At 35.4% G+C, this 115,343-nt stretch carries 114 protein-coding genes and 2 pseudogenes (1 of these 116 running past the window's edge); 6 read left to right on the forward strand and 110 right to left on the reverse strand.

The genetic code is table 11. The features are described from left to right. Positions 1-95: 95 nt before the first annotated feature. Entirely contained in the window at positions 96-1,322 is a 1,227-nt protein-coding gene (locus CD30_RS01460) for a M16 family metallopeptidase (protein WP_036171506.1), read from the reverse strand. A 337-nt stretch (positions 1,323-1,659) separates the two neighbouring features. Here CD30_RS01460 and CD30_RS01465 point away from each other — a divergent pair, with 337 nt between their 5' ends. Next, positions 1,660-2,355 carry an ABC transporter ATP-binding protein gene (locus CD30_RS01465; RefSeq protein ID WP_036171510.1) on the forward strand — a complete coding sequence of 232 codons (696 nt, stop codon included), beginning with the start codon at positions 1,660-1,662 and terminating at the stop codon, positions 2,353-2,355. Continuing rightward, positions 2,345-3,628 carry an ABC transporter permease gene (locus tag CD30_RS01470; RefSeq protein ID WP_036171513.1) on the forward strand — a complete coding sequence of 428 codons (1,284 nt, stop codon included), beginning with the start codon at positions 2,345-2,347 and terminating at the stop codon, positions 3,626-3,628. The genes CD30_RS01465 and CD30_RS01470 overlap by 11 nt, the downstream gene beginning before the upstream one ends. Before the next feature lie 244 nt (positions 3,629-3,872). Here the strand turns inward: CD30_RS01470 and pnp are convergent, their stop codons facing one another. From pnp to CD30_RS01800, 66 genes and pseudogenes are all read right to left on the reverse strand, one after another. Then, positions 3,873-5,990, reverse strand: coding sequence for a polyribonucleotide nucleotidyltransferase (gene pnp, locus CD30_RS01475; protein ID WP_036171516.1), 2,118 nt, complete (start codon positions 5,988-5,990; stop codon positions 3,873-3,875). Positions 5,991-6,380: 390 nt separating this feature from the next. Beyond that, positions 6,381-6,650, reverse strand: a complete 270-nt coding sequence (gene rpsO, locus CD30_RS01480) for a 30S ribosomal protein S15 (RefSeq protein WP_036171519.1) — start codon at positions 6,648-6,650, stop codon at positions 6,381-6,383. Positions 6,651-6,805: 155 nt separating this feature from the next. Beyond that, on the reverse strand, positions 6,806-7,753 hold the full coding sequence (locus CD30_RS01485; RefSeq protein WP_036171522.1) for a bifunctional riboflavin kinase/FAD synthetase: 948 nt from the start codon (positions 7,751-7,753) through the stop codon (positions 6,806-6,808). 13 nt (positions 7,754-7,766) lie between these two features. Continuing rightward, the gene (gene truB / locus CD30_RS01490) at positions 7,767-8,684 is read right to left on the reverse strand and encodes a tRNA pseudouridine(55) synthase TruB (protein ID WP_036171525.1); all 918 of its coding nucleotides are present in this window, start codon (positions 8,682-8,684) and stop codon (positions 7,767-7,769) included. A gap of 199 nt (positions 8,685-8,883) precedes the next feature. Beyond that, on the reverse strand, positions 8,884-9,225 hold the full coding sequence (gene rbfA / locus CD30_RS01495; protein ID WP_036171528.1) for a 30S ribosome-binding factor RbfA: 342 nt from the start codon (positions 9,223-9,225) through the stop codon (positions 8,884-8,886). Between the two features lie 52 nt (positions 9,226-9,277). Beyond that, positions 9,278-9,556: a DUF503 domain-containing protein gene (locus tag CD30_RS01500; RefSeq protein ID WP_036171531.1), complete on the reverse strand. Its 279-nt coding sequence runs from the start codon at positions 9,554-9,556 to the stop codon at positions 9,278-9,280. Beyond that, positions 9,553-11,841: a translation initiation factor IF-2 gene (infB, locus tag CD30_RS01505; RefSeq protein ID WP_036171534.1), complete on the reverse strand. Its 2,289-nt coding sequence runs from the start codon at positions 11,839-11,841 to the stop codon at positions 9,553-9,555. The genes CD30_RS01500 and infB overlap by 4 nt, the downstream gene beginning before the upstream one ends. A gap of 14 nt (positions 11,842-11,855) precedes the next feature. Further along, the gene (locus tag CD30_RS01510) at positions 11,856-12,164 is read right to left on the reverse strand and encodes a YlxQ family RNA-binding protein (RefSeq protein ID WP_036171537.1); all 309 of its coding nucleotides are present in this window, start codon (positions 12,162-12,164) and stop codon (positions 11,856-11,858) included. Next, a complete protein-coding gene (rnpM, locus tag CD30_RS01515; protein ID WP_036171540.1) occupies positions 12,161-12,439 on the reverse strand; it encodes an RNase P modulator RnpM in 279 nt (92 codons plus the stop codon). Before rnpM ends, CD30_RS01510 begins: the two co-directional genes overlap by 4 nt. 78 nt (positions 12,440-12,517) lie before the next feature. Then, on the reverse strand, positions 12,518-13,666 hold the full coding sequence (nusA, locus tag CD30_RS01520; protein WP_036171543.1) for a transcription termination factor NusA: 1,149 nt from the start codon (positions 13,664-13,666) through the stop codon (positions 12,518-12,520). A gap of 25 nt (positions 13,667-13,691) precedes the next feature. Continuing rightward, entirely contained in the window at positions 13,692-14,168 is a 477-nt protein-coding gene (gene rimP, locus CD30_RS01525) for a ribosome maturation factor RimP (protein ID WP_036171547.1), read from the reverse strand. A 387-nt stretch (positions 14,169-14,555) separates the two neighbouring features. After that, positions 14,556-18,884, reverse strand: coding sequence for a PolC-type DNA polymerase III (locus CD30_RS01530; protein ID WP_036171550.1), 4,329 nt, complete (start codon positions 18,882-18,884; stop codon positions 14,556-14,558). A 95-nt stretch (positions 18,885-18,979) separates the two neighbouring features. After that, the gene (gene rseP, locus CD30_RS01535; RefSeq protein WP_036171553.1) at positions 18,980-20,233 is read right to left on the reverse strand and encodes an RIP metalloprotease RseP; all 1,254 of its coding nucleotides are present in this window, start codon (positions 20,231-20,233) and stop codon (positions 18,980-18,982) included. Between the two features lie 133 nt (positions 20,234-20,366). Further along, positions 20,367-21,512, reverse strand: coding sequence for a 1-deoxy-D-xylulose-5-phosphate reductoisomerase (gene dxr, locus CD30_RS01540; protein ID WP_036171556.1), 1,146 nt, complete (start codon positions 21,510-21,512; stop codon positions 20,367-20,369). Positions 21,513-21,626: 114 nt separating this feature from the next. Next, entirely contained in the window at positions 21,627-22,421 is a 795-nt protein-coding gene (locus CD30_RS01545; protein WP_036171559.1) for a phosphatidate cytidylyltransferase, read from the reverse strand. 1 nt (position 22,422) lies between these two features. After that, positions 22,423-23,208, reverse strand: coding sequence for an isoprenyl transferase (locus CD30_RS01550; RefSeq protein ID WP_408056717.1), 786 nt, complete (start codon positions 23,206-23,208; stop codon positions 22,423-22,425). Between the two features lie 282 nt (positions 23,209-23,490). After that, on the reverse strand, positions 23,491-24,048 hold the full coding sequence (frr, locus tag CD30_RS01555; protein ID WP_036171562.1) for a ribosome recycling factor: 558 nt from the start codon (positions 24,046-24,048) through the stop codon (positions 23,491-23,493). Continuing rightward, complete coding sequence (gene pyrH, locus CD30_RS01560) at positions 24,048-24,773, reverse strand: UMP kinase (RefSeq protein WP_036171564.1); 726 nt, start codon at positions 24,771-24,773, stop codon at positions 24,048-24,050. The genes frr and pyrH overlap by 1 nt, the downstream gene beginning before the upstream one ends. A 194-nt stretch (positions 24,774-24,967) precedes the next feature. Continuing rightward, positions 24,968-25,855, reverse strand: coding sequence for a translation elongation factor Ts (gene tsf / locus CD30_RS01565; RefSeq protein WP_036171567.1), 888 nt, complete (start codon positions 25,853-25,855; stop codon positions 24,968-24,970). Positions 25,856-26,033: 178 nt separating this feature from the next. After that, positions 26,034-26,756 (reverse strand): 30S ribosomal protein S2, encoded by a 723-nt coding sequence (gene rpsB, locus CD30_RS01570; RefSeq protein WP_036171570.1) that lies wholly within the window; start codon positions 26,754-26,756, stop codon positions 26,034-26,036. Between the two features lie 341 nt (positions 26,757-27,097). Continuing rightward, entirely contained in the window at positions 27,098-27,676 is a 579-nt protein-coding gene (locus CD30_RS01575; RefSeq protein WP_036171573.1) for a hypothetical protein, read from the reverse strand. Positions 27,677-27,685: 9 nt separating this feature from the next. Next, positions 27,686-27,994: a hypothetical protein gene (locus tag CD30_RS01580; RefSeq protein ID WP_036171576.1), complete on the reverse strand. Its 309-nt coding sequence runs from the start codon at positions 27,992-27,994 to the stop codon at positions 27,686-27,688. A gap of 36 nt (positions 27,995-28,030) precedes the next feature. Continuing rightward, a complete protein-coding gene (locus CD30_RS01585) occupies positions 28,031-28,798 on the reverse strand; it encodes a FliA/WhiG family RNA polymerase sigma factor (RefSeq protein WP_036171580.1) in 768 nt (255 codons plus the stop codon). Positions 28,799-28,966: 168 nt separating this feature from the next. Next, the gene (locus CD30_RS01590) at positions 28,967-29,335 is read right to left on the reverse strand and encodes a cytochrome b/b6 domain-containing protein (protein ID WP_052126010.1); all 369 of its coding nucleotides are present in this window, start codon (positions 29,333-29,335) and stop codon (positions 28,967-28,969) included. After that, positions 29,332-29,829, reverse strand: a complete 498-nt coding sequence (locus tag CD30_RS01595) for a chemotaxis protein CheD (RefSeq protein ID WP_036171583.1) — start codon at positions 29,827-29,829, stop codon at positions 29,332-29,334. The genes CD30_RS01590 and CD30_RS01595 overlap by 4 nt, the downstream gene beginning before the upstream one ends. Position 29,830: 1 nt before the next feature. Beyond that, entirely contained in the window at positions 29,831-30,454 is a 624-nt protein-coding gene (locus CD30_RS01600; protein ID WP_036171585.1) for a chemotaxis protein CheC, read from the reverse strand. Between the two features lie 38 nt (positions 30,455-30,492). Further along, positions 30,493-30,939, reverse strand: a complete 447-nt coding sequence (locus CD30_RS01605; protein WP_036171589.1) for a chemotaxis protein CheW — start codon at positions 30,937-30,939, stop codon at positions 30,493-30,495. A 25-nt stretch (positions 30,940-30,964) separates the two neighbouring features. Further along, positions 30,965-33,034, reverse strand: a complete 2,070-nt coding sequence (locus CD30_RS01610; protein ID WP_036171592.1) for a chemotaxis protein CheA — start codon at positions 33,032-33,034, stop codon at positions 30,965-30,967. 18 nt (positions 33,035-33,052) lie between these two features. After that, positions 33,053-34,183 (reverse strand): protein-glutamate methylesterase/protein-glutamine glutaminase, encoded by a 1,131-nt coding sequence (locus CD30_RS01615; protein ID WP_036171595.1) that lies wholly within the window; start codon positions 34,181-34,183, stop codon positions 33,053-33,055. Positions 34,184-34,187: 4 nt separating this feature from the next. Then, complete coding sequence (locus tag CD30_RS01620) at positions 34,188-35,057, reverse strand: MinD/ParA family protein (protein ID WP_036171596.1); 870 nt, start codon at positions 35,055-35,057, stop codon at positions 34,188-34,190. Next, entirely contained in the window at positions 35,054-36,196 is a 1,143-nt protein-coding gene (gene flhF / locus CD30_RS01625; RefSeq protein WP_036171600.1) for a flagellar biosynthesis protein FlhF, read from the reverse strand. The genes CD30_RS01620 and flhF overlap by 4 nt, the downstream gene beginning before the upstream one ends. Then, on the reverse strand, positions 36,193-38,226 hold the full coding sequence (gene flhA / locus CD30_RS01630) for a flagellar biosynthesis protein FlhA (RefSeq protein WP_036171603.1): 2,034 nt from the start codon (positions 38,224-38,226) through the stop codon (positions 36,193-36,195). Before flhA ends, flhF begins: the two co-directional genes overlap by 4 nt. A 30-nt stretch (positions 38,227-38,256) precedes the next feature. Then, positions 38,257-39,344, reverse strand: a pseudogene (gene flhB, locus CD30_RS01635) (flagellar biosynthesis protein FlhB). After that, positions 39,345-40,121: a flagellar biosynthetic protein FliR gene (gene fliR / locus CD30_RS01640; RefSeq protein ID WP_036171606.1), complete on the reverse strand. Its 777-nt coding sequence runs from the start codon at positions 40,119-40,121 to the stop codon at positions 39,345-39,347. A 4-nt stretch (positions 40,122-40,125) separates the two neighbouring features. Next, positions 40,126-40,395: a flagellar biosynthesis protein FliQ gene (gene fliQ, locus CD30_RS01645; RefSeq protein ID WP_036171609.1), complete on the reverse strand. Its 270-nt coding sequence runs from the start codon at positions 40,393-40,395 to the stop codon at positions 40,126-40,128. Between the two features lie 12 nt (positions 40,396-40,407). Then, a complete protein-coding gene (gene fliP / locus CD30_RS01650; protein ID WP_036171612.1) occupies positions 40,408-41,073 on the reverse strand; it encodes a flagellar type III secretion system pore protein FliP in 666 nt (221 codons plus the stop codon). Next, a complete protein-coding gene (locus CD30_RS01655) occupies positions 41,073-41,795 on the reverse strand; it encodes a flagellar biosynthetic protein FliO (protein WP_052126011.1) in 723 nt (240 codons plus the stop codon). Before CD30_RS01655 ends, fliP begins: the two co-directional genes overlap by 1 nt. A 4-nt stretch (positions 41,796-41,799) precedes the next feature. Beyond that, entirely contained in the window at positions 41,800-42,162 is a 363-nt protein-coding gene (locus tag CD30_RS01660; RefSeq protein WP_036171615.1) for a response regulator, read from the reverse strand. A gap of 24 nt (positions 42,163-42,186) precedes the next feature. Continuing rightward, positions 42,187-43,416 carry a flagellar motor switch phosphatase FliY gene (fliY, locus tag CD30_RS01665; RefSeq protein ID WP_036171617.1) on the reverse strand — a complete coding sequence of 410 codons (1,230 nt, stop codon included), beginning with the start codon at positions 43,414-43,416 and terminating at the stop codon, positions 42,187-42,189. Continuing rightward, the gene (gene fliM, locus CD30_RS01670; protein ID WP_036171620.1) at positions 43,409-44,404 is read right to left on the reverse strand and encodes a flagellar motor switch protein FliM; all 996 of its coding nucleotides are present in this window, start codon (positions 44,402-44,404) and stop codon (positions 43,409-43,411) included. The genes fliY and fliM overlap by 8 nt, the downstream gene beginning before the upstream one ends. A 52-nt stretch (positions 44,405-44,456) precedes the next feature. Beyond that, positions 44,457-44,897: a flagellar basal body-associated protein FliL gene (gene fliL, locus CD30_RS01675; RefSeq protein ID WP_036171623.1), complete on the reverse strand. Its 441-nt coding sequence runs from the start codon at positions 44,895-44,897 to the stop codon at positions 44,457-44,459. Continuing rightward, on the reverse strand, positions 44,887-45,108 hold the full coding sequence (locus CD30_RS01680; RefSeq protein WP_036171626.1) for a flagellar FlbD family protein: 222 nt from the start codon (positions 45,106-45,108) through the stop codon (positions 44,887-44,889). Before CD30_RS01680 ends, fliL begins: the two co-directional genes overlap by 11 nt. Before the next feature lie 112 nt (positions 45,109-45,220). After that, positions 45,221-46,531, reverse strand: a complete 1,311-nt coding sequence (locus tag CD30_RS01685; RefSeq protein WP_036171630.1) for a flagellar hook-basal body complex protein — start codon at positions 46,529-46,531, stop codon at positions 45,221-45,223. A gap of 85 nt (positions 46,532-46,616) precedes the next feature. Continuing rightward, on the reverse strand, positions 46,617-46,997 hold the full coding sequence (locus tag CD30_RS01690) for a TIGR02530 family flagellar biosynthesis protein (protein WP_036171633.1): 381 nt from the start codon (positions 46,995-46,997) through the stop codon (positions 46,617-46,619). Between the two features lie 14 nt (positions 46,998-47,011). Beyond that, positions 47,012-47,665, reverse strand: a complete 654-nt coding sequence (flgD, locus tag CD30_RS01695; RefSeq protein WP_036171636.1) for a flagellar hook assembly protein FlgD — start codon at positions 47,663-47,665, stop codon at positions 47,012-47,014. A gap of 3 nt (positions 47,666-47,668) precedes the next feature. Further along, positions 47,669-49,000, reverse strand: a complete 1,332-nt coding sequence (locus CD30_RS01700) for a flagellar hook-length control protein FliK (RefSeq protein WP_036171639.1) — start codon at positions 48,998-49,000, stop codon at positions 47,669-47,671. A 33-nt stretch (positions 49,001-49,033) separates the two neighbouring features. Further along, on the reverse strand, positions 49,034-49,624 hold the full coding sequence (locus CD30_RS01705; RefSeq protein WP_052126012.1) for a MotE family protein: 591 nt from the start codon (positions 49,622-49,624) through the stop codon (positions 49,034-49,036). Between the two features lie 4 nt (positions 49,625-49,628). Then, the gene (gene fliJ / locus CD30_RS01710; protein WP_036171645.1) at positions 49,629-50,078 is read right to left on the reverse strand and encodes a flagellar export protein FliJ; all 450 of its coding nucleotides are present in this window, start codon (positions 50,076-50,078) and stop codon (positions 49,629-49,631) included. Beyond that, positions 50,078-51,403: a flagellar protein export ATPase FliI gene (gene fliI, locus CD30_RS01715; RefSeq protein WP_036171648.1), complete on the reverse strand. Its 1,326-nt coding sequence runs from the start codon at positions 51,401-51,403 to the stop codon at positions 50,078-50,080. Before fliI ends, fliJ begins: the two co-directional genes overlap by 1 nt. Positions 51,404-51,407: 4 nt before the next feature. Then, positions 51,408-52,196: a flagellar assembly protein FliH gene (gene fliH, locus CD30_RS01720; RefSeq protein ID WP_328286115.1), complete on the reverse strand. Its 789-nt coding sequence runs from the start codon at positions 52,194-52,196 to the stop codon at positions 51,408-51,410. Next, positions 52,180-53,193, reverse strand: a complete 1,014-nt coding sequence (gene fliG / locus CD30_RS01725; RefSeq protein ID WP_036171653.1) for a flagellar motor switch protein FliG — start codon at positions 53,191-53,193, stop codon at positions 52,180-52,182. Before fliG ends, fliH begins: the two co-directional genes overlap by 17 nt. Before the next feature lie 15 nt (positions 53,194-53,208). Then, positions 53,209-54,807 (reverse strand): flagellar basal-body MS-ring/collar protein FliF, encoded by a 1,599-nt coding sequence (gene fliF, locus CD30_RS01730; protein ID WP_036171656.1) that lies wholly within the window; start codon positions 54,805-54,807, stop codon positions 53,209-53,211. A gap of 60 nt (positions 54,808-54,867) precedes the next feature. Next, positions 54,868-55,170: a flagellar hook-basal body complex protein FliE gene (gene fliE / locus CD30_RS01735; RefSeq protein WP_036171659.1), complete on the reverse strand. Its 303-nt coding sequence runs from the start codon at positions 55,168-55,170 to the stop codon at positions 54,868-54,870. A 23-nt stretch (positions 55,171-55,193) separates the two neighbouring features. Beyond that, complete coding sequence (gene flgC, locus CD30_RS01740; protein ID WP_036171662.1) at positions 55,194-55,646, reverse strand: flagellar basal body rod protein FlgC; 453 nt, start codon at positions 55,644-55,646, stop codon at positions 55,194-55,196. A 2-nt stretch (positions 55,647-55,648) separates the two neighbouring features. Then, complete coding sequence (gene flgB / locus CD30_RS01745) at positions 55,649-56,041, reverse strand: flagellar basal body rod protein FlgB (protein WP_036171666.1); 393 nt, start codon at positions 56,039-56,041, stop codon at positions 55,649-55,651. Between the two features lie 322 nt (positions 56,042-56,363). After that, entirely contained in the window at positions 56,364-57,143 is a 780-nt protein-coding gene (codY, locus tag CD30_RS01750; RefSeq protein ID WP_036171669.1) for a GTP-sensing pleiotropic transcriptional regulator CodY, read from the reverse strand. Between the two features lie 54 nt (positions 57,144-57,197). Beyond that, entirely contained in the window at positions 57,198-58,598 is a 1,401-nt protein-coding gene (gene hslU / locus CD30_RS01755) for an ATP-dependent protease ATPase subunit HslU (protein WP_036171672.1), read from the reverse strand. Then, positions 58,595-59,143, reverse strand: coding sequence for an ATP-dependent protease subunit HslV (gene hslV, locus CD30_RS01760; protein WP_036171675.1), 549 nt, complete (start codon positions 59,141-59,143; stop codon positions 58,595-58,597). Before hslV ends, hslU begins: the two co-directional genes overlap by 4 nt. 16 nt (positions 59,144-59,159) lie before the next feature. Continuing rightward, positions 59,160-60,059 carry a tyrosine recombinase XerC gene (xerC, locus tag CD30_RS01765; protein WP_036171678.1) on the reverse strand — a complete coding sequence of 300 codons (900 nt, stop codon included), beginning with the start codon at positions 60,057-60,059 and terminating at the stop codon, positions 59,160-59,162. A 543-nt stretch (positions 60,060-60,602) separates the two neighbouring features. Continuing rightward, on the reverse strand, positions 60,603-62,681 hold the full coding sequence (gene topA, locus CD30_RS01770) for a type I DNA topoisomerase (protein WP_036171681.1): 2,079 nt from the start codon (positions 62,679-62,681) through the stop codon (positions 60,603-60,605). A 129-nt stretch (positions 62,682-62,810) separates the two neighbouring features. Further along, the gene (gene dprA / locus CD30_RS01775) at positions 62,811-63,707 is read right to left on the reverse strand and encodes a DNA-processing protein DprA (protein ID WP_036171683.1); all 897 of its coding nucleotides are present in this window, start codon (positions 63,705-63,707) and stop codon (positions 62,811-62,813) included. Between the two features lie 120 nt (positions 63,708-63,827). Beyond that, positions 63,828-64,730, reverse strand: a complete 903-nt coding sequence (gene sucD / locus CD30_RS01780) for a succinate--CoA ligase subunit alpha (protein ID WP_036171686.1) — start codon at positions 64,728-64,730, stop codon at positions 63,828-63,830. Positions 64,731-64,748: 18 nt separating this feature from the next. After that, positions 64,749-65,909, reverse strand: a complete 1,161-nt coding sequence (gene sucC, locus CD30_RS01785) for an ADP-forming succinate--CoA ligase subunit beta (protein ID WP_036171688.1) — start codon at positions 65,907-65,909, stop codon at positions 64,749-64,751. A gap of 169 nt (positions 65,910-66,078) precedes the next feature. After that, a complete protein-coding gene (locus tag CD30_RS01790) occupies positions 66,079-66,372 on the reverse strand; it encodes an EscU/YscU/HrcU family type III secretion system export apparatus switch protein (protein WP_036171691.1) in 294 nt (97 codons plus the stop codon). After that, positions 66,369-68,258 carry a hypothetical protein gene (locus tag CD30_RS01795; RefSeq protein WP_036171694.1) on the reverse strand — a complete coding sequence of 630 codons (1,890 nt, stop codon included), beginning with the start codon at positions 68,256-68,258 and terminating at the stop codon, positions 66,369-66,371. Before CD30_RS01795 ends, CD30_RS01790 begins: the two co-directional genes overlap by 4 nt. Positions 68,259-68,269: 11 nt before the next feature. Continuing rightward, the gene (locus tag CD30_RS01800; RefSeq protein ID WP_036171698.1) at positions 68,270-69,037 is read right to left on the reverse strand and encodes a ribonuclease HII; all 768 of its coding nucleotides are present in this window, start codon (positions 69,035-69,037) and stop codon (positions 68,270-68,272) included. A 190-nt stretch (positions 69,038-69,227) separates the two neighbouring features. On the opposite strand from CD30_RS01800, the gene CD30_RS01805 reads away from it, so the two are divergent. Further along, complete coding sequence (locus CD30_RS01805; RefSeq protein ID WP_036171702.1) at positions 69,228-69,734, forward strand: PCYCGC motif-containing (lipo)protein; 507 nt, start codon at positions 69,228-69,230, stop codon at positions 69,732-69,734. A gap of 126 nt (positions 69,735-69,860) precedes the next feature. Here CD30_RS01805 and ylqF read toward each other — a convergent pair whose 3' ends face one another. The 20 genes from ylqF to CD30_RS01905 all read right to left on the reverse strand — a co-directional run bounded on the left by ylqF (position 69,861) and on the right by CD30_RS01905 (position 90,141). Then, complete coding sequence (ylqF, locus tag CD30_RS01810) at positions 69,861-70,739, reverse strand: ribosome biogenesis GTPase YlqF (RefSeq protein WP_036171705.1); 879 nt, start codon at positions 70,737-70,739, stop codon at positions 69,861-69,863. 74 nt (positions 70,740-70,813) lie between these two features. Continuing rightward, positions 70,814-71,413 carry a signal peptidase I gene (gene lepB, locus CD30_RS01815; protein WP_408056712.1) on the reverse strand — a complete coding sequence of 200 codons (600 nt, stop codon included), beginning with the start codon at positions 71,411-71,413 and terminating at the stop codon, positions 70,814-70,816. Positions 71,414-71,712: 299 nt separating this feature from the next. Continuing rightward, a complete protein-coding gene (gene rplS / locus CD30_RS01820) occupies positions 71,713-72,057 on the reverse strand; it encodes a 50S ribosomal protein L19 (RefSeq protein WP_036171707.1) in 345 nt (114 codons plus the stop codon). A gap of 128 nt (positions 72,058-72,185) precedes the next feature. Further along, on the reverse strand, positions 72,186-72,923 hold the full coding sequence (gene trmD / locus CD30_RS01825) for a tRNA (guanosine(37)-N1)-methyltransferase TrmD (protein WP_036171709.1): 738 nt from the start codon (positions 72,921-72,923) through the stop codon (positions 72,186-72,188). After that, positions 72,923-73,441 (reverse strand): ribosome maturation factor RimM, encoded by a 519-nt coding sequence (rimM, locus tag CD30_RS01830; RefSeq protein ID WP_036171711.1) that lies wholly within the window; start codon positions 73,439-73,441, stop codon positions 72,923-72,925. The genes trmD and rimM overlap by 1 nt, the downstream gene beginning before the upstream one ends. Before the next feature lie 464 nt (positions 73,442-73,905). Continuing rightward, a complete protein-coding gene (locus tag CD30_RS01835; RefSeq protein ID WP_036171714.1) occupies positions 73,906-74,139 on the reverse strand; it encodes a KH domain-containing protein in 234 nt (77 codons plus the stop codon). Positions 74,140-74,153: 14 nt separating this feature from the next. Beyond that, on the reverse strand, positions 74,154-74,426 hold the full coding sequence (rpsP, locus tag CD30_RS01840; protein ID WP_036171716.1) for a 30S ribosomal protein S16: 273 nt from the start codon (positions 74,424-74,426) through the stop codon (positions 74,154-74,156). A 105-nt stretch (positions 74,427-74,531) separates the two neighbouring features. Continuing rightward, on the reverse strand, positions 74,532-75,890 hold the full coding sequence (gene ffh, locus CD30_RS01845) for a signal recognition particle protein (protein WP_036171718.1): 1,359 nt from the start codon (positions 75,888-75,890) through the stop codon (positions 74,532-74,534). 10 nt (positions 75,891-75,900) lie between these two features. Beyond that, entirely contained in the window at positions 75,901-76,236 is a 336-nt protein-coding gene (locus CD30_RS01850; RefSeq protein WP_036171721.1) for a putative DNA-binding protein, read from the reverse strand. Positions 76,237-76,444: 208 nt separating this feature from the next. Further along, positions 76,445-77,653, reverse strand: coding sequence for a signal recognition particle-docking protein FtsY (gene ftsY / locus CD30_RS01855; RefSeq protein WP_036171724.1), 1,209 nt, complete (start codon positions 77,651-77,653; stop codon positions 76,445-76,447). Between the two features lie 2 nt (positions 77,654-77,655). Further along, the gene (smc, locus tag CD30_RS01860; protein WP_036171727.1) at positions 77,656-81,228 is read right to left on the reverse strand and encodes a chromosome segregation protein SMC; all 3,573 of its coding nucleotides are present in this window, start codon (positions 81,226-81,228) and stop codon (positions 77,656-77,658) included. 1 nt (position 81,229) lies between these two features. Next, positions 81,230-81,991 carry a ribonuclease III gene (rnc, locus tag CD30_RS01865; protein WP_036171730.1) on the reverse strand — a complete coding sequence of 254 codons (762 nt, stop codon included), beginning with the start codon at positions 81,989-81,991 and terminating at the stop codon, positions 81,230-81,232. Between the two features lie 185 nt (positions 81,992-82,176). Continuing rightward, positions 82,177-82,413, reverse strand: a complete 237-nt coding sequence (gene acpP / locus CD30_RS01870; RefSeq protein WP_036171733.1) for an acyl carrier protein — start codon at positions 82,411-82,413, stop codon at positions 82,177-82,179. A 111-nt stretch (positions 82,414-82,524) separates the two neighbouring features. Then, positions 82,525-83,271, reverse strand: coding sequence for a 3-oxoacyl-[acyl-carrier-protein] reductase (fabG, locus tag CD30_RS01875; RefSeq protein ID WP_036171736.1), 747 nt, complete (start codon positions 83,269-83,271; stop codon positions 82,525-82,527). 1 nt (position 83,272) lies between these two features. Further along, on the reverse strand, positions 83,273-84,214 hold the full coding sequence (gene fabD / locus CD30_RS01880; protein WP_036171739.1) for an ACP S-malonyltransferase: 942 nt from the start codon (positions 84,212-84,214) through the stop codon (positions 83,273-83,275). A gap of 16 nt (positions 84,215-84,230) precedes the next feature. Further along, complete coding sequence (gene plsX, locus CD30_RS01885) at positions 84,231-85,232, reverse strand: phosphate acyltransferase PlsX (protein WP_036171742.1); 1,002 nt, start codon at positions 85,230-85,232, stop codon at positions 84,231-84,233. Next, positions 85,216-85,806 (reverse strand): transcription factor FapR, encoded by a 591-nt coding sequence (gene fapR, locus CD30_RS01890; protein ID WP_036171744.1) that lies wholly within the window; start codon positions 85,804-85,806, stop codon positions 85,216-85,218. Before fapR ends, plsX begins: the two co-directional genes overlap by 17 nt. A gap of 134 nt (positions 85,807-85,940) precedes the next feature. Beyond that, positions 85,941-87,989 carry an ATP-dependent DNA helicase RecG gene (gene recG / locus CD30_RS01895; protein WP_036171748.1) on the reverse strand — a complete coding sequence of 683 codons (2,049 nt, stop codon included), beginning with the start codon at positions 87,987-87,989 and terminating at the stop codon, positions 85,941-85,943. Positions 87,990-88,107: 118 nt separating this feature from the next. Next, entirely contained in the window at positions 88,108-89,760 is a 1,653-nt protein-coding gene (locus CD30_RS01900; protein ID WP_036171751.1) for a DAK2 domain-containing protein, read from the reverse strand. 18 nt (positions 89,761-89,778) lie between these two features. Further along, entirely contained in the window at positions 89,779-90,141 is a 363-nt protein-coding gene (locus tag CD30_RS01905; RefSeq protein ID WP_036171754.1) for an Asp23/Gls24 family envelope stress response protein, read from the reverse strand. Between the two features lie 324 nt (positions 90,142-90,465). On the opposite strand from CD30_RS01905, the gene rpmB reads away from it, so the two are divergent. Continuing rightward, positions 90,466-90,654 carry a 50S ribosomal protein L28 gene (gene rpmB, locus CD30_RS01910; RefSeq protein WP_036171756.1) on the forward strand — a complete coding sequence of 63 codons (189 nt, stop codon included), beginning with the start codon at positions 90,466-90,468 and terminating at the stop codon, positions 90,652-90,654. Positions 90,655-90,810: 156 nt separating this feature from the next. Here the strand turns inward: rpmB and spoVM are convergent, their stop codons facing one another. From spoVM to CD30_RS01980, 15 genes and pseudogenes are all read right to left on the reverse strand, one after another. Further along, complete coding sequence (gene spoVM / locus CD30_RS20005; protein WP_141096024.1) at positions 90,811-90,912, reverse strand: stage V sporulation protein SpoVM; 102 nt, start codon at positions 90,910-90,912, stop codon at positions 90,811-90,813. Positions 90,913-90,928: 16 nt separating this feature from the next. Further along, positions 90,929-91,582, reverse strand: coding sequence for a thiamine diphosphokinase (locus CD30_RS01915; protein WP_036171758.1), 654 nt, complete (start codon positions 91,580-91,582; stop codon positions 90,929-90,931). Beyond that, positions 91,579-92,247, reverse strand: a complete 669-nt coding sequence (rpe, locus tag CD30_RS01920; protein ID WP_036171761.1) for a ribulose-phosphate 3-epimerase — start codon at positions 92,245-92,247, stop codon at positions 91,579-91,581. The genes CD30_RS01915 and rpe overlap by 4 nt, the downstream gene beginning before the upstream one ends. A gap of 2 nt (positions 92,248-92,249) precedes the next feature. Continuing rightward, positions 92,250-93,131 (reverse strand): ribosome small subunit-dependent GTPase A, encoded by an 882-nt coding sequence (rsgA, locus tag CD30_RS01925; protein ID WP_036171763.1) that lies wholly within the window; start codon positions 93,129-93,131, stop codon positions 92,250-92,252. Positions 93,132-93,142: 11 nt separating this feature from the next. Next, positions 93,143-95,098 (reverse strand): Stk1 family PASTA domain-containing Ser/Thr kinase, encoded by a 1,956-nt coding sequence (gene pknB, locus CD30_RS01930; protein ID WP_036171766.1) that lies wholly within the window; start codon positions 95,096-95,098, stop codon positions 93,143-93,145. Between the two features lie 2 nt (positions 95,099-95,100). Beyond that, positions 95,101-95,850, reverse strand: a complete 750-nt coding sequence (locus CD30_RS01935) for a Stp1/IreP family PP2C-type Ser/Thr phosphatase (protein WP_036171769.1) — start codon at positions 95,848-95,850, stop codon at positions 95,101-95,103. A gap of 6 nt (positions 95,851-95,856) precedes the next feature. Continuing rightward, a complete protein-coding gene (gene rlmN, locus CD30_RS01940) occupies positions 95,857-96,987 on the reverse strand; it encodes a dual-specificity RNA methyltransferase RlmN (RefSeq protein ID WP_052126014.1) in 1,131 nt (376 codons plus the stop codon). A 75-nt stretch (positions 96,988-97,062) separates the two neighbouring features. Continuing rightward, entirely contained in the window at positions 97,063-98,427 is a 1,365-nt protein-coding gene (gene rsmB / locus CD30_RS01945; protein ID WP_036171772.1) for a 16S rRNA (cytosine(967)-C(5))-methyltransferase RsmB, read from the reverse strand. Further along, positions 98,424-99,365, reverse strand: a complete 942-nt coding sequence (gene fmt, locus CD30_RS01950) for a methionyl-tRNA formyltransferase (protein ID WP_036171775.1) — start codon at positions 99,363-99,365, stop codon at positions 98,424-98,426. Before fmt ends, rsmB begins: the two co-directional genes overlap by 4 nt. Continuing rightward, on the reverse strand, positions 99,362-99,859 hold the full coding sequence (gene def / locus CD30_RS01955) for a peptide deformylase (protein WP_036171777.1): 498 nt from the start codon (positions 99,857-99,859) through the stop codon (positions 99,362-99,364). Before def ends, fmt begins: the two co-directional genes overlap by 4 nt. Before the next feature lie 22 nt (positions 99,860-99,881). Continuing rightward, positions 99,882-102,293 carry a primosomal protein N' gene (priA, locus tag CD30_RS01960; protein WP_036172148.1) on the reverse strand — a complete coding sequence of 804 codons (2,412 nt, stop codon included), beginning with the start codon at positions 102,291-102,293 and terminating at the stop codon, positions 99,882-99,884. A gap of 8 nt (positions 102,294-102,301) precedes the next feature. Continuing rightward, positions 102,302-102,847: pseudogene (coaBC, locus tag CD30_RS01965) on the reverse strand (bifunctional phosphopantothenoylcysteine decarboxylase/phosphopantothenate--cysteine ligase CoaBC); the annotation flags it as partial. A gap of 100 nt (positions 102,848-102,947) precedes the next feature. Next, positions 102,948-103,172: a DNA-directed RNA polymerase subunit omega gene (gene rpoZ / locus CD30_RS01970; RefSeq protein ID WP_036171780.1), complete on the reverse strand. Its 225-nt coding sequence runs from the start codon at positions 103,170-103,172 to the stop codon at positions 102,948-102,950. Positions 103,173-103,175: 3 nt separating this feature from the next. Then, positions 103,176-103,793, reverse strand: a complete 618-nt coding sequence (gmk, locus tag CD30_RS01975) for a guanylate kinase (protein WP_036171784.1) — start codon at positions 103,791-103,793, stop codon at positions 103,176-103,178. A 55-nt stretch (positions 103,794-103,848) separates the two neighbouring features. Next, complete coding sequence (locus tag CD30_RS01980; protein WP_036171787.1) at positions 103,849-104,724, reverse strand: YicC/YloC family endoribonuclease; 876 nt, start codon at positions 104,722-104,724, stop codon at positions 103,849-103,851. A gap of 160 nt (positions 104,725-104,884) precedes the next feature. Between CD30_RS01980 and CD30_RS01985 the strand changes: the two genes are divergently transcribed. Beyond that, complete coding sequence (locus CD30_RS01985; protein ID WP_036171791.1) at positions 104,885-106,576, forward strand: Rqc2 family fibronectin-binding protein; 1,692 nt, start codon at positions 104,885-104,887, stop codon at positions 106,574-106,576. Positions 106,577-106,670: 94 nt separating this feature from the next. On the opposite strand, the gene CD30_RS01990 is transcribed toward CD30_RS01985, so the two are convergent. The 4 genes from CD30_RS01990 to CD30_RS02010 form a co-directional block, all read right to left on the reverse strand. Beyond that, positions 106,671-107,321 carry an ABC transporter ATP-binding protein gene (locus CD30_RS01990; RefSeq protein ID WP_036171794.1) on the reverse strand — a complete coding sequence of 217 codons (651 nt, stop codon included), beginning with the start codon at positions 107,319-107,321 and terminating at the stop codon, positions 106,671-106,673. Between the two features lie 792 nt (positions 107,322-108,113). Next, a complete protein-coding gene (locus tag CD30_RS02000; protein ID WP_036171800.1) occupies positions 108,114-108,896 on the reverse strand; it encodes a hypothetical protein in 783 nt (260 codons plus the stop codon). Next, positions 108,886-109,701, reverse strand: coding sequence for a hypothetical protein (locus CD30_RS02005; protein ID WP_036171802.1), 816 nt, complete (start codon positions 109,699-109,701; stop codon positions 108,886-108,888). Before CD30_RS02005 ends, CD30_RS02000 begins: the two co-directional genes overlap by 11 nt. Before the next feature lie 80 nt (positions 109,702-109,781). Next, a complete protein-coding gene (locus CD30_RS02010) occupies positions 109,782-110,180 on the reverse strand; it encodes a hypothetical protein (RefSeq protein WP_036171805.1) in 399 nt (132 codons plus the stop codon). A 397-nt stretch (positions 110,181-110,577) separates the two neighbouring features. Here CD30_RS02010 and CD30_RS02015 point away from each other — a divergent pair, with 397 nt between their 5' ends. After that, the gene (locus CD30_RS02015; RefSeq protein ID WP_036171808.1) at positions 110,578-112,266 is read left to right on the forward strand and encodes a methyl-accepting chemotaxis protein; all 1,689 of its coding nucleotides are present in this window, start codon (positions 110,578-110,580) and stop codon (positions 112,264-112,266) included. A gap of 184 nt (positions 112,267-112,450) precedes the next feature. Here CD30_RS02015 and pyrE read toward each other — a convergent pair whose 3' ends face one another. The 4 genes in view from pyrE to CD30_RS02035 are tightly spaced (at most 1 nt apart) and all read right to left on the reverse strand, a layout consistent with a single transcriptional unit that may run on beyond the window. Beyond that, entirely contained in the window at positions 112,451-113,080 is a 630-nt protein-coding gene (gene pyrE, locus CD30_RS02020; protein ID WP_036171811.1) for an orotate phosphoribosyltransferase, read from the reverse strand. 1 nt (position 113,081) lies between these two features. After that, entirely contained in the window at positions 113,082-113,789 is a 708-nt protein-coding gene (pyrF, locus tag CD30_RS02025; RefSeq protein WP_036171812.1) for an orotidine-5'-phosphate decarboxylase, read from the reverse strand. Then, on the reverse strand, positions 113,789-114,700 hold the full coding sequence (locus CD30_RS02030) for a dihydroorotate dehydrogenase (protein ID WP_036171815.1): 912 nt from the start codon (positions 114,698-114,700) through the stop codon (positions 113,789-113,791). The genes pyrF and CD30_RS02030 overlap by 1 nt, the downstream gene beginning before the upstream one ends. Next, positions 114,697-115,343: the 3' portion of a dihydroorotate dehydrogenase electron transfer subunit gene (locus CD30_RS02035; RefSeq protein WP_036171817.1), read on the reverse strand. The gene runs 127 nt beyond the window's last position; 647 of the gene's 774 nt are visible here — the last part of the coding sequence; the start codon falls outside the window, past its right edge; it ends in the stop codon at positions 114,697-114,699. The genes CD30_RS02030 and CD30_RS02035 overlap by 4 nt, the downstream gene beginning before the upstream one ends.

Consider the following 115,343-nt stretch of genomic DNA (forward strand, 5'->3'; position numbering starts at 1 on the left):
CTATTCTTTCTTGTGTCTACTTGTTCGAAGTTTACTTTTGTCCCAGCCTCTTTTATATTATGATAATTTATAGAATTGCAGCAATTTATTCTAAACTACTTCACATTCTGCCCAATGAGCGCAATGGCTGGCTGGGTACTTAATGTTTCATCTAATAGCTGATTGACATTAATTAATGAGACTTGTTCAATTTCAGCAATGATTTCATCCATTGAAATATGCTTCCCATGGATTAATTCATTTCGACCATTGTGACTCATTCGGGAATTTGTTCCTTCTAAGCTTAATACAAAGCTCCCCTTTAGCTGTCCCTTTGCATTGAAAACTTCCGTTTCCGTTACGCCTTCTCGTCTAATATTCATTAATGTTTCATCAATCGATTGCTGCAGAAGCGGGTATTGCTGATTGTTCGTACTACCGTATATTGTAAGGGAACCGACATCCATGTAGCTCGAATGATAAGAAAAGATTGTATAAGCTAATCCTTTATCTTCACGAATTTCTTGGAATAAGCGGGAAGACATATTGCCACCTAAAATGTTATTCATCACAATAAAGTTGAAATAATCCTCATCCTTCACCCCAACTCCTGGATAGGCAATCGCGATATGAGACTGTTCCACATCACGATTTTTCACAAAACGACCTGAATGAAATATTGGATAGGTTAAAGTTTGCTCAACCGCTTCAGGTGAGCGCTCAAAGTGACTAAACAGTTTCTCAATATGTAACAATAAATCAGTCGTAATATTTCCTGCAACAGAAATGACAATATTTTCTGGGTAATAATGCTTAGTCATATAATTTCGAATTGTATCCGCTGTGAAGGCTTCAAGTGTTTTACTACTACCTAATATAGGTAATCCTAGTGCATCCTTTGGGTACATGACTTGCCATAATTGCTCATGGACATCATCATCAGGGGCATCTTCGCTCATTAAAATTTCTTCTAATACAACTTGTCTCTCTTTTTCTAATTCAATAGGATCAAAAATAGAGTTAAAAAACATGTCTGCTAATATAGAGACAGCCATTTCTCCATGATGATATAACACTTTTGCGTAATAGCACGTGTTTTCTTTTGTTGTAAAGGCATTGATTTCTCCACCGATACGATCGAATTCCTCAGCAATTACTCTTGCCGTTCTTGTTTTCGTTCCTTTAAATAACATATGCTCAATGAAATGTGTAATCCCGTTTTCTTCTCGTTCTTCAAATCGAGATCCAGCACCAACCCAAATACCAACTGAAACAGATCTAACATGCGGTATTGCTTCTGACACGATCCGAACACCATTTTGACATGTATATACCGATACCATTTGCTTTTATCTCCTACTCCAAAAAATCTAACATTAAATAATCATAAGATAAACTGCCAAATCATTCAACTGAATGGAATTATACGCATTCTTCTAGAAACTTCAAAGATATTTCTAAATGACTATTTTAGTATATCCGCAAAATAATTGTACGAAAATTGTCTAGCACACCCTAAAATCCATTTTTCCCTTCCAAGTACAATCCAATTCCCTTCAATATCTATTTATAAATACTATTTTCAAATTTCTTAAGAATTTCTTCAGAATTATCCTTCAAATTTCTTCATTTTCATTGTCTATACTAATAATCAATCAACAACAAAGGAATGAGGACATGATGATACAAGTTCAATCACTAAATCACACATTTAAAATCGGAAAAAAAGGAAAGGAGAAAAAAATCGAAGTACTAAAGGATATAGATTTTGAAATTCAACAAGGGGAAATCGTCTCTATTGTAGGAAAAAGCGGTTCTGGTAAATCTACATTGTTGCAAGTTATTGCTGGATTTATGAAGCCTGATTCAGGTTCCATTAAAGTAAATAATACCGAAATTGCACAATTCAACGAAAAGCAAAGTGCTGCTTTCAGGTTGAGTCATTTCGGCTTTATCTTCCAAAACTTTCAGCTACTCCCGAACCAAAACGTATTTGAAAATGTTGAACTACCGCTAAAAATTAAAGGAGTACAAGCACCTATTCGTAAAATAATGGCTGATAAAATTTTATCTAAAGTAGGATTATTAGAATTTGCAGATCATTATCCTAATGAACTGTCAGGTGGACAGCAGCAACGTGTTTCGATTGCAAGAGCGATGATTACAAATCCGCCTATTATTTTAGCGGATGAGCCGACAGGTAGTCTTGACTCCCAAACTGAAAAAGAAATACTTGAACTAATATTAAAATTAAATCAAACAGAAAATATCACATTTATGATCATTACCCATGATGAGGAAGTGGCACAAATTGCACACAGAAAACTTCGTATGCATGATGGCCAATTGTTAGGAGAGAAAAACTATGTTATTTAAAGATCAACTTTCATTCGTATTTCAACATATGAGAAAAAATAAACTTCGAGTGACGATGACGATTCTTGCTGCTATGATGGGGTGTGCATTTCTTATCGTACTTGCGTCAGTAGGCTTTGGTATTCAAGAGACAGTAAAAGGAGAAATTTTAAATCAGGAGTCTATAACGGAAATTTCTCTTTGGGGTGAAGAACCATTAACTAGTGAAGATGAAGAATTTATACAAAATATCGATCATGTAAATGTTGTATTAAACCGACAAGAAATCAGTGGTTCGATTCGTACTACATTTGAAGATCGTGAAGCAGAATCTATTGGAACGATTGTAAATATGGAAGCACAATCAAAGCTACCAACGAATTTAATTGAAGGTCGTCTTCCAGAAAACGCAAATGAAATCGTTGTTGGATACCATTATGCACAAAAATTATTGAACGAATCAGATAGAAAAATAATAGAACAAAAATCAAAAGAAGCGACAGAAGAAGGATCTTGGTATGACGGATCTGAAGAAGGCTATAAAGGAGAAATTTTAAATAAAACGGTTCAGCTCCAATTTTTTGATGAAGAGACATTTGAATATTTAGAGCCTAATAGCTATACGATTGTCGGCATTTTAAAAGCACCAGATTATGATTTCCAAATTGATAATAGTATTCTTTTTAGTGATGACTTATTGGATGAGCAACCTGATTTAATCGCCTATCCTTCAACAACGATCTATGTTGATTCACTTGAAAATGTAATGCCCGTGTTAGATATATTGAAAGAAAACAATTATCCCGTTTATTCGCCAATTGAACAAGTTAAAGAAATTGATTTATTTTTCCTCATCTTTAAAATCGGACTTATTTTTATAGGGACAATTTCAATTTTGATTGCTTCAATCGGGATTTTTAATACTATGACTATGGCGGTAACCGAACGAACACGTGAGATCGGTGTACTTAAAGCGATCGGTGCTTCCCCATCGATCATTCAACGTCTCTTTTTGATGGAAAGCGCGATGATTGGGATTATAGGTACTTTCCTTGCAGTAGTTTTATCTTATGGGATTAGTTTTATAATTAATGCAATTTTACCTTATATCGTTTCGTTCGCTTTATCTGATGAAGATTTACTAGCAAATGATATAACATTTTCGTCAATTCCAATTGGACTTGTCGTTACAGCGGCCTGCATTAGTATATTCGTGGCGATTTTATCAGGCTTTAGACCTGCTAGAAAAGCAACTAGAATTGAAGTTATTCAGGCACTACGTCAGGAACTTTAAAATTAGACTGGTCTACCAACCAAAAAATGGGGATGAAGAGTACCTCTTCATCTCTTTTTTCATGCTCTAAACTAAAAATGAATTAATTATGTTTACCCTTCAACATAGATGACAAGTTATTAAGAAAAATAAAAAACAGAAAACGAAATATTTCATTTCCTGCTTGCGTTTTTCTTCATTTTTTTCATGAATGCCTGGCACCTGTAAAAAACTCTACACAGTGCCTAGTAGCATTATTCATAAACTATTGCTGTGCTTGTTCAGCACGTTCTTTTTCTTCTTTTATTACAACTTTGCGTGAAAGGTTAACACGACCTTGGTTGTCAATTTCGATACATTTCACTAATAGTTGATCCCCAAGCTTTAATACATCTTCTACTTTATTCGTACGTTCTTCTTGGATTTCAGAAATGTGTAACAATCCATCTTTTCCAGGGAAGATTTCACAGAAAGCACCGAATTTTTCGATACGTCTTACAGTTGCCATGTAGTACTCGCCAACTTTTGCTTCACGAACGATTGATTCGATAATTTCTTTTGCACGTTTGTTCATTTCTTCATTAGGTGATGAAATGTAAATTGTACCGTCTTGTTCTGTATCAATTTTTACGCCCGTTTCATCGATGATTTTGTTGATTGTTTTACCACCAGAACCAATTACATCACGAATTTTATCTGGATTAATACGAATCACTTCAATTTTCGGTGCGTATGTTGATAAATGTTTACGAGGCTCTGCAAGGGTTGCAAGCATTGATTCTAAAATAATCATACGACCAGCTTTCGCTTGTTGTAATGCCTCTTCTAAAATATTACGTGATAAACCATCAATTTTTATATCCATTTGAAGTGCAGTAACCCCTTTTGCTGTACCTGCCACTTTAAAGTCCATATCTCCAAGGTGGTCTTCCATACCTTGAATATCCGTTAAAATTGAATAATGTTCACCTTTTTTCACAAGACCCATTGCAATACCTGCAACCGGTGCCTTAATAGGAACACCTGCGTCCATCATTGCAAGTGTAGAAGCACAGATAGATGCTTGAGAAGTTGAACCATTTGATTCTAAAACCTCAGATACACAACGGATTGCATATGGGAAGTCTTTTTCATCTGGAATGACTGCAAGTAACGCACGTTCACCTAAAGCACCATGACCAATCTCACGACGACCAGGACCGCGCATTGGACCAGTTTCCCCTACTGAGAATTGAGGGAAGTTATAGTGGTGCATGAAGCGTTTAGATTCCTCTAAACCAAGACCATCAATAATTTGTACATCTCCTAATGGTCCTAAAGTACAAATTGACAAAGCTTGAGTTTGTCCACGAGTAAATAACCCTGAACCGTGAGCACGTTGTAATAAACCTACTTCAGAAGATAAAGGTCGGATTTCATCCACTTTACGTCCATCAGGGCGAACCTTCTCTTCAGTGATTAAACGGCGCACTTCTTCCTTCACCATTTTATCTAATATTGTTTTAACTTGTTTTAACGTCTCTTCATCTGCTTCTTGTTCTTCGTAGCTTGCAATTACACGCTCTTTTACAGCAGAGATTGCATCTTCACGCGCATGCTTTTCAACAGTTTGAATAGCTGCGTTCATATCTTCTTCGCAAGCTGCTTTAATTTGAGCTTCGATTTCTTTATCGACTTCAAATAATGTTACTGCGATTTTTTCTTTTCCTACTTCAGCAACGATTTGTTCTTGGAAGGCAATTAATTTTTTAATTTCTTCATGACCGAACATGATTGCCTCTAACATAATTTCTTCAGGTACTTCTAAAGCCCCTGCTTCTACCATGTTGATAGCATCCTTGTTACCCGCTACTGATAAGTGAACAGTACTTCTTTCAACTTGTTCGACAGTTGGATTAATGATAAACTCTCCATCTACATATCCAACATGTACACCCGCGATTGGTCCGTTAAATGGAATATCTGAAATCGATAATGCTAAAGATGAACCAATCATTGCTGCCATATCAGTAGGACCGTTTGGATCAGATGACATTACCATTGAAATAACTTGTACTTCGTTACGGAAGCCATCTGGGAACATTGGTCGGATTGGACGGTCAATTAAACGTGACACTAAGATAGCGTGTTCTGAAGGTCTACCTTCACGTTTGATGAAACCACCAGGAATTTTACCTGCTGCGTATAAACGTTCTTCATAGTTAACTGTTAATGGGAAGAAGTCTAATGCTTTTGGTTGTTTAGACATTGTAGCTGTTGCAAGAACAGCAGACTCACCGTATCGAACTAAAGCTGCACCATTTGCTTGTTTTGCAAGTTGGCCAACTTCAATTACTAATGGACGGCCAGCCCATTCATAAGTATAAACTTTTTTTTCGGTCATTGAGTGAACCCCTTTCTAATAAAACACGACGTAACAATTTATATACCACACCATAGTAAGTGTATCAAAAAAGTTTTTCCTATGCTAAATATTTTCAATAAAAAACTGTTTTTTCCGTTAAATTTTAGTATTTATTATTATAAAGCTTTATTTATAAATATAGTTTATACAAAATTTTAAAAATTCCATTAAAAATTATCTTTATTTTTAATTTTTTAAAATATCGTTTACATAAATAAAAAGCGGGAAAATTCCCGCTTTTCATATACCACTTAGACGTTTACTTTGCAGGATTGTCTAATCTCGCCAATCGCAAAAATATTGTTCATAACAATTTTCGATTGAACAAATTTAAAACCTAATAAGCAAATGAAAACGTCTTAAGCTTTATTATCGACGTAAACCTAATTTTTGGATTAACTCACGGTAACGTTGAACGTCAGTATCACGTAAGTATCTTAATAAGTGACGACGACGACCTACTTTTTTAAGAAGACCACGTTCAGAGTGGAAATCTTTTTTGTGTGTACGTAAGTGTTCGTTAAGTGCATTGATTTCTTCAGTTAAAACTGCGATTTGCACTTCTGGAGAACCAGTATCTCCCTCGTGAGTACGGTACTCAGCGATAATTTCATTTTTGCGTTCTTTTGTAATTGCCATAATAAATGGACCTCCTAAAATAATTTTTTTAACACCACCAGCACAGCAGTCGTTGGAGAATCGTAAAGCCGAGCTGAGGCTAGCGCACTAAGTGCACTTATGAATAGTAACATACTTTGAAATCTCAAGCAACATATTCAATTTAAAGAGCCTTGTTAAAGATTTTGAAAGTAACGAATCGCCTCTTGTTTATCTTTTTCAATTTGAGCCTTTAATGAATCGATTCCATCAAATTTTTTCTCATTTCGAATTCTTTTATACCAACCAACGACAACTTCTTCACCATAAATATTTTTATCAAAATCTAATATATGAACTTCGATCGATAATTGTTTATCCTCTGGGTTTTTAAAGGTTGGTTTATACCCAACATTACACACGCCGTCATGCCATCTATTTTGCACTAATATTCTCACGGCATATACACCAACTGCTGGGATAAAGCTCCCCTCTGCAGATTGAATGTTTGCTGTTGGGAATCCGATTGTACGGCCACGCTTATCTCCATGTATAACAAGCCCAGGTACTTCGAATGGGCGGCCTAATAATTTATGAACCTCTTCCATTTCCCCAATTTGTAAGCTTTTACGTATTCTTGTGGAGCTTATTTTTTCTGCATCATCTGTTAACTTATTAATTACTGATACTCCATAATCTCCATTGCTTAAAGATTCCATCGTCTCCATATTGCCTTTTCCGAAAGAACCAAAAGTAAAATCAAAACCTGCCGTTACATGAACAACATTTAAATCACGAATAAAATAATTAATAAAATCTTCTGGTGATAGTTTTGCAAAGTCTGACGTGAACTGTACAACAAATACAGTATCAACACCAATTTCTTTCAAAATATTAATCTTTTGTTGAAGGGGCGTTATGTAAAACACCTTCTCCTTACGTCCACCTAAAACGATGGATGGATGAGGATCAAAGGTCATAACAGCACTTTTCGCATTTAACTCTTTTGATTTGTCTATCGCATTTTTAATAACGGCTTGATGCCCTCTATGTACACCGTCAAAAAATCCTAGTGCCAATGAGTAGGAAGTTGAAGTGTCAACCTCTTTTAATTGGTGTGGATATTTTAAATGAATCACATTCATCTTCTTTGGCCTCCTATTGCTCTAATGGGAACATTTTCTCTGGCTTCATTAGATCTGGTTTTTCTGGATGTTGAATATAAACTGCAAGAGCTTTTTCATTTTTCACAAATACTATTTTATCATGTTCTTTTAATAAATCATCCATTGGAAGAACTTGTCCATTTAAAATTTGTTTTTCATTGGATTGATTGATTTCAATTGAAGGGTATTGTGTTAAGGCATGCTCTACAGGATAAATAATTTCCTCAATCTTGGATTCATTCATTGCATTTTCAACATGTTCTAACGTCACACAATGCTCTTTTGTAAATGTGCCAGATTTAGTACGAACAAGTGATGCCATATGCGCAGGATAGCCTAATATTTCGCCAATTTGAACGGCTAATGTACGAATATAAGTGCCTTTACTACAAGCAATTCGAATTTTAAAAGTGATTTCTTCCCCTTCAAATTGCGTTACACTACTTTCCTCTAAAAGCTCTATGGAATAAATGGTTACTCTTCTAATCGGCCGTTCAACCACTTCTCCTTTTCGAGCATATTCATATAGTTTTTTCCCATTTACTTTTACTGCTGAATACATTGGTGGTGTTTGCTCAATTTCACCAGTTAATTGTTCTAAAGCTTTTTGAAGCTTGCTCCGAGAAATTGTTTTAAATGAAGAATCCTGTTCAACAATTTCTCCTTCTGCATCTTCAGTAGTTGTGGTAAAACTAATTGAGACAACGGCTTCATATTCTTTTCCAGCATCTGTTAAGTATTCAGCAATACGTGTAGCCTGGCCGATACAAATTGGGAGTACTCCTTCTACACTAGGATCTAAAGTACCAGTATGACCAACTTTTTTTGTCTTTAATATTCTTCGTAATTTCATAACGCAGTCATGACTCGTCATACCGCGCTCTTTCCATAATGGAAGGATGCCATTCATTGGATAACCTCCATGTATTTTAATTATGTTTATTTGAAATGTTTCTTAGGGAACCTAGAATTTTCACGCTACATCAATCGAAACATACATCGACCTTTGCCTTAAAACTAAAAAACCTGCCTGCATGTGAATATGCAGTTGCAGGCTTTTTTGTTGTTTATACTTTTTTCCCTTTTTTGAAATCAAAAAAGGCGTTTATTTATTGTTGATTTAAATTACGTAATAATTGTTCAATCTTATTACCGTATTCAACAGAAGCATCGTACTCGAACGTTATTTCTGGTGTTCTTCGTAAGCGAATTCGATGACCGATTTCTGTTCGAATGAACCCAGCAGCTTTCATTAAAGCATTTAACGTTTCTTGACGTTCTTTTTCATTTCCTAAAGAGGTAATGTAAACTGTTGCTTGTTGAAGGTCTCCTGTTACATGTACATCTGTAACAGTAACAAAGCCCACGCGCGGGTCTTTTATTTTACGACCAATAATATCTCCAAGCTCCTTTTTCATTTGCTCTGCAATACGATTTGCACGTAATGACATACTTTGTCACCCCTAAACTACTATTCGTTAGGGTTATTAATCCCCTAAAACCTTATAAATATTCGCGCCAAACATCTAGTTGGTCCCATTCTGGATTTGACTGAAGATATGCAAGCGCGTTGTTAATTTCTCGTTCTGCACTCAACTTTGATGATGCGACAGCAACAAGAGCAATTCTTGTACGCTGCCACACATCTTGGTGATCAATTTCAGCAACTGAGACGTTAAACTTCTGTTTTGTACGAGTGATCATTCGTTGGAGAACTGCACGTTTTTCTTTTAGCGAATGGGCAGTTTGAATCATAAATTCAACTTCTGCGTAAACGATCACGTGCGTTTAATTTCTTCCATTACGAAGGCTTCGATAATATCGCCTTCTTTTACATCGTTGAAGTTTTTAATTGTGATACCACATTCGTAACCTTTTGCGACTTCTTTCGCGTCGTCTTTGAAACGTTTTAATGAATCAAGTTCTCCTTCAAATACAACAATTCCATCACGAATGACACGTACACCAGAATCACGAGTAACTTTTCCTTCTATTATATAAGATCCCGCGATTGTACCCACTTTCGATACTTTAATTGTTTGTCGAACTTCCGCTTGACCGATGATTTTTTCTTCATATTCAGGATCAAGCATACCTTTCATAGCCGATTCAATTTCTTCGATTACTTTGTAGATAATTCTATGAAGACGGATATCTACGCCCTCTTCTTCTGCAGCACGCTTTGCATTAACATCAGGGCGTACGTTAAATCCAATTACAATTGCATTTGAAGCTGCTGCAAGAGTGATATCAGATTCTGTAATTGCACCTACACCTGTATGAATAATTTTTACATTAACGCCTTCTACATCGATTTTCATCAATGAGGCAACCATTGCTTCAACAGTACCTTGAACATCCGCTTTAACGATGATGTTTAATTCTTTCACATCACCTTGGCTCATTTGTTCGAATAAATTATCTAATGTAACGCGTTGTTTTTCTGAGCGATTCGCTTGGATAGCAGTCATTGCACGAGATTCCCCAACCTGACGAGCAGTTTTTTCATCTTCGAATACAACGAAACGGTCACCAGCTTGTGGAACTTCATTGATTCCTGTAATTTCAACTGGTGTTGCAGGTCCTGCTTCTTTTACACGTCTACCCATATCGTTCACCATTGCACGAACACGTCCGTATGCATGACCAACAACGATTGGATCTCCTATACGTAATGTACCATCCTGTACTAGAAGGGTTGCAACAGAACCACGACCTTTATCTAATTGCGCTTCAATAACAGTACCAATTGCATTTTTATCAGGGTTTGCTTTTAGTTCAGCAACCTCAGCAATTAATAAAATCATTTCTAATAGTGTATCGATACCTTCGCCTTTTAATGCAGAAATAGGTACGAAGATTGTATCGCCGCCCCAATCCTCTGGAACTAAGCCATGTTCTGTTAGTTCTTGCATTACACGGTCAGGATTTGCAGATGGTTTATCCATTTTATTTACCGCAACGATAATTGGCACTTCTGCAGCTTTCGCATGGTTGATTGCTTCAACTGTTTGAGGCATTACACCATCATCAGCAGCAACTACAATAATCGCTAAGTCAGTAATTTTCGCCCCACGAGCACGCATTGTTGTAAATGCTGCGTGTCCAGGAGTATCTAAAAACGTAATTTTTTTACCATCAATATTTACTTGATATGCACCGATATGTTGTGTAATACCACCAGCTTCTCCAGCTGTAACTTTTGTATTACGAATTGAATCTAGTAATGTTGTTTTACCATGGTCAACGTGCCCCATGATTGTTACAACAGGTGGACGTTCTACTAATTCTTCTTCATTTATTTCTTCTTGCTCGAAGTATACTTCTAGATCTGTTTTATCAACGCGAACTTCTTCTTCTACTTCGACACCATAATCTGCACAAATTAACTCAATTGCATCTTTATCTAAATCTTGGTTTATTGTCGCCATGACACCAAGCATAAATAATTTTTTAATAAGCTCAGATGGTTCTCTGTGTAGTTTTTTTGCAAGTTCTGCAACTGTTAATGATTCATAGAATGTAATTTTTTCAGGTAATTCTTTTGGAGTAATAGGCTGTGATGGTTGATGCGTTTTAGGATGACGACGCTTTCCACCGTGAATACCTGGCTTTTTACGTTGATTAAAGCCACCTTTTTTATTCCCCTGATTATTATCTTGATTAAAGCTTCTTTGATTTTTATTTTTTGGTCTGTCGTTGCTTTGTGTTTGCGATTGTGATTGTGATTTTGATTGTGTTTGTTTCTGATTGTTTTGTGTTATATTAGCTGATCGATTGTTGTTTTTTTCAGGCATTTTATTTTCTTTTCTAGTTTCCTTTTTTTGTTGGTCCTGTCTATTAGAAACAGGCTTTGTTTGTCTTTCTTGCTGTTTTGGTGATGAAGTGTTTTGTTTAGCTGTATTACCTTGTTGGTTAAATACAGTATCCAATTGAGACACAGCATCACTCGTCAGCGTAGACATATGATTAGAAACATTTATATTTAATTTTTTTAGCTCTTCAATGACTTCTTTACTCGATTTATTCACTTTTTTTGCATATTCATGAACTCTTAATTTGGTCATCAGCTCACCCCCGATTATTTTTCGTTGAGTAGACTAGACATTTTTTTCGCGAAACCACTATCTACTATAGCTAGTGCGACTCGTGCTTGTTTACCAGTAGCATGTCCCAGTTGGTAGCGATCACCAATCACATGATACTCAACATTGTAATACGTACATTTATCTTGAATTTTTTTGGTAGAATTGTGCGATGCATCCGATGCTAACAAGATAAGTTTAGCATTCCCAGTTTGTATCGCTTTCACTACTAATTCTTCACCTGATATGATTTTACGCGCTCTTGCTGCTAACCCCAGTAATTGGAACAGCTTTTCGTTTATCATAAAATCGACTCCCTACGAATTAATCTTAATAATTCGTCGTACACTTCCTCAGGTATTTTCGCTTCTAATTGTCGTTCTAACATATTTTTCTTTCGAGCCAACTCAATGGCTTCTTCAGATTTTGAAACGTAAGCGCCGCGGCCAGACTTTTTACCTGTTGGATCAACAGAAACCTCGCCTTCCTTAGATCGAACAATACGTAGCATCGATTTTTTCGGAAGCATTTCACCTGTAACAACGCATTTACGTAGTGGTACTTTTCTATTTGTCGACATGAGAATTCACCTTCCTATTAGCTCATTACATGAATCGATCTGTAATTGAACTTATAAATATTGAGTATTCTAAGATGATTATTCTTCGTCGTCTTGATATAAATCGTATTCTACATCGTATGTTTCTTGTTTTTCTTCAGCATCATCATACTGTGGAATGAACGTGCTCGTTTCTGATGGATAAATGCCTAATTCACGGGCATCTGTTTCACTTTTTATATCAATTTTCCATCCTGTTAATTTTGCAGCTAAGCGAGCATTTTGTCCGCGCTTCCCAATAGCTAAAGATAATTGATAATCTGGTACTACAACAGTTGTTGATTTTTCTTCTTCATTTACTTGTACGTCTAATACCTTTGAAGGGCTTAATGCATTGGCAACAAAAACAACTGGATCTTCTGACCATTCAACGATATCAATTTTCTCACCGTTTAGTTCGTTTACAATTGTTTGAACTCTTTGTCCTTTTGCACCAACACATGCTCCAACTGCATCTACTTCTTCGTTATGAGCATGTACAGAGATTTTTGAGCGATCACCAGCTTCACGTGCAATCGATTTAATCTCTACTATTCCTTCAAAAATTTCTGGTACTTCCATTTCGAAAAGACGACGAAGCAATCCAGGATGTGTTCTTGAAACAATAACTTGTGGTCCGCGTGTAGTACGTTCTACTTTTGTTATATAGACTTTAATACGTTGCTGAGGTTTATAGACTTCACCTTGAATTTGTTCATTTACTGGTAGAGCAGCTTCCACTTTACCTAAACTAATATAAATATTACGAGAATCCATACGTTCAATCGTACCGTTGACAATATCATCTGTACGATCAACGAATTCTTCATAAATAATTCCACGTTCTGCTTCACGTACACGTTGAGTAACAACTTGTTTTGCAGTTTGAGCGGCAATACGTCCAAAATTACGTGGTGTTACTTCTTGTTCTAGAATATCCCCAACCTCATAAGCAGGATTTATTTCCTTTGCTTCTTCAAGGGAAATTTGAAGACGGTCATCCTCTACCTCTTCCACTACATCTTTTCGAGAAAAGACCTTCATTGAGCCATTTTCTAAATTCAAATCAACACGTACATTTTGCGCTTGATTAAAATTACGTTTATATGCAGTAACTAAGGCTGCCTCAATTGCTTCAATAAGTACATCTCTTGAAATACCTTTTTGTTGTTCTAGAGCAGTTAAAGCATCTAGTAAATCACTACTCATCTAAATTCACTCCTAAAATTTCTAGTTATGATGAAAAGTCAATTGCAAGACGAGCCTTTGCAATTTTATCTTTTTCAATAAAAACATTAATTTTACGTGTTTTGATACGAACTTCCATTTCAAGGCCAACTTCAGTATATGCTGTTAAGTAGCCTTCGAATTCTTTCATATCTTTAATTGGCTCGTATGTTTTTACATGAATAAACTTTCCGATAGCTTTTTGGAAGTCTGATTCTTTTTTCAATGGACGTTCAGCCCCGGGAGAAGATACTTCCAAATAATAGTTTTGTTCTATCGGATCTTTTTCATCGAGTACAACACTCAGTTTTTCACTTACTAAAGCGCATTGGTCAATATCGATTCCACCTTCTGGGGTATCAATATAAACTCGCAGAAACCAATTCCGTCCTTCTCTCACAAATTCAATATCAACAAGTTCGAGGTTTAACTCATCTAATATAGGTGTGACATACTCTTCAATTACTGATGGTACTTTGCTCATAATTTCCTCCCAACGTACACGTTCTTGTTCTTTTACAGCTTATATTTCCATGTTGTAGTCTATATATACAAAGAACGTAGTAAAACGAAATGTTGTGTAAATTTTCAAATTACAACATTCTAACGATATGAAACAGCAATTCCACCAAATACTGGTGTTATTGACGAGTCATCGCCAACTGTTTTTACGGAAATTTTCAAGCCATACAACAGAAAAGAGCGGGAGAAACCCACTCTTTTGCTGCAAGACTATCAACAAATTATTACCATTACAATAGCATAAAACATAATTGAATGCAAATTTGCGTAAATTTGACACATGTTTCAAATAGATTTTTTCAAGGGATTATTGTATTCTACTGCCAATCAAACAACTTCCCTCAATTTACTAAAACAATGAGAGCTGATTCGCATCGGGTAGGCCCTCTAAACAGCCGAGCTGATCCATATATTCTATCAATGTTTTTGAAACGCGGCCGCGTTGTTGAAGATCTTCTTTTGATAAAAACTCTCCGTCTCCCCTAGCAGCAACAATCGCTTTAGCAACGTTTGTTCCTAACCCTGGAATTGCATCAAACGGAGGAATCAATGAATTACCATCAATTACCCATTCACTTGCTTGCGAACGGTATAAGTCAACCTTTTTAATGCTCATACCCCGTTCACACATTTCTAGCGCAATTTCTAAAACCGTTTGTAAATCTTTTTCCTTTTTCGATGCATCTAAACCTTTTGCTACAATCTCTTCAATTTTTGCTCGAATCATTGAAGAACCTTGGGACATTACTATTAAATCAAAATCACTTGCACGAACGGTAAAATATGTCGCGTAATAAACAAGCGGATGGTGCACTTTAAACCAGGCAATACGTACTGCGTTTAATACATAGGCTGTTGCATGGGCTTTAGGGAACATGTACTTAATCTTTTTACAAGAATCAATATACCAATTTGGTACATTTTCAGCTCGCATTGCTTTTTCCATATCCTCCGTTAACCCTTTCCCTTTACGAACGGACTCCATTATTTTAAAGGCAAGACCAGGCTCTAATCCTTGGTAAATTAAATAAACCATAATGTCATCACGACAACCGATAACCTCTGCTAATACACAAGTTCCATTATGTATTAGCTCTTGGGCATTTCCTAACCAAACGTCCGTGCCGTGGGATAAACCGGAAATTTGTAGTAGCTCACTAAAAGTTGTCGGCTTTGTTTCCTCTAACATTTGACGAACGAATTTTGTACCAAACTCCGGAATACCAAGTGTTCCTGTTTTACACATAATTTGTTCTTCAGTAACACCTAGGCTCTCTGTATTGGAAAAGATTTTCATTACCTCAGGATCATCTGTCGGAATTGCTTTTGGATCGATACCCGTCAAATCTTGTAGCATACGGAGTACCGTCGGATCATCGTGTCCGAGTATATCAAGTTTTAAAATATTATCATGAATAGAATGGAAGTCAAAATGCGTTGTTTTCCATTCTGAATCCTGCGCATCTGCAGGGTATTGGACAGGTGTGAAATCATAAATATCCATATAGTCAGGTACAACCAGAATACCACCAGGGTGTTGCCCAGTTGTTCGTTTAACACCCGTACATCCTTGTACAAGCCGGTCAACTTCTGCACCACGGAATGTTTTATTGTGATCTGTTGCATAACCTTTTACATAACCGTAGGCTGTTTTTTCCGCAACGGTACCAATTGTTCCTGCACGATATACATAATCTTCTCCGAATAATTCCTTCGTATAGTTATGTGCATGGGCCTGATATTCACCACTAAAGTTTAAATCGATATCCGGTACTTTGTCTCCATTAAATCCTAAGAAGGTTTCAAACGGAATATCGTGTCCATCTTTTTTCAAGCTTGTCCCACATTCAGGACATTCTTTATTCGGTAAGTCGAACCCTGATCCGACAGATCCATCTGTAAAGAATTCATTGTAATGGCATTTAGGACAAATATAGTGCGGCGGTAATGGATTTACTTCGGTAATTTCCATCATTGTTGCCACAAAAGATGATCCTACGGAACCACGAGACCCAACTAAATATCCATCTGAAAGAGATTTTTTTACAAGCTGCGCTGAGATTAAATAAACCACCCCAAAACCGTGCCCTAAAATGGAATCTAACTCTTTCTCAATACGCTTTTCAACAATTTCAGGCAATGTTTCACCGTAAATTTTGTGCGCCATTTCATAGGTCATATTCGTAATGGTTTCGTTAGATCCTTCAATATTTGGTGTATAAAGCTTGTCCTTAATCGGCACAACTTCACCGACCATATCAGCTATTTTTCGAGAATTTGTTACGACGATTTCTTTTGCTAAATCAGGACCTAAGAAATCAAACTCCTCCAACATTTCATTCGTTGTGCGGAAATGTACTTTCGGAAGCTTATGACGATTAAGTGGATTTGCTCCACCTTGTGAGCTAACTAATATTTCTCTAAAAATATGATCATTTTCATGTAAGTAATGAACATTCCCCGTAGCTACTACTGGCTTGTCCAATTTTTTACCTAGCTTTACTAATTTTCGAATGATGTCCTCTAAATTCCACTCGTCATGGACTACGCCACCATCAATCAGTTGTGAATAAACCGGCTTAGGATGAACCTCAATATAATCATAAAATCCCGCTACCTTTTCTGCCTCTTCCGGTGATTTATTCATCATCGTTTCAAATAATTCACCGTTACTACATCCAGATCCAACTATAAGTCCTTTACGTAGTTTCGTTAAATCTGAACGTCTAATTCTTGGGACACGATGATAAGTTTGTGTATGAGCAATGGAAATCAGCTTAAACATGTTTTTTAAGCCTTCATTGTCAACAGCTAAGATTGTACAATGATATGGTCTTGCCGTTTTGTAGCTGTCATTACCCCCAACATGTTTATTAAAGTCATCATGGTATTCAATACCTTTTTCTTTTGCTTCTTTTAGCAAATGTAACATTAACTCACCTGTTGCTTCTGTATCGTAAATAGCACGGTGATGTTGTGTTAATTCAATACCATATCTTTTACTTAATGTATTTAAACGATGGCTCTTTAAAGTTGGATTTAACATACGTGATAATTCCAATGTATCAATAACAGGATGAACAACACCTTGAATTCCTGCTTTAGCGTATGCCGTATATAAGAACCCAATATCAAAGGAAGCGTTATGGGCAACTACAATGGCATCTCCGATAAATTCCCGAAACTCTGAAACAACCTGATCAACCTCAGGCGCGTTTGTTAACATATCATCCGTAATATGTGTTAATTCAATAATCTTTGGCGTTAATGGTCTATGTGGGTTTGCAAATCTTTCGAATTTATCAATGACTTTACCTTCTTTAATTTTAACTGCAGCTAATTCAATGATTGTATCGTATGCTGTAGATAAACCTGTTGTTTCAACGTCAAAAACAACATATGTAGCACTATCTAATTCGATATGCTGTTCTGCGTAAGCAATCGGTGCACCATCATCTACTAAATTTGCTTCTAAGCCATATATAATTTTTATCCCATGTTTTTTCCCTGCTGAATAAGCCTCAGGGAAGCCTTGCGCAACAGCGTGATCTGTTATAGCAATTGCAGGATGCCCCCATTTTGCAGCCTGAGCTACAAGACTATCTATCGATGTTACTGCATCCATTGTACTCATTGGCGTATGTAAGTGTAATTCAACACGTTTTTCATTTTCGGGTGCTGTATCTTTACGAGATTCTTTATGAATCTCATGTATGCCCTGAGCCATAATGACTAGGTCACGAACGAATGTGTCATTTTGAACTGCACCGCGCACTTTCACCCACATACCTTTTTTCAGTAATTTCATCATTTCGGCATCTTCGTCATTGCGGGAGAACATTTTCACTAACATTGAATCTGTGTAATCGGTCATTTTCAATTCTAAAAGTGAACGTCCACTTTTTAGTTCTTTTATATCCACAGCAAAAACATATCCCTCAATAACTACACTACGCTCTTCTTCTTGAATGCGACGGATCTCTGTAATTTCTTGTTCTTTAATTTGACTACCCAAATGGAATGGTCCTTCGTGTACAGCGGTTGTAGATTTTTCACTTTTATTACTTTCACGACTTTGAAAGTCTTCCATCGCTTGTCTAGCAAGTTCTGCTTCTTCAAGCTGACGCTGCTGTACGTATTCTTCCTGAGCTATTCGCATTTCATCTGTTAAATCAGACATTTGGAAATCAATTGTGAATTGCGGGAATCCAAGATTCATATAGGCCTTTGTTAATTTATCTGCATATTTTGACTTTAACGTTAATTGCTCTACTTCTAAAACACAATCTACAACAAGCTTAGTTCCCGTCCATTTTGGAATTTGTGAAATTAATCGTTCTTTTAATGTTGGTGACATTTGATCTATTTGATTTACGGCTGTTAACCAATAATCCGTAATGAGTTGTTCACTTACCTCTGGATTTCTCGTTTCAATAGAAATGTTCGTTTGAGCTATATTGGCAAACTGTTCAGCCATTCTCGTAATGAATAATTGATATAGTTTAAAAGGTAAAATATTTGAAAGTTTAATAGAAAAACTCCAAATACGATTCTTTTTATGAACCGTTACACGCGTGAGCTCACCTTGTTCAAAAAAGGACATATACACATCTTCTGTTAATTGCAGCTGTTGCAATAGTGTTAGAAATAGTTGTCTTTCTTTTTGGTTGTCTGACAAAATAACTCACCTACTTTCCATAATTAAAATGATTTAACCTTATTCAGAAAAAGGACTGAATAAGGTTAAATTTTGAACTTTACTATTTATTTTACCTAAAAGAAGAACCTTTGAATATCGTTCCATGTAACTACAACCATTAAAAGCATTAATAAAACGATACCTACAAAATGAACCATGCCCTCTTTTTGTCGGTCAATAGGCTTTCCTCGTACTGCTTCAATACCAAAGAACAGTAATCGTCCACCATCTAGTGCAGGTAATGGTAATAAGTTCATAATACCGAGATTAATACTTAATAAAGCTGCCCAGTTCATCAAATTAAAAATCCCATATTGAGCAACTGTTTCAGTCGCTTTATAAATCCCCACCGGACCAGATAGGGCATCAATTGAAAATTGTCCAGTCACTAATTTCCCTAGCAGCTCCCCAATAAGGATTGTATAATCCCATGTTTGAGTTGCACCAAAGACGACTGCTTTAATTGGATCCTTCTCAATTGGTCTAAGTACGCCAATTTGTCCGAACTCTGTACCATTTTCTTCAAGTGTACTTGGTGTAATTACTAATTCTAATTCTTGTCCGTCTCGTTCTACTATAAAGTTTAATGGTTTACCTGGATTTTCTTGAACCGTTCCAGAAAGCTCTGTCCAATTGTCAATCTCTTGTCCATTGATGGCTTTAACATAGTCTCCAGATTCCATTCCTGCAACTTGTGCTGCTGAATTATCCTGTACTGAAGAAATGATAGGCTCATTGGATGGAACACCGCTTAAAAAGCCTAATGCCATTAAAATGAAAAACGCTAAAATGAAATTAAATAATGGTCCTGCAAATATTGCCATTGCTCTTTGACCAACTGTTTTTGAATTAAACTGACGATCAACAGGAGCAATCATTAGCTCTGTACCATTTTCAACGATTGTAGCATTTCTAGAAACGGAATAACGAACCATGTGCTCGTCTTCATCATATCCTTCGATAAAGAGATCTTTCTCTAAATCTGCTCGTTCTACCTCTAAAAATACAACATTCGGATGTTGAACATTTTGATTTAAATAGATTTTTTCAGCTATATCATCATTATTTAATATAATTCCGACGCGATAGCCTGGCTGAAGTTCAATTTGATCAACATCTTCACCAGCCATTCGAACATATCCACCTAATGGGAGTAGTCGAATCGTGTAAAGAGTTTCCCCTTTCATCATACCAAATATTTTTGGACCCATTCCAATTGCAAACTCACGGACCATAATCCCTGCCCGTTTTGCAAAAATAAAATGGCCTAACTCATGAAAGAAAACTAAGGATCCAAATATAATGATAAACGCGATAACCGTTTGCATTCTTTCCCCACCTTTTAGAGCAAAATGATTTGTGTTTGCTCAAAATTACCTATACTTTTCACATTCATAAAGGGAAACCGATTTTGTTGGTTTCCAATAAACCACACCTATACAACAGCGAACGGTATGTAAATTATTTTACCATGCTTAATACTGTTTTTCTCGTTTCGGAATCAACATGTAAGATTGTTTCTAGATCTGGCATTAAAATATTACTATGTGCGTTCATAATATTTTCTATTACATCTTCTATTTGTAAAAATGCGATTTTTCCCTGTAAGAACAGAGAAACTGCTGCTTCATTTGCTGCATTCATAGCAGTTAAAATTGTTCCACCTGTTCGACCTGCTTGATACGCTAGCTTCAATGCACGGAAGCGATCAAAATCTACTTCTTTAAAATGAAGTTGTCCAATTTGAGCTAAATTTAAGCGCTCACTATTGTTCACTTGAAGTCTATCTGGATAACTTAGGGCATATTGAATTGGAACTCGCATATCGGGGGTACCTAGTTGAGCAATAACACTTGTATCATCATACTCAACTAGAGAATGAATAATACTTTCTTTATGCAATAATACATCAATATTATCATATGGCATATTAAATAAAACATGCGCTTCTATTACTTCTAACCCTTTATTCATCATCGTTGCAGAATCTATCGTAATTTTTGCACCCATTGACCAATTTGGATGATTTAATGCATCCTTCACAGTAACATGACTTAATTCTTCCCGTGTTTTGTCTCTAAAAGATCCACCTGATGCAGTTAAAATAATCCGTTTAACTTGCTTTCTATTTTCACCATTCATTGATTGAAAAACAGCTGAGTGCTCACTGTCAACTGGTAAAATAGGAACATTATATTTTTCTGCTTCAGCCATTACGATATGACCCGCTGTAACTAATGTTTCTTTATTGGCAATGGCAATCGTTTTACCAAGGCGGATAGCAGCTAGTGTAGCTTCTAACCCAATACTTCCCAAAACAGCATTTAATAACACCGTTGAATCAGGATGTGTAGCAACATCAACTAACCCTTTTGTTCCACTTGTAAAATGAATCGTAGGATATTGTTTTTGTAACTCTACTGCGTCCTTTTCATCTTGTACAGAAACTAGTTCCGGCTGAAGTTGATTTATAATTTCTTTTGTTTTGTCTATATTTTTTCCTGCCGAAAATGCAACAAGTTTAAATTGATCAGGGTGTGAAAGTAATATATCGATTGTTTGCAACCCAATAGAACCTGTTGCACCTAATAGGCTAATTTTTTTCAAAACATTTCTTCCTTTCAAAACACTACTATTTTTGTCCTTTGACAGCCAATACAATACTTGTGAAATAAGGCCTATTAGGAAATTGAAACGTTAAATCTCCTTACAGACAATTATTTATTGCACGAAATGCAACAAATTCAATAATGGTAATACAAATAATAAACTATCAAAACGATCTAATATTCCACCATGTCCAGGTAAAATCCAACCTGAGTCTTTTATTGAATAATGCCTTTTTATTGCTGACTCTACTAGGTCTCCTAATTGACCAAATATCGAAATAATAATCGTGACGATAACAAAGTACGGCCAAGAAACATTAAGCGGAACAATAAATTGAAAAATAACCGCACAAATAACGGCTATGAGTATACCTCCTATAAAACCTTCCACAGTTTTGTTAGGGGATATTTCCGGCCAAAGTTTATTTTTCCCTAATTTTCGACCTGTAAAATAGGCCCCTGAATCGGTTGTCCACACAACGATTAGTGCATAAATAATGTATTCTAAACCTGCATCACGAGTTGCAATTAAATAATAAAAACCAAGTCCAACATATAAAGAGCCCAGCAGAATAAAACCAATTTCATCAAATGAGAAACTATTTTTAACAACAACCGTATATGCTAACAAAAGTATTATTGCGATGGTTAATAGCTCGTATTTTGAATAAGTAGTCATTTGTTCAACCTGCATCGCCCAATCATTTGGCATTAATACAGCGACTAGGATGAGCGTAGCAATTAATCCTGGAATGGAAAAAATTGAAATTCCTTTCATTCTTAGAATTTCATACAATCCTACAATGGCTAGTCCATAAACTCCAATAGTAAAGGGTAAATTGCCGTATATTACAAACGGGATAAACAATGCAGCAGCGATGACTGCTGTAATAATCCGTTGCTTCAAATTATTCTTCTCCTTTCAACCCTCCATACCGACGATTTCTATTTTGGTAAGCAGTAATTGCTTCGGAAAATGTACTTTCATTAAAATCCGGCCAAAGAGTATCGGTAAACCAAAATTCTGTATAAGCAAGCTGCCATAACATAAAATTACTTAATCTGACCTCTCCACTCGTTCGAATCAGTAAATCAGGTTCAGGTAAGTGGGATGTCATTAAGTATTGGTTTACTTTGAATTCATTAATGTCTTCGATTGCGAGGTTACCGCTATTTACTTCATTTATTATTTCCTTCATTGCCTGAACTATTTCTGCTCTACTACCATAGTTCATAGCAAAATTTAAGATTAGGCCTGTATTATTTTTCGTTTTTTCCATCGCATTATTTAAAACCGCTTGTGTATGCTTTGGAAGCCCTTCCTTATTCCCCATCATTGTTACACGTATATTCCGTTCCATTAATTCGGGTAAAAAGGAATTTAGAAATTTTTCAGGCAAACCCATTAAATAATCGACTTCTGATTTTGGGCGTTTCCAGTTTTCTGTTGAAAATGCATAAAGTGTTAACACTTTAATGCCAATATGATCAGCGAAACGAGCAATTTTTCGTACTGTTTTCATACCCTCGTGATGTCCAGCAATACGAGGTAATGCACGCTTTTTCGCCCAGCGTCCGTTTCCGTCCATTATAATTGCAATATGGGAAGGCAGTAATTCACTATTAGACAAATCATCGTCTATTAATGAATGTTCTTGCTTTTTTTGTTTTTTTCCAAAGATTTTCATTTGTATTCCCCCACTTGACAATAAATCGGACGTATTCTTAATCATCATATCAAAAACAACAGTTTGTGTCCTTCTTAATCATCAATCATTTAAGTCATTTTATAATTATTATAAAAATAAATTTATGTATGTTATTAAAAATTTCATTTCTGAAATAAAAAGACGTCCTTTATGACAGGACGTCTTTAGTGACATAAAGTTCATTCAAAATCTGTACAAGCCCATATAACTCGTTTCAATAAAATTCATATTTACATTTACCGTAATAGGAGAATGTCACTATATGAACTATACTGAAAGGATTTCTTTTTCCTTATCTTTTGCAACTTCGTCAATTTTTGTGATGAATTGATCCGTTAGTTTTTGAATATCATCATTATATCCACGTAAGTCGTCTTCTGTAATTTCACCATTTTTCTCCAATTTTTTCAAATCGTCATTTGCATCACGGCGAACATTACGAATTGCAACCTTTGCTTCTTCCGCTTCTTTTTTTACTACTTTAACTAATTCTTTACGACGCTCTTCTGTTAAAGCTGGAATTGTTAAACGAATTACACTACCATCATTTGTTGGAGTGATTCCAATGTCGGATTTCATAATTGCTTTTTCAATTTCACCTAGAATCGATTTATCATATGGTGTAATGACTAAAAGTCTAGCTTCTGGTACAGCAACACCAGCTAATTGGTTAATTGGCGTTGGTGCACCATAATAGTCTACAGTAATGCGGTCTAAAAGTGATGCATTTGCACGTCCAGCGCGAATTGATGCTAATTCACGAGTAAATGCAGAGATAGACTTATTCATTTTTTCTTTTGCTTGTTCCAAAACTTGTTTTGTCATTATACATTCCTCCTAACAACTGTCCCTATTTTATCACCAAGAACGGCACGTTTAATATTACCTTTTTCCATAATTGAGAATACTATTAATGGGATATCATTGTCCATACATAAAGTGGAAGCTGTTGAATCCATTACCTGTAATCCTTTTTGAATGACCTCTAAATAAGTAAGAGTGTCATATTTTACAGCATTTTCATCTGTTTTTGGATCCGCAGAGTAAACACCATCTACATTGTTTTTCGCCATTAAAATAGCCTCTGCATCAATCTCAGCTGCACGTAGAGCTGCTGTTGTGTCTGTTGAGAAGAATGGGTTACCTGTACCTGCCGCAAAAATAACTACACGTTTTTTCTCTAAATGACGTACTGCTTTACGACGAATGTATGGCTCAGCAACTTGTGTCATCACAATGGAAGACTGTACACGAGTTTCAATTTCTAATTTTTCAAGAGCATCTTGTAATGCTAATGAATTCATTACTGTTGCAAGCATTCCCATATAATCGGCTGAAGCACGGTCCATTCCCATTTCGCTTCCAACTTTTCCGCGCCAAATATTACCACCACCAACTACTACTGCAACTTCAACTCCTAAATCTACAACACCTTTAATATCTTCAGCAACTGACTTAATAATTTTTGGTGATAATCCGAAACCAGCTTCACCTGCTAATGCTTCCCCACTTATTTTAATCACTACTCGTTTGTACTGTGGCACACTCATTGTAATCCTCCGATACTCGTTAAATTTAAAGGAATTCTCCTAAAAATGCATACGCTTTTTCTGTAAAACCCGCATATTATCCATTAAGATTGAACTCAATATAATTTTAATGCGTATGTATATGTCTTTTCTTGAAAAATAGGGAACACGGTAATGTGCTCCCTATTTTTACATTATTAACGTTAGTTTTAAAATTAGTTATTTCCTTTAACTTGGCTCATAACTTCTTCTGCAAAGTTATCTTCGCGTTTTTCGATACCTTCACCAACAGCAAAACGAACGAATGAAGTTACGTTACCACCAGTTGATTTAACGAAATCACGAACTTTTTGATCTGAGTTTTTAACGAAAGTTTGATCAAGTAAACAGATTTCTTCGAAGAATTTACCAAGGCGACCTTCAACCATTTTAGCAACGATATTTTCTGGTTTACCTTCGTTTAATGCTTGTTCTGTTAACACTTTACGTTCACGTTCGATTTCTTCTTGAGAAACTTCGTCACGAGAAACATATTTAGGGTTAATAGCAGCAATGTGCATAGCTACGTCTTTTGCAGCAGCTTCATCAGTTGATCCTTCTAGAACAACTAATACACCAATACGTCCACCCATGTGTAAGTAAGAACCGAATGCATCTGCATCAGTTTTTGTTTTGATTTCAAAACGACGAAGAGTAATTTTTTCACCGATTGTCGCAACAGCAGATGAAATTTGATCTGCAATTTTAACGCCTTCAGCATTTGAAATTTCTAAAGCCGCTTCTACAGATTCAGGTTTTGCAGCAAGTAATTGCTCTGCAAGATTTGATACTAATACTTGGAATTTATCGTTTTTCGCAACAAAGTCAGTTTCAGCATTAACCTCAAGGATAATCGCTTCATTACCTTTAGATAAAATGTAAGTAGTACCTTCTGCAGCAATACGGTCTGCTTTTTTAGCAGCTGATGATAAACCTTTTTCACGTAAGAAGTCGATTGCAGCGTCAATGTCACCATTTGTTTCTACAAGCGCTTTTTTACAGTCCATCATACCTGCGCCAGTTTTTTCGCGAAGTTCTTTTACTAATTGTGCAGTAATTGCCATTGGGGTATTTCCTCCTTAAGATTGTACATAGTTTGACAAATTAATTTAATTTATTTTTAGACTTTTGGATTCGTTTATGTGGGTTTTATAAAAAAACGGAGAACTTACGAATACTTTAGCCTAAATTTCTTAAAAAAAGGTGATAAGGGGAACATCCACTTATCACCTTATTAGTGAATTACTCAGCTACTACTTCTTCAGCTGCTGGAGCTTCAGATTCACCTTGTTTAGACTCGATTAGAGCATCAGCCATTTTAGCAGTTAAAAGTTTAACAGCGCGGATAGCATCATCGTTTGCAGGAATTACGTAGTCGATTTCATCTGGATCACAGTTTGTATCAACAATACCTACGATAGGAATATTTAATTTACGAGCTTCTGCCACAGCAATACGTTCTTTGCGTGGGTCAACTACGAACATTACATCCGGAATATCAGTCATATCACGAATACCGCCTAAGAATTTAACAAGACGTTCGTGTTCTTTTTTAAGTTGAATAACTTCTTTTTTAGGAAGTACAGCGAAAGTACCGTCTTCTTCCATTTTTTCGATTGCTTTCATACGAGCAACACGTTTTTGGATTGTACCGAAGTTTGTTAAAGTACCACCTAACCAACGTTGGTTGATGAAGTAGTTACCAGAGCGAATTGCTTCCTCTTCGATAGCTTCTTGAGCTTGTTTTTTAGTACCAACAAATAGTACTTTACCGCCATCTTGACCAACTTGGCGCATGAAGTCATAAGCTTCTTCTAGCTTCTTAACCGTTTTTTGTAAATCGATAATATAGATACCGTTACGTTCTACAAAAATGTATTTTTTCATTTTTGGATTCCAACGGCGAGTTTGGTGACCGAAATGTACACCAGCTTCTAGTAATTGTTTCATTGAAATTACTGACATGTGTGTTTCCTCCTAATGTTTTGGTTTTTTCCCTCCGCAATTTTCATTTGTAACAAGCAACTTTTATGACTAAAAGCACCACTTACTACATCAAATTGCGTGTGTTTTATCAAATTCGCCTTGGCGTATTTGCCGCCCAGATTTTTTCGAGCCCGCTCGAAAATTTACCTTTAAAAATCTGTGGCATCCGCCGGAGGCATTTAACTTCATACGCCTACAACTTTGAGAAGCAGTCGGCTTCTGTTTCCGCCTCAAATTTATGACACAAGTAACATTTTAAATGAAGTTAATTTAACACCAATTGATAATATAACATACTCTATAATTTGCTGCAAGGAATTTTAAGTATTGAATTTAATTAATAATTCAATTTCAGTTTTCCCTTTGTTTGTTAGTTTAGCTATTTCTTCAATTGATTTGCCTTCACCACGTAATGTCATTACTTGTTGCTCAAATGAGATAGGCGTTTCTTCTTGATTTGACACTTTATCTTCATTTTTATTTTTAGGCTCTACTGAAGGATTTTTATATTTATTATAAGCATTTTGAACAATCGCTTTTGGTACTTGAATCTTATTTTCTAGTGGAAGGTCAAGTGAATTAGGCTCTACTTTTTCACTTTTAGTTAAAGCTTTTTCATCGAATGTTGCTGCTACTTGACTTATACTATTTTGAGCTTCGGCAATTTTAGTTTGAACAACTTTTCCATTTTTTAAAGTTGAAAGCTCTTGAATTAAACGATCATTCTCTTCTTTCATTTCTACTAAATACAAGCCGATTGTATCTTCCATTTCCCGAAGCAATTGATTTTGTTTTACTTCTAAATCTTGAAATTTTGCAACCTTGGCATTTAATATTGCAATTAAATAAAAGCATAATAACTGCGAAACTATAAGTAATACTACTAAAATTGTTATCATTTGTATCTCCTATCCACTGAAATCTATAAAATGCCCTTTGTATGGATGCTCAGCTTCTTTTTCCTGCTGATTATTCTTTTTTTGATGATTTTGTTTTTGTGTAGAATCTTGATTGCCTTTATTCTGATCATCATCGGAGATTTTGTCAGTTGGTTCAGAATCATTTACTGTAGTCTGTTTACGTTCTAATTCTTTTTTTAAAGCTTCATGGGCATTTAATTGCTGTTGGATAACATTTTGTTGATGTTGTTCCGATAGTTTTCCTGCATCCATTGTTTTAGGAATAGCAATCTGCAGTTCTACACCCTTTAAACTCATAAATAAATGAACCTCCTACACCTGTAAGACTACCTCTTACACATTTATCATTTCCGAATTTAACAAATTCCTTAGCTTGAACAATGCTTTTGAATGAATCTGTGATATACGTGATGTTGATAAATTTAGAAATTCTCCAATTTCAGTTAACGTCATTTCTTCTGTGTAAAATAAACTTAAAACCAGTTGCTCTTTTTCATTTAAGTTTCGAATATTTTTTTCTAAGTCATCTAAAAGTTCAGAAAAAATAGCACTTTGTTCTGGAGTTTTCGTATGTTCATCTCTTATAACAAACTCTTTACCTTCTGCATCATCTTGATCCTGCTGTTCATTGATAGAAAGAACATTTGAGAAAAAGTATTCTTGTACAGTTTGATATATTTCATCTACTGGAACTTCCATATGTTCAGCTACCTCTTCTGGTGTTACATGACGCATAAGCTGCTGCTCTAATTTTTCAATTTGTGCTTCCATTTTTTTTGCTTTATCTCTAGCAGAACGTGGTAGCCAATCTTCTTTTCTTAAACCATCTATAATGGCACCTCTTACTCGAAAAGATGCATATGTATCAAATTTCAAATCTCTATTTATGTCAAATTTATTGAGTGCATCAAATAGCCCCATCATCCCTAAACTAGTTAGCTCATCCTTAGAAACATTTTTAGGTAATCCTGAACTGATTCTTTGCACATGATAGGAAACGAGTGATTTATATTTTTTTATTAAAATATCACCTGCTTGCGGATCACGATTTTGAATCCAGCTATTCCAAATTTTTTGTTCATCATAAGTTGGTTGTCCCATCGAATCCACCTCTCTAATTCGCGCAAAAGTTCTATCAACATTATATCAAATAATCGACAAAAAAACACACGCATCTATATAACTAAATATTGAGAGTTTCTACTAAATTTTCGGCAAAACATAAGAAAAAAGAGCCGTTTTCAGACTCTTATTTCAAAGTTTTCTATTTTATTGAGGAACTTTGACATCATTATCCATCATCATGCGAACAATATTGGCAATCTCTTCTGGATTATCTAATTCGTCCTTAGCGCTTGTATGATGATTATTTGATACATCTTGAAGTGCGTTTGAATTGTCATTGTCATTTATCGTCTGTTGAGGATGATGCTCAAAAATACTGTCCTCGGGAGTATACATTATGTAACCAAAAATATAACGAAATATATACATTACAAAAAATCCAACTAATGCAAATATAAACGATCCAATTAATATATTCAGTGGTGAGTATGGTTTTTGGAAAGTGAGAAGAAAATATAATGAAAATGAAATTAATGCCGCCCAAAAATTTAGTAATATGGAACCAACCATCATATTTCACTCACTCCTTGATTAACTGTACGTATATTTAACATACATGTAGTGGGGTTAAATTCTATCGTTCTTCCACTGTTTCCTCCAGTATCCTCTGCAACGATTGGGATACCAAATTTTTTCAACTCTGTTTTTACAGCTTCAACATTTCGAGGCCCTATTCTCATCGAATCTTTATCCGTTGTAAATCGAAACATTTGGGCCCCTCCTGCAATTTTTGCTTTCAAACGAAATGGTTGAACTCCTTCTAGCTTTAACATGTCAATTAATCCTTTTATACCTGTGTCAGCAAATTTAGCTTCATTTATAGTATCTGTCTTCCCTAGACTTGAGTCTGGTAACATTACATGAACTAGTCCCGCTATTTTCTTCGATTCATCGTATAATACAACTCCCACACACGAACCAAGTCCAGAAGTTCTAATTGTATTAGGTTCTTTTACTACATCCATTTGGGCAATTCCAACTTTAATTACTTGGTTTGAAAGGTTCATTTTAAGCTATACCTAAAGCTTTAAATATAGCTTTAAATGATTCAGGATCAGGTAATAAAAAGAAATGCCCACGAACTTCTTCGGAGTCTTCATGCTCGTCTTCAAAAATGGATGTATTAATAACAATGACATTATCGCTTACTTGTGATATTTCAATTAAACCGATGCTAATAATTGCTCCAAACATATCAACAGAAAGCCCTGGTACTGTTGGATATATTTTTAAACCAGTAAAGTCTGATAAAGCGGATAAATAAGATCCTGATAATATATTTCCCATCTCTTGCATGGCAGATAACCCGAGCTCAGAAACAGGATTATCATGGAAGTCGAAGCTATCATCATTTATTAATCTTTTAATAAAACGATTCGCTTGCTCAATTGGTAAAATGAAAAACATACTTCCTTCTGCATCACCTTCGATTCGAAGAAAAATGCCAACTACTACTGTCTCTGGCCCACCAGCTAGATCCATCATATCGTTAAAATTGACCATCTCAACTTTTGGGACTCTCATATCAATTTTTTTTCCCAGTAAATCAGAAAGAGCTGTTGCTGCATGAGCAGCTCCAATGTTACCAATTTCCTTGAGAACATCTAAATGAATAGAAGTTATTTTACTCATACTTTTATCCCTACTTTTATTTATTCGAGCAATAACACTTATCTTTCTGGATTTAGTACCTTATCTAATTGTAATAAAATTAGTAAGCGATTTTCGATTTTTGCAACTCCAGAAATAAAATCCACTTCAATTGAACCGACTACATTAGGCTGATGTTCAATTGCACTTAAAGGGATATCAATTACATCATTTGCTGAGTCAACAACGAAACCGACTTCCATTTCATCAAGCGTCACGATAATAATTCGAGTTGAATCAACATATCCGGAAGCAGGTAGGTCAAATCGTTCGCGTAAATCAATAATCGGCGTTACAACTCCTCGAAGATTAATAACACCTTTTACATACTTTGCAGCCTTTGGTACTCGTGTTATATGCATTAGTTTCTCAATGCCTTGAATATTTGAAACGGGTATCGCATATTCTTTATCGGCTAATTTGAAAATTATCACTTTTATATATTCTTGATCAACTAAACTCGTCATCTCTATTACACCTCTTCCGATATCTTTATTTCATTAATGCGTTACAGTCTACAATTAAGGCTACTTTACCGTTTCCTAAAATCGTAGCACCTGAAATAGCAAAAATATTTGTTAAGTAGTTACCTAAGGATTTCAAAACGATTTCTTGTTGGCCAATAAATGAATCAACTACTAACCCTGCAAGCTTTTCTCCTTTACGAACAATAACAATTGATTGATATTCATCATCAATCGCATTTTCTCTAGGTACTTCAAATACTTCTTCAAGATAAACGAGAGGTACAACCTTCCCTCTAAAGTCGATAACTTTTTGATTATGTGCATTAAGAATATCAGATTTCTTAATAATTGAAGTTTCGATAATCGAAGAAAGAGGAATTGCATAAATCTCTTGTTCTATTTCAACTAGCATTACTGAAATAATCGATAACGTTAATGGCAATTGTATAGAAAATATGGAACCAACATCTTGCGTCGATTCAATGGAAATACTACCGCCTAATGATTCGATTGTTGTTTTTACAACGTCAAGTCCAACTCCACGACCTGAAATATCAGAAATTACTTCTGCTGTCGAGAAACCAGATGCTAATATTAATTCATTAATTTGTTTATCTGTTAAAGAGTTCGCACTTTCTTTTGTAACAATTCCTTTTGAAATAGCTTTTTCAAGTACTCTATCTTTATTAATACCAGCGCCATCATCTTCAATTTCGATAAATACATAGTTACCACTATGGTAAGCACGTAATACTACCGTTCCTTCTTCAGGTTTTCCTTTAGCGCGACGCACTTCTGGACTTTCAATACCATGATCAAGAGAATTTCGTATTAAATGAACTAACGGATCTCCAATTTCATCAATTACAGTACGATCTAGTTCCGTTTCTGCACCGATGATTTCTAGATTAATTTTTTTATGTAAATCACGTGATAATGAGCGAACCATTTTAGGGAAACGGTTAAATACTGTGTCGACAGGTACCATGCGCATTGTAAGAACAATGTTTTGTAAGTCACCCATTGTACGACTCATACGTTCAACCGTTTCATTTAACTCACCATGATTTACTTCTGTTGAAATAGATTGTAAACGTCCTCTATCAATCACTAATTCTTCAAATAGATTCATTAGGATATCTAAACGTTCAATACTTACACGAATTGTTTTACTTGCTGCATGTTGGTTTGTTTTAGAGCCATTAGATGGTGCTTTTGTTTGATTATTTGCCTCTGGTTTTGGATTATTTTCAATCACAACAGGTTTTTCTGCTACTTCTACAGATGTTGGCTCATCATGCGTTATTTCAGTTGCTGAATTGGCAAATAGCTCCTGTGATAGCTTCGTTACAATAACACTATCAACCTCTGAAACTTTCATTATTTTCTTTTGAATTTCTTCAGCACTTTCTTTCGTTAATAAAGCAACTTGAAATTGTTGATCAAATTTTTCTTCTTCTAATTGATCGACAGTTGGAACGGACTTAATCACATCTCCGCTTTTTTCTAAAATATCAAAGACCATAAATACACGTGCTGCTTTAAGCAAACAGTCTTCTCTTAAAGAAACTGCAATCTCATAAGCATTAATTTCTTGTTCAGACGATTGTTGTAATACTGTTTTTTCATAATCATCATATTGTAATTTAGGGAGCGTCGTTGCTTCCGTTACAGTTATGGCAACCTCTTCCTTTGCTTGAATCGCTTGAATAGGCTGTCCACTTTCTATTGCCTTTAATTTCTCAACAGTTACTTTTACATCACGTTTCCCATCGCCACCATCAGCAATGTCCATAATCATTGCTTCTAGATGATCAACTGACTCAAACACTACGTCAAGAATTTCAGAATTAACACTTATTTTATGGTTTCGAATTGCATCTAAAACATTTTCCATTTTATGTGTTAAATCTGCCAAATCTTCATAACCCATTGTTGCTGACATACCTTTTAATGTATGGGCGGAGCGAAAAATTTCATTTACAATTGCGATATCTTCTGGATTCTTCTCTAATTCTAATAAATTATCACTACAAGACTGTAAATGTTCTTTACTTTCTTCAATGAACATTTCTAAATATTGATTCATTTCCATGCAAGACCACACTCCCTATTAAGACAAATATTTCATAATCACACCTGCAATATCATCTACATCTGCTATTTCGTCAACTAGATTTGTTTCTACTGCAGCTTTTGGCATACCATAAACAATACAAGTTTCCTGTGACTCAGCAATTGCAACAACATTACCATTTTGTTTTAAGGCTTTTAAGCCCTTTGAACCATCATAGCCCATCCCTGTCATAATGACAGCAATTTTATCAAAGTCGTTAAATCGACTTACTTCCTCAAACATGACATCCACGGCAGGTCTATGGCCTAAACGTGGCGGTTCTGTTTGATCTAATACAATCTCTAAATTTTTACCAACCTTGCGTAGTTTAAGATGATATCCACCCGGTGATATATAAGCTGTCCCATTTTGAATCGTTTCACCATGCTCTGCTTCTTTTACTGAAATGCTACTAAGATGATTTAATCTTTCAGATAGAGATTTTGTAAATCCAGGTGGCATGTGCTGTACGATTAATATTGGTGCATTAATCGATTTAGGTAATTTTGTAATAACTTCTTGTAATGCACGAGGTCCACCTGTTGATGTTCCAATTAATACAATTTTTTTTGAGGTTTTACTCCAATTAGTACGAATTGGTCGGTCCACCTTTTGTTGTAACGGTTGCTGTAGTTCATGACCTCGCGTAAAACTTTTAATGTTCGTTTCCATTTCTCGGGATGCTTTATTTACTACAGTTTTTTTTAATTTAGCAACAGATACTTGCGCAGCTTGTTGAACTTTATGGATTACTTCATCCTTGATTTTGTGTAAATCAAGGGATATAGCCCCACTTGGTTTTGCAACAAAATCTACTGCACCCTTTTCCATTGCTGTAATCGTGGCTTCTGCCCCTTGCTGAGTTGAGCTTGACAACATAATTACCGGTACTGGACATACATCCATAATTTCAGTTAATGCTTCAAGGCCATTCATGACCGGCATTTCTACATCCATTGTGACAACATCTGGCTTTAATTGCTGAATTTTCTTAATGGCATCTAATCCATTGCGGGCTGTTCCAATTACTTCTACACTCGATTGGTCAATAAAAAAATCTGAAATTAACTTTCTCATGAACGCAGAATCATCCACAATTAACAGCCTACTTTTTTTCGAAGAGTCCATTAACTTAACCACGCCCTTTCGAAAAGATACTTCTTAATTTTGTTAAAAAAGTATTTGTAGTTGGCGCATAAACTTCATCCTTTTGGTGATGAATGAACCGTGAAACCATTTCATTTAATGTCTTTGTAATAGGAGCATTCGGATAACCGATTGAAAAAGGCGTTTGACTTATAACTGATTTCCGAACACACTCATCCTCGGGTAATGCACCTAAAACATTGATATCTTTTGATAAAAATTTACTCATTGTACTTTTCAATCTATCAGCAGTATCGCGGCCTTCTTCATTTGTAAAAGCTCTATTCACTACTAAATAGAAGGTTTTATTTTCATCTCTTATATGAATAAATTTCATCATCGAATACGCATCTGTTATTGACGTTGGTTCAGTAGTTGAAATAACAACGATCTCATTTATCGAAGCAAGTAAGTCTAATGACCACTGCGTCGCTCCTGCACCCATATCAAATAAAATATAATCATACGTTTTTTGTAATGTTTCAAACGCTTCAATTAAAGAATCAAACATTTTAGATGACCATTCGACTAAGGAAGTAAATCCAGAACCACCAGAAATATACTTTAAATTATATGGTCCTTCTAAAATAATTTGATCTAAAGTAGCACTACCTGATAAATAATCTTTTAGATTGTATTGGGCAGTTTTCCCAATCAAAATATTGACATTACCCATTCCGATATCCATATCAAGTATAACTACCTTTTTCCCTTGATTCGCCAACTGAATCGCAAAGTTTGTAGAAAAATTACTTTTCCCTACTCCACCCTTGCCACTAACAACAGCGATGGATCTTCCCAAAGTACCTTGACTTTCCATCATTTTCATTCTAAGTTTTTCGGCTTGATCTCTCATTTGAATTCACCTTGGAAAAATAAGTCTAGCAAAACATCTAGCTTTGCTTCCTGGATATCTTCAGGAACTTCTTGTCCATCTGTATAATAAGCTAGTCCTTTATTATATTTAATCATTAAATTGAAAATAGTGCCAATAGAATTTGTCTCGTCTATCTTGGTAAATATAAACTTTTCAATTGGTACATCATTAAATTGTTCAATAATAATTTCCATATCTTTTTCTTTAGAAGTTAGTGATAGGACTAAAAAGGATTCAGACATGTCTCTGAAGTCAATCAATTCCTTAATATCGCTTACATATTTTCCCTCTTTATAATTACGACCAGCAGTATCAATAAACACTAAATCAACATTCTCCATTTTTTGGACAGCTCTTTGATAATCCTGTGCATTATAAACAATTTCAAGAGGAGCTTGTAAAAGATTTGCATAGATTTTTAATTGTTCAATTGCCGCTATTCGATATGTATCTGTCGTGATAAATCCGATTCGTTTCTTCTTTTCTAAAACGGATCGAGCAGCCATTTTTGCAATTGTTGTCGTTTTCCCAACTCCAGTTGGGCCAAATACATTTATATATTTCTTTTCATAAGTTAAACCGCCAAATGAAAGCTTTTCTAATTTCACTCTTAACGATAGTTCAACTTGCTCCCACATTTGCTTTTGTGTCATTTGAGAATTTGAATTTTGATAATGCACAAAAAGCTCATCACTAATTTCGGTGATGAGCTCCTCACTAAGCTCTTGTTTTTTTAAGAATTGAACAATAGGTAAAAATAGTTCAGGGTATTGAGATTGCACTGATTGTCTTTGAATAGACTTCATCATTGATTTTAAATCTGCGAGTTCTTTTTTTAATACATCTGTTGAAGTTACTTTTTCATCCAATTTTGGTTGAGTAGTAGAAGCAGAAAGATTTAATCCCACTTCCAAATCAGGTAATTGCTCTACTTTTGGTTTTACTTCAATTTGATCTACACCAGCTAATACTTCAAAGTGCTTTTGTTTAATTAACCCAAATAGCTTTTTCGTTTCAACTACTTTTGAATTTATAATGACAGCATCTTCGCCTAGTTCTGCTCGTATTGATTTCATCGCTTCAGCAATGGAAGGAGCTATATATTTTTTCATTTTCATTCTACATTCACCACTCCAACACTTTGGATTTCAATGTTTGCGTCTAATTCGTTATAAGATAGAATCGGTATCTGTGGAAAATATCGTTCCGTTAATTGTCTTAAATACAATCGAATTGCAGGTGAGCATAAAATAATTGGCGATTGTTCCATATACGATACTCTTTCAACTTCTTTAGCAATTGACTCTAATACATTTTGCGAATCCTGTGGATTCATTGCCAAATAATTGCCATGTTCAGTTTGTTGAATACTATCTGCAATTAATTTTTCTAATTTCGCTGGAACTGTAATTACCTTTAAGGTTGGCCCGCCTAATCCATACTGAGCTGTAATTTGTCGAGCAAGGGCTTGTCTTACATATTCCGTTAAAATATCCGTATCACTTGTTAGTTTTGAATAATCCGCTAAAGTTTCAAAAATAATAGGTAGATTTCGTATTGAAACATTTTCTCTTAATAGTTTAGCCAATACTTTTTGAATTTCACCAATCGAAAGTGGCGTTGGTGTTAATTCTTCTACTAAAATTGGATAGCTTTCACGTAAATGATCAATTAATTGTTTTGTTTCTTGTCGACCTAATAATTCGTGTGCGTTTGCACGTATCATTTCAGTTAAATGAGTTGAAACGACACTCGGTGGATCTACCACTGTATAGCCAAGCATTTCAGCTTCTTCTTTTGTTTTTTCAGTAATCCATTTCGCCGGTAATCCAAAGGAAGGTTCAATCGTATCGATTCCTTCAATTGAATTATCATCGCCAGGGCTCATTGCTAAATAATGATCTAGAAGCAATTCACCTTTAGCCATTTCATTCCCTTTAATTTTAATGCGATATTCATTCGGTTGTAGTTGAATATTATCTCGAATACGTACAACTGGAATTACGATCCCTAGTTCAAGTGCTAATTGTCTACGAATCATAACAACCCGATCAAGTAAATCGCCACCCTGTGCTGCATCTACAAGTGGAATTAATCCATATCCAAACTCAAATTCAATTGGATCAACATTTAACAGGTTCACCACATTTTCTTGACTCTTCATCGTATCAGTAGCAACTTCTTCTTCGATTTCAAGCGCTTCTTCAGGTGTTTCTGTTTTCTTACGATCTGCTAAGTATGCTCCTAGTGCTAAAACAGCAGCAATCGGAAGAGTGATCCAGTCTGGAAGCGGCGTAAATAATCCTAATAATAGAATGGTACCCGCTGCAACATATAATAGTTTCGCCTGTGCAAATAATTGACTTGTAATATCATGTCCTAAATTGCCTTCAGAAGCTGCTCGTGTTACTACTAAACCTGTTGCCGTTGAGATAAGTAAGGCTGGAATTTGCGCTACAAGACCATCACCTACAGTTAACTTTGAGAAATGGCTTGCGGCATCATTTAATGTGTATCCTAATTGAGCCATACCGATAATCATACCGAATAGTAGGTTAATGAAAACCATAATGATTGAGGCAATGGCATCACCTTTTACGAATTTTGTTGCCCCATCCATGGCCCCATAAAAATCTGATTCACGAGAAACCTTGTCACGGCGTTCACGTGCTTCTTTTTCTGAGATCATCCCAGCATTTAAATCAGCATCGATACTCATTTGTTTACCTGGCATCGCATCCAAAGTGAAACGTGCTGCAACTTCAGCGACACGCTCTGAACCTTTTGTGATTACGATAAAGTTCACAATGACTAATAGCATGAAAATTACTAATCCGACTAATATATTTCCTCCAGTTACAAACTCACCAAAAGTTTCTACTACATCCCCTGCATCACCTTCTGCTAAAATCGCACGAGTTGTAGAAATACTTAACGCTAAACGGAAGAGAGTAAGTAACAATATGATTGAAGGGAAAATTGCAAAGTCCAATGCTTCTTTCATGTTCATTGCAGTTAATAGAACTAACAATGATAAAGTAATGTTAATAATAATTAAAAAACTTAGTAGCCATGTTGGAAGAGGGATTACAAGCATCGCTACAATTAAAATTACAACTGCTAACACACCAATGTCGCGAAATTTCATATAAGTCCCTCCTACTCTCTACTAAGTACTTTAAATTTTTCGTTTAATTCGATATACATAAGCAAGTATTTCTGCCACAGCTTTAAAAAACTCTTCTGGCACAAAATCTCCTATTTCAACTTTGTCATACATGGCTCTAGCTAATGGTCGATTTTCAACCATTACTACATCATGTTCTTTCGCGATTAATTTAATCTTTTGAGCTACAAAATCTGTACCTTTCGCAATTACCTTTGGTGCATCCATATTCTGCTCATCATATTTCAGTGCAATTGCATAGTGAGTTGGATTTGTTATAACAACATCCGCACTCGGTATTTCTTGCATCATTCTTCTCATAGCCATTTCACGTTGACGTTGCTTGATTTTCGATTTAACTTGTGGGTCACCTTCAGCGTTTTTATGTTCATCTTTTATATCTTGTTTCGACATTTTTAAGTTCTTTTCATACTCGTATTTTTCATAAACATAATCCAAAATAGCGATGAATATAAGAACTAGTGCTGCGGCGATTCCCATTAATGCAGTTAAACTTGCAACGGTTGATAATATATCCCAAGGATTTTGAAAAGCTAGACTTAAAACATCTGCCATATTCATCCAAATAATTAAAGTAGTAACTGCTCCGATAAAGGCAACCTTTAATAAAGATTTAAGTAAATTAATAATTGCCCTCAATGAGATTATTTTTTTAATCCCTTTTATCGGATCCATTTTTTTAAATCGAATTTCAAGGTTTCTGTTGTAAAAAGCAGTCCGAATTGAAAATAGTTAGCCCCAATTCCTGTCACTACTGCAATAAGAAGAAATGGTAAAAGGATGGAAGCCATTTCAGTAAGGGTTTGTGCATATATTTCCATTACCGTTTCTTCGGTTATAGACTCAATCAGTATATTTTTTTCAATGAATTGATGAAAGAATGAAAACAAACCTTCTAACATAAATGGTGCCCAAACATAAAGGAACAAAAATAATATAAGCAATAATACCGCTGCTGTTACATCCTGACTTTTAACGACTTGTCCTTTTTTCCTTGCATCTTGTCGCTTTTTCGGTGTCGCCTTTTCAGTCTTTTCTCCTGCAAAAAATTGCAAGTCTAATTGAAGAAATAACTTCACCTAAGCACCACCTAACAAGTTCATTAAATCTCTCATAGCAATGATCATGATTTCCACTAAATTTTGCATCACCTGAATCATGACACCCATGACAATGAACAAAACTAAAAAACCAATGGCTATTTTTATCGGAAAACCAACAACGAAAATATTTAACTGTGGAACTGTTTTTCCAGTAATCCCTAATGCCACCGTCACAAGAAATAATGTTGCAACAACTGGCGCAGACATTTGAAATGCGATGGCAAAAACAGATCCGAATAATTTTATGATATATTCTACTGTCCCAACATTTCCGAAGTTTGGATATAGCTGATCAATAGGCATAAATTGAAAACTATAAAAGATACCATCTAATATTAAATGATGTCCATTGATTGCAAGTAAGACAAATATTAAGAGTACGTTAAAAAATTGACCCATGAGCGGACTTTGAGTACCTGTTTGTGGATCGATAATATTTGCCATAGCAAAACCCATTTCAAAATCAATAAAGCCCCCAGCTATTTGTACAGCAGAAAACACAATATAAGCACAGACACCGAGCATTAATCCGATGATTGCTTCTTTTAGAATAAGTAATATGTAATTTCCATCTATAGCAAATGGTTCAACATTAAATGTATAATACATCATCCAAGAAAGGACGAGTGCTAATGCAATTTTCAGTTGAGGTGGTATTGTTCGATATGAAAAAAACGGGATTGATACGAAAAAAGCTGATACTCTCACAAAAATTAATAATAAAACAGATAATTTTGGAATAAGTTCTGTCATTTAATCACCCAATGTATCGATCTAAATTATTTAATATACCGTATACAAAAGATGTTATTTGAGATAGCATCCATGGACCAAAAAATACAATACCTACAAGGACTGCAACAATTTTTGGAACAAATGCTAATGTTTGCTCTTGAATAGACGTTGTTGCTTGGAAAATACTCACCGCGAGACCCGAAATTAAAGCTATTAATAACAAGGGACCCGAGACAATGAGTACAGTCCATATCGCTTGTTCTGCAATTGAAATGACCATTTCTTGTGTCATATGTATCAACCCCTAAAAACTTTGAAGTAAGGATTTTACGACCAAATACCACCCATCAACTAAAACAAATAATAAAATTTTAAATGGTAATGAAATCATAACAGGCGGTAACATCATCATCCCCATTGACATAAGGACACTCGCTACGACCATATCTATCACTATAAATGGAATAAAAATCATAAACCCAATTTGAAATGCTGTTTTTAATTCACTTAATGCAAATGCCGGAACAAGCATGGTTAGTGGAATTTCTTCTACTGTTTCAGGACGTTCCGCTTGGTTATAGTTAATGAATAATTCTAAATCTTCCTGTCTTGTATGCTGTGCCATAAATTGTTTGAATGGCGTACTTGCTCTATCATAAGCTTCTTCAATGCCAATTTCCTCGTTAAATAACGGTTGGAGCGCATTGTCGTTTACTTCTTGAAGAGTAGGCGCCATGACAAAAAATGTTAAGAATAGTGCAAGACCTATAATGACCTGGTTTGGCGGCATAGTGTTTGTCGCTAACGCTGTTCTTGTAAAAGATAGTACAATCACTATTCTTGCAAAGGAAGTCATCAATATTAATATACTTGGAGCGAGTGAAAGAACTGTTAATAGAAGCAGTAATTGTATGGATGTAGACACATTTGTTGGATCACTGTTAGAAAAGAAGGAGATAAATTCTTCCATTACTCATCGCGCTCCTTTTCCTTCCATTTTTCCAATTCATCACGACGCTCTTTTTTAATATCAGATAATCGTTTATTTAATATTTCTCCAAAACTATTTTGATTATGTTCTTTTGGCTCACTTTTTGATTTTGGATTTATCTTTTTTAATAGTTCTGCAATATATGGTGTTGTAGAAGTAAAGGTTTGTTTTTCTTCAAAGTTGTTAATTAATGACTCAATTTCCTCATTATCGTCAATCTCTTTTATTAATTGGACATTCTCTCCGACACCAACAATATAAATTGACTTTCCAACTTGAAGAATTTGTACAGATTTTTGTGAACCTAACGTGACACCACCAATATTACGTACTAAACTATTTTGCTGATAATTTCGGCTTTTTTTGTTGATGAACTTTAAAACAAATAATAATAAAGCAAGTACAAAAATAAGTGAAAACAACATTTTAATATAATCCCAAGCACTTAAACCTTGTCCCATCGTTAACTCATTTTGTGTTTGGGAGTCAAATTTTCCTTCTTGATCGGACTGTTCTTGATCATCCTGTTTTTGTTCATCCTGTTTTTGTTCATCCTGATTAGTTTGCGGATTTTGTAACCAATCATTAACCATTTGGTTGTTCGACGTCGCATTTACTGTAGCTTGTACTGGTGCACATATCGTCATGATTACAATGAATACAATTGCAGACCAAACCTTTAACTTAAATGAAGCATGCATTAGATCAACCTAAAGCTTTTTGAATTGCTTCAATTACTCGATCCGCTTGGAATGGTTTAACGATGAAATCTTTTGCACCAGCTTGAATTGCATCAATTACCATTGCCTGTTGCCCCATAGCTGAACACATAATAACAATCGCATTTGGATCAGTTCCTTTAATCGCTTTTAACGCAGCAATCCCATCCATTTCTGGCATTGTAATATCCATTGTTACTAAATCAGGCTTTAATTCATTATATTGTTCAACAGCTTGTGCTCCATCTGCTGCTTCTCCAACTACTTCAAATCCATTTTTCGTTAAAATATCTTTAATCATCATGCGCATGAATGCAGCATCGTCAACAATTAGTATCTTTTTAGACATAGTATGATTCCTCCAATTTAAACTCTATCTTAAGTTATTTAATCGATCCGCTTGGCTTACAATATCTGTTATACGTACTCCAAAGTTTTCATCAATTACAACAACTTCACCTTTGGCAATTAAACGATTATTGACTAAAATATCTACTGGTTCACCAGCAAGTTTATCTAATTCAATAATAGAACCTGTAGACAGTTGTAATATTTCTTTTACCGAATGCTTCGTACGACCGAGCTCGACTGTTACTTGCAAAGGTATATCAAGTAACATATTTAAGTTACGTGCTTCACTTTGTGTAATATTTGGCTGCTCAAATGCAGCAAATTGTGCCTGCTGAACATTTACATTCTGCTGTGGCGGCTGTTGATAACGTGGTGTTGAAAAAATCGGCGGCTCTTCAAATACAGTCGCAGCAGCTTGTTGTGAATGAATCGGTTCTTGAGTTGCAGGCTGATTCATCGGTTGCTGTGTTGTGTTTTGTTGTTGTGTCTGTTGAACTGGTGCACTTGAAACTTGTGCAGGCTGTTCAGCAACTGGTTGATTCACTTCAGCACCTGGCTCACCTAATAATGTTTTGACAATATCTTTACTAAAATTAAGTGGCAATAATTGCATAATGTTGGAATCAATTAATTCGCCAATTTTCAATCTAAATGATACTTTTACTAATAAATCTTCCTGAGGTATATTATCGTGACCTTCATTTTGTTGGAAATTTAATAAATCAATTGAAGGTGGAGAAATATCCACTTTTTTATTAAAGATTGTTGACATCGAGGTTGCAGCTGAACCCATCATTTGGTTCATTGCTTCTTGCACTGCACTCAGTTGTATTTCACCTAATTCAGGCTTCGGATTTAAACCGTCCCCACCTAACATTAAATCTGCTATGATTGCAGCATCTGTTTGTTTAATCACTAGGAGGTTCATTCCAACGAGACCAATTGTATATTCAACTTGAACAGCAACGTACGGTTGAGGAAACTCCTCTTCTAAACGATTTCGATTGATCATCGAAACAACAGGTGTTGTAATATCTACTTTTTGTCCTAGTAATGCAGATAAAGCTGTAGCAGAACTACCGAAAGAGATATTTCCTACTTCACCAAGTGCATCCTGCTCCATTGGACTAAGATAATCCTCAACACGGAGTTCTTCGGTTGATGATGATTCAGGTTCATTATTGTTTTCTTCTAATGATTCGCCTCTTAATAGCGCTTCAATTTCTTCTTGGGAGAGCATTCCATCATTCATCCTCGTCTCCTCCTTTCAAAGAGTCCAAAATTTGTATAGCCATTTTCTTATTTAGTTTACCAGGTTGTACTGTGAATTTCGGTAAATTTCCGACTTTTAGAATAAGAGGATCATCAATTTTTTTATCTAATTGAATAACATCTCCCACATTCATAAAGAGAAAATCTTCTATCGTAATATCAGTAGCACCTAGTTCGGCAATTAAGTCAAGTTCAGCTTGCTTGACACGTGTTTCTAACATTTTTAACTGTTCAGGGGAAGATTCTTTCGTATTTGACTGCATCCAATATTGAACAGATAAATTATGAATAATCGGTTCTAGTACAACATGTGGAATACAAATATTAATCATACCCGTTGTTTCACCAATAATCGTATTTAAGGAAATGACTACGACTGTTTCATTAGGTGAAATCATCTGTAAAAACTGTGGGTTTACTTCTAGCTCGATTAACATTGGATCGATCTCAGCAATATTGTCCCACGCTTCCCTTAAATTATCAAAAGCACGTTCAAATAAGTTGGTCATTATTTTTTGTTCAATTTCTGTTAAGTTGTCAACATTACTATAGCTTGCACCTGATCCCCCCATTAATCGGTCCATCATCGAATAGGCAATATTCGGATTGATTTCCATTAAAATATTACCATCTAATGGTGGTACTTCAAATATATTTATTAATGTCATATTGGGAATCGATCGTACAAACTCTTCAAAAGGAATTTGGTCAACGGAAGCAACATTTATTTGAACATAGGTTCTCAATTGAGCAGAGAAAAATGTTGTCAGAAGACGAGCAAAATTTTCATGAATTCTCGTTAAGCTTCGAATTTGATCCTTTGAAAATCGAAGTGCACGCTTAAAATCATAGGTTTTAATTTTTTTCGTTTCTTCTTCTTTTTTCATTTCATCTGCTGACATTTCCCCAGTTGAAATTGCAGAGAGTAGTGCATCTATCTCTGATTGGGATAATACATCGCCTGCCATTTACCCACCTCCATTTCAAGATGATTTACATTGTTCGGCATGACTGAACAAATTACTGAATGATGTAGGAGGTAATGTAGACTTGTTCAACTGTACCTACTTGCATCAATTCGTTTAATTGTGTTTTTATAGTGGATTGTAAAAAGATTTTCCCTTGCTTTCCTTGTAAATCCTCTTCCGTTAACTCAGAGAGCTCTTGTATAATGATATCTTTAATTTGGAAATCTCGCTTCGTTAACTCTTCAGCAGCTTTTTTACTGTCCGTCTGAATTTTTAATTGCAAACGAACAAAACTATCATCTGCTAAATTCGTTGTCATTTCAGGAACATCGATTGATGCTTCTAAAATCTCATCAATCGTAGGTTCTCCAGTTGCAGCTTTTTGATTATTAAATTGCGTTAATAATACAAAAATTACAACACCTATTAGCGTAATTGTTACTAAAATAATCAGCATTACGGTTAGCAATTTATTACTATTGTTATTCTTCATCTTCATCACCTCGTAGATGCGGGTTTGATAGTATTTGGATATCACGATAAAAACTTGTTATTTTTTGACGCACCTCTTTTGCACTTTCTAAAACAATAAATTTGCGCCCAGTTGTAAGCGTAATTGTTGTATCAGGAAATGATTCCACTGTTTCTATGTATATAGCGTTGATGGAGAATGGTTTTCCGTTTAATCGAGTAAGTTCTATCATTGAAATAGGGCCGGGTCAGTGAGAGCCGGCCCGACCCTCCTTTGCAATGAGATATTAATTATATTTAAGTATTCTATTTAGCCATTAAAATAACATTGCTAGTTTACTAGGATTAACGTTTTAAGTTTACAAGCTCTTGAAGAATTTCATCAGATGTTGTAATAATACGAGAGTTGGCTTGGAAACCACGTTGAGTAACAATCATTTCAGTAAATTCTTCAGATAAGTCAACATTGGACATTTCTAAGAAACCAGCTTCGATCGAACCAATACCATTCTCTGTAGCAGTACCAACTACTGGTTGACCTGAGTTAGACGTTTCTTTGTAATAGTTACTACCTGCTTTTTCAAGTCCACCTGTATTTGGGAATTTTGCTAACTGGATTTGTCCTGCCACTTGTAATTTCCCGTTTTCATCAACAAAGTTAATTGTACCATCTTGAGCAATCGACATACTTTGTGCAGTTGTTGGAATTTGGATAGGTCTTAAAGCTTCAGTTAATGTTGTTGTATAAACTGTACCTGTACCTGTTTGGATTAATGTTTCCTCGATAGTATCAAATATATCAGCAGTAAAGCTTGTGATAGGACTGTCATCCGCTGTAAAGTCAACAACATTACCATCTTCATCAACTAGAGTATTTTCACCAGTGACTTCATATCGAGCATTATCAATCGTTACAAAAAGCTTACCTGTAGATGAATCAATCTCGATGTCTACTAATTGTGCATCACCATTTTCGTCTTCGTAATCTGCTTGTATTTGCGTAAAACCGTCAGCGTCATCATAAGATTGAAGTTTGCCATCGACAATAACAAGAGCTCCATCTAAGTCAGCAGCTTCATCTACATCATCTGGGTTAATAGTTGCCCCATCAGTAACATACTCACCATCTTCATTCACTAACAATGTAAATGATTGGTTATTAAATGTAAGAGTTTCTGTAGTTAACCCCATAATTGGAACAGTAGCTGATGTAAGTGTTGCATCATAACCAACGAGATATTTACCGTCAGAATTGACTACATAACCATCTCGATCCATGTAAAAGTTTCCTGCGCGTGTATATTGCGTATTAGTAAATCCTGCTTTTCCTTCTGTACTATCTGCGACTTGGAAGAAGCCATCACCAGAAATCGCTAAGTCAAGAGTACGAGCTGTTGTTTGTAATGATCCTGTAGAGTGAATTGTGTCAATTGCAGCAATTTGAGAACCTAGACCTACTTGTTTTGGATTTACACCCCCACGAGTTTCAGTCGAAGCTGATGCACCTGCAGTTGTTTGTGAGATTAAATCCTTAAATACTACACGACCTTTTTTGAAGCCATAAGTGTTCACGTTTGAGATGTTATTCCCAATTACGTCAAGTTTTGTTTGGAAGTTTTTTAAACCTGAAATACCAGAGTACATAGAACGTAACATTGTATCGTTCTCCCTTCAATTTTTATATGAGTGTCTCGCGTCTATCAGTCGGCGAGCTTTAGGCATCCTTTTCAGGTCCTGCCTATCATAGCACGATTGTGCCATCAATGTTTGTAAATAATTGATTTTTTGCTTCAGTGCGTTCCATCGCTGTAATTACCGTTGCATTTTTAGCACTTACAATCAACGCGGCTTGCTCCATCAATACTAAAGGTTGATTGACTCCTTTTGAACGTGCTTCAAATACTTTATCCGTTACCACTTGCCATTCTTCATCTGAAATGCTTATGTTGCGCTCGATTAACCGTTCATTTGCATGTTTACTAATTTTTAGTTCTTGGCTATTTGTTGCCTCTTGCAAATGTTCAAGGAATGACTGTTTTGTTTGAATCGTATTTGTTTTTAGACTTTTTTGTGGTTGTAATAGCGGTTGCAATGGCACGTGCTGAATTTGTATTCTATGCATGTGCTTTCACCAGCCTATTCACTTATTAGTTCGAATTGATCCTTCTTTAAAACCTTTTCGTTTTGCAAAATAAATTCAATCACTGAATTGTTAGTTTTTACAGAATCGATTATCGATTGAACCCATTCTCCATCTTCCTCATATCGAACCTTTCGCCCTATTAATTTACTAGCTTCAACTAATGGATTTTCGGTAGGCTCTACTGTTGACGGTCTATTAAAGATAGATGAAATATGTCCTGGTGTAATTTCTTTTCCATCCTTAAGTACGAAATAAGGTTCACCATCAATGAATTTTAATTGTTCAATGACACCCGTTCCTTCATTTACAATGAGGTTACCCTCTTCATCGACTTCCTCTGTTAATTCATGCCATTGTATCTCTTTTCCAATGAACGTTGTATAATCCATCAGCTGTGATTGATGCTGTGAATCTAGTAAGTTTTCAATAGCTTTCGTCATATTTTGCATTTGCTCTAATGAACTAAACTGAGCTAATTGAGCAATATATTCAGTATTATCCATTGGTTGAGTAGGGTCTTGATGTTGTAATTGCGTTACCAATAGCTGTAAGAAGGCATCTTTCCCTAATGAATTACTCCCAGTTTGTTTAGTAGTCGTTCTATTAGACAAGTAATAATCGTTGGAAATCGGATTTGTATTTGCCATCTGCTACACCTCCTCGTTGATCAAATAATCTTTAAAGCTTAAACTTTCCTCATCTTCATCATGTTCATCTTGGTTTTCATTTTCTTGTTCTTGCTGTTGCCTAAACATATTACTGAACATGCTTTGATCACGGAAGTTACGATCAGTTTCCTGTAAACTTTGTGCTATATCGATTCGATCCATTTGAATATTTGCGTGTGCAAATGCAGATTTTAATTGATGCAACTGACCATCAAGTAATTCTTTTGCCGCCTGCGTTGTTGCAAGCAATCTTGCAGATAGAACACCATCTTGTTGCATAATTTCAATTCGAATAGAGCCTAAATTTTCAGGATAAAGTTTCAACAAAAGCTTCATTGTACCTTGTGTATTCGACAATTGACTACGATTCATTAAATATTGAATTTCTTTAACTAACGCTTCTCCCTGAGCATTCTTTTCTACTGGAAGTGTGATTGTAAAAGTTTTCACACTTGTATTTGTTGTTTGCTGGGTTGATATAGGTGTTTGCATAGTTTCCGTTGTGTTTTCTGTTTGCTTCACTACTTGCTGCTGAGAGCTCTGAGTAACACTGTTATTTGATACTGCACTTTGAACTGTTTGAGTTGTAACTGTCGCAATTTGCTTTGTTGTTGAGTCTGTAGAAGATACCAAGTCCTCTTTTGTAGACTTATGTACCTGTTCAACTACCATTTTTATTACATCTTTTAAATTCAGTAATTGAAGAGGTTGGTCACCCATTAAATCTCCATTCTTACCAACAATTTGTGCAAGCTTTAAAAATTGAATAAGTTGTTCCGCTTCTTTTGGTGTAACTTTATGTTCACCTTGTAGGGCAGTTGCAAGCTGACTTATTATATTTGGAGCTTGTTCATTTACCATTTGGACAAATTGCCAAATATTATTCAGTTCAATGTTCTCAGTATCTAAAAGGTTTTCCATCATTTTTGATAGCTCTTCACTATCCATATTTAATAAAGACAGTAAATCTTCTAAATTCATCGATTCATCGATAGATTTCATTTGCCCTTCCCCATCGACTTGAATCGTAAGAAACCCTTCATCATGTGAAATACCAAGTAAATCTAACACTTCTTCAATTGACTCTGAGTCTAGTAGATTATTTAATGCCTCTACATCAACTGTTTCTTCCTTTGCAGTATCAGTTTTAGTTGTATTATTTTGGCTTGCTACAATTTTACTGAAAACTTCACCAAATTTACCGCTAGTTTCTCCAAGTGCTTTCGAAGTATTTGCTGTCGTAGCTTTTGTTGATGTTTGTCCAGTTGAAATTGTTTGACTCATCGATGTTAATTGCATGATTCCTAAATTCATATTTTCACCTCCTTCCAAGAAGATGTTTTTTTGTTATCTTGATAGCAACTCTGTGAACTTTGCAGCATCTGTTGGATTCATCTTGGAAAGAACTTCTGATAAAGTATCAGATTTTAAACTTGATAAAATACGTACAGCCTCATCTTGACTCATTGCTACTAGAATTGGAGCAGCTTCTTTCGCAGACATTTTTTCGAAGGCAGATACGATTTCAGTAAACTCTTTCTTTGCAGTATCTTGTTCCCTCTGTATGCGGTCAATTTCATATTCTAGTTCTTCTTGAAGGATAGCCGCTTCTTCAGTTTTTGATTTTTCACTTTCAAGTTGTGATTGGAGCTGGGCAATCTCAGCTTCTTTTTGCTCTATTTGTGCTTGTAACTCCACAATTTTTTCATCAAATTCTTGAATTGGCTTACTTGTTTCTTGCTGTGATGGAACAAATGGTAAATTACCAGTTAATTCTTTTGTTTTCTCGAAGATGTTTGTATTTGTAATCGTTGCAATGACTAGTAGCACCGCGATAACAAACATTAATGGTATTAGAAACCAAAAGAAAATCTTTTGAAAAACACCCGGTGATTTTACTTCTTCAATATTGTTCTCTTGATAATTTGGCCTTGTCATAGGATCACCTGATTTCTTTCTTGTTGTACATAAGTAAAGAAATTTCATCAAGTCTAAGCATTTCTAACTTATCTTGCTCTTCTTTATATGCTTCGAAGTCTTTTTCCCGCATTTTTTCAAACTTACGTACTTCCAAGTTTTTTTCAACTAATTTTTGTTCGTGCCAATTCATTTTTGTTCTTGCCTGAATAACCTTTTGTTGCATATCAGTTATAGAATGTTCAAGACTACCAAGGAATTTTGCATAATGATGAATTTCATCAATTGTTGCTCCAATTTTTAATTTGTCATTTTGAAATTCTATTAATTCTTCTTTCTTTTTCAATAATTCATATAATTTCGTTGCAACTTCTTCAAAAGAATTGACAGCTTGTTTATACGCCATCTCGGTTTGTTGTTTTTCTTGTTCTCGGATTGTTAATACTTTTTCAAATCGATACTGATATTGAAGCATTATTTGCCACCACCATTCGACAATGCTATAAGTTCCTTCACAGTTTCATCCAATGTGACTTTATCTTTATAGCCCTGTTTTAAGAATTTTGTAATCAGTGGTTCGTAATAAATCGCCTCATCTATTTCTTTTGAAGTGCCTTTTTTATATGCACCAATATTAATCAAGTCCTCTGACTTTGAGTATGTATAGTAAAGATCGCGTAGACGTTCTGCTGCTTTTACATGCTCATCAGTTGATATATGGTTCATTAAGCGACTGATACTCTTTAATACATTAATCGCAGGATATTGTCCTTTATTAGCGAGTGTCCGATCTAACACAATGTGACCATCCAAAATCCCTCTTACTGTATCGGCTATTGGCTCATTCATATCATCACCATCAACTAATACGGTATAAAAGGCAGTAATGGTACCTTTTAGATTTGTACCAGTTCGTTCTAATAGCTTTGGCAAAATTGAAAACACAGACGGTGTATACCCTTTTTGTGCAGGCGGTTCACCTGTTGCTAGTCCAATTTCACGCTGTGCCATTGCAACTCGAGTAACAGAGTCCATCATCAACATGACATTTAATCCACGGTCTCTAAAATATTCAGCGATTGCTGTTGCAGTAAAAGCACCTTTTATACGCATAAGTGCCGGTTGGTCACCCGTAGCAGCAACAACAATCGAACGACTTAAACCTTCTTCACCTAAATCTCTTTCGATAAACTCTCGAACTTCACGTCCACGTTCACCTATTAATGCAATAACATTTAAATCAGCTCTTGTATTCCTTGCAATCATACCTAATAATGTACTTTTCCCAACACCGGAACCAGCAAAAATACCTACACGTTGTCCCGTTCCAACTGTTAACATACCATCTATTGCTTTTACACCAACTTCAAGTTGTTCATTTATAGGTGGTCTTGTAAGAGGATTAGGAGGTTCTTTTTCAGTCTGAACAGTTACTAATCCCCTTGGCAAGACAGAGCCATCAAATGGATTTCCCATTGAATCAAGTACTTTACCTATTAACTCTGGCCCGACTTTTATTTCTAATGGTCTACCTGTACCTTCAACTAAACAGCCTATTGAAATTTCACGAATAGAAGTGAAGGGCATTAAAACTACAAATTCATCTTTAAAACCTACAACTTCTGCTAGTATGATTTGATGTCCATTTTTAGGAGAATGAACGTGTATTTTACAAACGTCACCTATGGAACTATCTGGACCTTGTGACTCAATCATTAAGCCAACAACTCTTGTAACCTTACCGAACTTTTTAAAAGTTGATATATTGGGGATTTGGTCAATTAATTGAGACGCTCGCATCCAATCATTCCTTACTCTCTAAAATTTCACTTAACTTCATTCTAAGCTCATGCAATTGTTCATCTATCGATACAACAATTCGTCCATGATTCGTTTCGATATAGCATTCCGTATCTGCTAGTTCTTCGAGTACAAATATAAAGAACGGTACATCCGTTGGGAAAATTTCAACTAATTCATCACGATTGCTCGATACCAATCGATGATATTTTGGAGAAACATAAAGTTTTATTTCTTTCATTTCTCTCGCTTCTTTTAAACCACGCTTAACAATAGAAAGGAAAGTCTCGTCATTACGATCTAAGGTTGTAGCTATAATTCGTTCAGCAGTAGTCAATGCTAACTCTAAAATAACTGCTTCTTGATCTTCGATATATCTCTTCGCATTTTCCTTTGAATCTTCAATTGTTTGATTTGCAATTTTGAGAGCTTGCTGCATATCAGCATTGGCCTTTTTGATACCTTCTTCATAACCTTCTTGAAATCCCTCATCATAGGCTGTCTTTTGAAGTACGATTTTTTCCTCTTCCCAAAGCTTTCTTAAATGATTTAGTTCTTCAAGTTGATTATTTCGATATTGTTCAAATTCTTCTTTTTCAGCAAGAAATTGATTTTTTTCGTCTGTTAATTTCTTTGTTTGAGCTTTAAACAATTCTTCAACTGTTGGTTCTTGCTGTTCTATAGCATTTTCGTCAAATTGTGCAGTAAAAAGATCACGGATTTGAATTTCTATCTGTTTATCCTCTGGCGGTGTTGAACTTATTGAACGGATAATTCTAGACAATGACGTCATCTCCTCCACCACGAGCGATGATGATTTCACCAGCATCTTCTAAACGACGGATAATCGCAACAATTCTTGTTTGCGCATCTTCAACATCCCGCAGTCGTACAGGACCCATAATTTCCATTTCCTCTTTGAATGTATCTGCCATACGCTGAGACATATTGCGGAAAATAATTTCTTTTACCTCATCACTACATACTTTCATTGAAAGTAATAGATCCTCATTTTCACAATCACGGATAACTCTTTGAATAGAACGATTGTCCAATGTAACGATATCTTCGAATACAAACATACGTTTTTTAATTTCTTCAGCTAATTCAGGATCTTGAATCTCAAGTGCATCTAAAATTGTTTTTTCCGTTTGACGATCTACGCCGTTAAGTACTTCAACAACTGCATCAATACCACCAGTTTCTGTATAATCCTGTGTCACCGTAGAAGATAATTTACGCTCAAGTACAGATTCTATTTCGCTAATAACCTCAGGTGAAGTTGAATCCATCATAGCAATTCGTTTTGCGATATCCGCTTGGACTTCCTGCGGTAAAGACGATAAAATAACTCCCGCCTGAGCTGGATCCAAATAAGACAGTATTAGAGCGATTGTTTGTGGATGCTCATTTTGAATAAAGTTAAATATTTGTGACGGATCTGCCTTTCTTGCAAAGTCAAATGGTCTCACCTGTAACGAAGAAGTTAAACGATTAATAATTGCTTGTGCTTGGTCGTGTCCCAACGCTTTTTCCAATACCGTTTTCGCATATCCGATCCCGCCCTGTGAGATATAATCTTGGGCTAAAGCGATATTATGGAATTCTTCTATTATGTCTTCTTTTACACCTGGTTCCACTTTTTTCACACCAGAAATTTCTAGCGTTAATCGTTCAATCTCTTCTTCATTCAAATGTTTATAAACTGAAGCAGATACTTCAGGTCCAAGCGAAATTAATAGAAGAGCAGCTTTTTGTTTGCCAGACAATTCTTTATCCTTTTTTGACACGGCTAAACCCTCCCATTAATCTTCAGTAATCCAACTTCGTAATAATTTTGCAAAGTCTTCTGGTTTTTCTTTCGCCATTTTTTCAAGCTGTTTACGGCGAACGGTACTTTCTGTTTCTTTTTCATCATTTATATCTTCTACTAACAAGTCTCTTCTTTGTTCTTCAATTACTTCAAATTCTTGTTCTTCTTGTTTACGTCTTCTGCCAACTAACAACATCACTACGAGTAATACAATTACTACAACAAGAATTCCGCCGATAACCCATACCCACCATGGAATAGCAGGTGATTGTTCCTCAAGGCCAGTAGTATCATTTCCTAAGAATGGTTGAACTGAAACTACCACTTTATCCTCAATTTGTTGTGCTGTTAGCTCACCCGCTGCCTCTTTATCTATTGAAGTTCTAACGATCGTCGCAAGTATTTGCTCGATATCGTCTCTAACGCCCTCTGATAATGAAGCTGCATCGTCAGGAACAGGTGGCTCAACCATAACTTGAATTCCAATATCTCTGATTTTGTATGGACTTTCTTGAATATCTTTTGTAATTCGATTTACATCAGAGTTTATTGTTTCTTCTATACGTTCATATTCACCATTGTCTGTTGTTCCTTCAGCATAATCTGTGAAATTATCTGTTACATTTCCTGCTTCAGGCGTTCCATTTGCTGCACCTGAACCAGTATAGGATTCAGTAATACGTTGTGCACTAATTTCAATTCCTGACATATTTTCTTCATCTACAGGCTGTACTAAATTTTCTTGGCGATTTTCCTGCTTAAAGTCAATATCAGTTGTCACAGACACTACAACTTTATCGTTCCCCATTAAAGTACCGAGCATTTGCTGAACTTGTCTTTGCAAATCTCGTTCAATCGTCTTTTTCACTTCCATTTGACCTGCAACAGAGTCAATTGAACCTGAACCTGTTGATGCTGATTCTAAATCGTAGTACTCAGAGAATTGATTTGAAATGGTAATATTATCTGTACTTAAATTCGGAATACTTTTTGACACAAGATTATAAAGTGTTTTTATTTGTTCATCTGAAAACTGATGTCCTGGTTCTGTATTTAAAATTACTGAAGCAGTTGCTTCTTGTGCTGCATCGTTTAAGAAAACTCCTTGCTCTGGTATTGCAAGCATCACATTTGCACTTTTAACACCATCAATTTGTTTAATTAAATTTTCGAGTTCAGTTTCTGTTGCAGCTTTTTTAATGACATCAAATTCATTATCAGTCATACCAAAACCAGCGTTTGAAGTGAAAAATGAATTATTAATTTCACCAGTTTCCGGATAACCTTGTGAAGCCAAAGATACTTTTAAAGTATCAACTTGGTCTTCTGGTACTAAAATATTTGTACCTCCAGGCGCAATCTCATATGTAACACCTTGAGTATTTAACACCTCTGCTATTTGACCTGTTTCAGAGGCAGAAAGTTCTGTAAATAGAGGCACCATTGTAGTACGTGTAAAGAAATATGTTATAATTCCAGCTAATGCGATGACACCTAATAGTGTCCCGATGATTGCGCCTTTTTGTTTTTTCGTTCGACTCTTCCAAAATTGTGTCGAGTCTGTTTTCACTTTTGTCAATCGTTCATTCATTATGAGTCCTCCGGTACTTTTGAATACACCAACAATTTATATTCGATTGTAACCGTTAGATTATATTGACATACGCATAATCTCCTGGTATGCATCGATTACTTTATTACGAACTTCCATAGTTGCATTCAATGTAATACTTGCTTTTTGAGCAGCAATCATTACTTCATGTAATTCCACATCTTGTCCACTAATTAACTTCTGAGTTAATACATCTGATTCCATTTGTTGATTGTTTACAGATGAAATCGCATCTTTTAATAAGTTAGAGAAATTTTGCTGCGCTTCATATGGTGTTGATAATTTAGTAGCTTGATTTGTTACTTGAGTTGGTGCCATTAAAGATACTGAGTTTATAGCCATTTATGAATCACCATTCCTATATGTTATTTGCCAATCTCTAAAGCTTTTGTAAGCATTGATTTATTTGCATTAAAAACTGTAACGTTTGCCTCATATGATCTTGTTGCAGACATTAGGTCAACCATCTCTTTTAATAAATCGACATTTGGCATTTCAACATATCCGTCTTCATTTGCATCGGGATGTGTTGGGTCATAAACAAGTTTAAAAGGTGTTTCAGTATCATCGTTAATAGCTGTTACTTTAACACCTTCACCCGTTCCATTTTTCCCCATCGCTACATTTAAAAAATTTGAAAATCTTCCTTCGTCACTAGATAAAGAAACTGACTTCCTTCTATAAGGCTCCCATTCTCCATTGACTTGTCTTGCGCGAGTTGTGTCGACATTTGCGATATTTGACGAGACTACATCCATTCTTAAACGTTGAGCTGTTAAAGCAGATGCTGTTATATTCATACTTTTAAAAATCGACATGACTAACGACCTCCTTTAATGACAGTGTTTAATGTGTTCAATTTCCCACTAATTCGATCAATCAACGCATTATAGTAGATTGTATTTTCTGCTAAGCTGGCTTGTTCAGCATCCATATCTACACCATTTCCGTTATGTCTATATCTGAAATTCTCGTAATTAAATACTTTAGAATTTGATTGAGCTATTTTAAAATCATAATGTCTCGTGTTTGTACGATTTGCAGAAATTGTCGTTCCTTGTTCCTCTGCCAGCACTTGTTTGAAGCTGACATCTTTAGCTTTATAATTTGGTGTGTCGACATTTGCAATATTTTGAGCAATTGCCTTATTTTTCAAAGAAGCATAATTGAGTCCTTTTTCTAAACTGCTGATTGTTCCTCCAAATAAACTCAAACTTTTCACCCCTTTTAATAATATTACTTTTTGATGACATCCATAAATACAATTTTAAATAAGTTAAACATATGTGTCTATTGCCTTTTGTCACTTTTTAATAGGCTAATTGCACTAATTTTTCAACTTTTTTTCAATTTTTATTCATTTATTTCTTACTAGATTCCTAATTTCGACATTTTGAAACCGGGACATCTCTAAATCTAAATATTATTATAATATATTTGTTTGAAATAAAAAGATATCAGTGTTTAACACCTATGTATTATTTATGTAATAAAAAAGGTTTCATCTTCCAGATGAAACCTTACTTATTATATTCTTATTTCATTTTAATTTCTGCCAATGCAGTTAAGAACTTGTCATTTAGTACTTTAATGTAAGTTCCCTTCATTCCAAGTGAACGTGATTCAATAACACCTGCTGATTCAAGTTTACGAAGTGCATTTACAATTACAGAACGTGTAATACCTACTCGATCAGCTATTTTTGAAGCGACTAATAAACCTTCATAGCCATCTAATTCTTCAAAGATATGCTCAATTGCTTCTAATTCACTATAAGATAAAGAATTGATAGCCATTTGAACTACTGCTTTACTACGCGCTTCTTCTTCAATTTCTTCCGCTTTTTCACGTAAGATTTCCATACCAACAACAGTTGCACCGTACTCACCTAAAATTAGATCGTCATCTTCGAATTGATCTGATAAACGAGCTAAGATTAATGTACCAAGACGTTCTCCTCCACCGATAATAGGAACAATCGTTGTTAATCCATGCTGGAATAGTTCTTTATTTTCTACTGGGAAAACAGTATATTCGCTATCGATACCGATATTTGGAGATGATTCTGTTATATTAAATAAGTTATTTGTATATTCTTCTGGAAATTGACGTTCCTCAAACATTTTTTTAATACGTTCATTTTCAATCGTTTGATGAATTGAAAGTCCTAAGAGCTTACCTTTTCTACTTACTATAAAAACGTTACAGTCGATTATATCACCAAGCGTATCTGCCATTTCTTTAAAATTAACTGGTTTACCTGCTGATGCCTGTAGCATGGAGTTAATTTTACGTGTTTTACTTAATAAATTCATTGGATAGTTCCTCCTAAAGGTTTCTATAATTATTTTTTTACAATGTTTTAACTTTTATAAGATAAATTGTGATAGATCTTTATTTTTTGAAATTTCCCCTAATTTCTTATCAACATAGGCAGGTGTAATTTCAATATGTGCTGGTGCTATTTCTGAAGCTTCAAATGATAATTCTTCTAGTAAGCGTTCCAAAATTGTGTGCAATCTTCTTGCACCGATATTATCTGTTTCTTGATTTACATCTATAGCGATTTCGGAAATTCGTTCAATTGCATCGTCAGTAAATTCAATGGAAACCCCTTCCGTTTCCAACAACGCCTTATATTGTAATATCAACGATTGATCTGGTTCTTTTAAAATACGAACAAAATCTTCTTTCGTTAACTTTTCAAGCTCGACACGAATTGGAAAACGCCCTTGCAATTCAGGAATTAAATCACTCGGTTTTGACATATGGAATGCCCCTGCTGCAATAAACAAAATAAAGTCAGTTTTCACTGGACCATATTTTGTCGTGATAGTAGAACCTTCGACAATAGGTAGAATATCTCTTTGAACACCTTCTCGAGATACATCAGCCGTAGAAGAAGATGAGCGACTAGCAATTTTATCAATTTCATCAATGAAGATAATACCTGATTGCTCTGCCCGTAAAATTGCTTCTGAGTTTAGTTCATCTGAATCGATTAACTTGTTCGCCTCTTCAATCGTTAACACTCTTCTTGCATCTTTTACTTTCATTTTTCTTTTCTTCTTCTTTTTCGGCATAAGATTTGATAGCATATCCTGCATTCCTGAAGAACTCATATCAAGACCCATACCTGGCATTACATCAAAGAAAGCGTTATTTTGCTCAGTAACTTCAATAACTACCCAATCTTCTTCTAATTTTCCAGCTTTCAAGTCTTCCGCTATTTGAGTTCGTTTTGAACGGACTTCTACCTCATCTTGATCGATTTCCTCTTGAGTTTTTTCAGCTTTTTGACCTCCAAAAAGCATTTCAAATGGGTTTTGTGTCGTTTTGCCCTTTTTCTTTGAAGGTGCTAATAATTTAACAATAGCCTCATTTGCTAAGGTCTCTGCTTGACCTTTCACACCTTCCATCATTTCGTCTTTTACTAGTCTTCTGGAAGCTTCAACAAGATCTCGAACCATTGATTCAACATCACGTCCAACATATCCAACCTCTGTAAACTTTGTCGCTTCTACCTTTACGAACGGTGCATTTGTTAACTTTGCAATACGGCGAGCAATTTCTGTCTTACCAACACCTGTAGGACCAATCATTAAAATATTTTTCGGAATAATCTCATTCTTCATCTCGTCACTTAATAAAGAACGTCTAAAACGATTGCGTAATGCAATAGCAACTGCTCGTTTAGCATCAGTTTGTCCAACTATAAAACGATTTAAATGCTCTGTTATTTGTCTTGGCGTTAAATTTTGTTCATTCATTCTTCTAGCGCCTCCACGATAATGTTATGATTAGTATACACACAAATGTCAGCAGCGACTTTTAATGCTGCTTCCGCTATTTCTTTAGCAGTTAATTGATCTCCTGCATGACTCTTCAATGCTCGACCAGCTGCCAATGCATAATTTCCACCAGATCCAATAGCTAAGATGCCATCATCTGGCTCGATTACTTCACCAGTTCCTGAGACTAATAAGAGGGTAGATTTATCCATTACTAGTAATAACGCTTCTAATTGGCGAAGCATTTTATCACCGCGCCATTGTTTTGCAACTTCAACAGCAGCTCTTTGTAAATTTCCGTTGTACTCATTTAACTTTGCTTCAAACATTTCAAATAATGTAAATGCATCTGCAACAGATCCAGCAAATCCAGCTAATACTTTACCTTGGTATAGTCTTCTCACTTTTCGAGCAGTATGTTTCATTACTACTGAATTCCCTAGAGTTACTTGACCATCACCTGACATAGCACATTTCCCATTATGGTGAATCGCAAATATGGTAGTTGCATGAAATTGTCCCATGATATCCCTCCTCAAATTACGCTCTTGGATGAGCATTCATATAAGTATTTCGAAGGTGTTCTTTTGTCACATGCGTATATACCTGTGTTGATGACAAACTAGTATGTCCTAATAATTCCTGCACTGTTCGTAAATCTGCACCGTTATTTAATAGATGAGTGGCAAATGTGTGTCTTAACATATGCGGATAGATTTTTGTTTTTAAAGATGCCTGATCTATCATTTCCTTTAAAATAAAACGAACTCCGCCAGCTGTAAGACCTTCACCTCGTAAATTTACAAATAAACGGTCATGCTTCTTATTTTTCATTAATTTTGGACGAGCCTCTTCTACATATCTTATTATTGCGTCATGAGCATATTGCCCAAAAGGCACAATCCGCTCCTTTCTTCCTTTACCCATTACTCTTAAAATTGAATAATTTAAATCAATATCACTTATTTCTATGGATGTAAGTTCACTAACACGAATCCCTGTGGCATATAGCAACTCCAGTAGAGCAGTATTACGAATCGATTTTAAATCTTCACCTACATTGGCTTCAAATAATTTCGCCAGTTCTTCCTCGTAAAAAAAGTTAGGTAATCTTTTTTCTTTTTTAGGATGATAAAGCGAAGAAAAAGGTGCGTCATCCAACCGATACTCACGATTTAAATAGCGGAAAAAAGATCTGATGGAGGAAATTTTTCTTGATATGGAGGTTCTTGCTTTTTTCTCATCATATAATTTAGTTACATATAATCGTGCATGCAAATATTCCACTTCATCTAGGTTCGTTATACCCTCTGATTTACAAAATGTTAAAAAATCCTGTAAATCATAAACATACTCCCTAACTGTATGAACGGAAAAATTTCGTTCAAGTTGCATAAAGCGGATAAATTGTTCTAAGGCAATATCAATATCAATCCCCATAACAAGCACTCCCATTCAACAGATTCCGATACCACTTATTTAAATTCGTTTTAAATTATCCTAACAGCTACAAATTCCTAACTATATACCGATGTTTTCAAAATATATTTTAATTTACACATCTATGTAATTTGATCAAAATATTTAAAGATTACTCTAAGTACTTACATTGTTAGCATATTGATTAATATAAGAGCTGACACAAATTCTATTACTACGTAATAAAACTCCCATTATGACACTATACCTTACTTCGAAATATATCAAGTAATAAATGCATAAATTTTGTAAAAAAACAGTTAATCGTTAACAATTTAGAAAATAATAGCGGATTATTAATGATTCAACATAAATTTCCTAAATTTGTATATAAATAAAAGCCTCTAAAATTATAACAACTTTTAGAGGCAAAAATCAAACTTATTGTCTGAGTATTCATAAAATTTCGATTTGTTCGAATTTGAACTTTATTAATGGATTATTCACATTTTTCCAAGGTTTTATTCCTATTTAAAATGTATTTTCTCAAAACATACTTCACTACTATTGCGAAGGTGCTTCTTCATAATCACATTTCGTACATTGAATTTGTATACCTTTTTTCAATTTCTTCTCAACCAATAATGAGCTACATTTTGGACATGGTCTGCTAATTGGCTTATCCCAAGATACGAAATCACATTCTGGATAACGGTTACATCCGTAAAAAATACGCTTCGTTTTGCTTTTACGTTCAACGATTTCGCCTTCATTACAAGTTGGACATTTAACACCGATTGGCTTGATAATCGTTTTTGTATTTCTACAATCTGGGAAATTTGAACATGCCATAAATTTACCGAATCGACCCAGTTTAAATACCATTGGTGCGCCACATTTTTCACAGTCCTCACCAGCAGGTTCGTCTTTAATTTCGATTTTTTCCATAACTTCATCAGCATGTTTAACATGTTTTTCAAAGTCACGATAAAACTCATCGATAATTTTAACCCACTCAGTTCTACCCTCTTCAATTTTATCAAGGTCTTCTTCCATTTTCGCTGTAAATTCAATATTAATAATCTCTGGGAAGAATTCCAACATAAATTGATGAACAATTTCTCCAAGCTCTGTCGGAACAAATCGTTTTGTATCTAATTGAACATAGCCACGTTTTTGAATAACATCTAAAGTCGGTGCATATGTTGATGGTCGGCCTATACCTAACTCTTCTAGTTCTTTGACTAAACGAGCTTCTGTATAACGTGGTGGCGGCTGAGTGAAATGTTGTTTTGGTTCTATATCTAAAGATTTCACTTTATCTCCAACAGCCATTTCTGGTAGTAGCTTTGTCGTCTCTTCTGATTGATCATCTGTACCCTCAATGTACAGTTTCATAAACCCAGGGAATTTGACCTGAGAGCCATTTGCACGGAATTGTACTCCTGAATTTACTAGATCTACAGTAACCGTATCTAAGACAGCAGGAGCCATTTGACTTGCAATAAATCTTTCCCAAATTAATCGATATAAACGCAATTGGTCACGACTTAATACATCTTTTAATTGGTCTGGACTTCTTAAAGCACTAGTTGGTCGAATAGCTTCATGGGCATCTTGAGCGTTTGCAGATTTTTTCCCCTGCTTAATCTCACCTATGACATAATCTTTCCCATACTTTTCATTAATGTATTGAAATGCTTCAGATTTAGCTGTTTCAGAAATACGTGTGGAATCCGTACGCATATATGTGATTAAACCAACTGTACCTTCTTTTTTCCCTATATCGATACCTTCATAAAGCTGTTGAGCTAACATCATCGTTTTCTTTGCTCTGAAATTTAATTTTCGAGCTGCTTCTTGTTGTAATGAAGATGTTGTAAATGCAGGAGAAGGGTTTCGTTTACGTTCTTTTTTCACCACATTGACTACTTCAAAATTCTTACCTTTAATTTGTTTTAAAATTGATTTTACTTGATCTTCATTTGTTAATTTTACTTTTTCATTGTCGTTACCATAAAACATTGCTTCAAAAGTCTTTGTCCCTTTTTCAAAGGTAGATTCAATCGACCAATATTCTTCTGGCACAAAGTTTTTTATTTCATTTTCACGATCAATAATAAGTCTTAATGCTACCGATTGTACACGACCTGCTGATAAACCTTTTTTAACTTTTTTCCAAAGAATCGGACTAATATTATAGCCAACCAATCTATCTAAGATACGACGAGCCTGCTGTGCATCGACTAAATCCATATTTATAGGTCTAGGATTCTTGAATGACTCAATAATCGCATCCTTTGTAATCTCGTTGAATACAACTCGACATTCCGAGCTTGAATCAATATTTAAAGCAGTTGCTAAATGCCATGCAATTGCTTCTCCTTCGCGGTCTGGATCGGCTGCAAGATAGACTTTCTTTGCTTTTTTTGCTGCCGTTTTTAATTCCTGTAAAACTGGTCCTTTACCGCGAATGGTAATGTACTTAGGCTCATAATTATTTTCTGTATCGATTCCAGTCTGACTTCGCGGTAAATCACGAACATGTCCGATGGATGCTTTAACTTTATATTTTTTTCCTAAGTATCTTTCAATTGTTTTCGCTTTCGCTGGTGATTCTACTATCACTAAATAATCTGCCATCTATACTTCCCCCTGTAGAGGTAAATTGTTAACAAAATATACTTTATTTTACACGTACATTTGAAATATTACGAAAAATAATACCTGTTGCAAAATGTATAACAGATTGAAAGATAATGCAACTTTTTTTCAATATTTACCTATAAACATTTTTCTTTCCTCTATTATTTGATACCCATTCCATACCGGAATTGCACCTTCTTTTAACAATTGATTAGTACCCTTTGACGTATCAGAATCTATAGGTCCTGGTACAACGAATACATCCTTTCCATGTTCCAATGCATGGTCTGAAGTACTTAATGTACCACTTCTTAGTGCGGCTTCTGTCACAACTACCGCTTCACTTATACCGCTAATGATACGATTTCTCATTGGAAATTGCCATTTTTTAGGGCCGACATATGGTGGGTATTCTGTAATCAACAAATGGTTTTTAGCCATTTCTATCGAAAGCGACTTGTTTTCCTTTGGATAATAATGAAAAAAACCATTTCCTAATACACCAATTGTTTTTCCCCCATATTGAATTGTGGCTCGATGCGCTAAACTATCTGCTCCTTTTGCAAGACCACTTACAATAACGAAATCATTTTCAATTAATGGCGGTACTATATAATCAATCGCAATTGCAGAATATTTGGTTGCATTTCTTGAACCGATAATAGCTATTTTATGCACTTTTTCTAAAAGAGAAACATCTCCCATTGCATAAATTACAGTTGGCGGATCTTTTAACTCAAACAATTCCATTGGGTATTTTTCACTATCGAAGGAAATCGGAACAATTCCCTCTGATTTATAAGCATCCTCCAAGTTGACTTGTAACATTTTTAGATAATTTTCAACAATTATTTTAGATTTTTCTGTTGGAATTTGTAAAATACGTGCTAATTCGATAGTGGATATTGTAGGTAAATTGTCTAACGAATGAATTGTTTTAATAAGCGATAAATACTTATTAAAAGTTAGAGGATAAACGTAATGTAATGCTAGTATTTGTAGGTATTTATTTTCATGATTCATTGATCGTATCACCTCTCCTTTTATATAGAAGAAACTCAAATAAGAAGATGTGACCGCAAGATTTTAATCGAACAAAATGTTCATAAAGAAAAGGTGTAGCATTAGAGCTACACCCTTATTTTAATGGGTTTTACATTTTTCGTATAGACCTTTTTCTTTTAACACTTTAATAAGCGTCTCACCAATAACAGATGGTGTAGGTGCAACTTCAATTCCAGCATCATTCATCGCTTTAATTTTATCTTTTGCCGTTCCTTTACCACCTGAAATTATCGCTCCAGCATGACCCATACGTTTTCCAGGAGGTGCAGTTTGTCCTCCAATAAAGCCAACAACTGGTTTTGTCATGTTATTCTTAATCCATTCCGCTGCTTCTTCTTCCGCTGTTCCACCGATTTCTCCAATCATTACAACCGCATAAGTTTCCGGATCATTGTTGAACTCATGTAACACATCGATAAAGTTTGTACCATTTACCGGGTCCCCTCCGATACCTACTGCAGAGGTTTGACCAATACCAGCTTGCGATAATTGATGTACAGCTTCATAAGTTAATGTTCCTGAACGAGAGACTACACCGATGTGACCTTTTTTATGAATATAGCCAGGCATAATACCAATTTTACATTCATCAGCAGTAATTACCCCTGGACAGTTTGGTCCAACTAATCGTGTTTTCTTACCTTCCATGTATCGCTTTACTTTTACCATATCCAATACTGGAATATGCTCAGTAATACAAATCGCCATGTCAAGCTCAGCATCAACAGCTTCCAATATAGCATCAGCAGCAAATGGTGCTGGAACGTAGATAACCGAAACATTTGCACCTGTTTTTTCTACTGCATCTTGTACTGTATTAAACACGGGAACACCTTCTACTGAAGTTCCTCCCTTTCCAGGTGTTACACCTGCGACAATTTTCGTACCATATTCTAACATTTGCTTTGTATGAAATAGAGCTGTTTCTCCTGTAATTCCTTGCACAATTACTTTCGTATCAGCATTTATATATACACCCATAATTCTCCCCGCCTTCCGTTAGCCTACTAATTCGACAATTTTTTGTGCGCCATCCGCCATAGAATCAGCAGCAACAATATTTAAACCTGAAGCGTTTAATAATTCTTTACCTATGTCAACATTTGTTCCTTCCAAACGTACTACTAATGGTACATTTAAGCCGACTTGTTTCGCTGCAGCAATAACACCTTCTGCGATAACATCACATTTCATAATGCCTCCGAAAATGTTGACAAATATCCCTTTTACGTTTGGATCAGATAATATAATTTTAAATGCTTCCGTTACTTTCTCTGTTGTTGCACCGCCACCAACATCTAGGAAGTTAGCAGGGCTGCCACCATAGTAACTAATTGTGTCCATAGTCGCCATAGCTAGTCCAGCACCATTTACCATACATCCGATATTTCCATCAAGCGAAATATAGCTTAAGTCGTGTTTTGATGCTTCTATTTCTTTTGGATCCTCTTCATCATAATCTCTTAACTCAACAATATCTTTATGGCGATATAATGCATTTGAATCGAAATTGAACTTCGCATCAAGTGCAACTACTTCACCATTTCCTGTTACAACAAGTGGATTAATTTCTAGAATCGAAGCATCCTTATCTACAAATGCCTCATACAAACCTAACATTAACTTTGCTGCTTTATTTACTAATTTGGCAGGAATATTCATGTTAAATGCCATACGTCTTGCTTGGAATGGTAGTAAACCAGCAACTGGATCGATTACTTCTTTAAAGATTTTCTCAGGCGTTTGTTCTGCTACCTCTTCGATATCCATACCGCCTTCTTCAGATCCCATCAGAGTAACTCTTGATGTTGCTCTATCTAAAACAAAGCTTAAATAGTATTCTTTTTTAATGTCTGATCCTTCTTCAATATAAAGTCTTTTTACTTCTTTTCCTTCTGGACCAGTTTGATGCGTCACTAGAATTTTCCCTAGCAGTTCTTTCGCATAAGTTCTAACTTCATCTAAATTTTTTGCAATTTTTACTCCGCCAGCTTTTCCTCTTCCGCCAGCATGAATTTGCGCTTTTACAACCGTTACATTAGAACCTAGTTCCTTTGCAACTTTTACAGCTTCCTCAGGAGAAAATGCTACTTTTCCATTCGGAACTGCCACCCCATATTTTCTAAGGATTTCCTTTCCTTGATACTCGTGGATATTCATCCTACATCCTCCAATCGGTAATTTGGAAATTATTTTGCTACCATAATCATTTTATACAAACATTCTGACAATGTCTACATCCGTAAATAATGTCATAATTTGCGTCGTTTTTACACTATTATTCTATTTAATGTACATAAAAATTGATTGAAAAACAATAGGTTTAAAACTATTTTTCATTTTTTTGTGTATGATATTCTTTATCCAATCTGTAAATAAAGGCAAAAACTTCTGCTACCGCTTGATATAAATCTTCAGGAATTGCATCATTCAAATCTAGCTGCCCCAACAATTCCACGAGATTTGGATCTTCATATATTGGGATATCGTGTAGTGTTGCACGTTCTAAAATATTTTCAGCAATTTTCCCTTTTCCTTTCGCAATAACTTTTGGCCCGCTATTTTCAGATGGCTGATAAGTTAATGCTATCGCTTCTTTTCTATTAAATTTTTGTTCGCTCATACTCGAAAATCCACTCCATTACTATGAGTAGGTTCTATTTTTTCATTTTTAATCTTATTTTGTGGTGCATTTTTTTCGAATGGCTTGATGAAAACACCAGACAAATAATAGTCTTTGTCCGACAAACGTTTTTTCAGCATTTCTAATAATGGTTCTGCCGTTTTTTGGAGTGCTTCGTGATTATTGTATACATGAATCGTCACAATTCGATTTTGCACTTGCATATCGATAACTGTTTCCTTGAGCGTTTCCATCTCTAGGTAAAACAAAACCCTTGCATAATTCGCATCAATCTTACCGTTTTCTTTCATTCTGCCATTCCATTGAAGTGTTGCTTCCGTGAATTTCCCTAAAAATTGAACTGGAATTTGCATGACAATTTGATGCTGGTGCCCATTTTCTCCTGATAACAATTGCATACCATTCATCCGTGCAAGTAATACTTCTGCAGCATCTTTTAATTGAGCGGAAGCTTGTCCATCATGTAGTAAGGAAACTAACTGCGGTTTTAATTGAGAACCCAAATTATCTAAATTATCGTCATTCCCATTTAATATTGCTTCATAACTAATCCCTAAATGTTTGAATATTGTTTTTAAAGATTGCTGTACTGCATTTCCATCAATGTTTGACTGAATTTGTCGTTCAGCTTGAATGGCAATTTCCTGCAGTTTCGGATTCATCGATTCATTAGCTAAGTTTGGCAACTGAGGTAGAGCCATTGTTTCATTTGTAGCTGGATTCAATAAGGATAGTAAATGTCCTTTTGGATTTGCACCATTTGAATCTTGGGAAAATAATTGATTTGTTAAACTTGTAGAGAAGGTTTTTATTAAATTTTCATGGAATAATTTCGTAAATTGTTCGTTCGTTTTTGCTGAAAAGGGCGTAGATTCAAAGCGCGAAACCAAATTAAGTAACTCTGATTTTTGATGCTCGGTAAGAAAAGGATGATTCTGTACCCAAGTTTTAACTTGTTTCATCGTTTCGACATGATTCTCAGACGTCATATTATGTAGGTTCTGGACCATTTTCCCTGCATACTGAAGAGACCCATTTTGTCCTTTTGCAATTGTTTCATTTAAGGATTGCTGCAACCAATTAGATAAGGTTGCTTGCTTAGGTAAAATAGCTGCTTCTTTTAATAGGGTTAGGGCGTGAAGTTTATTTGCCACAGGTTCTGTATCATTCATCAATAGCTGAATGGACCGCGCAAGTATTAGTCCACCTTTTTCACCTTCTAAAGGTTTCGATATTTTATCCAATTGCTGCAATAGCATCGTTTTTGTTTGTTGGTCTATACTCGCATCTTTTTGTAGCTGTTGCGTAAAGGTTTCTAAAGCAAGTGTCATTCCGTTTGTCTTTGAGCCATTTAATACTGCTTGAAAGACATCTTTCGTAAAAGGCATATTTAACTCGACCATTCGTTGAATCGAAGCTAAACCATCTTTCATTGAAACTCCATCGCTCAATTTTAACCAATTTTGTGCCTGTAATAACTGTTCTTTTGAAATAGGTAATTGTTCTTTTAAAAAATGCGATAACAATTGAACCATTTCGTTTGTTCTTGGTAGATCCATTGATTCGATTAGTCTATTTATTTGCTGAGACATCGTCATAGAAGCCGCCATAGGCCCTGAGACGACTTTTAGTTCCGCTTGAGGGTTTATAGTTGTTACTTGAAAGAAATGCGAATCTCCGGCTTTTAAAGGTGTTTCTAGCTTTGCAACAAATTTGTGGTTACCGACTTGTACTTCGGCTATTTGATCAGGATATAACTTTTTTATTGTTCCATGGAAAATTTGACCTTGTTTAAGTGTCATTGATTGGGTTTGCGCGATATTTGATTGTTGTATTTGAATTGGATTAAACGAAGTGGAAGTCATCATCTCACCCTTTACTTAAGTATCATAGTTTTAATTGGTTCGAAGCTTTTGCGATGATGCTCGGTGGGTCCAAACTTCTCAAGAGCATCTAAATGTTGGGATGTTCCATAGCCTGCATGTTTATCAAAACCATACTCAGGAAATTCTTTATGTAACTGTTCCATATATTCATCTCGGGCATGCTTAGCTAAAATTGACGCTGCTGCAATCGCTAAACTTTTTGTGTCCCCTTTAATGATTGAACTTTGGGGAATGTTCACTGGGATTTCCATCGCATCCGCTATAATATAATGTGGCTCAGTATGTAAGTTTAATATACTTTCTTTCATCGATTGCTTTGTGGCTTCATAAATATTATATTTGTCAATTGCCTCCACACTTTGAAAGTGGATTGAATAAGCAACTGCGTGTTCCTTAATCCTAAGAGCAAATTCTGCTCTTGTATGTTTAGAAAGTTGTTTTGAATCATTTACTCCTATTAAAGGATTACATTCTTCAGGTAAAATAACAGCTGCAGTTACTACTGGACCAGCTAAAGGACCACGCCCTGCTTCATCTACCCCTGCAACGTAAGCACCTTTAAAAGGGCGAAAAGATGCGTCAAATTGAATTTTATGATGATGTTCTTCTATTATTTTTTTCTGTTTCTCATAACGATTTAGCCAAGAAATCCATGCTTTTTTAACACCAGCCCGCTCATCTTTTTCAATTTCCTTCATCCACTCTTCATATTTTTGCGCTACTTTTAATTCACTTGTTATTTCTTTTACGGTTTTCATTTCTACACTTCCCTTATTTACTACCTTTTATATCGTCAACAAAACATTAATACTGTATAAAACTATAAAATTATTTCATTTTATTGTAGAAGTTAATTAGTTTGTAACAAAAATCTTATTACAATGATTGTTCTATCGTTTAGTTCAAGTCTATAATAAATAACGAAGAAAACAAATACGGAGGCATAAAATGAAAAGATTATTCCCTCTTTTTACAATCATCTTGCTAGTTTTAGCTGCATGTGGAAATGAAGGTTCATCGGAGCATGAACATTCCGAGGAGGCACATGGTGATAGCCATATTTCCCACAATCCAATATCTGGGGACATTCAAGAGGTAACATCTTCAGCTGATGAACTCCCTAGCTTTTTAGATGGGAAATCAGAGGATTTACGTCTTGTCTACCAGGTTGCAGCAAATGCGACTGATATTTTAGAGTGGATTCCGTGTTATTGTGGCTGTGGTGACTCTGCAGGACATCGTAGTAATTTAAATTGCTTTGTTGCAAAAACACATGAGGACGGCTCAATTGTTTGGGATGACCATGGTACACGTTGTCAGGTTTGTGTTGATACTGTGGTTCAATCAGTACAAGCTTTTCAAGATGGAAAAAGTATAAAAGAAATTCGAATGATGATTGATGAACAATATAAAAATGGTTATGCAGCTCCTACTAAAACTGAAATGCCAGCTTAAGGGAGCGAGGATGGCTTCTCGACTACGTTTATCTTTAAAATTTAAAGGGAACATTGTCAGCATTAAGCCACAATGTTCCCTTTATGATTTTTAACGCGCTTTTCTTTTTGTGAAGATAATATTTCTTTATTTTTTAGCTAACGCTTCTTTCTCAAGTTCTTCATCCACGATATCAAACGAAATCCTTCCTAAATTCAAATCTCTGATATCTCTTACAATCATTTCTGAAACTTTATCATAATCAATTTCGCCACCTGGACCTAACACACGTCGTAGTTTTCCAATATGGTCGAAGGTTTCTACTAGATTTTCATGTACAAAGGTAATTCCGTAACGCTCTTCCATTCGCTCTGGATAGTGAATAGATAGAAAGTTCAAGCCATAGACCGCTAAATCTTCCATGTTCATAATTGCATCTTTGATAGCACCAGTAATCGCTAACTTTAATCCAACCTCTTGATCTTCAAATTTAGGCCATAAAATACCTGGTGTATCAAGTAACTCTATTTCTTTCCCTACTTTTATCCATTGCTGTGATTTCGTTACACCTGGTGTATTTCCTGTTTTAGCAATATTCTTTTTAGCTAAACGATTTATTAATGTAGACTTACCGACATTTGGAATACCAACAATCATTGCACGGATCGCTCTTGGCTTCATACCCCTTGATTTCATTCGTTCCCATTTTTCTGCTAAAATTTCTTGGGCGGCTTTTGTTACTTTTTGAAGCCCTTTACCTTCAAGGGAATTAATTGCTACCGCAGTAGCACCCTGATCTGCAAAGTATTGAACCCACTTTCTAGTTTCTGATTCATCTGCCATATCTGCTTTATTAAGAATTAAAAGTCTAGGTTTTTGGTTAATTACTTCATCTATCATCGGATTTCTTGATGATAGAGGTAAACGTGCATCTATTAATTCAAAAATGATATCGACAAGCTTTAATTTTTCTTGCACTTCTCTTCTGGCTTTTGCCATATGTCCCGGAAACCATTGTATCGTCATAATTGTACCTCCTTAGTTGCTACAAAAAGAAAAGGAGATTGTATTAACCTCCTTTTGCAAGACTTATTCAAGTATTACTCAACAAACCGAATTTCATTAAGTGGCCAAAAAATAAGATTTGTACTACCAATTATTTCGTCAATATTGATAAGACCGATATGTCGACTATCCTTACTTCCTCTTCGATTATCACCCATTACAAATACAAAGCCTTCTGGTATTACCTCCAGTTTCGGATCCACTCCAGGGATATCTTGCAATGTGAAATCTTGAGTTAAACTTCCTTTTGGTAATTCGGCTTTATATGCGTCCAAATACGGTTCAGCAATTGGTGTACCATTGATATATAGTTGATCATCTTTATATTCAATGTATTCTCCTGGTAGTCCGATTACACGTTTTATATAGTCTTTTCCTTCTGGTGCATGAAATACAACTATATCGAAACGATGCGGTTCACCAATCATATAACCAAATTTATTAACAATCATTCGATCTCCATCTTCAAGAGTTGGCATCATCGATTCTCCATCGACCACTATTGGCGTAAATAAGAAATAGCGTATAATCACTGCAACTAAAAATGCAATAATAAGTGCTTTTGTCCATTCCCACAGCTCATTTTTTTCTTTTTTCGGTTTTTTCTCAATATTTTCATTTTGTATATTTTCCACGAGAGATGTTCCCCCCATCTAACATCATTTTATTGCAATGATGCTCATTATGACAAGTATTAATAAATGAAACTTCATCTTATTAGGATGCTCTATGCGCTTGTCTGTAGTTGTAGTTGTCTATTATATTATATGATGTTCATCCAGTCATTTAATAGTACCTACTTACACTTTTAAAAATGAAACTCGATGAAGTAAAGGCGAGCTGTTTATTGCTAACTGAGCGTAATCATTATTCTTTATTTAAGCAAAAAAAGAATGGGTACTTTTCATATAAAAAGCCCCCATTCCAGATTGTATTATCGAATTTCTTTAATACGAGCTGCTTTACCACGTAGGTTACGTAAATAGTAAAGTTTAGCACGACGTACTTTACCACGACGGATAACTTCTAATTTAGCGATTTTTGGAGTGTGTACAGGGAATGTACGTTCAACACCAACACCGTAAGAAATTTTACGAACTGTGAAAGTTTCGCTAATTCCGCCACCACGACGTTTAATTACAACACCTTCGAATACTTGGATACGTTCACGAGTACCCTCTACTACTTTCACGTGTACGCGAACAGTGTCACCAGGACGGAAAGTTGGTAGATCAGAACGAAGTTGTTCTTTTGTAATTTCAGCAATAATGTTTGACATAATTTTCTCTCCTCGTACAGATGCTCATATAGTCATTTCACTACAGCGGAACACCGTAATATAAGTGCTCCAAATAGAAGCACAGAATGTATAATAACATAAAATAACTAATACTTGCAACTAAATTTCTATTCTTTTTCCTTTTTTAATGTCTCTAAATACGCTAGTTGTTCCTTTGTTAGTTCGATATGTTCAAATAAATCAGGTCGTCTTTCAAAGGTACGTTTTAAAGACTGTTCTTCACGCCATTTTTCGATTTTCCCATGATTGCCTGATACAAGGACATCAGGTACCCTCATACCTTTAAAATCTGCTGGTCGCGTGTAATGAGGATGCTCTAATAATCCTGTTGAAAAGGAATCATGAATATGTGAATCTTCTTGACCTAATACACCAGGTAAAAGCCTTACGACAGCATCGATAACTGTCATTGCAGGTAATTCCCCACCGGTTAATACAAAATCACCAATCGAAATTTCATCCGTTACTAAAAATTCACGAATTCTCTCATCGTACCCTTCATAATGTCCACATAGGAAAATTAGTTCTTCTTCTGTAGCTAATTCTTCTGCTTTTTTTTGAGTGAATCTTTCACCTTGTGGGCACATCAAAATGATACGAGGTTTTTTTTCAAGTCCATTCGTCAACATTTCTACTGCTTGGAACATCGGTTCTGGCTTTAGTACCATCCCCGCTCCTCCACCATATGGATAATCATCAACTTGCTTATGTTTATTATCACTAAAATCTCTAATATCTGAAACGGCTAATTGGACTGCGCCTTTTTCTTGAGCTTTTTTTAAAATCGATGAACCAAATACTCCTGTAAACATATCTGGAAATAGGCTAAGTACATGAATATTCATTATAAGAGCCCTTCCATAACATGAATAATAATTTTCTTTTCTTCTACATCAATTTCTTTAACAACGTCCTCAATATAAGGGATATAATGTTTTTTACCATTTGGCGCTTTTATTTCCCATACGTCATTAGCACCTGTTTCTAAAATTTCAGTAACGACACCGAGCATTTCTCCCTCTTCAGAGAATACTTCACAGCCAATGATTTCGAAGTAATAATATTCATTTTCATCAAGTTCATCTTCATCCAATTGGTCTTTTGTCACTTTTAACAAGCCTTCTTTAAATGGTTCAACAAGATTTATGTTGTACATTCCTTCAAAGGTTAATAAAATAAAATTTTTATGTCGTCGGGTACTTTCGATTGTTACCCATGTAGGCTTATTTTCATCTTTTTTAAAGATTGCTAAGCGACTACCTGGCGCAAAACGGATGTCTTCAAAATCAGTGGTAGAAATAACTCGTACCTCACCCTTTATTCCATGTGTATTAACGATTCTTCCTACATTAAACCATTCCATGACATGCTCACCTCTCATTTATTGTTCGCATATGTCTTCAATATATAAGTATAGTAAAAAGAAGGGATACCTTGAAAGAGGCTCCCTTCTTTTATTTAGCTTTTTACAGATAAAGTACGTAATTAGCGTCGGTGGCTAGCTGAACGAGCCACCTCAGCTTTTTTGATTGTCTAGCTTCGCGCGTTAGCCGCTCGAGGTCGCTTCGAATCCCTCCGACGCGTGCTAGCACACTAGTCAGGATTCTCCAGCGCTTGAGGCTCACAGGATGTGAGTCATGTCGTCGATGCCACAGGACGTGGCGTTTTCGACGACGCGCGGCTGTACGAACGCGCTCCGCCTTTCTTATTGTCTAGCTTCGAACGACAGCTCCTCCCGTCGCTTCAAAACTCTCCTACATGTGCAAGCACACTTGTCGAGTTTCTCCAGCGCGTGTCGGAGCTAAACGGTCGTTCTCCGCTTTTCTACTAATCCAATATATCGACGTAAGTCTTTTTCTTTTGGTGGCCGCTAGCTACTGAATAAACAATTGTACGAATCGCTTTTGCAACACGACCTTGTTTGCCTATGACTTTTCCTCTATCCTCTGGATGAACAAAAAGCTTATAAACAATTCGACTTGAATTTTCGTCCGTCTCAATACGAACTTCTTCTGGATAGTCGACTAATGGTTTTACGATTGTTTCAATCAGCGCTTGCATAGTGCCACCTCCGATTATTTACTGAATTTTAAGTTGTGGAATTTTTCCATAATTCCTTGTTCTGAGAACAAGTTACGTACAGTATCAGATGGTTTTGCTCCATCAGCTAACCATTTAAGAGCTTTCTCTTCATCGATGTTAAGAGTAGCTGGAGTAGTTAGTGGGTTATAAGTACCAACTGTTTCGATTTGACGTCCATCACGTGGAGAACGAGAATCAGCAACTACGATACGATAGAAAGGAGATTTTTTAGCTCCCATACGTTTTAAACGAATTTTAACTGCCATTTTTATTGCACCTCCGAATAAGTTTCACACAAGATAGTATATTATCAATGTTTGATTAGTTTGTAAAGTGTTTTTTCTTAACACCATATTTTTTAACATTATAACCTATTTAAACAAAGAATTAAAGCCAGGCAATTTCATTTTTTTCTTACCTTTTCCTTGTGTCATTCCAGTCATTTGTTTCATCATTTTTTTCATTTCTTCAAATTGCTTTAACAGTCGATTAACATCTTGAATTGTTGTACCAGATCCTTTAGCAATACGTTTTTTACGGCTTGCATTAATCACTTCAGGATTTGTTTTTTCTGCTGGTGTCATTGAGTAGATAATTGCTTCGAGTCGACTCATTTGTTTTTCATCAACTTTAACGTTGTCGAGGCCTTTCATTTTCCCTACACCAGGAATCATTTTTAAAATGTCTTCTAATGGCCCCATTTTTTTCAATGCTTGTAATTGTTCTACAAAATCATCGAAAGTAAAGCTTTGAGACATGAACTTTTGTTCTAGCTCTTTTGCTTTCTCCATATCTACATTCGCTTGCGCTTTTTCGATTAGCGACAGCACGTCACCCATACCTAAAATACGACTAGCCATTCGTTCAGGATGGAATGGCTCAAGCGCATCCATTTTTTCACCCATACCAACGAATTTAATAGGTTTTTGTGTGACTGCACGAATAGATAACGCAGCACCACCACGTGTATCACCATCAAGCTTTGTTAAAACAACACCTGTAATACCAACAGTCTCGTTAAAGCTTTGTGCAACGTTAACAGCATCTTGACCAGTCATTGCATCAACAACTAAAAAGACTTCATCTGGCTCTTTTAGAGAACGAATATCCTTAAGCTCTTGCATCAATTCTTCATCTATATGCAAACGACCTGCTGTATCGATTATAACAACATCATGATGTTCTTCTTTTGCATGTTCAATCGCTTGACGGGCAATTTCAACAGGTGAAATATCTGTTCCAAGTGAAAATACTGGAATAGATAATTGTTTCCCTAATGTTTCTAATTGTTGAACAGCAGCAGGTCGGTAAATATCAGCGGCCACTAGCAATGGCTTACGGTTATATTTTTTACGCATAATATTTGCTAATTTACCAGTAGTTGTTGTTTTACCTGCCCCTTGAAGCCCGACCATCATAATGACTGTTGGAGGTTTTGTATTAAATTTAATTGGGCTTTGTTCTCCACCCATTAATGCTGTTAGCTCATCTTGAACGATTTTAATAACCTGTTGACCTGGAGTTAGGCTTTTCATCACTTCAGAACCAACTGCACGTTCACTTACTGTTTTAACGAACTCTTTCACAACTTTTAAGTTAACGTCCGCTTCAATTAATGCAAAACGGACTTCTCGCATCATTTCTTTAACATCTTGTTCAGAAACTTTACCTTTACCTTTAATCTTTTGGATTGTTCCTTGGAGTCGTTCTGCTAACCCTTCAAATGCCATGATCTCCCTCCTAATCCGTTTCCTTTAATTGTTCAATTAATGAAAGACGCTCATCTAGTGTAACCGTTTCGTCCTTCAATGCATTTGTTAGCTGTTCTAAAATTTTTTGACGGTGACCAAATTTTTCAAATAACCTTAATTTATCTTCATATTCTTCAAGCATTGCTTCAGTGCGACGTATATTATCATAAACTGCTTGTCGTGAAACTTCATAGCTTTCTGCGATTTCTCCTAATGATAAATCATCTAAGTAATAAAGTTCCATATAGCTACGTTGTTTGTCTGTGAGGAGCGCTTGATAAAAGTCGAAGAGAAAGTTCATGCGTGTTGTTTTTTCAAGTAGCATTCTATATCTCTCCAATCATATTTTGTCTACTGTATCATATACGCTCACACAATTGTCTGTCAAGGGAATTTCCTTGAACATTGAGGCAATTAAAAGGTTAAAATCCTTATAGAATTCTATATTCCTCGCATTAAATATCGTGAGGTTACGAATTCTTTGCCATTCTAAAAAACCCTCATTGTCTTATGACAACGAGGGCTTGATTAAATTAATCTTCCACTTTCTCTAGCTCTTTTTCTAAGCCTTCTGCAAATAAACCGTAAACATAACGTTCAGCATCGAATGGTTGTAGATCATCCATTTTTTCACCTAGTCCAACAAATTTCACTGGAATGTGTAGCTTATTTCGAATCGCAAGTACGATACCGCCTTTTGCCGTACCATCTAATTTTGTAAGGACAATACCTGTTACGTTCGTTGCTTCTTTAAAGGTTTGTGCTTGAATAAGCGCATTTTGGCCCGTTGTCGCATCGAGCGCTAATAACACTTCATGTGGCGCATTTGGAATTTCACGTGAAATAACACGATGCACCTTTTCAAGCTCTTTCATCAAGTTTACTTTATTTTGAAGACGACCAGCCGTATCACAAATTAATACATCTGCACCGCGCTTCTTAGCAGCACTGATAGCATCGTAAATTACAGCAGCTGGATCTGACCCTTCTGATTGCTTTACAACTTCACAACCAACACGATCTCCCCAAACCTGAAGCTGATCTATCGCGCCTGCACGGAAAGTATCCCCAGCCGCTAATACAACTGTTTTACCTTGGGATTTTAATCGGTGGGCAAGCTTACCTATGGTAGTTGTTTTCCCTACACCATTAACACCGACAAATAGAATAACTGTTAGCTCACCATTTGGTTGCATGTTTAATTCTGTAATATTTTCTTCGCCAGCTTCATAAATTTCAACTAATTTTTCAGAAATTAATGCTTGAATGCCTTCTGTATCTTTAATATTTTTTCTTTGTACCTCAAAACGAAGCTTATCCATTAATTCCATTACCGTTTCAAAACCAACGTCTGCTTGTAATAAAACTTCCTCTAACTCCTCAAAGAAATCCTCATCTACTTTACGATATCTCGCAACAAGGTCATTTACCTTTGAAGTAAAGCTATCACGAGTTTTTGCAAGACCTGCTTTAAATTTTTGAGTAATCGACCAAGCTGAAGGTTTCTTTTCTTCTTTGACAGCTTCATCTTGTACTACAAGCTGATTTTCACTTTCATTCTCAGCTACTGGCGCTTGGATTTGCTCTTCAGCTTTTTCAATTACTTCATTATTAACTAAAGTTAATTCGTCTGCTTCAACTTCGTTTTCGGCCGTTTGGTCATTTTCATGAGATATTTGATCCTTTTGTACTTCTTCACCACTGCCTATTAGCTTCTCTTTCAATCTCTTAAAAAAGCTCATTTTTATTCGCTCCTTTGCCCAACAAGTACCGCTTCTTTTTCAAGTTTTACTGATACAAGTTTCGATACCCCAGATTCTTGCATCGTAATACCATATAAAACGTCCGCACCTTCCATTGTCCCTTTTCGATGCGTTATAACGATAAATTGTGTATCACTGCTTAACTTCTTTAAATAAGCGCTATAGCGATCAACATTTGCTTCATCAAGCGCAGCTTCCACTTCATCCAGAATAACAAATGGTACTGGACGTGTGTTTAATATTGCAAATAATAAAGCGATGGCTGTCAACGCTCTTTCACCACCTGAAAGTAAACTTAAATTTTGTAACTTTTTACCAGGTGGCTGTGCTACAATTTCAATCCCTGTATCAAGAATATTTTCTGGATCAAGTAATACTAAATCTGCTTGTCCTCCCCCAAATAATTCTCTAAAAACATGCTGGAATTGACTACGAATCATCGTAAAGGATTCATTGAAGCGAGCGGACATTTCTTCGTCCAATTCTTTAATCGCATCATGCAATGTATCCTGTGCTTCAAGTAAGTCATTTCGTTGTTCTGTTAAGAATGTATGTCTTTCTAATACACGGTCATATTCCTCAATTGCAGTTAAATTGACTGGGCCTAATTCCTCGATAGATTGTTTTAATAATTTTACTTGTCTACGTACTTGCTCTACATTTTCGATTTCCTCTGCAATTTCCCTTGCAAATTCAAAATCTAATTCATATTGTTCATCGAGCTGAGTATGGAGACGATTAATTTCAAATTCAATTCTACTGCGTTTTACATCTATCGAACGAAGTGCTTCTAAGAACCCTTTATGAACTCTTTGAAGCTCTTTTAACTGTTCTTCTAAGTTCGAAAGCTTTATTTGATATTCAGAACGTTCTTTTCGGCTTTGTTGAATTGTTTCAGTTAATTTTCCTTTTAACTCTGTCCATTTTTGAACTTCCAGATCCATTTCTTCATCAGAAGGAGCATTGGCATCGCCATTTTGAATCCAGTTTATTTCTTGGGAAATCGATTCAATTTGTTCTTTTGTTTTTGAACGTTTCAAAGCAATATCAGCTGTTGCAACTTGAACCTGCGTTAACTGTTCCTGTACAACTGCTAATTGTGATCTTTTCTCTGCAGATTGTTCTCTTAGCTCATCTTTTTTGTTTTCACCTTTAAGCTTCATTTCAGTAAGCTGTTCAACAGTATCATTAACTTGCTGAAGTTCAATCTTTAACTGCTCAATTCGTTGTTGAGCTTCATCACGCTGTTGCAGTAAAGATTGTCTACGCGTTGTAACAGAGGATTGTTCTGAAGTAGCAACTGAAACCGTTGCACTTAAACTCTTCTCTTCCATTTCTAGCTCTAGAAGTTTTGAGCGATATTCCATTTCAGCTTTTTGAATTTCGTCACCTTGTATCTTCAATGCATCTAATCGGTCACGAAGTCCATTTATCTGTTCTTTTTCAGATGTAACTGCTTTTTCAGCTTGTTCAATAGAAGCCTCCATTTGCAAAAGCTTACTCGTTAATGTATCTAATTCAGCTTTACGAGTAAATAAAGAAGATTGTTGTTTGGAAGCACCACCAGTTAAAGAACCTCCAGCATTGACAATATCTCCATCTAATGTAACAACTCGATATTTAAAACCGACCATTCTTGCAATCTGGCTAGCACCTTCAAGATTTACAGCAACTATTACATTACCTAATAAGTTTTCTACGATTGTTCGGTTCGTTTCCTCAAAACTTACTAATTCATATGCAAGACTAATAAAAGCTGGATGATTAATTGCCGTTGATAGCTGAGCTGGCATTAATTTCCGTGATTTCATTACAGTTTTTGGTAAAAACGTTGCTCGTCCAGCTCGTTTAGCTTTTAACCAACCAATTGCCTTTTGTGCATCCTGTTCCGTTTGAGTTACAATGTGTTGGGATGCACCGCCAAGAGCAGTTTCAATCGCCTTCGAGTACTTACCTTCAACCTGTACAAGTTCGGCAACAGCTCCCTCAATTCCATTTAACTCACCACGATCACGGGCTAATAAAATATCTTTAACCCCTTGGAAAAAACCAGAAAAGTCCGTTTCAAGCTCTTCTAATGTTTCTTTACGTGATTTTAATTGTTGCTGGTGTTGATAGGCTTGATAAAGCAATTTTTGTTTCTCTTCAAATGAAGTAGATAAATTTTTCACCCTATTTTGTAATAACTCTATTTGTTCATTTGTTTCCTGCAATTGTCGATGTATCACAGTATGTTTTTCTTCGAGTTCCTGTTTATCTATTCTTATTTTTTGTAATCTTTGTTCCATTTCATTGGAACGGTCACTCATACGTTCAGCCGTTGCTTCTTGCAGAGTTAATTGCTGTTCGATATGCTTCAATTCGTTTTTAACCGTTGCTTCTTCATTTAGTAAATCAATATATTTATTTTTTGATTGTTCAATTTGGGCTTCGATTTCAACGACAGAACTATTTAAAGATAATTCAATTTGTTTTATTTCAGATTTTAACTGTAATACTTCTTTTTGTTTTTGTTCAAATTGCAATTTTTTTTCTGATTCATTTTGAGCTAGCGCTTCTTCCTCAGCTATTACTTGTTGTAAGGTTTGATTCAATTGTTGAAGTTGTTTTTCAGCATTTGTGCGTTTTTCATTCATTAACGCTTTACGGCCTTCCCAACGTTCAACCTCTGTACTCGCCTCTACTAATTGCTCCTGAGATGAATCTAATGTATGGTCAATAATTTTAAGTTTCTCACGAAGTTCTTCTGCTGCTTTTTCAACATTAGAAATTTCTAAGGCATGTTTTTGTTCTTTCGTTTCTAGCTCTTCATGCTCTATTTTTATTCCATTTAAATCCTCTAAAAACTTTGTTAAATCATGTACCATTAGTGCGATATCAGATTCTTTAAGTTCTTCGGTCATTCGAACATAATCTTTTGCAGTAGATGCTTGTATTTGAAGAGGTTCAAGACGACTATCTAACTCATGTAAAATATCTAATACACGATTTAAGTTTTCGTCTGTCTCAACTAATTTATGTTCGGCTTTTTTCTTTCGTAATTTGTATTTTAATACGCCAGCAGCTTCTTCAAATATCGTACGTCGATCATCTGGTTTTGAGTTTAAAATTTCATCTACTCGCCCTTGGGAAATAATAGAGAACGCTTCTTTTCCTAATCCAGAATCCATAAATAAGTCGGTAATATCCTTCAAGCGGCATTGTTGATTATTTAATAAATATTCACTATCACCGGAACGATATACTCTTCTCGTTACGCTTATTTCTGTATAGGGAGTTTCAACTTGTTCATCTTCATTGTTTAAAACTAAAGTCACTTCCGCAAAATTTAACGGCTTCCTAGATGTACTTCCAGCAAAAATAACATCTTCCATTTTTGTTCCGCGCAAACTTTTTGCCGATTGTTCCCCTAGAACCCAGCGAATTGCATCTGTAACATTACTTTTACCACTTCCGTTAGGTCCAACGACAGCTGTAACACCCGGAACGAAATCTATACCAATACGATCTGCAAACGATTTAAAGCCAATCACTTCAAGTCGTTTAAGGAACATGTTACTCCTCCTTATACAAAGACTGATTTAACGCTACCATAGCATTTTGGGCAGCCTGTTGCTCAGCCTCTTTCTTCGATTTCCCACGACCAACACCTAGTTCTTTATCATTTAATAATACTCTAGAAACAAACGTACGGTTATGTGCTGGTCCTTTCTCATCAATGATTTCATAATGTAATAAACCATTATTTGATTGTTGGACTAATTCCTGTAATTGGCTTTTGAAATCCATCACATGCGAAAAAGCACCGACTTCAACTTTTGGATATACAACACGTTGTAAAAACGTAACAACTGTGTCTAATCCTTGATCTAAATATAATGCGCCGATGAAAGCTTCAAAGCAGTCTGCTAGTAGAGCAGGACGCTCTCTACCACCCGTTAATTCCTCACCTTTACCAAGCAAAACAAATTTACCAAAGTTTAATTCGTTTGCAAAAATAACAAGTGATGGTTCACATACGATTGAAGCACGTAGTTTAGTAAGTTCCCCTTCGCTCATATGTGGATAACGTTCAAATAAATATTTGGACACAGATAGCTCTAAAACTGCATCACCTAAAAATTCTAAGCGCTCATTATCTGTATAAAGTTTTCGTCGATGCTCATTCACATAAGATGAATGGGTAAATGCTTGGTAAAGTAAGCTTTTGTTGTGAAATGGTATGTTTAATTCTTGCTCTAGGATTTCAAATTGAGCTTGTACTTTTTCAGGCAATACCCCTGTCTTTTGTTGATTTCCTTTTTTTCTTATTGTCATGAGCTCGTCTGCCTTCCTAATAGTTTCTATCGTTTAGTTTACATTGTTCCCTATGAATGGTCAAAGTAGTTGTGACAAAATATATCACAACTACTTATAATACAATATTATACTCTAATATATATAGTAAATTAAGATTGAAAAGAGGCACGAATATTCACAATTGTGATTCGTGCCTCACATTTTTAGTTTAGTTTACCTTCGATATAATTGATAGCATCGCCAACAGTTGCGATTTTTTCAGCATCTTCATCTGAAATTTCCATATCAAATTCATCTTCAAGTTCCATTACTAATTCAACAACGTCTAATGAGTCCGCACCTAAATCTTCACGGAAAGAAGCTTCTGCTTTTACTTCACTCTCGTCAACACCTAAACGGTCAACGATTACTTTTGTTACACGTTCTAATACTGTAGCCATGTCAGTCACCTCCCCTCAAATAGTCAAATTATAATTTGTAGGTATTTTAATAGTGACGTTTATAGAAATCACTAAACCATTATGGCATTAATAGAACACCATGTAAATACGTTACATGTACATTCCGCCGTCAATGTGTAATGTTTGTCCTGTCATATAGCTAGAGTCTTCAGAAGCCAAGAATACCACTGCTTTTGCAATATCTTCTGGTTGGCCAAGTTTTGCTAACGGGATTTGAGCAAGCATTGCATTTTTTAAGTCTTCGGATAGTTCATCTGTCATTTCAGTTGTGATAAATCCTGGTGCAATCGCATTGACAAGAATATTACGAGATGCCAATTCTCTTGCTGTCGTTTTCGTTAAACCGATCACACCAGCTTTTGCAGCAACATAATTCGCTTGCCCAGCATTACCCATTACACCAACGATTGAAGAAATATTAATAATACGCCCTGAACGTTGTTTCATCATTTGTCGAGTTACTGCTTTTGTACAAAGAAATACACCTTTTAAATTCGTATTGATAACATCATCCCACTCATCTTCTTTCATACGCATGAGTAGATTGTCTCGTGTAATACCTGCATTATTCACTAAAACATCAATGGAACCAAATTCTTTTATAGCAGTTTCCATTAAATTTTGAACAGATTCTGCGTTAGAAACATTCGCTTGAACAGCAATTGCTTCTGTGCCCATGCTAGTAATCTCATCAACTACTTGGATTGCTTTTTGTTCACTTCCACTGTAGTTTACTACCACTTTTGCCCCTTCTTTTGCAAGTAGCAATGCAATAGCTCGACCAATTCCACGGGAAGCACCTGTTACAACTGCTACTTTACCATCTAATTTCCCCATTTCATTCACCCCTTAATGCTTGTATTACTTCGTTAAATGTAGCTTCATCATAAACACAATAAGTTTTTACTGAACGATCTACTTTTTTTACTAAACCAGAAAGGACTTTACCTGGTCCGCATTCGATAAATGTTGTTACACCTAATTCCAACATTTTGCGAACGTCATCCTCCCATAACACTGGACTATAAACTTGTTCAATCATTTCTGTTTTAATTTCAGATACATCCTGTAAAAGTTCTGCTTTAACATTACTAATGATTGGTTTATCAGGACGATTTATTTCAATCTGATCAATTTCATCTTTTAATTTAACTGCAGCATCTCGCATTAGTTCTGAATGGAATGGACCACTTACAACAAGCGGAATCGCTCTTTTCGCACCAGCTTCCTTTGCAGCAATTGATGCTTTTTCAACCCCTTCTTTTGTCCCTGAAATTACAATTTGACCTGGACAATTCAAGTTAGCTAACTGAACGAGCTGCCCTTCAGCTGTAATATTTTCACATACTTCTTTTAATGCAGGAGCTTCTAAACCTAAAATAGCTGCCATTGCACCTTGACCAGCCGGTACTGCTTCATTCATAAATAAACCACGTTTATGGACAACTTTTACAGCATCTTCAAATGATAATGCACCCGAAGCAACAAATGCGCTATACTCCCCTAAAGAATGTCCTGCTGTATAATCTGGTTGAATTCCAGCTGCCATTAACTTTGATGAAATCATGACACCTGTAGTTAAAAGAGCAGGCTGTGCATTATAAGTTAAAGTTAGCTCCTCTTGAGGACCTTCTAACATTAATTTTGAGAGTTCAAAATCTAATGCAGCATCTGCCTTATCATAAAATTTTTTGCTTTCAGAATCATTATTTACAAGCTCTTGCCCCATGCCTACTTGTTGAGAGCCTTGTCCTGGAAAAATAAAAGCAATTTTCGTCATATATTATACCTCTCTTCTAATCCCCTTGTTGCTTATTACTATCCGCAATCTTTGTTTTAATCACTTCAGTCACATTATGCTCAGCCATAATTGCAGCCTGGCGAATGGCACTATAAATCGCTCTTGCATTCGAAGAACCATGTGCTTTAATTACAGGCGCTTGAAGACCAAATAAAGCTGCACCACCATGTTCTGAGTAATCTAATTTTGTTTTTAATTTTTTTAATTCATTTTTCATTAATAATGCACCGATTTTTGTTTTCCCTGAAGACATGAATGCTTCTTTAAGCATTGCCATCATAGCCCCCGCTGTACCTTCAATGGACTTTAATACCATGTTCCCTGTAAATCCATCCGTTACAACAACATCTGCCACATTATTAAGTAAATCACGCGCTTCTACATTTCCGATAAAGTGCAGATCAGCTTCTTTTAGTAAACCGAATACTGATTTTGTCAGCTCGTTTCCTTTTTTATCTTCTGTACCTATATTTAATAAACCAACACGTGGCTTCTCAATTCCTCGCACCTGTTTTGCATAAATATTCCCCATAATTGCGTATTGGACTATATTTTCAGGCTTCGCATCGGCGTTTGCACCTAAATCAAGCATTAAAAATCCTTGTCCATCAATCGTTGGTAAAGTTGTTGCTAGCGCAGGACGAGAAACCCCTTCAATACGTCCTACTTTAAATAATCCCCCAGCCATTAACGCCCCTGTATTACCAGCAGATAAACAAGCATCCGCACTACCATCCGTTACAGCTTCAAGCATTTTTGTCATAGACGCATCCTTTTTTCTACGAATGCTTCTAGCAGGATCGTCTTCCCCTTCAATCACTTCTTCACAATGAATGACTTCTAATCGTTCATGTTCAGTTAAAAAAGGGTTTAGCTTTTCTTTATGCCCGTACAATTTTATTTTTAAATTGGGAAGTTCATTTAAGGCAAGCATTGCACCATCTATTACAGATTTAGGTGCGTGGTCTCCACCCATACCATCAATCGCTAGTATCATTTTGTTCACCTGTGCCTTTCGTGTGATACATCTCAAATTCGCCTTTAAATACAATTACATTATTGACTGTTGATAGCACATCAATGTAAGTTCTATTTTTTTCAATATTTTTGCCTTTTACAATAGCCTTTGTAATTACTCGATCTCCTGCTTTTACAGGCTTTACAAAAGCTACATTTGCTTTTACCGTGAGTGCTAGTTCATCATTAATGACTGCTACCGCTAATGAATTCGCTTGTGCAAATAAGTGATGCCCACGGGCAATACCGTTTCTTTGAAATACGTGTTCTTCCTGCACATCTAAGATAGATATAGCTCTAGTATCTAGTTCAATATCGATAATTTCACCAATTACTTCATCTAAAGGTAAAGACTTAACTTCATTTTCTAAATTTTTAGCAGCAACGTCTTTAATTCTTTCTCTAAGTTCTGGTATGGATAATTCCATACGATCTAAACGTATTGTTTGAACACTTACCTCAAATTGTGCTGCAAGTTGCTCATCTGTTATAAATGGATTTTCATCAATTGTTTGTAATAAGAGTTGTTGACGTTCTTTTTTAGATCGTTTCATTTTTCGTCTTCCCCTTATTGTATGTATTAGCACTTGGTACTAACACCAGTATACATTTCCCAAAAAAAGAACGCAACAAAAATTAATCTAGTTTCTTGTTGTGTTCTTTTTATAGTTATAAAGCTTTCAATTGGTTAGTCTATCCGATCCCCGTTAAGTGCCCCTGATTCTTCTAGCTTTTCTCTCAAATATTTGTAGTCCTCGTGTTTCCAAAACTCATCGTCATTAATCAGCTTCACTGCGTCTTGTCTTGCTACTTCGAGCGTACGATAATCGTGGACTAAATCCGCCATTTTGAAATCAGGCAATCCACTTTGCTTTTTGCCAAAAAAGTCCCCAGGCCCTCGTAGCTCTAAATCCTTTTCAGCCAGCTTAAAGCCGTCATTCGTCTCAGTCATTGACATCATACGTTCTTTCCCATCGTCCGTTTTCGGATCAGCAAGTAATACACAGTAAGATTGAAATTCGCCACGTCCTACTCGGCCCCTTAATTGGTGAAGCTGAGCCAACCCAAAACGATCTGCATCATAAATCATCATAAATGACGCATTCGGAACGTTAACACCTACTTCTACAACAGTTGTAGAAACTAGAACATCAATTTTTCCTTCCGTAAATTCACGCATTACTCGATCCTTATCGTCAGGATGTAATCGACCATGCATTAAATCGACTTTATATTTCCCTTTATATATGAGATCTAATTGTTCATAAACCTCAACAGCATTTTGGACGTCAAGCTTTTCTGATTCCTCTATTAAAGGACAAATCACATAGGCCTGTCTACCTTGACGAAGTTCTTGCTCCATTTTAGCAATTACCGCATTTAATTGATCTTTTTTTAGCCAATGGGTCTCAATTTGTTTACGTCCCGCTGGTAACTCATCAATGATCGATACATCCATTTCCCCAAATGCTGTAATCGCAAGCGTTCGAGGTATAGGTGTAGCTGTCATAAATAGCACATCTGGGTTGACACCTTTATCTCTTAAAACCCTCCGTTGCTCTACTCCAAAACGATGTTGTTCATCAGTAATAACTAATCCTAGATTATGAAAAACAACTTCTGGCTGTATTAATGCGTGGGTTCCAATTAATATATCAATTTCACCTTTATGTAATTGATCTAATAATAGTTTTCTTTCTTTCGTTTTCGTAGAGCCTGAGAGTAATGCAATGTTTACACCCATTGGTTCTAACCAGGAATTTAAAGAATGGGCATGCTGTTCAGCTAAAATTTCTGTTGGTGCCATTAAAGCACCTTGGAAACCAGCTGTCACCGCAGCATATAAACTGATTGCTGCAACAATCGTTTTCCCAGAACCTACGTCTCCCTGTAATAATCGATTCATTCGTGTCGGTTCTTTTAAATCCTTGCAAATTTCATTTACGACTCGTTTTTGTGCATTCGTTAAATCGAAAGGAATCGTTGAAATGAATTGGCGAATCCTTTGTAAATCGTATTGTATTGAAATACCTTTCTCATTTTCTCGGTGCGCTTTTCTCAAAGCCTGAATACGTAGTTGAAAATCTAACAATTCTTCATAAACAAATCTTCTTCTTGCCTGTTTTGCATGATTGGCATCCTTAGGAAAATGAACACCCTCTAAAGCGTCAACAATACTTAAAAGCTTATATTGTTCTAAAAGTTCAAATGGTAATGGCTCATACAAGTCCTCTCCTACTAAATCCAAAGCTTGTCTCATTATTTTACGGAATTTATTTTGTTGAAGATTCCCTTTCAAACTATAAACAGGTTCAAAATCGGCATTATCTAATTTAGGACCGAATTTTATAGTTGTACCATTAATTACTTGTCTTCCACGATCCCATTTCCCTGAAATTGTGACTATTTCTCCTAAGGTTAGTTTGGTACGCAAATAATTTTGATTAAAAAATACAACTTTCACTAAATGACGGCCTGCTAATACCTTTACTTGCAATCTTGACTTATTGCGACCCAAAAATTGTACAGTTGGTTCACTTTCTACTCTCGCTTCAATCGTCACACGCTCGTTATGTGGGGTTTCAGCTAAATCCTTTAAACGAAAATCCTCATGGCGATATGGAAAGGTCCATATTAAATCTTTTATAGTGTAAATCCCTAATTCCGCTAAATGTTCAGCTGTTTCTTTACCAATCCCTTTTAAATTTAAAACAGATTCATCTATGACATGATTCATTTTCATGCACCTCCTGTCTTATTCTCAAGTGGGCATATATGCAATATTATTGTACCGAAAAAGAAAAAATGTGACAAAAGCATAGTTGAACTTTTGTCACATTAAGAATGATATTTTATTATTCGATTGAAAGAATAAATGGATATAAAGCTTGTTTACCTTCTACAATTTCAACTTCAATGTCTGGATAATTCTCTTCAATAAAACTTGCAAGTTCATTTGCTTGTTCTTCTGTTGTATCTTCTCCATAAAGAACCGTAATCATTTCACAATCTTCATCCACTAAGTCTGTAACAACTTTTTGAGCTGCTTCTAACATATTTGGTGTAGAAAGTACGATCTTGCCTTCTGCAAGAGCCATATAATCATCCTTATGAATTTCAATACCATCTATAGAAGTGTCTCGAACTGCATAGGTAACTTGACCAGTTTTAACATGACTAAGAGCGTTCGTCATACCTTGTTTATTTTCTTCCACTGTTGCTTCAGGATTGAACGCTAAGATTGCGGCCATCCCTTGTGGAATTGTTTTAGTAGGTACAACTGCTGCATCAATATCAAGTAGCTCAACAGCTTGTTCTGCAGCCATAATAATATTTTTATTGTTTGGTAAAATAATAACTCTCTCAGCTTCAATCTCTTTTACTGCTTTAACGATGTCTTCAGTTGAAGGGTTCATTGTTTGACCACCTTCTATCACATAAGAAGCACCGATACTACGTAAAAGATTTGCTACGCCTTCACCCATAGCAATGGTTACAACAGCGTAAGGATGTTTTTCCTTTTTCTGTTGTTGTGAAATTGGGGCTGTTGGTTGGTCGCCAACAATCGCAGTATGCTGTTCACGCATATTATCTACTTTGATTTTGATAAGACTACCATATCTTTGCCCTGCAGAAAGTACCAACCCTGGCGTTTCAGTATGAATATGTACTTTTGCAATTTCGTCATCAGAAACAACAAGCAAGGAGTCGCCCATCAAATTTAGCTCTTCACGGAAAGACGTTTCATCATATGGATCTTTTTCCTTTTCTAAACGAACCATAATTTCTGTACAATAGCCAAACACAATATCTTCAGTGCTCATAAAATCTTGTGCACGATGATGCTCAGCGCTAATCATATCATCGATGGAAGCATTGCTTTTTTCTGGAAGCGCTTCACCTTTTAACGATGCAAGGAACCCTTCATAAATAAATAATAAGCCTTGTCCACCACTGTCTACTACACCAACTTCCTTTAGAACAGGAAGTAGATCTGGCGTACGATTTAAAGAAAGACGCGCTTCTTTGACTACTGTTTCCATAATGGAGATAACATTTGTCTCATTTTCAGCTACTTCAACAGCCTTAGCTGCCGCTTCACGAGCCACTGTTAAAATCGTACCTTCAACAGGCTTCATCACTGCCTTGTATGCTGTATCAACACCAGATTGGAATGCTCCTGCAAAGCTTTTAGCGTCTATTTCACTTTCTTTTTCAATGAATTTTCCAAATCCACGGAATAGCTGGGATAAAATAACCCCTGAGTTGCCTCTAGCACCCATTAGCAAACCTTTTGCTAAGCTTTGTGCAGTTTTCCCAATATGAGCTTGTGCATTGACTTGTGTTTCCTTTGCACCCGATGTCATGGATAAATTCATATTCGTACCAGTATCACCATCAGGTACTGGGAATACGTTTAATGAATCAACAAAATTTGCGTTTTGAGATAGATGATGAGCACCCATCTGTACCATTTCAGCAAATTTTAAGCCGTCTAATGACTTCATCTAAAATAAATCCTCCTCTTACACATTCATAACACGAACGCCTTGAACAAAAATATTTACCGATTTTACACTCATTCCTAATGTTTTGTTAATTGTATATTTTACTTTTGATTGAACTTGATAAGCTACTTCAGAAATTTTTGTACCGTAGCTAACAATTATATACATATCGATATGGAGGTCTTCAGCTGTTTGACGAATGATGACTCCTTTAGCGAAATTTTCTTTACGTAAAATATCTGTTAAACCATCACGAATTTGATGCTTTGATGCCATCCCTACAATACCATAGCATTCGATTGCTGCTCCACCTGCAATTTGAGCAATTACATCATTAGAAATGTCAATTTGTCCGAAATCATTTTTTATTTCTACTGACATGTCTATGCCTCCTTTGGCTCTTTTTGGCTAATCTATATTGTACTACACAAAAATTGATTATAAAAGAAATCCTTCATTCTAGTATAGAGTTTGTTGTGGCAGGATAAATTATTTGTGGCAAATAAAAGGCATTCACTGTATGTTTAGGCATTTATCATATCATATACTAAAATGAATAAAAATTTAACTGTAAAGGTTTTTTTCTTGAAAGTATATGTAAAATTGGTTGCATACTACCCGGACCTATGTTAAATTATTATGGTATGTGAAATAATCAGAACTGAAAAACAAGCTTTCAGATTCATCTGCAAGGAGGGAATATAGATGCCTAAACAATGTGTAATTACTGGTCGTAAAACTCGTACAGGTAACAACCGTTCACACGCGATGAACGCTAACAAACGTACTTGGGGCGCTAACTTACAAAAAGTTCGTATCTTAGTAAATGGTAAACCAAAACGCGTTTGGGTTTCTGCTCGTGCTTTAAAATCAGGTAAAGTAGAACGCGTTTAATTAATGAATCGGAGCAAACATGCTCCTTTTTACATTAAAACCATCGATTTTGAATCGATGGTTTTTTATTTTATACGATTATATCAAAAAGAGTTGTGACATGTCCGTCACAACTCTTTTTTAATACAACAAATGCTCGAAAGTATAAGTGCATTATTATTCCTTATTCTTTTTATTCTTTCCGCCTTTAAACAAGTTGATACATGCACGAGTAAATGTGCTAACAAATTTCGGTAATTGGAAAGTGTATACGCGCAAATTGCTGCCCTCCTTCTTAGTCACTGCTTCTTATCATTAAACATATGCCTGAGGAAAAGGAGATATAACCGAACTCACAATTCAGTTCATTACTAGTAAATCTTGATGAACCTAGTTCAATTACTTGATTCGTAGTTTCATATTTAACCCCAGAAAGACAAACATCCTTTACGTCTTGCTCATAAGCAAAAAAGGAAAGATAACGATATTGATCGCTCTTAGTTAATATATGCTTGCCAGGGAATAAAAAACGTATTTCATTGCTTACATTTAAAATTTTTATTTCGATATGTAGATTTTTTGATTGTAGGCGATAAACAGAACGAATTGCCGCTTCAAAATGATCTAATCGTCCTCCTGTAACACCGGTTAGTATAATTTCTGTTGGATGATACTCTAATGCCTTTTCTAACGCTAAATCCGTATCTGTTTCATCTTTTTCTGCTTGAACTTTTGTAATCTTTTTTACTTTACTTGAAACATTCAACCATTGCTCATTTGTTAGTGAATCAAAATCGCCAACAATCTCATTTGGCTGAATACCCTGCTCTAATAGATAGATTGAGCCTTTATCTGCACCGATAAAATAGACCTTATCCCTCATAAAATACTTTTCTAGGGAAGGGATATCTGATTTTGGCCCTCCTGAACAAATGATTACAGTAGTCATTTTTCTAAAGCCGCCTCACCAGCATCTTTAATTTCCTTCAATGCAAGGGCACGATCCTCTTTATTGTAGATGGCAGACCCTGCGACAAAGATCGTCGCACCAGCTTTTACACATGGCACAATCGTTTCTGCATTAATCCCACCATCAATTTCGATTGCAATATTTAAACCGCGTTCTTCTATAATTTTTGAAAGACTTTCAACCTTTTGTACAACAGAAGATATAAATTTCTGTCCACCAAAACCGGGGTTTACAGTCATAAACAATACAAAATCTATATCCTCTAAAATATGTTGGATGGATTCAATTGGCGTATGAGGATTTAATACAACACCAGGTTTTACACCAAAAGAGCGAATTAATTGAATCGTTCTATGCAAATGTCTACAAGCTTCCACATGTACTGATATCCAATCAGCACCAGCTTTTGCAAATTGCTCTATATACGCATCTGGATTTTCAATCATTAAATGAACATCCAAAGGTAGTGTTGTTTCAGGGCGTAATGCTTCAACGACAATAGGCCCCATCGTTATATTGGGAACAAAATGACCATCCATTACATCAACATGAATAACAGACGCTCCTGCTTCCTCTACTTCTTTTACTTCAGCTGCTAATTTAGCAAAGTTCGCTGATAGAATAGATGGTGCAATTTGAATCATAATTAGTACCTCGGCTTTCGATCTAATATTTCTTGTAAAAATTGTTGATAATGCTCATAACGATAAGACGTTATTTCTCCATTTTCCAGAGCTTCTTTTACTGCACATTTAGGTTCTTTTAAATGAAGGCACCCTCTAAATTTACACCCTTCACTAATACGAGCGAACTCCGGAAAACAATAGGTTAGCTCTTCCTTCTCAATCGTATCGAAATCGAATGAGCTAAAACCTGGTGTATCCGCAAGCAGACCATCACATACTTCAATCAATTCAACATGACGTGTTGTATGCTTTCCTCGACCAAGACTTTGGGATATAACACCAGTCTTTAAGTCTAAACTCGGGATTAATGTGTTTAATAAGGTTGATTTCCCAACCCCCGATTGACCTGCAAGTACGCTTGTTTTCCCTTTTAAAATAGGCTTCAATCGATTCAATAGAGAATCATCATTTTTATAAGTTTCGATTATTTCATAGCCAATATTCTTATAAGAATTGATATAAGGCTGTAGTAGCTCATACTCTTCTTTCGTTAATAAATCCATTTTTGTTAAACAAATAATAGGTTTTACATGAAAAGACTCTAATACAACTAAAAAACGATCTAATAAAAGTGAATGAAATTCTGGTTCCTTTACTGAAAAAACTAACAAAGCTTGATCAATATTCGCAATTGGTGGTCGGACTAATTCATTACTTCTTGGATGAATTTCCATTATATAGCCATCCGAGTCGCCTTCTTTTGTATATGCCACGATGTCGCCAACTAGAGGTGCTTCGCCTCGATTGCGAAAAACACCTCTACCACGACATTGGATCAACTCACCATTATCATATACATAATAATAACCACTTAACGCTTTTCGAATTTGCCCTTGCGGCATCAAATTCCTCCTTAATTTAGTTCGTTATATGGAATAGTACCTTCTGCAATTACTGTTGAATCTACCTCTATACGATATGCAGCTGTTTGCCCCTCTTCAATATCAAGTTGCGTATGATATTCATAATCTTCCGTGATCGTAAATTCCTCTTTCGGTTGAACCATCACATTATTTTTATCTTGAATAAATACTCGCACACGCTGTTCTGCACCATACTCAATTGGGTTATAAGGAATGACTAAATTTAAATTATAAATTTTTACAGCCTTTTCTTCAGGTCCTTTAGAGATAATAACTTCTATTGTTGAACCTTTTTCAAGCTCTGTATTTGCTTCTGGTGTTTGTCGAATAACACTTCCAACCGGAATATCATCCGAATGTTCCTCACCTTTTACTGTAATAACAAACCCAGAACTACGCGCATACTCATTTCTTGCAGACTCATTAAAACCAGTTAAATCAGTAACTTTTATTTTTTCTTTACCAGCACTTACTGTTAGTACAACGACGGTATCTTTTACTACAATTTCTTCCCCGGCGATTGGCGATTGTTCAATGACCTCACCCACTGGTTTATCCGAAAATACCTCTTCAATTTCAAAGTCTTTAAAATCACTTTTTTCTAACAAAACGGACACTTGGCTAATTTGTTGACCAATATAATTTTCCATTTCCTTTTTTTCAGTTCCTAGGCTGATAATTAGGTCAATTTCTGTGCCAGAAATACGACTTAAACCCGCCTCCGGATCTGTGCCAATCACTTTACCTGTTTCGATATCATCTGAATGTTGTTCCCGTTGTTCACCAATTTTAAATCCTAGTTCTTCCAATGCTGAAATAGCATCTACAATTTCCATATTTGACACATCTGGAATTTCTATTTTCTTAGGACTTAATATGTTAAATAATAAAACTGCTAAAATAACTAAAATGGCAACAGATGCACCAACAATTGCAAAAATCTTCCCTTTTCCTTGTTTCTTTTTCCCATTTTGAGGTGTAGGATCTTTCTTATTTGGTACTTCATTTTGTTGAGCCTTTTTATTGTTAGAAGTGCCGTTTATCATTAAAGATTCTTTAATTGCTGGCATTGCTTTTGTCGCTTCATTATCAATAGGTGGTACAAATTTAGGTTCATTTAGTCGATTTGGTGATAATACCGTTTCTAAATCTGCTTCCATTTCTTCTACCGTATTATAACGATGTGCTGGATTTTTGGCAGTAGCTTTATATACTACATTTTCAAGTGCTTGTGGGATTGATGCATCAAACCCTCTCACTGATGGCGTTTCCGATTGCAAATGTTTTAAAGCAATGGATACAGCAGATTCTCCTGAAAAAGGTAATTCACCAGTTAATAATTCATATAAAACAATTCCTAACGCATAGATGTCAGATTTTTTTGTAGCTGTACCACCTCTTGCCTGTTCTGGTGAAATATAGTGAACAGTACCTAATACAGAGTTTGTTTTTGTAAAGCTTGTTTCACTTAATGTTGTTGCAATACCAAAGTCTGTAATTTTCACATTTCCGTCTTCATCAATTAATATATTTTGCGGTTTAATATCACGATGAATAATTTGATTTTCATGGGCGTGAGCAATGGCACTTGTTAGCTGCTTCATAATGTGCACACTACGAGCAGGTGACAAAGGCGAATACTCATTTATGTATTGCTTCAATGTTCTGCCTTTGATAAATTCCATTACAATATAGTGCATATCTCCGTCTTCACCGACATCGTAAATACTAACTATATTAGGATGCATAAGGCTTGTTGCTGAAAGGGCTTCTCTTTGGAATCGACGATGGAATTCTTCTTCATTCGATGAGTCATATCGTAAAACTTTTACTGCTACATCGCGATTTAAAATGATGTCGTGTGCTAGGTAGACATTGGACATACCACCGCCACCAACATATTGTAATATTTTATATCGATCATTAATTCTTTTTCCAATTAGCATCGTTACACCTCCTCATTTCCTAACGTCATTAAAATTAGAGAAATATTGTCCTCTCCACCACTATCATTTGCTAATTGAACTAATTTTTTACCTTTATCTTCAATGGACATTTCTAATGATAATATGGCATACATTTCTTCCGTTGATAATTTATTACTTAATCCATCAGAACAAATGAGTAAAAAGGCATTATCTTCTAAAGTTATCTCATAAAAATCAGGGTCTATTCTTGTTTCAATTCCTAATGCTTTAACAATCACATTTTTTTGTGGATGATTTTCTGCTTCTTCTTCACTAATTTCGCCTTTTTCCACCAAAATGTTAACATAAGAATGATCTCTTGTGATCAACTCCACCTCATTGGGAGTAAAATAATAGGCACGGCTATCACCAATATGACTAATTAAACATTTTTCATGGTCAATTAATACCGCTATTAATGTTGTGCCCATACCTTGGCATTCTTCATTCAATAAAGAGTGTTTATAAATTTTTTCGTTTACAGTTTTCACTACTTCTAACATCCAAATCTTTTTTGAATGAAGCGTTTCAAAGTTTTTTGAAATGGCATTTTTAAAAAGATACTCCATTTCTTTAATAGCCATTTCGCTTGCTACATCTCCTGCATTATGGCCACCCATGCCATCTGCTAAAATAGCAAGCTTATAGTGATCAGGGCGCTCAATGAACGCCGCACGATCCTCATTTACCTTCCTTTTCAATCCTATATCACTTTCAACAGTCACCTTCAAAGGTAATCACCTCGTCTCCTGTGCTCTCTCTTTCGCTCTTAATTGACCACAAGCCGCATCAATATCTGACCCATGTTCGCGACGAATTGTTACATTTATACCATTGTTTTTTAACGTTTTTTCAAATGCAAAGATTTGATTTCGTGGCGTACGTACATAATTACGCTCTGGTACATAGTTTACAGGAATTAAGTTGACATGACATTTAATCCCTTTAATCAATTTTGATAATTCCTCAGCATGTTCTACAGAATCATTTTCTCCACCGAAAAGTCCATATTCAAAGCTAACTCTTCGCCCTGTTTTTTCTGTATAATAACGAATTGCTTCCATAAGTTTATCAAGTTTATAGGCTCTTGCAATTGGCATTAGTTTTTGACGAAGTTCTTGGTTTGGTGCATGTAGTGATAGCGCAAAGTTGATTTGTAATTGTTCGTCTGCAAATTGATAAATTTTCGGAACGATTCCAGAAGTGGATACCGTAATATGGCGGGCACCAATATTTAAACCTTTCTCATGATTGATAACTTTCAAGAAATTCATCATAGCATCATAATTATCAAATGGCTCACCAATCCCCATTATAACGACATGAGAAACACGTTCATCTATTTCATCAAGTGTTTGTTGTACTTTTACAACTTGCTCAACGATTTCCCCTGCAAGTAAGTGTCGTTTCAAGCCACCTAATGTAGATGCACAGAAAGTACATCCAATACGACATCCTACCTGTGTAGTAACACAAACGGAGTTACCATACTCATGACGCATTAATACCGTCTCAATTGAATATCCATCCTGTAATTGGAACAAGAACTTTATCGTTCCATCTTTTGATTCTTGCTTAATGATTGTAGATAATGTCGTTAATGCAAAAGAATTGGATAATTTATCTCTTAACCCCTTTGAAAGGTTTGACATTTCATCAAAGGATTTTACTCTTTTTTCATATAGCCATTCAAAAATTTGTGTTGCACGAAAAGGCTTTTCACCATTTTCCTCTAACCATACTTTTAATTCATCGAGTCTGAGTGAGTAAATAGACTCCTTTAACTGAGGTTTTTCTTTTTTCACACGACGAGGTTGCTCTACTTCTTCAACTAAATCTGAAATACGTTCTAATTTTTTATCTTCCATTTTTGACTTTGTAATTCTCCTTTTTTATGTCAAGGCAAAATAAGCCTTTCCTTTTATATCTCATCACACTTTTTCTTAAGCATGACTACCTGCTTTCTTACGAAATAAAGCTACAAAAAATCCATCGCTACCAAAGTCATGAGGAAATACTTGAAGCATTCCATTTTCTTGTCGATCAACTAATTCTTTTGGTAAATTCTCAATGGACGCTAATTCCATTTCTGGATGTGACGCTAGAAATGCTCGGACAGTTCCTTCATTTTCTAATCGGTCAACAGTACAAGTGCTATAGACAAGTCTACCTTCATCCTTCAATACTTGGACAGCATTATCAAGCAATTGTAGTTGTATTTTGTGCAAACTTTCGAAATCCTCTTCACGTTTTGTATATTTAATATCAGGTTTTCTTCGCATTACGCCAAGTCCTGAACATGGTGCATCTACTAAAACTGCATCAAAGGATTCTTTTTGTAGGTACTCTGCTGCCTTTCTTCCATCAACTGGTGCTGTTTGGATAATATCTAAACCAAGTCGACTACTTGTTTCTTCGATTAAATCTAACTTATGGGGATGAATATCCGTCGCTAAAATCGACCCTTTATTGTTCATCTTTTCCGCTAGATGAGTTGTTTTACCGCCTGGAGCAGCACACATGTCTAACACTTTCCAACCATTATTCGGATTTAAAACGTTCGCTGGCATCATCGAACTTTCATCTTGGATTGTAACAAGTCCCTTTTTAAACACATTTGTATGTGCTACTTGACCATTTACTATATGAATACATTCAGGTATTAGCTTACTTTGTTTAGCTGTAATCCCTTCCTGATCAAGCAAAGTTACAACTTCATCCACAGTTGCTTTTAACAGATTCACCCTTACTGTATGAGTTGGAGGTATATTATTTTCTTTTAACATTTCTGTTGTAATTTCAACGCCATAATTTTCAATGAATCGCTCGACTAACCAATTTGGATGGCTCGTTTCAATTGCTAATCTATTTATAGGATCTTCAATTAAATCAATTGATGGAATACCTTTTCTTTGAACAGATCGTAAAATACCATTAACCATTGAAGCTATTCCTTGATGGCCTCTTCTTTTCGCGATTTCAACTGCTTCGTTAACAGCTGCATGAGCTGGAATTCTGGACAAATAGACAACTTGGTAAAGGGAAAGACGAAGAAGCCATCTCACCCAAAGTTCGACTTTTGAGCGAATATATGGCTCTAGATAATAATCAAGCGTATATTTATTTTGCAATGTACCGTAAGTTATTTCAGTTAATAAAGCACGATCCTTTGCATCAATTTTATACTTATTGATCGTTTGATTTAATAGCAAGTTACTATATGCTTGGTTTTTATCAACGGCTAATAGAATAGTTAATGCCGCATCCCGAACATTGCCGTCCCAAATCTGTTCTTTCTTCTTAGTCATTCAAATAGGTCCCCAATCTGTAATTTTGAACCAGTTCCTCTTAAATAGTCTTGTGCAGTCATTCGTTTTTTTCCTGAAGGCTGTAAATCTAGAATAGCTAATGTTTTACCATCACCTGTTGCAATTTCAAAACTATCTTTATTAATTTTCGTTACAGAACCTGGTTGTAATGATGATGTACTATCGCCAAGCTTAGCCCACCAAACTTTTACATTTTCACCGTTTAATGTTGTATAAGCAACCGGCCACGGATGTAGACCGCGCACTTGATTATATATATCAGAGGCACTCTTTGACCAATCAATACGTTCTTGTTCGCGTGAAATATTATGAGCAAATGTTGCTTCCGCTTCATTCTGAGGGATTCTCTTATTAGTCCCATCGATAATACTAGGTAATGTATCTTGCAACAAATCTCGCCCTAGTATGCTTAATTTATCAAAAAGACTACCTGTATGATCATTTTCTCCTATCGGAATCTCTCTTTGAGAAATAATATCACCCGCATCTAACTTTTCAACCATGTACATGATGGTAACACCTGTTTTAGTTTGCCCATCTAATATCGCTTGATGTATTGGTGCACCACCACGATATTTCGGTAGTAAAGATGCATGGACATTAATACATCCTAATCTTGGAACATCTAACAATCGTTTAGGAAGGATTTGTCCATAAGCAGCTGTTACAATAATATCCGGATTTAATTCAATAATTTCTTCTAGTTCGGTAGAATTTTTTAATTTTTCAGGTTGTATCACTTTTACCCCAAGGCGTAATGCTTCTTCTTTTACTGGCGGAGGCGTTAGTACTTTTTTTCTTCCTACTGGTCTATCCGGTTGAGTGACGACTGCCAAAACTTCATAGCCATTTTCATGGATCATCGTTAATATTGGAACAGAAAATTGTGGTGTTCCCATAAATACGACTTTCGTCATACTTCATCCTCCTCCGCATACATTTCTTCAAGTTCTTCCTCTGTTACGACGCGAATTAATTTTGAATCAAACAAAATTCCTTCTAAATGATCGATTTCATGTAATATTGCACGAGCATCAAATCCTCCTGCTTCAAGCTGATATACTTGCCCTTCTCGATCACATGCTTCTAGTTTTACATAGGTCGGCCTTTCTACTTCCCCATATAAACCTGGGAAGCTTAAACAACCTTCTATATCAACTTCCGAGCCACTTACTTCTAGAATTGTCGGATTAATCATTTCTAATATTTGTCTTTCTTCACCTAGCTCAACAATTGCAACTTTTAATGGGACATTAATTTGAGGTGCTGCAATCCCAACACCGTCATATTCGACCATCGTATCGTACAAATCATCTAGTAATTCGATGATCTGTTCATTAATTTCTGTTACTTCATCACATTTTTGTGTTAACACCTTTGCTGGATGTTTTACAACTTCTTTTATAGCCATTATTTAACCTCACATTTCTCATTTATATCGATGAGGGATTCAAATCGACAGTAAGTAATATTCCTTTTTTTATCCAATCTGAACGATATAACTTAATTAACTGTATAAATGTTTCGATCAAATTTGGTTCCACTTTGTATTTTATCAAACATTGATATCGATATCTATTTTGTACGCGACTAATACTAGAGGCGGTTGGACCGATAATAGAAACGTTAAAAGATAGATTAGAACGTAAAAAATCGACCGTTTTTTGTGCATATTCACTAGCTAGCATGATATCTTCATGTGAAATCTGAACTAATGCAAGATAATAGTAAGGTGGGTAACCAGCCTGATGACGCATCCACATTTCTCGCTCATAAAAAGGTTCATATTGTTGTTCTTTTGCAAGTTCTATTGCATAATGCTCAGGTGTATATGTTTGAATAATCACTTCACCTGGCAATTGATGCCTACCTGCTCGTCCACTTACTTGGGTTAACAATTGAAATGTCTTTTCAGCTGAACGAAAATCTGGTAAATGAAGCGAAGTATCCGCACTTAATACACCTACTAAAGTGATATTAGGAAAATCAAGACCTTTTGCAATCATTTGAGTTCCGAGTAATATATCTGCATGACCTTTACCAAAGGCTTCTAAAATCTCTTCGTGTGAACCCTTCGTTTTTGTCGTATCAACATCCATCCGTAAGACTTTTGCTTCCGGAAACAATTTTGTAAGCTCTTCTTCGACCTTTTGAGTGCCCGTTCCAAAATATCGGATGTGGTCACTTTGACATTGAGGACAAGTTTTTGGCACTCGCTGTTCATATCCACAATAATGACATTTTAATTTTTCATTAGAGCGATGATAGGTTAAGGAAATATCACAATTTTCACATTGGACAACTGTTCCACAATCCCGACACATCACAAATGACGAATAGCCTCTACGATTTAAAAATAAAACCATCTGTTCTTTTTTTTCTAAACGTGTTCGAATTGCTTCAACTAAACTTTCTGAAAACATAGAACGATTGCCATTTTTCAATTCATTTCTCATATCAACAACGTGAACAGTTGGTAATGATTGTTTTAAAGCACGCTCTTTTAATGTTAACAGCGTATAAACATTTTTCTTTGCTCGCGCAAAAGATTCTAAGGAAGGTGTTGCACTTCCTAGTATGACAGGACATTGATAATATTCACTTCTCCATATAGCCACATCACGAGCATGATAACGTGGTGCATCCTCTTGTTTATATGTTGATTCATGCTCTTCATCTAGTATAAAAATACCGACATTTCGAAATGGCGCAAACACAGCAGAACGCGCTCCCACGACAACCTTAACTTTACCTTCATGAATTTTGCGCCATTCGTCATATTTTTCTCCGACAGATAGCCCGCTGTGCATTACTGCAACTAGTTCTCCAAATCGCGAGCGAAAACGATCAGTCATTTGTGGTGTTAAAGAGATTTCAGGTACTAATACAATGGCTTCTTTTCCTTCTAATAAACATTGTTCAATGGCTTGTAAATACACTTCTGTTTTACCGCTGCCTGTTATGCCATGTAATAAAAAGGTTTCAGATATTCTATTTTTTATTGAATTCGTAATCTTCTGTAACGCGTTTTCTTGTTCATCGGTTAAATTTAAGGAAATAGTTTTTTTCACTTCTTTAGAAAAAGGATCTCGATATACTTCTTCCTGAACAAATTCTGCTCCACCATATTCAATAACAGCTTGTAATACCGCTTGAGAAGTATTTGTATCTGTTAAAATATCTTGAAGATCGAAAACTTCTCCTACATGGTTCATCATCCACTGTAATAATTGCTGCTGCTTTCTTGCCCTTTTGGAAATATTACCTAAAATTTTTTGAAGTGTCTCAATAGATTCGTTTATTTTCACTTTTCGAATTTCTTTAATATTTCCTTTTTGTTTTACAATATTTTCAATTACTAATTGTTTATCTTTAACCGCTCTTTTTAAATCGTGAAGCATTCCATCTTTTTCAAAAGCTTTATAGTTAACTTTTGTAGCTCTCTGAAAATAAGGCTGCAAAAGAATCGGAAGCTGCTCTACATCGGTTAGGAGAGACACTTGTTTTTCATATTTTGCTCTAAGTGCTGAAGGTAACATTACTTGTAATGCATCAATTTCATAGCATATCGTTTCTGTTTTTAACCATTTTGCAAGCTTTAGCATCTCCGTGGTTAATACAGGCGTAATATCTAGCAGCTGGGATAAAGATTTAATTTTATCAACTGGCACTTCTGTTGTATCTTTTATTTCAGTTACAAATCCTAATACATTTCGAGGGCCAAATGGAACTTTCACTCGGCAACCCATCTCGATTAGCTCCTGCATTTCTTCGGGAATTAAATAATCGAAAGGACGATCTATTGGATAGGCGCTAACATCCACGATTACCTCTGCTACTTTCATTATTTTCTCGCTTCACTTTCAAAATACTCAATAACTAATTGAGTAATCTTTTCTGGCTCTTCTAAACGACCTTTACCAACATAACCGCATGCTAAATAGCCTTCTGAAGGTTCGATAAATGAGCAGCCATCTTCTGATAAACGAGAAATGTTCCTTTTGACTGCAGGATGATCATACATATGTACATTCATAGCAGGCGCAACCCATACTGGACACGTTGCTGCAAAATAAGTAGTCGTTAGCATATCATCGGCAATACCATTTGCTAGTTTTCCTATTACATTAGCAGTTGCTGGCGCAATAATAATTAAATCAGCCCAATCCGCTAAATCAATATGTGCAATTACACTAGATTCTTTTTCATCAAAAGTGTCAAAATAAACATCATTTTTAGACATCACTTGAAAAGTAAGAGGTGTAACAAATTTCTTTGCAGAATCCGTCATAATTACTTTTACATTAGCACCTGCTTGAGTTAGTTTACTAACAAGGGCTACAGCTTTATATACTGCGATTCCACCAGAAACGCATAATAATACATTTTTCCCTTTCATCCTCATTTCACCCTCTCAAATGATTAGCTCCCAAAGAAAGAATTCCTCGGGAGCTAATCGCTTTTTGTCTTTAAATAAGTTTTACAAAAATTACATTTGTTTAGATTTCATCATGATAGATAGTAGATGCATCTTGTTTTTCCTTTGTTAAAGCACCTGCAGCAATTTCTTCAAGAGCTTTACCAACAGTTTTATGTGAAACGTATGATTCTAATTTTTCGTTACCTACTTCTTGCATTTGACGAGCTCTTTTAGAAGCAAGGCTCACTAATGAGTATTTAGAATCAATATTCTTTTTTAAAGCATCAATAGATGGGTATAACATATTTTATTCTCCTCTCAACATGGACAAATATCTTTTTTCAACTCGTTCTCTGCGACAATGCTCTGCAACGATGATTGCATTTATTTTATCACAAGCTTTTTGAATTTCATCATTTTCCACAACATAATCATACAAACTCATCATTTCGAGTTCTTCTTTTGCTGTTGCGATTCTTTGTTTTATAATTTCTTCCGATTCTGTACCACGGTTTACTAAACGATTTTGTAATTCAGTTAAGCTTGGTGGTGCTAGGAAGATAAATAAAGCTTCAGGTGCTTTTTCTCGAATTTGAGCAGCTCCTTGAACTTCAATTTCTAAAAATACATCTCTTCCTGCATCTAACGTTTCGTTTACATATGCAAGTGGTGTACCATAATAATTTCCTACAAACTCTGCATGCTCCAGTAAACCACCTTCTTCAATTAGCGCCTCAAATTCACTGCGAGATTTGAAGAAGTAATCTATGCCATCCACTTCACCTTCGCGAGGCGGACGTGTCGTCATCGATACTGAGTATTCATAATTTGTACCTGCTTGTGAAAATAGTTCTTTTCTTACTGTACCTTTACCAACACCAGAAGGGCCAGATAGAACAATTAATAATCCACGTTCTTTTCTCATAAAATCCTCGTATTCCCTCCCTTTTACTACATCACTTTTTACATTTAGCAAAGAACTATTCAATATTTTGTATTTGTTCTCGCATTTTTTCTAAAATGGTTTTTGCTTGAACAACTGCAAAGGACGCATCAGAGGATTGATTTTTCGAGCCAATTGTATTGATTTCACGAAGACATTCTTGCATTAAAAAATCAAGTTTACGACCAATGGATGTATCCTCATTTAAAGTTTCTGTTAACTGTTGAAAGTGGCTTTCAAGACGGTCTAATTCTTCTGATATATCTACTCGATCTGCATAGATTGCAACTTCTGCTAGTATGCGTTCGTCGATCAAATTAGAATCAACAATCTCTTTCATACGATTAATCAGTTTTTCGCGGTATTTGCTTACTGCATTTGGAGAGAACTTACGTATTAGATGTATTTGCTCTTCTAAGTCATTTTTATATTGTAACAAAACGGATGCCAATTGTTGCCCTTCACGCTCACGCATTTGAACTAAATTATTAGCTGCCTCGGTTAAGGCATGCTCCATAGCTGATTTTAGTTCTTCAATAGATATTTCTTTTTTCTCATAGATAATGGCATTTTCAATAGAAAAGATCTCTTGCATAGACCATTTTTCTTTTAGAGGTAATACGTTTTCAAGCTGCTCTTTTGCATTTTTGTAGGCATCAATTAGGGGCCAATTAATCTGTACATTTGAAACTGATTGCTCGTTTATTTTTAAATTTACGACTACATCTAGCTTACCTCTAATAACAAATTGAGATAATAGTTTTTTTGCTAAAAGTTCAATTTCAAGCCATTCTTTTGGAAATTTTGTTTGAATTTCTAAAAAACGATGATTTACAGATCTTACTTCAACCGTCAGCTGATAATCATCCGTTGTTGTGACACCCCTGCCAAATCCTGTCATACTACGCACCAAGGTTCGTCACACCTTTCTGTATATTGTTCCAATTATAACATATGTTTTGAAAAATATAACTTATGAAATATTAAATAGAGAACGTTTTTTCCCATTTCTTTATAAAAAATTATATAATAAAAGTTATACTTTGAAATTTTTTAGAAATGAGGAATCTATCATGGCTTTTGATGGATTATTTACTTTTGCAGTAACAAAAGAATTATCGAAACTTTTATCTGGACGCATAACAAAAGTTCATCAACCAAATGCTCTAGAAGTTGTACTTCATATTCGCGCAGGCGGTGAGAATCATAAATTATTGTTTTCAATACACCCTTCTTACGCACGAATTCATTTAACAGATGAACCAATTGATAACCCAAGCGAACCCCCAATGTTTTGTATGTTGTTACGTAAGCATATTGAAGGTGGCTTTATTCAAGCAATACAAACTCAAAGCTTTGAACGGGTCGTTACATTTAGTATTGAAAGCAAAAATGAAATTGGAGATACTGTTTATCGAAATCTTACAATCGAAATAATGGGACGCCATAGCAACCTATTATTAATTGATAGTCAAACAGATAAAATCATCGATAGTATTAAACATTTACCACCATCCGTGAATAGCTATCGAACAGTATTACCAGGGCAAGTATATGTAGAACCACCTGAACAAAATAAGGTCAACCCTACGTCAGCTACAGATGATGAAATCCTTCACTTTTTTAAAAATGGGAAAACTGCGAAAGAAGTTGTAGATCATTACAAAGGTTTTTCATCCTTCCATGCCAATGAACTGTTACATCGTATGGAACAAGGCGATATCGTAGAAACCTTCCATTCATTTTTAGATGAAATAATTTCTGGTGCATCGCCGACTTACATTGAAGAAAAGGGAAAAATCTACTTTTCACCAACAAAAATCACTCATCTGTCAGGACAATCAACAAGCTATGATTCACTTAGTCAATTGTTGGACCGCACTTTTTACGCAAGAGCAGAACGCGAACGCGTTAAACAGCAGGCTGGGGATTTAGAACGCTATTTACAAAATGAAATTAATAAGTTGAAATTAAAACTTAAGAAACTTCAAAAGGACTTGGACAACGCTTCAAAATTAGATCGTTATCAATTATTTGGCGAACTATTAATGGCGAATTTGTATAACTTCGAAAAAGGTATGAAGGAAGTTACTGTTGCAAATTATTACAGTGAAAATGAAGAGAAAATTACTATTCCACTAAGTGAACGAAAAACGCCGATCGAAAATGCACAAAATTATTACACTAAATACAATAAGGCAAAAAATGCGCTCATTATGGTGCAGGAACAAATAGAAAAAACTAACTCTGAAATAAGTTATTTCGAGATGTTGATTAGTCAGGTTGAACAGGCTGCACCAGCAGATATCGAAGAAATTCGAGAGGAGCTAGCAGAACAAGGCTATTTAAGAATGCGCGCTTCAAAGAAAAAGAAAAAACCAACAAAGCCAACTCCAGAAACGTATATTTCCTCAACAGGAACTACTATTTCAGTTGGCAAAAACAATAAACAAAATGACTATCTTACATTTAAAATTGCGAAAAAGAATGACACTTGGTTACATACAAAAGATATACCTGGTTCCCACGTTGTCATCCATTCAGAAGAACCTGATGAAACGACTTTAATGGAAGCCGCAAATTTAAGTGCCTATTTTAGTAAAGCTAGAGATTCGTCATCCGTACCTGTTGATTACACACAAATACGTCAAGTGAAAAAACCAAACGGGGCTAAGCCTGGGTTTGTTATTTATTTCGAACAGAAAACAATATATGTAACACCTGATGAGAATCTGATTTTAAAGCTGAGAAAACAAAAAGACTAAATGTTCATATTAACTAGAAAAAAAGTACATTTCATACTTCATGAAATAGTACTTTTTTTGCGTTCTATATAAATTAACGTATCCAGTAAATAATCTACCTCATCGTTATTTTCTCTAATTTCTTTTCATTAAATTCAAATATCTCATCGCAAATTAAATCAAGATCTTTCTGAATATGACTAGTCAATAGTATAGTTACTCCTTTATTCTTAAGTTCTAATAATAGAGAGCGAATATTCTCAACGCTAGTTTTATCAAGACCATTAAATGGCTCGTCCAATATTAAAAGGTTAGGAGACTCCATAATCGCTTGTGCAATACCTAACTTTTGCTTCATACCTAACGAATATTTTTTAACTGGTTGACTATTCTCGGGATCTAGACCAACTCTTACAAGAGTAGACTTAATCGTTTCATCAGTAATTTTGTTTTTAATCGCAGCTAAGTAACGCAAATTTTTTATACCTGAATATTCTTCTAAAAATTGAGGCGTCTCAATAATTATCCCGGTATCATTAGGAAAATCAATCTCTTTACCAAGTGTTTTTCCTGAAATTTTGATTTCTCCACTATCAGGTGACATAAGTCCACATAGAATCTTAAATAAGATTGACTTTCCACTTCCGTTATGTCCAATAAAACCATAAGCTTTGCCTTTTTCTAATGCAAAAGATACAGAGTGAAATATTATTTGTTTCTTAAAGGATTTTGAAAGATTTTTTGTTTCTACTATTATATTATCCATCATTTAACTCCTTTCCGAAAAGAATATTATATTTTTTCTAATATTGAAATAGAGATATACTATACATCCACCCATAATCAACATCTGAGTTAATAAGAACCGCAAATATGCTGAGTTATCTATCAAAATATTTGATACAAACGTATGCTGTGCCAAAACAAAGGGGTAGATGAATTGTATAAAATATATGATGGCAATTATTATGAAACCGCTACTTAATCGGTTTAATTTAGTTGAAATTGCTAGTTGAACACATGAGATACAAAACGTTCCTAAAAGTTGGCCGAAAAATGAATAGACGAATAATACAAAAAAAGCATTTTCATGATTTTTCGTTAGCCACGGGAAGAGTGTTGCATTCATTTGTGAACCATCGTATAAGAAGAATGAAATAATTAACAACATTCCATGATAAATTAATAGCATTATCACTATTATGGAAAAGAGTGATATAACATGTGATAGCATAAAAATTATTTTCTTTTCTATTCTAATAATAGTGTTTATAGCATGTCTTGCCATCACTTGAGTTATATACACATCAACTACTAGTGTAATTCCTAAGTAAGGCAGTAGAACAATAAACATTTGAAGCAAATGTAGCTGTTCTATATTCACTCCACCAATACTTAACATATAAACTTCCAATGCGGAAAAATCATCTGAATACCCTACTTGAAATAATGTGTGAAAAAAAAGAATTGCAACAGTACATCCCATAGTTAAGAATATTTTTTTATAAATTAATTTAAAGTTATACCTTATAATGGACAACAAATGTAGAGTCATAAATTAAAAATTCACCTCTTTAGACAGGTGTAAAGAAAGATAAGTTAGTCCAACGGTTAAAATCAATATTGGTAAATTTGAAGTTAGTGTATATATCAAAATTATTTCTTCTTTAGGGCTGAAGTTGTACGTATATACAAAACTTAAATCCAAAAAACTTAAAATAGGAATATTGTAAAAATTTAATATCGAATTTAAAAAAAGTAGGAGGAGAATAATAAAAATACCAAGACTTCTAAACTCCCTTTTTGTAATACTTTGCCAATAAAAATAAAGACTCCCAATGAAAATTAAAGTTACAAAAAATCGTACAGCATATAAACTAATAGCATTTAATGGTGTTAGTTCGGTAAAAAAGGAGGTATACGGATCAAGCCCTAATCTAGTCTCCTGACTCCATTCAAATGTTAATCCGAATGTCAAAAAAGATTCTATTACAATTACCCCAAACACATACAATGTTAGAATAAAGCTAAGTAATAACATCACAATCAGTTGAGATTTTATTAAATTACTTTTTTTAACAAGGCGAGCTAAACAATAACGTAAATTCCCTTCATTTGCAATATCATCAATTAAAATTAGAAATACAGGAATAATGAACATAAAATAAATATACCGATTCCCAAAAATAAAAAATATTACATTCCAACTGTTTGAATTTGTTGACCAGTCGTTCATTAATAGTATAAGGAGTGGAAGACATAACAAATAAAATATAATTCCAACAAATTTTCTACTACCCACCAATCTTTTAACAGTGATTATCAAAAAACTAACTACCATTTTTCAACTCCTGTTTATAATTAATATAGAACATTAATAATCCTGATAGAATTAATATAAAATTGACGATTAACAAATCGCTTATCTTTAAATCTACATTAGACATTAGATAATAAATTCTTGTAGCTGCGTATTTCTCTAGTCCATTTATATTAGAAATAATAATATCTAGGGATAAATATAATGCAAATGGTATTGCGTATACGTATACAATCTTTGAACAAAAGCTTGTAATACCCATAGCAAATATTGCGATTGAAAAGCCAAAAATAAAATGAATAGAAATGACTAATAATATATAAAGCATAGGAGTGTTAGTAAAAAGGCTGCTAAATAAGCCCTCAGGTTGAAAATCAAAAGGGTGAAGAATTGTATTTTCAAAAAAAATACTTAATCCTACAAAGTAAATTGCACTTGGTACAGATAGAGCAACTCCACCAGTAATTCCATTTGCAAATAATTTGTAAAGACGATACTTTAAATGACCAATTCTGATAATTGAAAAATAATGAAACCTCATTTTTCTCTCATAAACAAAAGATGCAGCATAAGGGTATATTGAAGCTAACACAAATATTACTTGCGTGTAATAAAAAGCGCTAATCCATATAAGATAAGTATTCCCTCCGATTTCAAGAATTTCATTTAGTCCCTCTGGTGTTAAATCTGCAGCATTTCTATCAATGAAAAAGTGAGAGTTTAAATGAGATTGATAAGATGATAGATAAAGCAAAATTAGCATTACCCCCATCACCAACCCCATTCTTCTATTAAATACGGCTCGGGACAATTCTTTCAACAGCATAATATCACCACGCTATATAATTTTAAATGAAAAAAGTTTTCCTCCATGAAAATGAAGGAAAACCATACTCTAAACAGATTTTAATAGGAGTCTGGATTCCATGAGCCAGTAACATTGTATCGGTTATACCAACTTCCATCATCGGTTTGTGCACTCATTCGATATTGATAGTTTTGCGCCATTCCTTGATTATCTAATAATGTGGAAATGGCTGATCGTGTTGTCAAAGTTTCACTTCTTGCATCGCCATCGGAGTTAACTACCGTAAATTTTGTACGTACTTTGGATTCTATATAATCAACTTCAAGATATGGATCTTCATTTTTTGTATATTTATAAGCTGGATCTGAGTATACCGTTCCATGGAAAAGACCTGTGTTCATGTCAAAATCGAATTTTGCATTATAAGCACTAGCTGTTCCAGCTGCAACTACAATTAACATTCCTAAGATACCAAATAATGATATAGTTTTTTTCATACAAACTCCTCCTATAAAATTATCGAGAATCAGAATAAAGCAAACCTATTAGTTTAGTTCTTGCTATAAAGCTACATATGATTCCTCCCTTACATTCTAAATCTACTACACTATTATTTTTTCATAGTTTCCGCTAAAAATCACCGTCAACTATATTATGTTTTTCCGAAAAACAGATTACGGTTCTCCGAAAAATAGATTATGATTTTCCATAAAAGTTTGTTTTGGTTTATCTATTTACTTTTACTAAATCCTCTCTTCATCATCTTAACAGAGCTTAAAAATAACAATATTTTGTCAATTTCCAATTGGTTATTGACCAGTAATTTAAATAGGAATAAAGTATATAAAGTTACATGAATATGATAACTAAATTTTTTAATAAGGAGGAATTCTTTTGAATATTGGTAAGAAAATTAGTTTAGGATTTTTTACAGTCATTCTAGTATTAATCTTATCTTTAGGAACAATATTGTTCGAAATTGAAGATATTAATCAAAAAGTTGAAAAAGCTGTTGATCTTCAGGTAAAGCAAGTACGACTTGCCGATGATACTAAGTTTGGGATTGCGATGCAAGGTATTTACGTTCGGGAACTGTTGATTGATGATACACAAGAAACAAGAGACAATCTTGACACTTATCAACAATATGTTGACGATAAAATTTTAGAGATTACAGAATCCGCAGTTTCAGAGGATATGAAAGATTATGTTGCTGAAATAAACGCATACAATAATACCTTTAATAGTGACTTGGAAGAAATGTGGTCATATTACAATGCCGGTGAATTTGAAAAAGTCAAAGAAGTTATTAATATCGATTTAGAACAAGCTAATCGCGGGATTTTAGACTATGCAGAAAAAATATTAGAATATCAAGCCGAACAACTGGACTTAGTTACAGCGGATGCTAAAAACACTGTGGTTTCAACAAGAACGATTGCATTTAGTTCAATCATCGTTGGAATCGTAATATTCCTAGTAATCATTTATTATATTCGTCGTTCCATCACAAAGCCGCTTGTAAAAGTTGTACATGCTGCAAACACAATAGCAGACGGTGATTTAACAGAAGATAATATTGTACATAAATCTAAAGACGAAATTGGTCAATTATCAAATGCTTTTAATAAAATGAAGGACAATTTAAATCTTTTAATTCGTAATGTCCAGTCAAATACTGAACAGTTAACCGTTGCAGCAGAAGAACTATCTACAAGTACAGAAGAAATGACTGCAACATCAGAGGATATGGCCCACCAAGTTAGTGAAACAGCTGAAATTGCACAAATGTCTGCAAAAACCGCAAATGAAAGTGCGAAAGCAATGGATGAAACAGCTAGTGGTATTCAAAAAATTGCAGAATCGACACAAGTACTCCATCAGAAGGCGATTGATACAGAAGTCATTGCAAAAGAAGGTAGTAACACGGTTCATCAAGCTCAAAATCAAATGAACATGATTAAAGAATCTACATTGATTGTAAATGATTTAGTAGAAAAATTAAGTAAGCAATCCGAGGAAATTGGTCATATTACACAAGTCATTACAAACATTACAGACCAAACAAATCTATTAGCCTTAAACGCTGCCATTGAAGCTGCTCGTGCAGGGGAACATGGAAAAGGCTTTGCAGTAGTTGCAGATGAAGTTCGGAAATTAGCAGAAGAATCAAAAGTATCAGCAAGCAAAATTGTAGAACTCACTAATGTAATTCAAAGTGATACAGATAATGTAGAAAAAGCTGTTCAAAATTCATTGCAATCTGTTAGCGATGGCGTTGAAGTGATTAAAGAGTCAGGAGTTGCCTTTAACTCTATACAAGATGCTATTAAAATAATGAATGAGCATATAAGCGAAATTTCTGCGGCTTCCCAACAAATTTCTGCGAGTGCCGAGGAAGTTTCTGCTTCTGTTGAAGATCTATCAAATGGTTCAACTAGTGCTGCTGACAACTTCCAAACAATAGCTGCTGCAGTTGAAGAACAAACTGCCACAATAAATGGAGTAAATAACGTAGCAGTTGATCTAGCAGACAGAACTGTAGAATTACAAGAATTAATCAAACGTTTTAAAGTTAAATAAATCGTACGTCTGCTTGGAACTTAAAATCAATTATCAGTTATCAAAAAAGTATAATCCTGAAATAGTGGTCGATTGTAATTTTCCGATTATTGGACAGCTCGTTTATATAAAAAAAGCAATTCACTTGTCATTGACAGTAATTGCTTTTTTTAACAATTTTTAAATTGGACTTACTTAATTTTTATTACAATTCTCCCGCTTTTAACTTTTGATGCCAATCCTTCAAAAAAGGGATTTGATCTTCAGTAATTGCTCCAGTTTCAGTAGCAGCTTCTATTAAATAATCGAAGTTTGTTAGACTTACATATTTCACGTTCGCCTCTTCAAATGCTTTTTCAGCTCTTGGTAAATTATATGTATAAACGCATACAACGCCTACTACTTCACAGCCTGCATTTCTTAAAGCCTCTACCGCAGTAATGGAAGATCCACCTGTTGAAACGATATCTTCCACAACGACTACTTTTTGACCTTCTTCATATTTTCCTTCGATTTGGTTTCCACGGCCATGACCTTTTGCTTTTGAACGAACATATACCATTGGAAGCTCTAATAGATCAGAAACCCATGCTGCGTGTGGAATTCCAGCTGTTGCAGTACCAGCTACTATTGCTGTTTCTGGGAAAAATTCTTTAATATTTTGGGCAAGGCCTTTTGCGATTTGTTTACGTGCAACGACATCTGAAATAGTTAAACGTGTATCGCAATAAATTGGTGATTTTATTCCTGAAGCCCATGTAAATAAATCAGTTGGATTTAATTCTACTGCGCCAACCTTTAGCATTGCATGAGCAATTTCTTTTTGTAACGTCATATTAATTTTCCTCCCATAATTGAACGACTCTTTTATATGCTTCAACAGGATTCTCTGCTTTTGTAATAGCACGACCAACCACTATTAATGATGAGCCGTCCGAGCGAGCTCCATCTGGTGTAGCAATCCGTTTTTGGTCATGGCTATCACCACCAGCCATACGTATACCAGGTGTAACACGTAAGAAGTCATTACCACATATATCTCGAATGGCTTCAGCTTCATGTACAGAACATACGACTCCATCTAAGCCTGCTTTTTTCGTAATTTGAGCATAATGTAATACGGAATCTATTAAGCTTAATTGAATGTTTTGTTCCTCTTGCATTTGTTGTTCAGTTGTTGAAGTGAGTTGTGTCACAGCAATTAATGCAGCACGTGAACGACCAGAGGGAGTTCCCGCTTCAAGCCCTTCTAGAGCCCCTTCCATCATTTGAATGCCGCCAGCTGCATGAACATTCACTAAATCAACACCCAATCGGGCGAGTCCTTTCATAGCAGACTTCACTGTATTCGGAATGTCATGAAGCTTTAGATCTAAGAAGATATCATGCCCTTGTCCTTTTATTTTTTCGACGATTGCAGGACCTTCTTGTAAATAAAGCTCCATACCAACTTTAACGAAAAGAGGTTCCTCAAAATGATTTAAAAAACCAAAAACTTCTTTTTCACTCGGAAAATCTAGCGCGATAATCGGTTTATTATTCATTAGCGGTGGCTCCTTCCGATAATCTCTTTAATATGCTCAACGCCTAGTGCATCAAGTTTTTTTGGTAATTCTTCAATTATGTTTGGACATACAAATGGTTCCACAAAATTGGCTGTCCCAACTGCAACCGCTGATGCACCTGCTGACATGAAATCAATTACATCTTGAGCGCATGTTACACCGCCCATACCGATGATTGGAATTTCTACTGCCTTATACACTTCATACACCATTCGAAGGGCAACTGGTTTTACTGCTGGACCTGATAAACCACCTGTTACATTTGCGATAACTGGTTTACCTGTTTTTTCGTCCAATCGCATCCCCACTAATGTGTTAATCATTGTTATGCCATCAGCACCAGCAATCTCAACTGCTTGGGCGATTTCTACAATGTTTGTCACATTCGGTGATAATTTCACATAGATAGGTACCTTTGAAACAGCCTTCACTGCTTCCACTAATTCGCGAGCAACTACTGGATCAGTACCAAATGTAATCCCACCATGCTTTACATTTGGACAAGAAATATTCAGCTCTAACGCTTTAACGTTTGGAGCAGTTGAAATTCGGCGTGCCACTTCGACATAATCCTCTATAAGAGATCCTGCAACATTTGCAATGATTGGAACATCATAACGTTCCAGCCAAGGTAATTCCTCACTCATTACTTTTTCTAATCCAGGGTTTTGTAATCCGATCGCATTTAGCATTCCGGCAGGTGTTTCTGCAACCCGTGGTGTCGAATTCCCTAATCTCGGTTCCACAGTCGTTGCTTTAATCATAATCGCACCTAATTTAGATAAATCATAAAGTCGAGAATATTCTTTTCCAAATCCAAAGCAACCCGATGCAGGCATAATTGGATTTTTCAAATCCAGTCCTGGGAGTTGAATACTGATATTGCTCATAGTTTCACAACTCCTTTCGCAAATACTGGCCCGTCTGAGCAAACTTTTACATAATCTTTTTCCGTCTTATCTGTTGTTTTACAAATACATGCAAAGCATGCACCTATTCCACAACCCATTCTTTCCTCAAATGATAAGAAACCTTGTTTTTCAGGATAATAATTTTCAAGCGCTCTTAACATCGGCATTGGACCGCAAGCATAAAACGTATCAAAATTTGGTTGAAGCTCATCAAGTAAATCAGTAACAAAGCCCTTTGAACCAAATGTGCCATCAACTGTTACATAATGTGCATCCCCTAATGAAGAGAATTTTTCTTCATAAAAAGTAACATCCTCTGTCGCAAAGCCAAAGATATGAATTGTACGTATTCCTCGTGCATTTAGCTGCTTTGAAAGTTCGTAAAGTGGCGGAACACCTATACCACCGCCTACTAAAAGTGCCGTCCCTCCATTTGGAACTGCATCAATCGGAAAACCATTTCCTAGTGGACCTAAAACATCTACTTCATCTCCAATTTGTTTTTGAGATAAAATTTCTGTCCCACGACCTTCAGCACGATAAATTAGTTTAAATTCTTTAGAATCTTTATTTATATTAGCAATGCTGATTGGTCTTCTAAGAAGCGGTTCAAAGGAATCAG

The sequence above is a fragment of the Ureibacillus massiliensis 4400831 = CIP 108448 = CCUG 49529 genome, assembly GCF_000772965.1.
Classification (GTDB): domain Bacteria; phylum Bacillota; class Bacilli; order Bacillales_A; family Planococcaceae; genus Ureibacillus; species Ureibacillus massiliensis.

What these genes read in the sequence shown, in the direction of transcription:
- CD30_RS01460 (WP_036171506.1), bottom strand. Translation starts at nt 1,322, where the DNA reads ATGGTATCGGTATATACATGTCAAAATGGTGTTCGGATCGTGTCAGAA.
- CD30_RS01465 (WP_036171510.1), top strand. Translation starts at nt 1,660, where the DNA reads ATGATACAAGTTCAATCACTAAATCACACATTTAAAATCGGAAAAAAA.
- CD30_RS01470 (WP_036171513.1), top strand. Translation starts at nt 2,345, where the DNA reads ATGTTATTTAAAGATCAACTTTCATTCGTATTTCAACATATGAGAAAA.
- pnp (WP_036171516.1), bottom strand. Translation starts at nt 5,990, where the DNA reads ATGACCGAAAAAAAAGTTTATACTTATGAATGGGCTGGCCGTCCATTA.
- rpsO (WP_036171519.1), bottom strand. Translation starts at nt 6,650, where the DNA reads ATGGCAATTACAAAAGAACGCAAAAATGAAATTATCGCTGAGTACCGT.
- CD30_RS01485 (WP_036171522.1), bottom strand. Translation starts at nt 7,753, where the DNA reads ATGAATGTGATTCATTTAAAATATCCACACCAATTAAAAGAGGTTGAC.
- truB (WP_036171525.1), bottom strand. Translation starts at nt 8,684, where the DNA reads ATGAATGGCATCCTTCCATTATGGAAAGAGCGCGGTATGACGAGTCAT.
- rbfA (WP_036171528.1), bottom strand. Translation starts at nt 9,225, where the DNA reads ATGTCATTACGTGCAAATCGTATTGCAGAGCAAATGAAAAAGGAGCTT.
- infB (WP_036171534.1), bottom strand. Translation starts at nt 11,841, where the DNA reads ATGACCAAATTAAGAGTTCATGAATATGCAAAAAAAGTGAATAAATCG.
- CD30_RS01510 (WP_036171537.1), bottom strand. Translation starts at nt 12,164, where the DNA reads ATGATAAACGAAAAGCTGTTCCAATTACTGGGGTTAGCAGCAAGAGCG.
- rnpM (WP_036171540.1), bottom strand. Translation starts at nt 12,439, where the DNA reads ATGTCGACAAATAGAAAAGTACCACTACGTAAATGCGTTGTTACAGGT.
- nusA (WP_036171543.1), bottom strand. Translation starts at nt 13,666, where the DNA reads ATGAGTAGTGATTTACTAGATGCTTTAACTGCTCTAGAACAACAAAAA.
- rimP (WP_036171547.1), bottom strand. Translation starts at nt 14,168, where the DNA reads ATGAGCAAAGTACCATCAGTAATTGAAGAGTATGTCACACCTATATTA.
- rseP (WP_036171553.1), bottom strand. Translation starts at nt 20,233, where the DNA reads ATGCAAACGGTTATCGCGTTTATCATTATATTTGGATCCTTAGTTTTC.
- frr (WP_036171562.1), bottom strand. Translation starts at nt 24,048, where the DNA reads ATGACAAAACAAGTTTTGGAACAAGCAAAAGAAAAAATGAATAAGTCT.
- pyrH (WP_036171564.1), bottom strand. Translation starts at nt 24,773, where the DNA reads ATGAGTGTGCCACAGTACAAACGAGTAGTGATTAAAATAAGTGGGGAA.
- tsf (WP_036171567.1), bottom strand. Translation starts at nt 25,855, where the DNA reads ATGGCAATTACTGCACAATTAGTAAAAGAACTTCGCGAAAAAACTGGC.
- rpsB (WP_036171570.1), bottom strand. Translation starts at nt 26,756, where the DNA reads ATGTCAGTAATTTCAATGAAACAATTACTAGAAGCTGGTGTACATTTC.
- CD30_RS01575 (WP_036171573.1), bottom strand. Translation starts at nt 27,676, where the DNA reads ATGATAACAATTTTAGTAGTATTACTTATAGTTTCGCAGTTATTATGC.
- CD30_RS01580 (WP_036171576.1), bottom strand. Translation starts at nt 27,994, where the DNA reads ATGAGTTTAAAGGGTGTAGAACTGCAGATTGCTATTCCTAAAACAATG.
- CD30_RS01585 (WP_036171580.1), bottom strand. Translation starts at nt 28,798, where the DNA reads ATGGGACAACCAACTTATGATGAACAAAAAATTTGGAATAGCTGGATT.
- CD30_RS01590 (WP_052126010.1), bottom strand. Translation starts at nt 29,335, where the DNA reads ATGATGGTTGGTTCCATATTACTAAATTTTTGGGCGGCATTAATTTCA.
- CD30_RS01595 (WP_036171583.1), bottom strand. Translation starts at nt 29,829, where the DNA reads ATGAACCTTTCAAACCAAGTAATTAAAGTTGGAATTGCCCAAATGGAT.
- CD30_RS01600 (WP_036171585.1), bottom strand. Translation starts at nt 30,454, where the DNA reads ATGAGTAAAATAACTTCTATTCATTTAGATGTTCTCAAGGAAATTGGT.
- CD30_RS01605 (WP_036171589.1), bottom strand. Translation starts at nt 30,939, where the DNA reads ATGACGAGTTTAGTTGATCAAGAATATATAAAAGTGATAATTTTCAAA.
- CD30_RS01610 (WP_036171592.1), bottom strand. Translation starts at nt 33,034, where the DNA reads ATGGAAATGAATCAATATTTAGAAATGTTCATTGAAGAAAGTAAAGAA.
- CD30_RS01615 (WP_036171595.1), bottom strand. Translation starts at nt 34,183, where the DNA reads ATGGACTCTTCGAAAAAAAGTAGGCTGTTAATTGTGGATGATTCTGCG.
- CD30_RS01620 (WP_036171596.1), bottom strand. Translation starts at nt 35,057, where the DNA reads ATGAGAGATCAAGCCGAAAAACTTAGAATGAAAATGATGGAAAGTCAA.
- flhF (WP_036171600.1), bottom strand. Translation starts at nt 36,196, where the DNA reads ATGAAAATGAAAAAATATATAGCTCCTTCCATTGCTGAAGCGATGAAA.
- flhA (WP_036171603.1), bottom strand. Translation starts at nt 38,226, where the DNA reads ATGAAATTTCGCGACATTGGTGTGTTAGCAGTTGTAATTTTAATTGTA.
- fliR (WP_036171606.1), bottom strand. Translation starts at nt 40,121, where the DNA reads ATGACAGAACTTATTCCAAAATTATCTGTTTTATTATTAATTTTTGTG.
- fliQ (WP_036171609.1), bottom strand. Translation starts at nt 40,395, where the DNA reads ATGACACAAGAAATGGTCATTTCAATTGCAGAACAAGCGATATGGACT.
- fliP (WP_036171612.1), bottom strand. Translation starts at nt 41,073, where the DNA reads ATGGAAGAATTTATCTCCTTCTTTTCTAACAGTGATCCAACAAATGTG.
- CD30_RS01655 (WP_052126011.1), bottom strand. Translation starts at nt 41,795, where the DNA reads ATGCATGCTTCATTTAAGTTAAAGGTTTGGTCTGCAATTGTATTCATT.
- CD30_RS01660 (WP_036171615.1), bottom strand. Translation starts at nt 42,162, where the DNA reads ATGTCTAAAAAGATACTAATTGTTGACGATGCTGCATTCATGCGCATG.
- fliY (WP_036171617.1), bottom strand. Translation starts at nt 43,416, where the DNA reads ATGAATGATGGAATGCTCTCCCAAGAAGAAATTGAAGCGCTATTAAGA.
- fliM (WP_036171620.1), bottom strand. Translation starts at nt 44,404, where the DNA reads ATGGCAGGCGATGTATTATCCCAATCAGAGATAGATGCACTACTCTCT.
- fliL (WP_036171623.1), bottom strand. Translation starts at nt 44,897, where the DNA reads ATGAAGAATAACAATAGTAATAAATTGCTAACCGTAATGCTGATTATT.
- CD30_RS01680 (WP_036171626.1), bottom strand. Translation starts at nt 45,108, where the DNA reads ATGATAGAACTTACTCGATTAAACGGAAAACCATTCTCCATCAACGCT.
- CD30_RS01685 (WP_036171630.1), bottom strand. Translation starts at nt 46,531, where the DNA reads ATGTTACGTTCTATGTACTCTGGTATTTCAGGTTTAAAAAACTTCCAA.
- CD30_RS01690 (WP_036171633.1), bottom strand. Translation starts at nt 46,997, where the DNA reads ATGCATAGAATACAAATTCAGCACGTGCCATTGCAACCGCTATTACAA.
- flgD (WP_036171636.1), bottom strand. Translation starts at nt 47,665, where the DNA reads ATGGCAAATACAAATCCGATTTCCAACGATTATTACTTGTCTAATAGA.
- CD30_RS01700 (WP_036171639.1), bottom strand. Translation starts at nt 49,000, where the DNA reads ATGAATTTAGGAATCATGCAATTAACATCGATGAGTCAAACAATTTCA.
- CD30_RS01705 (WP_052126012.1), bottom strand. Translation starts at nt 49,624, where the DNA reads ATGACAAGGCCAAATTATCAAGAGAACAATATTGAAGAAGTAAAATCA.
- fliJ (WP_036171645.1), bottom strand. Translation starts at nt 50,078, where the DNA reads ATGCTTCAATATCAGTATCGATTTGAAAAAGTATTAACAATCCGAGAA.
- fliI (WP_036171648.1), bottom strand. Translation starts at nt 51,403, where the DNA reads ATGCGAGCGTCTCAATTAATTGACCAAATCCCCAATATATCAACTTTT.
- fliH (WP_328286115.1), bottom strand. Translation starts at nt 52,196, where the DNA reads ATGACGTCATTGTCTAGAATTATCCGTTCAATAAGTTCAACACCGCCA.
- fliF (WP_036171656.1), bottom strand. Translation starts at nt 54,807, where the DNA reads ATGAATGAACGATTGACAAAAGTGAAAACAGACTCGACACAATTTTGG.
- fliE (WP_036171659.1), bottom strand. Translation starts at nt 55,170, where the DNA reads ATGGCTATAAACTCAGTATCTTTAATGGCACCAACTCAAGTAACAAAT.
- flgC (WP_036171662.1), bottom strand. Translation starts at nt 55,646, where the DNA reads ATGTCGATTTTTAAAAGTATGAATATAACAGCATCTGCTTTAACAGCT.
- codY (WP_036171669.1), bottom strand. Translation starts at nt 57,143, where the DNA reads ATGAATTTATTAAGTAAAACACGTAAAATTAACTCCATGCTACAGGCA.
- hslU (WP_036171672.1), bottom strand. Translation starts at nt 58,598, where the DNA reads ATGAATGAACAAAATTTAACGCCAAGACAAATAACAGAGCATTTAAAT.
- hslV (WP_036171675.1), bottom strand. Translation starts at nt 59,143, where the DNA reads ATGGGACAATTTCATGCAACTACCATATTTGCGATTCACCATAATGGG.
- xerC (WP_036171678.1), bottom strand. Translation starts at nt 60,059, where the DNA reads ATGGGGATTGATATTGATATTGCCTTAGAACAATTTATCCGCTTTATG.
- topA (WP_036171681.1), bottom strand. Translation starts at nt 62,681, where the DNA reads ATGGCAGATTATTTAGTGATAGTAGAATCACCAGCGAAAGCGAAAACA.
- dprA (WP_036171683.1), bottom strand. Translation starts at nt 63,707, where the DNA reads ATGAATCATGAAAATAAATACCTACAAATACTAGCATTACATTACGTT.
- sucD (WP_036171686.1), bottom strand. Translation starts at nt 64,730, where the DNA reads ATGGGTGTATATATAAATGCTGATACGAAAGTAATTGTGCAAGGAATT.
- sucC (WP_036171688.1), bottom strand. Translation starts at nt 65,909, where the DNA reads ATGAATATCCACGAGTATCAAGGAAAGGAAATCCTTAGAAAATATGGG.
- CD30_RS01790 (WP_036171691.1), bottom strand. Translation starts at nt 66,372, where the DNA reads ATGAGCGAACAAAAATTTAATAGAAAAGAAGCGATAGCATTAACTTAT.
- CD30_RS01795 (WP_036171694.1), bottom strand. Translation starts at nt 68,258, where the DNA reads ATGACTTCCACTTCGTTTAATCCAATTCAAATACAACAATCAAATATC.
- CD30_RS01800 (WP_036171698.1), bottom strand. Translation starts at nt 69,037, where the DNA reads ATGAAAACCGTAAAAGAAATAACAAGTGAATTAAAAGTAGCGCAAAAA.
- CD30_RS01805 (WP_036171702.1), top strand. Translation starts at nt 69,228, where the DNA reads ATGAAAAGATTATTCCCTCTTTTTACAATCATCTTGCTAGTTTTAGCT.
- ylqF (WP_036171705.1), bottom strand. Translation starts at nt 70,739, where the DNA reads ATGACGATACAATGGTTTCCGGGACATATGGCAAAAGCCAGAAGAGAA.
- rplS (WP_036171707.1), bottom strand. Translation starts at nt 72,057, where the DNA reads ATGTCAAACATTATTGCTGAAATTACAAAAGAACAACTTCGTTCTGAT.
- trmD (WP_036171709.1), bottom strand. Translation starts at nt 72,923, where the DNA reads ATGAATATTCATGTACTTAGCCTATTTCCAGATATGTTTACAGGAGTA.
- rimM (WP_036171711.1), bottom strand. Translation starts at nt 73,441, where the DNA reads ATGGAATGGTTTAATGTAGGAAGAATCGTTAATACACATGGAATAAAG.
- CD30_RS01835 (WP_036171714.1), bottom strand. Translation starts at nt 74,139, where the DNA reads ATGCAAGCGCTGATTGAAACAATCGTAAAACCATTAGTCGACTATCCA.
- rpsP (WP_036171716.1), bottom strand. Translation starts at nt 74,426, where the DNA reads ATGGCAGTTAAAATTCGTTTAAAACGTATGGGAGCTAAAAAATCTCCT.
- ffh (WP_036171718.1), bottom strand. Translation starts at nt 75,890, where the DNA reads ATGGCATTTGAAGGGTTAGCAGAACGACTCCAAGGAACAATCCAAAAG.
- CD30_RS01850 (WP_036171721.1), bottom strand. Translation starts at nt 76,236, where the DNA reads ATGCTACTTGAAAAAACAACACGCATGAACTTTCTCTTCGACTTTTAT.
- ftsY (WP_036171724.1), bottom strand. Translation starts at nt 77,653, where the DNA reads ATGAGCTTTTTTAAGAGATTGAAAGAGAAGCTAATAGGCAGTGGTGAA.
- smc (WP_036171727.1), bottom strand. Translation starts at nt 81,228, where the DNA reads ATGTTCCTTAAACGACTTGAAGTGATTGGCTTTAAATCGTTTGCAGAT.
- rnc (WP_036171730.1), bottom strand. Translation starts at nt 81,991, where the DNA reads ATGACAATAAGAAAAAAAGGAAATCAACAAAAGACAGGGGTATTGCCT.
- acpP (WP_036171733.1), bottom strand. Translation starts at nt 82,413, where the DNA reads ATGGCTACAGTATTAGAACGTGTAACAAAAGTAATCGTTGACCGTTTA.
- fabG (WP_036171736.1), bottom strand. Translation starts at nt 83,271, where the DNA reads ATGGGGAAATTAGATGGTAAAGTAGCAGTTGTAACAGGTGCTTCCCGT.
- fabD (WP_036171739.1), bottom strand. Translation starts at nt 84,214, where the DNA reads ATGACGAAAATTGCTTTTATTTTTCCAGGACAAGGCTCTCAACAAGTA.
- plsX (WP_036171742.1), bottom strand. Translation starts at nt 85,232, where the DNA reads ATGATACTAGCGATTGATGGTATGGGTGGAGACCACGCACCTAAATCT.
- fapR (WP_036171744.1), bottom strand. Translation starts at nt 85,806, where the DNA reads ATGAAACGATCTAAAAAAGAACGTCAACAACTCTTATTACAAACAATT.
- recG (WP_036171748.1), bottom strand. Translation starts at nt 87,989, where the DNA reads ATGAATCATGTCATAGATGAATCTGTTTTAAATTTAAAAGGGATTGGT.
- CD30_RS01900 (WP_036171751.1), bottom strand. Translation starts at nt 89,760, where the DNA reads ATGAAGTCATTAGACGGCTTAAAATTTGCTGAAATGGTACAGATGGGT.
- CD30_RS01905 (WP_036171754.1), bottom strand. Translation starts at nt 90,141, where the DNA reads ATGTCAGTAGAAATAAAAAATGATTTCGGACAAATTGACATTTCTAAT.
- rpmB (WP_036171756.1), top strand. Translation starts at nt 90,466, where the DNA reads ATGCCTAAACAATGTGTAATTACTGGTCGTAAAACTCGTACAGGTAAC.
- CD30_RS01915 (WP_036171758.1), bottom strand. Translation starts at nt 91,582, where the DNA reads ATGACTACTGTAATCATTTGTTCAGGAGGGCCAAAATCAGATATCCCT.
- rpe (WP_036171761.1), bottom strand. Translation starts at nt 92,247, where the DNA reads ATGATTCAAATTGCACCATCTATTCTATCAGCGAACTTTGCTAAATTA.
- rsgA (WP_036171763.1), bottom strand. Translation starts at nt 93,131, where the DNA reads ATGCCGCAAGGGCAAATTCGAAAAGCGTTAAGTGGTTATTATTATGTA.
- pknB (WP_036171766.1), bottom strand. Translation starts at nt 95,098, where the DNA reads ATGCTAATTGGAAAAAGAATTAATGATCGATATAAAATATTACAATAT.
- rlmN (WP_052126014.1), bottom strand. Translation starts at nt 96,987, where the DNA reads ATGGAAGATAAAAAATTAGAACGTATTTCAGATTTAGTTGAAGAAGTA.
- rsmB (WP_036171772.1), bottom strand. Translation starts at nt 98,427, where the DNA reads ATGACTAAGAAGAAAGAACAGATTTGGGACGGCAATGTTCGGGATGCG.
- fmt (WP_036171775.1), bottom strand. Translation starts at nt 99,365, where the DNA reads ATGACGAAAGTCGTATTTATGGGAACACCACAATTTTCTGTTCCAATA.
- def (WP_036171777.1), bottom strand. Translation starts at nt 99,859, where the DNA reads ATGGCTATAAAAGAAGTTGTAAAACATCCAGCAAAGGTGTTAACACAA.
- priA (WP_036172148.1), bottom strand. Translation starts at nt 102,293, where the DNA reads ATGAAAGTAGCAGAGGTAATCGTGGATGTTAGCGCCTATCCAATAGAT.
- rpoZ (WP_036171780.1), bottom strand. Translation starts at nt 103,172, where the DNA reads ATGTTATACCCATCTATTGATGCTTTAAAAAAGAATATTGATTCTAAA.
- gmk (WP_036171784.1), bottom strand. Translation starts at nt 103,793, where the DNA reads ATGAGAAAAGAACGTGGATTATTAATTGTTCTATCTGGCCCTTCTGGT.
- CD30_RS01985 (WP_036171791.1), top strand. Translation starts at nt 104,885, where the DNA reads ATGGCTTTTGATGGATTATTTACTTTTGCAGTAACAAAAGAATTATCG.
- CD30_RS01990 (WP_036171794.1), bottom strand. Translation starts at nt 107,321, where the DNA reads ATGGATAATATAATAGTAGAAACAAAAAATCTTTCAAAATCCTTTAAG.
- CD30_RS02000 (WP_036171800.1), bottom strand. Translation starts at nt 108,896, where the DNA reads ATGGTAGTTAGTTTTTTGATAATCACTGTTAAAAGATTGGTGGGTAGT.
- CD30_RS02005 (WP_036171802.1), bottom strand. Translation starts at nt 109,701, where the DNA reads ATGCTGTTGAAAGAATTGTCCCGAGCCGTATTTAATAGAAGAATGGGG.
- CD30_RS02010 (WP_036171805.1), bottom strand. Translation starts at nt 110,180, where the DNA reads ATGAAAAAAACTATATCATTATTTGGTATCTTAGGAATGTTAATTGTA.
- pyrE (WP_036171811.1), bottom strand. Translation starts at nt 113,080, where the DNA reads ATGACGTTACAAAAAGAAATTGCTCATGCAATGCTAAAGGTTGGCGCA.
- pyrF (WP_036171812.1), bottom strand. Translation starts at nt 113,789, where the DNA reads ATGAATAATAAACCGATTATCGCGCTAGATTTTCCGAGTGAAAAAGAA.
- CD30_RS02030 (WP_036171815.1), bottom strand. Translation starts at nt 114,700, where the DNA reads ATGAGCAATATCAGTATTCAACTCCCAGGACTGGATTTGAAAAATCCA.